The organism is Mesorhizobium sp. CNPSo 4688 (assembly GCF_057784295.1).
Genome location: NZ_JBWLUY010000012.1, coordinates 1 through 113904, shown reverse-complemented (window position 1 = coordinate 113904; position 113904 = coordinate 1). Strand labels below are relative to the sequence as shown.

Annotated in this window: 105 protein-coding genes and 4 pseudogenes (1 of these 109 only partly in view); 36 read left to right on the top strand and 73 right to left on the bottom strand. The window is 60.9% G+C overall.

The window, feature by feature from the left end; translation table 11 throughout:
- From AC04SH_RS23350 to AC04SH_RS23240, 23 genes are all read right to left on the bottom strand, one after another.
- On the bottom strand, window positions 1-659 hold the 5' portion of the coding sequence (locus tag AC04SH_RS23350; RefSeq protein WP_488576828.1) for a hypothetical protein. It extends 658 nt beyond the left edge of the window; only the first 659 of its 1317 coding nucleotides appear in the window; the start codon lies at window positions 657-659; the stop codon falls past the left edge of the window.
- Between the two features lie 247 nt (window positions 660-906).
- A complete protein-coding gene (locus AC04SH_RS23345) occupies window positions 907-1917 on the bottom strand; it encodes an Lnb N-terminal periplasmic domain-containing protein (protein ID WP_488576901.1) in 1011 nt (336 codons plus the stop codon).
- A gap of 121 nt (window positions 1918-2038) precedes the next feature.
- The gene (locus AC04SH_RS23340; protein ID WP_488576900.1) at window positions 2039-3316 is read right to left on the bottom strand and encodes an alpha/beta hydrolase; all 1278 of its coding nucleotides are present in this window, start codon (window positions 3314-3316) and stop codon (window positions 2039-2041) included.
- A 282-nt stretch (window positions 3317-3598) separates the two neighbouring features.
- Window positions 3599-3862, bottom strand: a complete 264-nt coding sequence (locus AC04SH_RS23335; protein ID WP_477231968.1) for a hypothetical protein — start codon at window positions 3860-3862, stop codon at window positions 3599-3601.
- A 147-nt stretch (window positions 3863-4009) separates the two neighbouring features.
- Window positions 4010-4966 (bottom strand): DUF2950 domain-containing protein, encoded by a 957-nt coding sequence (locus AC04SH_RS23330; RefSeq protein WP_488576827.1) that lies wholly within the window; start codon window positions 4964-4966, stop codon window positions 4010-4012.
- 24 nt (window positions 4967-4990) lie between these two features.
- Window positions 4991-6331 carry a DUF3300 domain-containing protein gene (locus tag AC04SH_RS23325; protein ID WP_488576826.1) on the bottom strand — a complete coding sequence of 447 codons (1341 nt, stop codon included), beginning with the start codon at window positions 6329-6331 and terminating at the stop codon, window positions 4991-4993.
- A 408-nt stretch (window positions 6332-6739) separates the two neighbouring features.
- A complete protein-coding gene (locus AC04SH_RS23320; RefSeq protein ID WP_488576825.1) occupies window positions 6740-7774 on the bottom strand; it encodes a DUF2955 domain-containing protein in 1035 nt (344 codons plus the stop codon).
- On the bottom strand, window positions 7764-8888 hold the full coding sequence (locus AC04SH_RS23315; protein ID WP_488576824.1) for an HlyD family secretion protein: 1125 nt from the start codon (window positions 8886-8888) through the stop codon (window positions 7764-7766). Before AC04SH_RS23315 ends, AC04SH_RS23320 begins: the two co-directional genes overlap by 11 nt.
- Before the next feature lie 361 nt (window positions 8889-9249).
- On the bottom strand, window positions 9250-9705 hold the full coding sequence (locus AC04SH_RS23310; protein ID WP_477231744.1) for a potassium channel family protein: 456 nt from the start codon (window positions 9703-9705) through the stop codon (window positions 9250-9252).
- A complete protein-coding gene (locus AC04SH_RS23305) occupies window positions 9702-10808 on the bottom strand; it encodes an AI-2E family transporter (RefSeq protein WP_477231745.1) in 1107 nt (368 codons plus the stop codon). Before AC04SH_RS23305 ends, AC04SH_RS23310 begins: the two co-directional genes overlap by 4 nt.
- Window positions 10809-10890: 82 nt before the next feature.
- Window positions 10891-11217 carry a hypothetical protein gene (locus AC04SH_RS23300; RefSeq protein ID WP_488576823.1) on the bottom strand — a complete coding sequence of 109 codons (327 nt, stop codon included), beginning with the start codon at window positions 11215-11217 and terminating at the stop codon, window positions 10891-10893.
- Window positions 11218-11242: 25 nt separating this feature from the next.
- Window positions 11243-11902: a L,D-transpeptidase gene (locus AC04SH_RS23295; protein ID WP_488576822.1), complete on the bottom strand. Its 660-nt coding sequence runs from the start codon at window positions 11900-11902 to the stop codon at window positions 11243-11245.
- Window positions 11903-11970: 68 nt separating this feature from the next.
- Window positions 11971-12939 carry an ABC transporter substrate-binding protein gene (locus AC04SH_RS23290; protein ID WP_488576821.1) on the bottom strand — a complete coding sequence of 323 codons (969 nt, stop codon included), beginning with the start codon at window positions 12937-12939 and terminating at the stop codon, window positions 11971-11973.
- A 344-nt stretch (window positions 12940-13283) separates the two neighbouring features.
- Window positions 13284-13838, bottom strand: coding sequence for a hypothetical protein (locus AC04SH_RS23285; RefSeq protein WP_488576820.1), 555 nt, complete (start codon window positions 13836-13838; stop codon window positions 13284-13286).
- 78 nt (window positions 13839-13916) lie between these two features.
- Window positions 13917-14393 carry a hypothetical protein gene (locus tag AC04SH_RS23280; protein ID WP_488576819.1) on the bottom strand — a complete coding sequence of 159 codons (477 nt, stop codon included), beginning with the start codon at window positions 14391-14393 and terminating at the stop codon, window positions 13917-13919.
- A 145-nt stretch (window positions 14394-14538) separates the two neighbouring features.
- The gene (locus tag AC04SH_RS23275; RefSeq protein ID WP_488576818.1) at window positions 14539-16473 is read right to left on the bottom strand and encodes a DUF3604 domain-containing protein; all 1935 of its coding nucleotides are present in this window, start codon (window positions 16471-16473) and stop codon (window positions 14539-14541) included.
- A complete protein-coding gene (locus AC04SH_RS23270) occupies window positions 16470-17255 on the bottom strand; it encodes a hypothetical protein (protein ID WP_488576817.1) in 786 nt (261 codons plus the stop codon). The genes AC04SH_RS23275 and AC04SH_RS23270 overlap by 4 nt, the downstream gene beginning before the upstream one ends.
- A gap of 9 nt (window positions 17256-17264) precedes the next feature.
- Window positions 17265-18311, bottom strand: coding sequence for a HupE/UreJ family protein (locus AC04SH_RS23265; protein ID WP_488576816.1), 1047 nt, complete (start codon window positions 18309-18311; stop codon window positions 17265-17267).
- On the bottom strand, window positions 18308-19183 hold the full coding sequence (locus AC04SH_RS23260) for a peptidyl-prolyl cis-trans isomerase (RefSeq protein ID WP_488576815.1): 876 nt from the start codon (window positions 19181-19183) through the stop codon (window positions 18308-18310). Before AC04SH_RS23260 ends, AC04SH_RS23265 begins: the two co-directional genes overlap by 4 nt.
- A 195-nt stretch (window positions 19184-19378) precedes the next feature.
- Window positions 19379-19777, bottom strand: coding sequence for a hypothetical protein (locus AC04SH_RS23255; RefSeq protein WP_488576814.1), 399 nt, complete (start codon window positions 19775-19777; stop codon window positions 19379-19381).
- 143 nt (window positions 19778-19920) lie between these two features.
- Entirely contained in the window at window positions 19921-20247 is a 327-nt protein-coding gene (locus AC04SH_RS23250; protein WP_488576813.1) for a hypothetical protein, read from the bottom strand.
- A 39-nt stretch (window positions 20248-20286) separates the two neighbouring features.
- Entirely contained in the window at window positions 20287-21087 is an 801-nt protein-coding gene (locus AC04SH_RS23245) for a hypothetical protein (protein ID WP_488576812.1), read from the bottom strand.
- Window positions 21088-21216: 129 nt separating this feature from the next.
- Entirely contained in the window at window positions 21217-21522 is a 306-nt protein-coding gene (locus AC04SH_RS23240) for a hypothetical protein (RefSeq protein ID WP_477231759.1), read from the bottom strand.
- Between the two features lie 123 nt (window positions 21523-21645).
- Between AC04SH_RS23240 and AC04SH_RS23235 the strand changes: the two genes are divergently transcribed.
- Both AC04SH_RS23235 and AC04SH_RS23230 read left to right on the top strand, forming a co-directional pair.
- Entirely contained in the window at window positions 21646-23358 is a 1713-nt protein-coding gene (locus AC04SH_RS23235) for a hypothetical protein (RefSeq protein WP_488576811.1), read from the top strand.
- Window positions 23359-23632: 274 nt separating this feature from the next.
- On the top strand, window positions 23633-24094 hold the full coding sequence (locus AC04SH_RS23230; RefSeq protein ID WP_477231761.1) for a hypothetical protein: 462 nt from the start codon (window positions 23633-23635) through the stop codon (window positions 24092-24094).
- A 153-nt stretch (window positions 24095-24247) separates the two neighbouring features.
- On the opposite strand, the gene AC04SH_RS23225 is transcribed toward AC04SH_RS23230, so the two are convergent.
- The 3 genes from AC04SH_RS23225 to AC04SH_RS23215 form a co-directional block, all read right to left on the bottom strand.
- Window positions 24248-26089 carry a mechanosensitive ion channel domain-containing protein gene (locus tag AC04SH_RS23225; RefSeq protein ID WP_488576810.1) on the bottom strand — a complete coding sequence of 614 codons (1842 nt, stop codon included), beginning with the start codon at window positions 26087-26089 and terminating at the stop codon, window positions 24248-24250.
- Between the two features lie 470 nt (window positions 26090-26559).
- Window positions 26560-26727, bottom strand: coding sequence for a hypothetical protein (locus tag AC04SH_RS23220; RefSeq protein ID WP_488576809.1), 168 nt, complete (start codon window positions 26725-26727; stop codon window positions 26560-26562).
- 49 nt (window positions 26728-26776) lie between these two features.
- Window positions 26777-26920 carry a hypothetical protein gene (locus AC04SH_RS23215; RefSeq protein ID WP_488576808.1) on the bottom strand — a complete coding sequence of 48 codons (144 nt, stop codon included), beginning with the start codon at window positions 26918-26920 and terminating at the stop codon, window positions 26777-26779.
- Window positions 26921-27308: 388 nt separating this feature from the next.
- On the opposite strand from AC04SH_RS23215, the gene AC04SH_RS23210 reads away from it, so the two are divergent.
- From AC04SH_RS23210 to AC04SH_RS23195, 4 genes are all read left to right on the top strand, one after another.
- A complete protein-coding gene (locus AC04SH_RS23210) occupies window positions 27309-27644 on the top strand; it encodes a GcrA family cell cycle regulator (RefSeq protein WP_488576807.1) in 336 nt (111 codons plus the stop codon).
- Window positions 27645-27829: 185 nt separating this feature from the next.
- Entirely contained in the window at window positions 27830-28081 is a 252-nt protein-coding gene (locus tag AC04SH_RS23205; RefSeq protein WP_477238539.1) for a hypothetical protein, read from the top strand.
- Between the two features lie 1212 nt (window positions 28082-29293).
- Complete coding sequence (locus AC04SH_RS23200; protein ID WP_488576806.1) at window positions 29294-29617, top strand: helix-turn-helix domain-containing protein; 324 nt, start codon at window positions 29294-29296, stop codon at window positions 29615-29617.
- Between the two features lie 981 nt (window positions 29618-30598).
- Window positions 30599-31144: a hypothetical protein gene (locus tag AC04SH_RS23195; protein WP_488576805.1), complete on the top strand. Its 546-nt coding sequence runs from the start codon at window positions 30599-30601 to the stop codon at window positions 31142-31144.
- A gap of 13 nt (window positions 31145-31157) precedes the next feature.
- Here the strand turns inward: AC04SH_RS23195 and AC04SH_RS23190 are convergent, their stop codons facing one another.
- From AC04SH_RS23190 to AC04SH_RS23180, 3 genes are all read right to left on the bottom strand, one after another.
- On the bottom strand, window positions 31158-31826 hold the full coding sequence (locus tag AC04SH_RS23190) for a DUF2161 domain-containing phosphodiesterase (RefSeq protein ID WP_488576804.1): 669 nt from the start codon (window positions 31824-31826) through the stop codon (window positions 31158-31160).
- 62 nt (window positions 31827-31888) lie between these two features.
- Window positions 31889-33130 carry an ATP-binding protein gene (locus tag AC04SH_RS23185; protein WP_488576803.1) on the bottom strand — a complete coding sequence of 414 codons (1242 nt, stop codon included), beginning with the start codon at window positions 33128-33130 and terminating at the stop codon, window positions 31889-31891.
- Complete coding sequence (locus AC04SH_RS23180; RefSeq protein WP_488576802.1) at window positions 33127-33852, bottom strand: response regulator; 726 nt, start codon at window positions 33850-33852, stop codon at window positions 33127-33129. The genes AC04SH_RS23185 and AC04SH_RS23180 overlap by 4 nt, the downstream gene beginning before the upstream one ends.
- 219 nt (window positions 33853-34071) lie before the next feature.
- Here AC04SH_RS23180 and AC04SH_RS23175 point away from each other — a divergent pair, with 219 nt between their 5' ends.
- From AC04SH_RS23175 to AC04SH_RS23155, 5 genes are all read left to right on the top strand, one after another.
- A complete protein-coding gene (locus AC04SH_RS23175; RefSeq protein ID WP_488576801.1) occupies window positions 34072-34755 on the top strand; it encodes a hypothetical protein in 684 nt (227 codons plus the stop codon).
- A 123-nt stretch (window positions 34756-34878) separates the two neighbouring features.
- Window positions 34879-35076: a hypothetical protein gene (locus AC04SH_RS23170; protein ID WP_488576800.1), complete on the top strand. Its 198-nt coding sequence runs from the start codon at window positions 34879-34881 to the stop codon at window positions 35074-35076.
- Window positions 35077-35314: 238 nt separating this feature from the next.
- Complete coding sequence (locus AC04SH_RS23165; protein ID WP_488576899.1) at window positions 35315-36583, top strand: efflux RND transporter periplasmic adaptor subunit; 1269 nt, start codon at window positions 35315-35317, stop codon at window positions 36581-36583.
- 4 nt (window positions 36584-36587) lie between these two features.
- The gene (locus AC04SH_RS23160) at window positions 36588-39731 is read left to right on the top strand and encodes an efflux RND transporter permease subunit (protein ID WP_488576799.1); all 3144 of its coding nucleotides are present in this window, start codon (window positions 36588-36590) and stop codon (window positions 39729-39731) included.
- An 11-nt stretch (window positions 39732-39742) separates the two neighbouring features.
- Entirely contained in the window at window positions 39743-41242 is a 1500-nt protein-coding gene (locus tag AC04SH_RS23155) for an efflux transporter outer membrane subunit (protein ID WP_488576798.1), read from the top strand.
- 37 nt (window positions 41243-41279) lie between these two features.
- On the opposite strand, the gene AC04SH_RS23150 is transcribed toward AC04SH_RS23155, so the two are convergent.
- Complete coding sequence (locus AC04SH_RS23150; protein ID WP_477238563.1) at window positions 41280-41555, bottom strand: DUF6074 family protein; 276 nt, start codon at window positions 41553-41555, stop codon at window positions 41280-41282.
- A 146-nt stretch (window positions 41556-41701) separates the two neighbouring features.
- The gene (locus AC04SH_RS23145) at window positions 41702-42001 is read right to left on the bottom strand and encodes a DUF982 domain-containing protein (protein WP_488576797.1); all 300 of its coding nucleotides are present in this window, start codon (window positions 41999-42001) and stop codon (window positions 41702-41704) included.
- A gap of 531 nt (window positions 42002-42532) precedes the next feature.
- On the opposite strand from AC04SH_RS23145, the gene map reads away from it, so the two are divergent.
- Window positions 42533-43360: a type I methionyl aminopeptidase gene (map, locus tag AC04SH_RS23140; protein ID WP_112564709.1), complete on the top strand. Its 828-nt coding sequence runs from the start codon at window positions 42533-42535 to the stop codon at window positions 43358-43360.
- Between the two features lie 74 nt (window positions 43361-43434).
- Here map and AC04SH_RS23135 read toward each other — a convergent pair whose 3' ends face one another.
- Together AC04SH_RS23135 and AC04SH_RS23130 are read right to left on the bottom strand one after the other, a co-directional pair.
- Window positions 43435-44337, bottom strand: a complete 903-nt coding sequence (locus AC04SH_RS23135) for an SDR family oxidoreductase (protein ID WP_488576796.1) — start codon at window positions 44335-44337, stop codon at window positions 43435-43437.
- Between the two features lie 50 nt (window positions 44338-44387).
- Complete coding sequence (locus AC04SH_RS23130; RefSeq protein WP_488576795.1) at window positions 44388-45137, bottom strand: SDR family oxidoreductase; 750 nt, start codon at window positions 45135-45137, stop codon at window positions 44388-44390.
- 107 nt (window positions 45138-45244) lie between these two features.
- On the opposite strand from AC04SH_RS23130, the gene AC04SH_RS23125 reads away from it, so the two are divergent.
- Window positions 45245-46147: a LysR family transcriptional regulator gene (locus AC04SH_RS23125; RefSeq protein ID WP_488576794.1), complete on the top strand. Its 903-nt coding sequence runs from the start codon at window positions 45245-45247 to the stop codon at window positions 46145-46147.
- Between the two features lie 37 nt (window positions 46148-46184).
- Here AC04SH_RS23125 and AC04SH_RS23120 read toward each other — a convergent pair whose 3' ends face one another.
- Genes AC04SH_RS23120 through AC04SH_RS23110 form a run of 3 tightly spaced genes read right to left on the bottom strand, consistent with a single transcriptional unit; the run spans window position 46185 to window position 49154 of the window.
- Window positions 46185-47510 carry an ATP-binding protein gene (locus AC04SH_RS23120; protein ID WP_488576793.1) on the bottom strand — a complete coding sequence of 442 codons (1326 nt, stop codon included), beginning with the start codon at window positions 47508-47510 and terminating at the stop codon, window positions 46185-46187.
- Window positions 47507-48277 (bottom strand): response regulator transcription factor, encoded by a 771-nt coding sequence (locus AC04SH_RS23115; protein WP_477238595.1) that lies wholly within the window; start codon window positions 48275-48277, stop codon window positions 47507-47509. The genes AC04SH_RS23120 and AC04SH_RS23115 overlap by 4 nt, the downstream gene beginning before the upstream one ends.
- Before the next feature lie 25 nt (window positions 48278-48302).
- Window positions 48303-49154 carry a MipA/OmpV family protein gene (locus tag AC04SH_RS23110; protein ID WP_488576792.1) on the bottom strand — a complete coding sequence of 284 codons (852 nt, stop codon included), beginning with the start codon at window positions 49152-49154 and terminating at the stop codon, window positions 48303-48305.
- A 198-nt stretch (window positions 49155-49352) separates the two neighbouring features.
- Here AC04SH_RS23110 and AC04SH_RS23105 point away from each other — a divergent pair, with 198 nt between their 5' ends.
- Window positions 49353-50021, top strand: coding sequence for a JAB domain-containing protein (locus AC04SH_RS23105; RefSeq protein ID WP_488576898.1), 669 nt, complete (start codon window positions 49353-49355; stop codon window positions 50019-50021).
- A 148-nt stretch (window positions 50022-50169) separates the two neighbouring features.
- Window positions 50170-51423 carry a tyrosine-type recombinase/integrase gene (locus tag AC04SH_RS23100; RefSeq protein ID WP_488576791.1) on the top strand — a complete coding sequence of 418 codons (1254 nt, stop codon included), beginning with the start codon at window positions 50170-50172 and terminating at the stop codon, window positions 51421-51423.
- Between the two features lie 1069 nt (window positions 51424-52492).
- On the opposite strand, the gene AC04SH_RS23095 is transcribed toward AC04SH_RS23100, so the two are convergent.
- The 5 genes from AC04SH_RS23095 to AC04SH_RS23075 form a co-directional block, all read right to left on the bottom strand.
- Window positions 52493-53569 carry an HNH endonuclease signature motif containing protein gene (locus tag AC04SH_RS23095; protein WP_488576790.1) on the bottom strand — a complete coding sequence of 359 codons (1077 nt, stop codon included), beginning with the start codon at window positions 53567-53569 and terminating at the stop codon, window positions 52493-52495.
- A 151-nt stretch (window positions 53570-53720) separates the two neighbouring features.
- The gene (locus AC04SH_RS23090) at window positions 53721-54578 is read right to left on the bottom strand and encodes a hypothetical protein (protein WP_488576789.1); all 858 of its coding nucleotides are present in this window, start codon (window positions 54576-54578) and stop codon (window positions 53721-53723) included.
- A gap of 100 nt (window positions 54579-54678) precedes the next feature.
- Entirely contained in the window at window positions 54679-55704 is a 1026-nt protein-coding gene (locus AC04SH_RS23085; protein WP_488576788.1) for a CBASS cGAMP-activated phospholipase, read from the bottom strand.
- Window positions 55694-56203 carry a type II CBASS E2 protein gene (locus AC04SH_RS23080; protein ID WP_488576787.1) on the bottom strand — a complete coding sequence of 170 codons (510 nt, stop codon included), beginning with the start codon at window positions 56201-56203 and terminating at the stop codon, window positions 55694-55696. Before AC04SH_RS23080 ends, AC04SH_RS23085 begins: the two co-directional genes overlap by 11 nt.
- Entirely contained in the window at window positions 56184-57470 is a 1287-nt protein-coding gene (locus AC04SH_RS23075) for a nucleotidyltransferase domain-containing protein (protein WP_488576786.1), read from the bottom strand. The genes AC04SH_RS23080 and AC04SH_RS23075 overlap by 20 nt, the downstream gene beginning before the upstream one ends.
- A 150-nt stretch (window positions 57471-57620) precedes the next feature.
- Between AC04SH_RS23075 and AC04SH_RS23070 the strand changes: the two genes are divergently transcribed.
- Together AC04SH_RS23070 and AC04SH_RS23065 are read left to right on the top strand one after the other, a co-directional pair.
- Window positions 57621-57974 (top strand): helix-turn-helix domain-containing protein, encoded by a 354-nt coding sequence (locus AC04SH_RS23070; protein ID WP_488576785.1) that lies wholly within the window; start codon window positions 57621-57623, stop codon window positions 57972-57974.
- Window positions 57971-58855: an ImmA/IrrE family metallo-endopeptidase gene (locus tag AC04SH_RS23065; protein WP_488576784.1), complete on the top strand. Its 885-nt coding sequence runs from the start codon at window positions 57971-57973 to the stop codon at window positions 58853-58855. Before AC04SH_RS23070 ends, AC04SH_RS23065 begins: the two co-directional genes overlap by 4 nt.
- Before the next feature lie 230 nt (window positions 58856-59085).
- Here AC04SH_RS23065 and AC04SH_RS23060 read toward each other — a convergent pair whose 3' ends face one another.
- Window positions 59086-59673 (bottom strand): hypothetical protein, encoded by a 588-nt coding sequence (locus AC04SH_RS23060; protein WP_488576783.1) that lies wholly within the window; start codon window positions 59671-59673, stop codon window positions 59086-59088.
- Between the two features lie 135 nt (window positions 59674-59808).
- Between AC04SH_RS23060 and AC04SH_RS23055 the strand changes: the two genes are divergently transcribed.
- Window positions 59809-60039, top strand: a complete 231-nt coding sequence (locus tag AC04SH_RS23055; protein WP_488576782.1) for a helix-turn-helix domain-containing protein — start codon at window positions 59809-59811, stop codon at window positions 60037-60039.
- On the opposite strand, the gene AC04SH_RS23050 is transcribed toward AC04SH_RS23055, so the two are convergent.
- Together AC04SH_RS23050 and traA are read right to left on the bottom strand one after the other, a co-directional pair.
- Window positions 60030-60233: a helix-turn-helix transcriptional regulator gene (locus AC04SH_RS23050; protein ID WP_488576781.1), complete on the bottom strand. Its 204-nt coding sequence runs from the start codon at window positions 60231-60233 to the stop codon at window positions 60030-60032. The two genes, AC04SH_RS23055 and AC04SH_RS23050, sit on opposite strands and share 10 nt — an antisense overlap.
- A 127-nt stretch (window positions 60234-60360) precedes the next feature.
- Window positions 60361-63408, bottom strand: coding sequence for a Ti-type conjugative transfer relaxase TraA (gene traA, locus AC04SH_RS23045; RefSeq protein WP_488576780.1), 3048 nt, complete (start codon window positions 63406-63408; stop codon window positions 60361-60363).
- Window positions 63409-63580: 172 nt separating this feature from the next.
- Between traA and AC04SH_RS23040 the strand changes: the two genes are divergently transcribed.
- The 3 genes from AC04SH_RS23040 to AC04SH_RS23030 all read left to right on the top strand — a co-directional run bounded on the left by AC04SH_RS23040 (window position 63581) and on the right by AC04SH_RS23030 (window position 65221).
- On the top strand, window positions 63581-63907 hold the full coding sequence (locus tag AC04SH_RS23040) for a conjugal transfer protein TraD (RefSeq protein WP_488576779.1): 327 nt from the start codon (window positions 63581-63583) through the stop codon (window positions 63905-63907).
- Between the two features lies 1 nt (window position 63908).
- Window positions 63909-64157 (top strand): conjugal transfer protein TraD, encoded by a 249-nt coding sequence (locus AC04SH_RS23035; protein WP_488576778.1) that lies wholly within the window; start codon window positions 63909-63911, stop codon window positions 64155-64157.
- A 539-nt stretch (window positions 64158-64696) separates the two neighbouring features.
- Window positions 64697-65221 (top strand): Ros/MucR family transcriptional regulator, encoded by a 525-nt coding sequence (locus AC04SH_RS23030; protein ID WP_488576777.1) that lies wholly within the window; start codon window positions 64697-64699, stop codon window positions 65219-65221.
- A gap of 89 nt (window positions 65222-65310) precedes the next feature.
- Here the strand turns inward: AC04SH_RS23030 and AC04SH_RS23025 are convergent.
- The 6 genes and pseudogenes from AC04SH_RS23025 to AC04SH_RS23000 all read right to left on the bottom strand — a co-directional run bounded on the left by AC04SH_RS23025 (window position 65311) and on the right by AC04SH_RS23000 (window position 71893).
- Window positions 65311-66665, bottom strand: a protein-coding gene (locus AC04SH_RS23025; protein ID WP_488576776.1) for an IS3 family transposase whose coding sequence is annotated in 2 segments (ribosomal slippage) — window positions 65311-66186 and window positions 66189-66665 — 1353 coding nt in all. Because the reading frame shifts where the segments join, the coding sequence is not laid out codon by codon here.
- Window positions 66666-66798: 133 nt separating this feature from the next.
- Window positions 66799-67056: pseudogene (locus AC04SH_RS23020) on the bottom strand (FAD-dependent oxidoreductase); the annotation flags it as partial.
- A pseudogene (locus AC04SH_RS23015) lies at window positions 67050-67628 on the bottom strand (aminotransferase class I/II-fold pyridoxal phosphate-dependent enzyme); the annotation flags it as partial. The pseudogenes AC04SH_RS23020 and AC04SH_RS23015, both read right to left, overlap by 7 nt.
- A 73-nt stretch (window positions 67629-67701) precedes the next feature.
- On the bottom strand, window positions 67702-68490 hold the full coding sequence (locus AC04SH_RS23010) for a protein NO VEIN domain-containing protein (protein WP_488576775.1): 789 nt from the start codon (window positions 68488-68490) through the stop codon (window positions 67702-67704).
- Between the two features lie 104 nt (window positions 68491-68594).
- Window positions 68595-68822: a hypothetical protein gene (locus AC04SH_RS23005; protein WP_488576774.1), complete on the bottom strand. Its 228-nt coding sequence runs from the start codon at window positions 68820-68822 to the stop codon at window positions 68595-68597.
- Between the two features lie 707 nt (window positions 68823-69529).
- A complete protein-coding gene (locus AC04SH_RS23000; RefSeq protein WP_488576773.1) occupies window positions 69530-71893 on the bottom strand; it encodes a hypothetical protein in 2364 nt (787 codons plus the stop codon).
- Window positions 71894-72355: 462 nt separating this feature from the next.
- On the opposite strand from AC04SH_RS23000, the gene AC04SH_RS22995 reads away from it, so the two are divergent.
- Entirely contained in the window at window positions 72356-72814 is a 459-nt protein-coding gene (locus AC04SH_RS22995; protein ID WP_224680432.1) for a Ros/MucR family transcriptional regulator, read from the top strand.
- Window positions 72815-73446: 632 nt separating this feature from the next.
- Window positions 73447-73668, top strand: a complete 222-nt coding sequence (locus AC04SH_RS22990) for a helix-turn-helix domain-containing protein (protein WP_224680431.1) — start codon at window positions 73447-73449, stop codon at window positions 73666-73668.
- 391 nt (window positions 73669-74059) lie between these two features.
- Here AC04SH_RS22990 and AC04SH_RS22985 read toward each other — a convergent pair whose 3' ends face one another.
- The 12 genes from AC04SH_RS22985 to AC04SH_RS22930 all read right to left on the bottom strand — a co-directional run bounded on the left by AC04SH_RS22985 (window position 74060) and on the right by AC04SH_RS22930 (window position 85798).
- Window positions 74060-74203 (bottom strand): hypothetical protein, encoded by a 144-nt coding sequence (locus AC04SH_RS22985; protein WP_488576772.1) that lies wholly within the window; start codon window positions 74201-74203, stop codon window positions 74060-74062.
- A 14-nt stretch (window positions 74204-74217) separates the two neighbouring features.
- On the bottom strand, window positions 74218-74481 hold the full coding sequence (locus tag AC04SH_RS22980; RefSeq protein WP_488576771.1) for an FAD-dependent oxidoreductase: 264 nt from the start codon (window positions 74479-74481) through the stop codon (window positions 74218-74220).
- Window positions 74478-75167: a VOC family protein gene (locus tag AC04SH_RS22975; protein ID WP_488576770.1), complete on the bottom strand. Its 690-nt coding sequence runs from the start codon at window positions 75165-75167 to the stop codon at window positions 74478-74480. Before AC04SH_RS22975 ends, AC04SH_RS22980 begins: the two co-directional genes overlap by 4 nt.
- A gap of 452 nt (window positions 75168-75619) precedes the next feature.
- On the bottom strand, window positions 75620-77824 hold the full coding sequence (locus AC04SH_RS22970) for a xanthine dehydrogenase family protein molybdopterin-binding subunit (RefSeq protein ID WP_488576769.1): 2205 nt from the start codon (window positions 77822-77824) through the stop codon (window positions 75620-75622).
- Complete coding sequence (locus AC04SH_RS22965) at window positions 77821-78294, bottom strand: (2Fe-2S)-binding protein (RefSeq protein ID WP_488576768.1); 474 nt, start codon at window positions 78292-78294, stop codon at window positions 77821-77823. Before AC04SH_RS22965 ends, AC04SH_RS22970 begins: the two co-directional genes overlap by 4 nt.
- Before the next feature lie 14 nt (window positions 78295-78308).
- Window positions 78309-78482, bottom strand: coding sequence for a hypothetical protein (locus AC04SH_RS22960; protein WP_488576767.1), 174 nt, complete (start codon window positions 78480-78482; stop codon window positions 78309-78311).
- Between the two features lie 245 nt (window positions 78483-78727).
- A complete protein-coding gene (locus AC04SH_RS22955) occupies window positions 78728-78862 on the bottom strand; it encodes a hypothetical protein (protein ID WP_488476682.1) in 135 nt (44 codons plus the stop codon).
- A 153-nt stretch (window positions 78863-79015) separates the two neighbouring features.
- Window positions 79016-80305 (bottom strand): epoxide hydrolase family protein, encoded by a 1290-nt coding sequence (locus AC04SH_RS22950; protein ID WP_488576766.1) that lies wholly within the window; start codon window positions 80303-80305, stop codon window positions 79016-79018.
- Window positions 80306-80761: 456 nt separating this feature from the next.
- The gene (locus tag AC04SH_RS22945) at window positions 80762-81391 is read right to left on the bottom strand and encodes a VOC family protein (RefSeq protein ID WP_488476580.1); all 630 of its coding nucleotides are present in this window, start codon (window positions 81389-81391) and stop codon (window positions 80762-80764) included.
- A gap of 87 nt (window positions 81392-81478) precedes the next feature.
- Window positions 81479-82783: an epoxide hydrolase family protein gene (locus AC04SH_RS22940; RefSeq protein ID WP_488576897.1), complete on the bottom strand. Its 1305-nt coding sequence runs from the start codon at window positions 82781-82783 to the stop codon at window positions 81479-81481.
- 130 nt (window positions 82784-82913) lie between these two features.
- Window positions 82914-84524, bottom strand: a complete 1611-nt coding sequence (locus AC04SH_RS22935; protein ID WP_488576896.1) for an MDR family MFS transporter — start codon at window positions 84522-84524, stop codon at window positions 82914-82916.
- A gap of 59 nt (window positions 84525-84583) precedes the next feature.
- Window positions 84584-85798: an HlyD family secretion protein gene (locus AC04SH_RS22930; protein ID WP_488576765.1), complete on the bottom strand. Its 1215-nt coding sequence runs from the start codon at window positions 85796-85798 to the stop codon at window positions 84584-84586.
- A gap of 123 nt (window positions 85799-85921) precedes the next feature.
- On the opposite strand from AC04SH_RS22930, the gene AC04SH_RS22925 reads away from it, so the two are divergent.
- Window positions 85922-86593 (top strand): TetR/AcrR family transcriptional regulator, encoded by a 672-nt coding sequence (locus AC04SH_RS22925; protein WP_488576764.1) that lies wholly within the window; start codon window positions 85922-85924, stop codon window positions 86591-86593.
- Window positions 86594-86595: 2 nt separating this feature from the next.
- Here AC04SH_RS22925 and AC04SH_RS22920 read toward each other — a convergent pair.
- The 7 genes and pseudogenes from AC04SH_RS22920 to AC04SH_RS22890 form a co-directional block, all read right to left on the bottom strand.
- Window positions 86596-86829 (bottom strand): annotated as a pseudogene (locus AC04SH_RS22920) (epoxide hydrolase N-terminal domain-containing protein); the annotation flags it as partial.
- A 3-nt stretch (window positions 86830-86832) separates the two neighbouring features.
- A complete protein-coding gene (locus AC04SH_RS22915; RefSeq protein ID WP_488576763.1) occupies window positions 86833-87294 on the bottom strand; it encodes a DUF6130 family protein in 462 nt (153 codons plus the stop codon).
- Between the two features lie 80 nt (window positions 87295-87374).
- Window positions 87375-88694 carry an epoxide hydrolase family protein gene (locus AC04SH_RS22910; protein ID WP_488576762.1) on the bottom strand — a complete coding sequence of 440 codons (1320 nt, stop codon included), beginning with the start codon at window positions 88692-88694 and terminating at the stop codon, window positions 87375-87377.
- Between the two features lie 356 nt (window positions 88695-89050).
- Window positions 89051-90331: an epoxide hydrolase family protein gene (locus AC04SH_RS22905; protein ID WP_488576761.1), complete on the bottom strand. Its 1281-nt coding sequence runs from the start codon at window positions 90329-90331 to the stop codon at window positions 89051-89053.
- Window positions 90332-90821: 490 nt separating this feature from the next.
- Window positions 90822-92549, bottom strand: a complete 1728-nt coding sequence (locus AC04SH_RS22900) for an MASE4 domain-containing protein (RefSeq protein ID WP_488576760.1) — start codon at window positions 92547-92549, stop codon at window positions 90822-90824.
- A gap of 58 nt (window positions 92550-92607) precedes the next feature.
- Window positions 92608-92976, bottom strand: a complete 369-nt coding sequence (locus AC04SH_RS22895; protein ID WP_488576759.1) for a response regulator transcription factor — start codon at window positions 92974-92976, stop codon at window positions 92608-92610.
- A gap of 88 nt (window positions 92977-93064) precedes the next feature.
- Entirely contained in the window at window positions 93065-93709 is a 645-nt protein-coding gene (locus AC04SH_RS22890; protein ID WP_488576758.1) for a response regulator transcription factor, read from the bottom strand.
- 686 nt (window positions 93710-94395) lie between these two features.
- Here AC04SH_RS22890 and AC04SH_RS22885 point away from each other — a divergent pair.
- The 8 genes from AC04SH_RS22885 to AC04SH_RS22850 all read left to right on the top strand — a co-directional run bounded on the left by AC04SH_RS22885 (window position 94396) and on the right by AC04SH_RS22850 (window position 102674).
- Window positions 94396-95292, top strand: a complete 897-nt coding sequence (locus tag AC04SH_RS22885; RefSeq protein WP_488576757.1) for a response regulator transcription factor — start codon at window positions 94396-94398, stop codon at window positions 95290-95292.
- Between the two features lie 238 nt (window positions 95293-95530).
- Window positions 95531-96241, top strand: a complete 711-nt coding sequence (locus AC04SH_RS22880; RefSeq protein ID WP_488576756.1) for an SDR family NAD(P)-dependent oxidoreductase — start codon at window positions 95531-95533, stop codon at window positions 96239-96241.
- Window positions 96242-96283: 42 nt separating this feature from the next.
- On the top strand, window positions 96284-96520 hold the full coding sequence (locus AC04SH_RS22875) for a tautomerase family protein (RefSeq protein WP_488576755.1): 237 nt from the start codon (window positions 96284-96286) through the stop codon (window positions 96518-96520).
- A 324-nt stretch (window positions 96521-96844) separates the two neighbouring features.
- A complete protein-coding gene (locus AC04SH_RS22870; protein ID WP_488576754.1) occupies window positions 96845-97522 on the top strand; it encodes a type 1 glutamine amidotransferase domain-containing protein in 678 nt (225 codons plus the stop codon).
- Window positions 97523-98042: 520 nt separating this feature from the next.
- On the top strand, window positions 98043-100424 hold the full coding sequence (locus AC04SH_RS22865; RefSeq protein ID WP_488576753.1) for a PAS domain-containing sensor histidine kinase: 2382 nt from the start codon (window positions 98043-98045) through the stop codon (window positions 100422-100424).
- A complete protein-coding gene (locus tag AC04SH_RS22860) occupies window positions 100421-100795 on the top strand; it encodes a response regulator transcription factor (RefSeq protein ID WP_488576752.1) in 375 nt (124 codons plus the stop codon). The genes AC04SH_RS22865 and AC04SH_RS22860 overlap by 4 nt, the downstream gene beginning before the upstream one ends.
- A gap of 210 nt (window positions 100796-101005) precedes the next feature.
- Window positions 101006-101356 (top strand): hypothetical protein, encoded by a 351-nt coding sequence (locus AC04SH_RS22855; protein WP_488576751.1) that lies wholly within the window; start codon window positions 101006-101008, stop codon window positions 101354-101356.
- Window positions 101349-102674 (top strand): epoxide hydrolase family protein, encoded by a 1326-nt coding sequence (locus AC04SH_RS22850; protein WP_488576750.1) that lies wholly within the window; start codon window positions 101349-101351, stop codon window positions 102672-102674. Before AC04SH_RS22855 ends, AC04SH_RS22850 begins: the two co-directional genes overlap by 8 nt.
- Before the next feature lie 307 nt (window positions 102675-102981).
- Here AC04SH_RS22850 and AC04SH_RS22845 read toward each other — a convergent pair.
- Window positions 102982-103371 (bottom strand): annotated as a pseudogene (locus AC04SH_RS22845) (helix-turn-helix domain-containing protein); the annotation flags it as partial.
- Between the two features lie 1219 nt (window positions 103372-104590).
- Here AC04SH_RS22845 and AC04SH_RS22840 point away from each other — a divergent pair.
- Window positions 104591-107938: an AAA family ATPase gene (locus AC04SH_RS22840; RefSeq protein WP_488576749.1), complete on the top strand. Its 3348-nt coding sequence runs from the start codon at window positions 104591-104593 to the stop codon at window positions 107936-107938.
- Window positions 107939-108935: 997 nt separating this feature from the next.
- On the opposite strand, the gene AC04SH_RS22835 is transcribed toward AC04SH_RS22840, so the two are convergent.
- The 3 genes from AC04SH_RS22835 to AC04SH_RS22825 form a co-directional block, all read right to left on the bottom strand.
- A complete protein-coding gene (locus tag AC04SH_RS22835) occupies window positions 108936-109346 on the bottom strand; it encodes a RidA family protein (RefSeq protein WP_488576748.1) in 411 nt (136 codons plus the stop codon).
- 58 nt (window positions 109347-109404) lie between these two features.
- A complete protein-coding gene (locus tag AC04SH_RS22830; RefSeq protein WP_488576747.1) occupies window positions 109405-110388 on the bottom strand; it encodes a heterodisulfide reductase-related iron-sulfur binding cluster in 984 nt (327 codons plus the stop codon).
- Between the two features lie 660 nt (window positions 110389-111048).
- Window positions 111049-111396, bottom strand: a complete 348-nt coding sequence (locus AC04SH_RS22825; protein WP_488576746.1) for a hypothetical protein — start codon at window positions 111394-111396, stop codon at window positions 111049-111051.
- Window positions 111397-111558: 162 nt separating this feature from the next.
- Between AC04SH_RS22825 and AC04SH_RS22820 the strand changes: the two genes are divergently transcribed.
- From AC04SH_RS22820 to AC04SH_RS22810, 3 genes are all read left to right on the top strand, one after another.
- Window positions 111559-112551, top strand: coding sequence for a winged helix-turn-helix domain-containing protein (locus AC04SH_RS22820; protein WP_488576745.1), 993 nt, complete (start codon window positions 111559-111561; stop codon window positions 112549-112551).
- A 106-nt stretch (window positions 112552-112657) separates the two neighbouring features.
- A complete protein-coding gene (locus AC04SH_RS22815) occupies window positions 112658-113254 on the top strand; it encodes a tetratricopeptide repeat protein (protein WP_488576744.1) in 597 nt (198 codons plus the stop codon).
- 74 nt (window positions 113255-113328) lie between these two features.
- Window positions 113329-113625 (top strand): hypothetical protein, encoded by a 297-nt coding sequence (locus AC04SH_RS22810; RefSeq protein WP_488576743.1) that lies wholly within the window; start codon window positions 113329-113331, stop codon window positions 113623-113625.
- Window positions 113626-113904: the final 279 nt, after the last annotated feature.

Sequence of the window (113904 nt, the reverse complement as noted above, 5' to 3'; positions counted from 1 at the left end):
CGCATGTCGCAACCCGCGAACGCGCGGCCTCGCATCACGATCTGATCAATTTCGAGGCGATCATTTGCAAGGCTGTCGAACATCCTCGCGGGCAAATCGCCGGGGGCTGCCCGCTCATTCAGCAGCGCATGCAGCAGGTTCACACCGAGAATGCCCACCGCCTCCTGCTGAAGCAGGTTGGCATTATCGCGAAGGTTTACGTGCAGCAGAATGTCGCTCGCCTCAGCCTGCGGGTGATCCTGAAAGCGGACGCCGATCCAGCCGTGGCAATCGTTGGTGCCGGCAAAGTTGCGGGCGGCGATAGTATCGGCGAAAGCAAACAAGCGCGTATCTTTGCCACGCGTGTCACCGATCTGTTGCACAAGCGATTTCCACTCATGATCGAGCATCGTCTCAAGCCGCGGCCTGGACACGTAGCGTGTTCCGGAGCCGTAGAGGTCGTCGCTCACTTCCTTGTCGTAGGCTGAGACGGTCTTGGCCACCGTGCCGGACGCGGCGCCAACGCGCAGAAACCATCGTGCCACTTCTTGACCTGCGCCGATCTCGGCAAACGAGCCGAAACTCGTCGGGTCGAGATTGACCTCCAGCGCCTTTCGATGCGTGTCACCAGCGCCGTGATCCGATCGACCAGTCGCATCGGTGGTGGCAGTATCATTCATGGCGGGTCTCTGCGTTGGACTGCGGTTGACTCTCGATACTGCCCCCCGGCGCTAGCTGCAAAGTTGATCCGCTGCGCGAGTTGTTGCGCCCAATGCGCATTCACCTGTTGCTATTGAACCGCGCGAAGATCGCCGCTGCTATGAGGCCGACAGAATTTGCAATAATCATAGCGAGTCCGCTTTAGGGCGGCTAGCAGTGTTGCTGCGCCAGCTGGCGCTTCGCCCCACCAGCGACGCCCTTGCGAGATCAATAGCCTACGTGGGGAGACGGCACACCAACCCGGATCAATCTCGAAAAATCCGGCGACAGGCCCGACTTCCGCGCACGGTCGTCTATGTGGGCCAACTCCCTCAAGGTCGACATTGGCAAGCGGGTGTCGAGTGCACCCCGGTCGTACGCATATTCCGGAAGATAGCCGTTGACGATGAGGCGCCAGTCGAAAGGAATTGAGTCACCGACCGCTCGCATCATCTTGACGATCGTCGTCGTGCAATTCGTCGTGATGGAATTGTAGAATGCAGGCGTCGCGGCAAGCGCATTTGCGTCCGAGACGTATTCCAGCAGAAGCGCGCGGGCCGCGTCCGGCGACGCTCTCAGGCGATAGATCTGGACATCCTCTCCCCGAACATTTGACCTGACGCCGACCACGTCTCGCTCGTCGGCCGCGATAATGACCAGGGGATTGCTCTTGAACAGGTCCGCTATGGGCGAAAACTCGCCACCGACACGACGCCGCACCTCGATGGACCAGGCAAGATGCTCACCCCCGGAAAAACCAAAGCTCATGATGACATGGGCGATTTTCGGCCCAGCCCAATAGGACATGAAGAGGTCGGCGCTCTGAACGGTGGAAAGGTCGTAGGTCCGGCTTGTCCAGCGTTCGGTGAAATCGGTGCCGCTGCGCCATTCGAAGTCGCGCACGTCTTTCAGCGTCAACAGATTTCCGTCGCGGGTGCCGGTTACCTGACGGGCCACATCTGGCGCCCAGTCGGCGTCGCCCAAAGGCTTGATGGTGCTCCACCAGACCAGAACCGCAGCAAACGCGGCCACAAACAGGACAAACGTCGGGATACGAAACCGGCTGAAGAGCGCGATGATGGTGCCGAGGCCGAACAAAACGAAAAGGGCGCAGGCCACAGCCCGACTAGGTTCTCCCCCAGGCAGCCGATACCACATGGCAAATCCGGCCCAGGCAGTCAAAATTGCAACAGCCAGTGACAGGATGATGGCGAGCGCTATCCGAGCGGTGCGATGCATCATCCCCCCTTCCAGCCATGCAGGACCCGCAGAGGCGCCGCTTCGGGTGCGGCTGGGCTCGCTCGTTGCCATCTGAAATGCCATTCTCACGGAACGTGAGAAGCAATTTCGAGATTGGGCATCAATAAGCTTCGCTGCCGCCCTGGCCCCGTTGAGTCATTACTTTCTTGCAGCCCTTCGTGGAGTTCGCGCAACCCTTGTTGGCCTGGCTGCTTGGAGAACCAGTTAAACTCTCGACCTCGTTGCCGTAGTTTTCCCTGGTGTTCTGATCGACCACTGCAACGGGTGCCGAAATCACCAACCCTGCAGCACTGCCAGCCGCCGCCGCCGCACCGGTCGTCGCTTGCACGATCGTATCGCCAAGGCCTACCCTGCTGTCGGTCAGGGTCTGGCCGCCGGCCATGCGCGTCCCGATCAGCTGCACGATCTGCGGCGATGAGGCGAATTTGCCGTGATTCAGACTGTCGCCGGATTTAACTTTCGTCAGGTCGATGACGACCACATTGTTGCTCGCGAGCTCTTCCTTGTACGGAGCTTGCTGCGGATCAATCGAACCGAGGCGCGGGATATTGCCCCACACCCGTCGCGAAACCTTGAGCGCGCGATCGTCCTGCGAGACAAAAAGGGTGAACTGTGGGTGGTGTTTGCCCATATCGGCAATCTGGGTGCGAAACACGTCGACATCGACGTCCGGCGCAGCCAACATTACGTTCTTGAATTTCGCCGGCAGTCCGCCGTTGCGGATGGCCATCTGGCGCAAGGATTCCAAGGCAAGCCAGTTGCCCATCGAATGGGCGAGGATCGAGACCTCCTTTATGTCAGGATCGCGGGCGAGATACTGGAACAGCAGCTCGAGTACATCGCGGGTATAATTGGTGCTTTCGCGATCGTAGCCATAGGCCAGCGTACTGCCTCGGGAAGGCCATGTGACCAGGATCGGAGCGCTGTCCGTACCGGTATCCTTAGCGATTTGCGCAAAGCGATACAGGGAGTCCTCGAAGCGGTTGTTGAAGCCATGGATGAAAACCAGAACGCTGTGGTCCGGGCTCTTCCTGACGGAGGCGTGCAGCCATGCCTTCGCGCCATCCCGTGTTAGTTCTTCGGCTTTCACCACTGCGAAATCGGTTGCAGGGTTTGACGGCAGCTTCTTAGGCCAGGCGACCTCGCCGACCTTGCGCACCGACGCTGGCGGGATAGACACCGTAACGTCCGCAAACGAGGGAGCGCTTCCGCGTTCGCCCGTATACATCTCAGCAGGATTGGTCGAACGGGCGCGCGTCGTAGTCACCAGCATATCCACCTTGCTGGATGACGGGGACGTATCGGCCACCGGCAACAAGACATTCTTCGGGCGGGACGCGCAGCCTAAGAGCAGGCCGACCAATGCAAATGCCAGCAATGCGTTGGTGGCCCGCCGGACTTTCAATCTACTTATAACGCCGGTTCTCAAAACGCCCCCCAAGTGTGCAACCTCGACAAGGTGGCTGATACCGTTGTCGCCAACCGATCAGTCGATGCAGATTGCCACGATAGTGACCCCCGAGGACTGATAGCATGCCGCTCCACACTGCTAATTGAAGTATCGAAGTCCTCTGTTTTGCGCAACTGCTGGCATGTCCCGTAAAGTTTCGCATCGAAGCGCGGCGAGGAACTGGAAATCGAATACCTCATGCCGCCGACTTTACTTGATACGAGCGACGCCACCCGAAATCTCGATCGTTTCCGACCCGGTCAGGGGCTCGAGGTCACCATTGGGCCAGGTGACGAAACAGCCTTTCGGGCAGAATTCCACGGTCTCACCGGCATGCAGTACAAGCTTCGTCTTGTCGCCGCCTTCCGTCACTACAAGCGTACGGATCTCGCCATCCTTGTTAACCACGACGGCCGCCAAAGCCGAACCACCCATGGCAAGAACAGCAATGGCGGCGGCGAGCGACTTCAACACGTCGCACTTTATCGGCCGATTTAGCGGCGGGCTGTATTTGAACTGCTTGGTTAGCAGAGTTGTGAACCACCAGTTCTGGTTGATCATGAAGTGGCCTCTGGCAGCAGGGCCGGGATTGGCGGCAGGAGCAACGGTTTCAAATTGAAGCTAATCACCGGTCACCTGCCATTTGTCGTCGGGATTGAACTGCTTTATCGCGCCAGCCACAGCCTCCGTTTTCGGACCCAGGTCGGCCTCATAGACAATGCCTTGCTGATTGACCGCGAAGGTTTTGACACCCGTTTCCGCATATTTCACAGGCCAGGCCAGAAGCGCGAAACCGGCGATCATGTTGCCGTTGATGACATAGTCGTAAGCGCCCCCGGCGATGTTCTTGCCTTGGCCCGTCAGGATGCGGAACCGATAGCCAAAATAGCCATTGCCTTTCTTCGCCTTGTCGAGATCAGCCTGGTTGATGAAGTCGCCTGCCGGACTGACGCCATGGGCTTCATCGGACGGCCAATACAGTCCGTCGGCCTGGCCCTCGCTGCTGATCAGCTTCTGGGCGTATTCGAGCACGCCATCGCCATCGCGGTCTTCTGCCGCGTAATCACGTTGGGCGTCCACGTAGGCGCGAACCGTTTCGATTGCCGCGATCTCATTTTCGCCGACGCGCCGGTTGATGATCTCTTCGATGCCAGCCTGGGTGTCGAAAGCCCATTTGCCGTCCTTACCCTTGGTGATCGGGAATGGCAGCGTCCATAGCTTATCGCCAATATTGAGTTCCTTGCGATCGCCAAGATCGTGCACGATCACCGTCTTCGCAGCGCCTTGCCGGATCTGCGCGTAGGTATCCATCACGCCTTCGCTTGTCCGCAGCTTCGTGGCATCCAGCCCAAGCAGTCCGGCCAGTCCATCGAAATCATCCTTCGCCAAGGCCGACTTGAACGCTTCCACCGCCGCTGAGGGATTATCGAAATGCGGCGGACCTTTCTTGGCCACGTAATCCGAGAGGCTGTGCACCTCCTGCGCGCCGGCAAAATTTGCGGAACCCGCGCCAATGCTCAAGATCATTCCGGCACCGAGCAGCGAGCGTAGAACAAGACTCCGGACAGACGTTTTCATGTCGGTTTTCCTCTCGCCAAAGTTTTAACGCCTGCGCCCGCCACCGCCGCGCCCGCCGCCGCCCTGCCTGCCACCACCCTGCCTGATCATCTTGTGGCCGCCGCCGCTGCTGCGAATTCCGCCTCCCATGCTCCTCGCACCGCGGTTGGAGGCTATCTGCTGACGTTTTCCGGAGCTGACGTTGCCAAGACCCGAAGGATTCCTCGGTCTGTTGTCTGCCCTCATTGCGGGCTTCGGTTTTCCAACCGGTCGAGTGATTTTCCCTGGTTGGTCAATTTTTCCAGCCGAAGCATTCGGGTTGGTTGGCCTCTTGAGATCCGGCCTCGTTGCTGGCCTGGCTGTCAGACCTTGTCTGATTTCGCGTTGGCGGATGTCTTTCACCTTCGCCGAATTCCCAGGCAGCGCGCTGATCTGGCCTCTCCTCAATTCGGATGCCTTGTCGCGCATATTGTTGCGATCGTTCGTTTTAACGCGATTGCCGATGCTCGTGTTATCGATCTTGGCGAATTGGTTTTTGTCGAAATTTATCTTGGAACGGTCGACGTTTTTCCAGTCGACATCGTTGAAATTGACCTTGCCGTTTATGTTGTTGAAGCAATTGTTGCAGTCGATATCGATATCGTTGCCGTTCCAGGGCCCTCCCCATACACCCCCACCATTCCAATCCACCGCCGCTGCCCAGACGGCACCGGTCACGAAGGCCGCGAAATAGGGCGCGGTGGGATAATAGTAACTTGGGTAGGGGTCTGGATAATAGGAAATCGGAGCAACCGGATAGTCGGTGGCATAGAGCATTTCAGGCTCGTACCGTGGAACATAGACCTTGTCCGCACTGGCGGACCGGATGACGACATTGTCGTTCTCCTCGACAACCTTGATCTTGTCATCGGACTTGATCACGCCTTTGGCGACAGCCTTGTCGCGCAACTGTTGGATGGCGACCAGAACGTCTTTTTGCTGATAGGTCAGCGCGTTGCCAAGCGTCTGGGTCCACTCCAGATCGTCACTCATCATCTTGACGATGTCGGGATAGTTGAGCAGCGAGATGACGCTGCCGTCCCAGCCTTCCTTCGGTTTCAGGCCTGGCTTCTTGGCGACCTGATCTAAAAATCGGCTCGCTTCCACGATCTGCAATGGATAAAGCGACGCTTCGGAAATCACCGCGACAAGTTCATCGGGGTAGAGCGCAATTCGCGCTACCAGGATTTCGAGTTCATCCTCGTCGAGGGGTTCGGGGGTGGCCGCTGCGGCAGCCGCGGCAGCGGCTTGATCCTGAGCAATCGCGAAAGAGGCAGGACCGGAGCACATCAAGAACGCCATTATGGCCACAGCGCCAAAAGGCCAGCGCGGAAACTTGATCCCCATTGTCGTCCCTCCAAGGTATGTGAACCTGGTGGTCAGCGATGTTCTATCGCCGAGTCCGGGCGAAGGTTCTTGCCTTGGGGCTACGTTGGCGCATTGCCTGCCGATGCGGAAGGTAAGTAACTGTATGCTACGTGCAGAACTGAGAGACCCTGCCAGCAGATCAGTCGATGTCGGGGCCATCTTTCGGATCGAATGTACCCGTCAAGCAGCAGTGTTCGAGGGCGTGGCGCAGATGGCCGCCGGATCCGAACCATGAGATGTTCTTGGGCGTCGAAGCAAGCATCCGGCCGGCGATTTCGAGGGCGATCGGCTAGGCCTTTGTTCAGCTGCTTCGGCGAAACGGAATACCGCTGAGACGAGGCCTGGATGAAACGGAAAGGACGCAAAGCCCGAGCGGTCACAAGCGCTTCATGACGGCACCCTGTCTGCAGCGCTGCGCCTCGGTCCTGGCCAAAGCAACGCCGTCATGAAGATCGTATAGGCGATCGCTATCAATATGTAGTTGACCCGCGTGGCAAAGGATTCCGCCGCTGATCCCGGCAAGGGCGAGACGCCCGTTCCAAACAGGATGAGGAAGATTGTCAACGCACCCGCGTAGAGCTTGGCGGCAGGATTGCTCAGCGCGGCGCGGCCGCCAAACACCAGGCCGGCAAGCAGCACCAGGACGAACAGCGTGGGGGTAGTGGGACGAACCTGCAGAAATGCGAACGCAACGGATGCGGCCGCGCCTCCGAGGAGATTGACCAGGACAAGGCCGAAGGCTGCCCTTGCGCTTGCGATGACATCGAGTTGCGACAACAGCGATGCGACGGTGACCGGAATGACGATCGCCGTGGCGAGGCCGTCCCGTGTCAGGCAAGCGAGCACGGCGATCAGCAGAATGATGGCATTGGCGGCGGCATAGCGCGCAGCGCGCGGGTTTGCAGCAGGAGCCGGGGCCCGAAAATCGGCGCTGCCTCGGTCGGGTATGACCGCATGGGCAATCCACATCAGGATCGCTCCACTGACCACGCCCTGCACAAGGATCGACAGGATGGAATCGCCGAGATCGCGGTTGAGGACTGTCAGCAGCGGCACCATCACGGCGACCACCAGGACAAGAAAGATCGCCCCGCCGCCCTTGCCGTTCGCCTGCAGGTAGAAACAAACGAAATAGAGAAGCCCGAGCAGCAGCAGCAGGACCGGCGGCCGATCACCTGTCAGTATCGCGACGGCCTGCAGAAGTACGCCGGCGACAACAATGAGGATCGCCATCCCCAGGGCCTGTTTCAGCTGCAGTGGGCGGGAACTGGAGATCAGGAACTGCGCTGCGAACAATGGTCCCAGAAAGGGGAGGATGGCCCCTGACAGAACCGACCACGTGAAGCCGACGGCTACGGCCAGCGCGATGCGCAGACCCTTGCGCCTGGCATTGGCGTCCGCAAGGTCGCCGTCAGCTGACATAGGTCAGGACCGACAACACGCGCATCCAGATGCGGCCGATCGCATTGGTCACCGGATTGTCGCCGGTATAGATCACCACGTTCGCCTGCGACCCGTAGCGCACGCCCTTGGGTCTGCCCTCGTCAAGGATCAGGCGGACCGGAAAGCTCTGTGGCGTTCTCACCCATCCGCTTTCGGTGGAGATCTTCGGCAACCCGGTCTTGGGGTCGACACTTCCCTGAGCCACGCCCATCCCGACGCTCTCGACCGTCGCGCCAAAAACCTGGCCGGGCAAGAGATCGAACAACACGTCCGCGCGGTTGCCGGGTGCGACGTTCTCGAGGCTGTTTTCCTTGAACGCCGCGGTGATCCATACCGTGCCGACATCGATGAAGGTCATCGCGCTCTGGCCGGCGCCGACAACGCCTCCGACGGAGAGCTGGAGGTTGGTGACCACGCCCTGCGCCGGCGCTAGGACCGTGGTGCGCAAGAGATCAAGCTGTGCGCGTTCAAGCGCCGCGAGCGACTCCTTCAGCTGCGGATTGTCGGCGCCGGATGGCCCAAGCTCCTCCTGCGCCCGCTTGAGGTCCGCTTCAGCGGCGACGACCGAGGCATTTGCCTGGTCCACCGCCGCCTTCGCCTCGTCATACTTCGCCTTGGAATAGACGCCGCGCTTGACGAGCTCCATGGCCCGGTTGGCCTGTTCCTGGACGTTGTCGCGAACTGCCTTTGCTTCCACAAGACGTGCCTGGACGGCATCGACGGAGGCTGTCGAAGCGCCGATCGACTGGCCGACTCGGGCAAGCTTTGCTTCTGCCTCATTGACGGCCAACTGGTATTGCTGCGGATCGATACGAAACAGCATCTGTCCAGGCTTCACGCCGCTGTTGTCCGTCACACCCACTTCGATGACCCGGCCGGTGACCTCCGGCGCGATGCCGACGACATAGGCGCTGACCGTCGCCTGCGATGAGGAAGGCGTGCGCCTTTCCATGAAGACCGCAACCACGAACAGCAGGCAAGCCAGTAGCAGGACGACAAGGGCGACCCGGCGCAGCGGATTCTTCTTCGTCGCTTGTGTATCGGCGTCGTGAGCAGAGTTGTCTTGAGAGGTCCCGGTCGCGTCGGACGCCATGGCATCTTCTCCCTGTCACATTAGGCGGGCATCACGCCGCGGACGGATGCCTGCTTTCTTGTCAACTTCGGCCCAGGCAAACCGGCATGGATAACCCGGCGCACAGGCACGAGTAATCACGACCCACACCGCGCATCTGGTTTTCATGGCGTAAGCGACCCCTGACCGTCTCTACACTATACACCGTCTTTTGACGGTTCCAGCCAACCGGGACGTTATTTACGTGGTAACAACCGCGAATGTCGCACATTGATTTACCTGCTCGCGCCATCGGATGTCCACGCGGATACACTATAGGTTGGCGGCTTGTTCGATCTCTCCAAAGCCTCGGCCGCTGAAGCGCGTCCTCGGCAGGTAGACTTCAACCGGCATCCTTCGCGCGGGCCGGATGCGCCGCGGTCCACTTGGCCGTGGCATGCTGGACAGCGGCGATGAAGAGGGCAGTGGTAACCCCAAACATCATCAGCCCATTGGCGGCCTGAAGTGGCGCAAGTAGCCGCATGCGGCCGCTGAGAACCACGTCGCCATAACCAAGCGAGGTAAAGGTGACGCCCGAAAAATATACCGCCGTTTCAAAGTCCTCAAAAGCACCTAGCGACCTGTAGAGCAGCGCCCAGAACGCGACCTGCACGATGTTGCCGATCATGAGCACGATCATCAGTATCGAGAATTGCAGGAAGATCGACCTCCACGGCTTGGGACCCAGCGGTCGTTTGGTGGCCCAGGCGAAATAGCGCGCGGCCAGCATCGATGCCAGAGCCTGCAGTGCGAGGCATACCGACATAGCCAGCAAGCCAACTACAAGAACCGTGATCATGCCGCTGGATCCTCGATCCGTGCCCCGCCTTCGACCGTAGGCTGGCTAAGCCATTCATTGAGCAACACATAGCCGACGGCCAGCAGCACCGGGCCCACAAACAGGCCGAGCAGGCCGTCGACAAGCATGCCGCCGATGACACCAATCAGAATTACCGGCATCGGCGCTTCCAGTCCGCGACCGAGCATCAATGGCTTGAGGATATTGTCGCTGAGGCCGGCGAAAAAGGTCCAGACCGCAAAGATGATCGCCGGCGTGGTTGCTTCCGTCGAAAAGACATAAGCCATGACAGGCAGGGTCAGCAGCACCGCCGGCACCTGCACAATGGCCAGCAAAAGTGTTGCGAGAGTTAGAAGTCCGGCTCCCGGAACGCCAATAGCGAAGAATCCGATACCGACGAGCAGCGCCTGGATCACCGCCACGCCGACCACGCCGAGTGCCACGCCGCGGATCGTGGCGGCGGTCAGCGTAACCAGGTGAGCCCCGCGTGCCGTGCTGCCGGTGATACGTTCCAACAGGTGCTTGGCGAATTCGGCGGCACCCTTGCCGTAGGCGACGAGAACCGCCGCGATTGCGAATGAAAGGACAAACGATAATTCACCGGCGGCCAGGCCGCCGGCGAACGACATCAGCGATGTCGCAGGGCCGCTCAACATCTGGCCATATTTGGCAAGCGCCGCTGGCGTGTTGGTGGCGACGAGCGCCCAGGTTTCCGTCAGTTTCTGGCCGACCAGCGGAAGGTCGGCCAGCCATGGCGGCGGTGGCGGCACGGTCAGAGTGTGGTTCTGCAAGGCCGAGACAAGCGAAAATATGGAAGACCCGAGCGACGTCACCACTGCGACTATCGGCACCAGCATCACCACAACGCTGACCAACCCGATCAGCACCGCCGACCACCGATTACCAAGCCGGACGGCCAGGCGAAGGTGCAGCGGATTGAGCATCACCGCCAGGATGACCGACCAGAGCAGGATGCCGGCAAAAGGCAACACGATCCGGCTGCAGGCGTAGACCAGCAAGGCCAAAAGTCCGATTTTAAGTGCGGCATCGATCATGGTCGAGCGCGGAAGCGCGTGATCGGCGTTAGGCGCGTTCGGGTGCATTTATCTATGCCTCGTTGCCCAGTCATACATTGTCGCCAGTTCCCCGCCGCTGGAGCGACAGCTCGAGAATCCGAACGGCCGATCAGATGGGCTCAACGGATTTGACGGCGCCGTCCGTGTCCACGAGGCAGCTTGTCTTCTTGCCACCGGCATCCAACTCGACCTGATAAGTTTTGGAATCGATCTTGCTCGACGAGATCGGAAGTATCTTGGCGCTGTCGACGCCGCTCGACTTGGCGACCGCGTTGGCGCAAAGAAGCTGCAGATCCGCCGGGGCCGTCTCGACCTGCGTCCTCGACATCTGCTCCGGAGCAGGCGGTGGCGTGCTAACGCAAGCGCTCAAACTCTGCGCCGTGAATCCAAGAGCTACAACCAGGATCCAACTTTTCACTGCATGTTTTGCCGACATTGCTTGTCCCTCTCCGAATGCCGCTTCAAACGCCCTTGTAAAGGGCCGCCCCCTGCATGAGAACGATGACCTTGGCGCCGACGTTGACGCGGGCAGCGAAGTCGGTGATGTCGTCGTTCCGCATCCGGATACACCCTGATGACACGTCGAGTCCGATCGTCCAGGGCTCCGGTGTGCCGTGTATCCGGTAGATCGTGTCTTGATCGCCCTCGTAGAGATAGAGCGCCCTGGCGCCGAGCGGATTGTCGGGACCTCCCGGCATGCCTGCCGCGTATTTGGCCGCGTTCGGATCACGAGCGACCATTTCGGCCGGGGGCGTCCAGGTCGGCCATTCCGCCATGCGGCCGACGCGCACGATACCGGCCCATCCAAAGCCTTCTCGACCGACGCCGATGCCGTAGCGCATGGCCTGCTGACCTGACTGCACAAGGTAGAGAAAATGCTTGTTGCCATCGATGATGATCGTACCGGGCGCCTCCGCGGTTCGGAACTTGACCATCTGCGGGCGAAATGCCTCGGGCACCTCTTTATGGGCGGCGTAGTATTTTCGCGCTTTCTTCTTGTCGTAATCGACCCATTTATGCGTCTGCGGATCGAATACCTGCGTCTGAGCGGCATACGCCAACGTCGCGCCGATCGCGGTCATGACAAGCGCTGCGCCAAGAACAAGGCAGCGGCCAGCCATTCTGCTATTATTGCCTTTCGAAGTGATGGACCGGTTTGCGATCGAAGAGGTCATGGTCGTCCCTGTCTCTACTTCGACCAGGCGCTAAGCCGGTCTTGATGCTTTGCAACCCAAGCCTGCGCGAACTTGGCGGGATCTTGCCGATCGACCTGCAATGCGTAGCTCATCTCGGTGACCTCCTCCGGTGTGAAGTCGACATGGGAGAGGAAGGCCGCCACTTTCGGCAGGCGCTTCGCCGTCGATGACGCAAATCCGATGTAGAAATGCGATGCGTCCCACCCCACCGGCGCCTCCGATTTCGTAAGCCAGTCAGGATCGTCACTCGGCATCACGATGTGCCACTTGGCGGGATCGTGTTTCGGCTCGGTCAATTGGACGACATCATGGAGCTTGAACATGTGGTGCGGACTGTAGCAGTAGAAAGCCATCGGTTGCCCGGTTGCCGCGGCCGCATCGACTGCAGCCATTGCCATGTCTTCCGGCATTTGAAGGAGCGTCATCGTTTTTTCATAACCGTAGCTTTTGGCCCGGATCTTCTCGATGCTCGTCGACGACCAGCCCAGCGCGCCAATCCACATTTCGCCCTTGCCATCGCCGTCGGTATCGAACACGGCCGCTTTTTTGGGATCGGCCAGATCTGAGATGTCCCTGACACCATATTTGTCAGCCGTCTCGCGCGTCACGCAGATGCCCTGCGTCGCCGACACACCCTTGGGACTGAGGTCCACAGTCTTGCGCCCGTCGACGTATTTCTTGACAAGCGACTCGAGATTGGGAAGCCAGACTTCCGGATAGACGTCGACCTCCCCGGTATCCATTCCGGCGAATGCGGTCATGGATCCCATCTCGCGCACGTCGGCGTCGAGATTGAGTTTTTCCTTGATGCCGTACTTGATGATATTGGCGGCCGCCTGGCCAGAGGGCCAGTTCGGCATAGCAATGAGGAGGTCAGCCGCATGGGACCGGCCATGTACCGCCAGCATCGTCAGTGCCGCCAGCGACGCTTTCAGCAGATGCCGCCGAAATCGACTGTCCATTTTCTCCCTCCCTGCGGGACTGAGATGAACCGAGGCGGCAACGAGAGAGGACCCCCGATCTGCCACGGAACCGGCACACCGCCGCCGAGACCGTTTTTGACTCCCAGTCGGGGTTCCATCCCGTTAATTGGGTCGTGTTGTCCCAAGACTACCGGACCGAGCCGGCAGCGGAACGTAAGTTACGTGGAGGGAAGGGTAACTTTCTGACTGCGAGGTCGTTCGAAGTAAGGTCGACTCTCATCGCGGAAAGCCATTAAAGGCCGGACTCGCATCGGCGGCTTAATATTGAGCTGTGTCTATCACCCAGAAAACGGTCAAAGGCGCCCTGCCCGCTACGACGACAGCTAGTAACAGTTGCCGGAATCCGCCTCCCTGGGCGAGCATGGGCGATAGGACCTGTTTGAGTGATACCCATTGCCGTAATAGCGGTCGGCATAATACCGGTTGTGGTAATACGGATCGACATAATACCGATCTCCGTAGTAGGGATCGCCATAATACGGATCTCCGTAGTAGTCACCGCCTCGGTAATACCCGCTATAGTAGCCGTTGTTGTTGGCGATCACACTACCGAGCAACGCTCCGGCAACAAAAGCGCCGCCGGGGGCCCAGAAGTCATTGTGCCGGTGGTGGTGGCGATAGCCCCTGTACCAGCCATCCCGAACTTGGATGACATCGGACTGCGCGCCTTGTGCCCTGGGCACGAAGACCGGGGCGGCATCAACTGGAACAGTGCTCATAAGTGCAAACGTTGCGACGAGGGCGGTCGCTATGCCTGATAGGAACCTCATGATCGCGTCCTCGCTGGTGGCAATATTTACCGTATGCGAAACGTCGTCATTAACCGGATGAAACGTCGTCGGTCCAAGATTGTTCCAGACACCTGGAAATTGTCTCAAGCCGCTCCCAAACTTTGACGGGCAGACAAGCCCGCCATCGATCGGCACCTTGTCGCGGCCGGATTTAGCCAGCCTGAATTATCTGGTGCGGCCAGGCGCGGAGGAATGGTGTTCCCCTGCCCTGCCCAACCGTTCTATTTCGAGCGAATAGCAAAACAGGCTGAACAGAACCAGCAGGACTTCCAGCAGCTTGACTGCTCCTTGAATGAAAGAAGGGAATTGATCGAGTTCCGGCACGTGGCGGAAAAAGAAAACCGAAAACAAAGCGCCTCCGAAAAAGAAGCTGACACGGCTGGCAAACAGGAACAGGTGTCTCACCAAGGCATTGCGGAACGGGGCCGGGATCGCAACCCAGCGAAACCTGACCCAGTAGCAGGCCTGCAGAACGAGCGCACCACAAGCCACCGCGGCCTGCTCGTAGGGGCTGATATCCTGTGGTTCTCCCAATTGGGTGATCACTTGCCGGAAGATCGGGAAAATCGTCAAATATAAGAACGTTGCCGCAGCAGTCTCAACGACCATCAACATAATGTAGCAGACGTTATTGTTCTTCACTGCTTGGCGCCCTTGGAGCAGTTGCAGCAGCCAGACACAATCATAGCCAAGCTCGCCCCGCCTAGTTCGTTGGCGGGGCCGACAAAGGCTCTGAACCAGCGTCGTTGACAGGCGGCGCGCGATCCGCCTGCCAATCAGCGCTTCCTTAGCCGGCTGGGGTATACCAGATCGGCGATGTGTAGGCTCGTTCCTGTGTTGTCATGGTCACATCAGGCGACATCTTGATGCCAAAGTATTTCGCATCATAGGCGGGCCAGCGCGGCGTCGGGATCTCAATGACGCGGCCATAGTAGAAAGCCCGCTGGGACGGATCGAAATCGGGGTCCTTCCACACGGCGCTAAGTTCTGGCGCTCCGATCGTGTTGGTCCATGTGGCATTGGCTACGTCGACCGTGTCGCCAACCGGCGGAAGCTTGCCGTCCGTGCCCGGCTTGCGGTCGCCGGACCAGGCGACGTCATAGACCTGTTCATGCACCTCGCCGGCGGCGTCCAGCCAACCTTTGACGATCTGATAGCGGTCGAGATTGGCGCCGATCGGATCCTTCAATGCCGCAACCAAAAAGGTCGGCACCTTGCCTGCGGGCGCCTGTTTGAGGTCGCCGCCCATCGGCACGCCCTTGGTGTAACCGGCGATAGCCGGGCTGCGGGTATTGGCGTCGGCTTCGACGAAATCGAAGCCGCCGAAGAACCGAACCGCCATCCGCGGCCCGGTCGTGGCATAGGTCTCGCGCCGCTTCATGGCGTCGAAGATCGATGCGCGTGTGTTCTCCTGCGCCCAGACCGCGGCATAGCCCGATGCAGTCGTCTCCCAGCCCAGGATCTTGAGCCCGAGCTTGGGGTTCGCCATGAAGGGGTGCGACCAGCGTTCCGGGCTCGGTTCGCCGGTCGAGATCTTGCCGAAGAAATTGTCGTCGTCGGCGGTGGAGAGGCCCGTGTGCGAATCCGTGCTTCCGACGAGGCCGAACTTGTAGGGATTGACCCCCAGTTTGGCTTCCAGCTTCAGCCCGTTCTTCAGCGCCGAGCGCGTGTACTCGAACTCCAGCATGTCCGGCGTCTTCTTCACGCTGAGGTCAAGATTGCCCTTGTCCCATTTCTCGAAATTGGCGAATTCGTCATTGGGAGAGAGAAAGGGGTGGCTCTCACCGTCGCCCTTCATCTGGGTGGTCTCGTAAAGCACTTCCCAGCGGGCGCGCTGCTCGGCGTATTCGCGATCGATCTCCTTGCCGGTGACCGGCTCGATGATCGGGAACATCTCGCCATTGCTCAGATTGCCATTGTGGGCGATGGCAAGCACGTCGCCGCCGGTCTTGTCCTGATAGTTCTTCAGCCATTTCCACAGGTCACGCGGGTTGTTGCTGCCGACGGGCGGTTGCGTCGTGTATGGCTCGATGAGACCGGCCTTTTCGGCACCATCGCGGAAGATGACATTGCGGTGGAGATTGTTGCCCTTGGACAGCGACGTCCATTCGTAGCCGATGAAAGCGGTGAAGTGCCCCGGATCGTTGGCTTCTTCGGCTGCCGAGATAATGCTCTGCCACACCGACCGATAGGCGGGATTGCCCGGTTGGTAGATGATATCGGGCGGAAATTTGCCTTGCGAAAAGGTCATCACGATGGACCACGCCGCTTCCCCACCGTGCCCCGATTGTATCATGTCATACCATTCACGGGCTTGCGCGTTCTGCAGGATCTCCGGCTTTCCGGCCATAAAGTCGGTGAACCATCCCATATTGTCGGAGTGATCCGCGACGACCAGGAAGTCGAGCGGACGCGACAGCCTGGCCGGCTGTCCTGTCGAGGAAATGACCTCCTCGCCTTTCGCAAATTTGTAGGCCTCGCGCGGCCCCAGCCTGGCTCCGGCCGCCCCGGCGTCGAAGGACAAGGCTGTGTGCAAATGCGTGTCACCAAACAGCGGCCGCGTCGGGAAATTGCGTCCGGCATAAGGTGAGTAGGGCCGGGCTTTGATGGCTTGCCCCGCTTCCTCCTCGGTATAGGTGCCGGCATCCTGCGCCCGCGCCTCCGCGCCTACACAGACTGTAAGCAATACAAGACTTGTGATCGTCAGCGGTTTCCGGATCATTGTCTCTCTCCCTGATGGAATGAAATCTCAGCGTGGTCGGGTGTGCATGCGAGTTCGGCCGGCGCGATACCAACCGGGTGCGATTGCATCGAGGCGAAATGGGGGGAGCCGGCCGCCGCGCTTGCCAGCGAGAAGGCCGGTCTCTGTGGTGTTCCGACAGCACTGTCGCTTGCACCGACGTCCGAATAGCTGAGCAGGAATTGGGCGATCTGCGGCGCCGGCCCATAGAGACGCACCACGCCGCGCCCGACAGCCTGACCGAAGGTCAACCGCCGCGCCGCGATTTCGGCTATCACGGCTTCGCCGGCAACGAGGACGAGATCGCCGGGATGCGCCCCCGAGACATGAACCGTTGTGCGCAAGCCATCAGGGCCCTGATCGAAGCGCGTCCACAGCATCGGCTCAACGACGACCAGGGAAACCGACGGTTGGGAGGGGCCTGGCGATGCTACCCGGAGCATCTCGCCGAATTGCTCCAGCGCCGTCGCCGTCAGCTTAAATCTGTGTCCGAATAGATCTGGTCCGGTTTGATCGAAGTTCGCCTGCGGCAGCCGTCCCGCCGCCACCTCCCTCGATATCGCGCCGATGACGTAGAGTGAATCCGGATAGAGCCAGTTCAGGAAACCCTGCGAAACCGTTTGCGGACTGTCATAGCCGCAAGCGCGTCCTTCGGACGCTGGGGCGGCGGCCGTCAAAGACGCGGCAAGTGCCACCATGGTAGCGCGTGCAAGTTTCCGGCCCCTCAGGAGGCGCTGGCGCGGCAGTTTCGTGCCTGGTCCCATTTGCTCCTCCTACGAGAACATCGCGTCCAGCCGTTGGATGCTCCAGAATGCCGCGATGACCCCAATGGTGTAGGCCGAGGCGACGATCGCCTGCCGCGGGATCGCGACGATCCGGCTGACCATATAGACGGCGCTCAGGATGACCGCGATGAAGGCAAGCTGTCCGAGCTCGACGCCAACATTAAAGGCGAGCAGCGCCAGCGGAATGTCGCTATGCGGCAGCCCAAGCTCGACAAGCGCCCCTGCAAACCCGAAGCCGTGCAGGAGGCCGAAGGCGAAGGCCACAATCCACGGCTTGGCGATGGCCAGGCTGAGCTGCCCGCGCTCCATCCGCACCACCTCGGCAGCGACCATGACGATGCTTATGGCGATCATCGCTTCCACCGGCCGCGACGGCAGCGTCAACCATCCAAGGGTGGCGCAGCTCAAGGTGATCGAATGAGCCGCTGTGAAGGCGGTGATCGCTTTCACCAGCTTGCGCCAATCGCGCACGATCAGCATCAGCCCGGTGACGAACAGCAGGTGGTCGAAGCCGAAGGCGATGTGCTCGATGCCGTGACGGACATAGGTGATGAACACCGCCCAGGCGCTCTGCGACGCCGGAATGACTGCCGACGGTTCGCTGGGGGTGAGCCGCGCTGTCCAACTGTTGCCGTTCGCGAACACCACGTGGACCAGCGCGTCGGTCATGGTGTGCTGCAACCCGTCGATCACGACATTCTGGCCGGCGAGCGGCTCCATGGTGCGCATGCGCCAGGTCTGCACCATCGCATCGCCGGTCGGATGCGAAACGATCGGCGTCACCTTCTCGATCTTGCCGGAGAACAGAGCCGACAGCGCCAAGCGCGCGTCGCCCTGCATCGGCGTCTTGAGCAACACGCTGAATTCATTCGGCGCATCTTCCTGGACGCTCAGGTAGGCCGGACGCACCTCATGCGCGGAGGCAACGAGCGGCACCAGCACGGCGGTACAAGCGGTCAGCACAGCCAGCCGAACGCAATCCATCGCGGCCCGGACGACCGGCACTAGGGCAGGCCATTTGGCGAGCGGGTTCATTGCGCGGCCACCTTCGGTGTGGCCTCTTGCCCGAGCAGCGCTTTTGCACTGTCATCCATCGAGGCGTTATATTTGTTGCGCAGCTCGAGCAGGTAATCTCGGCTGAGTTCGACCTGTTTCGAAGCGCGCCACTCGGAGAGCACGGCAGCCCTTATGGTCTCGAAGGGCTTCGGCGCAGTCGCAGTGCGCTGCGTGACGAGCACCAGGTGAAAGCCATAGCCCGACTTAACCGGACCACGCCATCCACCCGGTTCGAGTGCAAACATCTCGCGGGCAAAATCGGCGCCGAACATTCCGGACAACGCCTGTTCGTCAGTGTCGGCGAAGCTGTCGCCGAACAGCAGCCGGTCGCCCTCGATCGAGTCGTCCTCGACATTCGCTGATAGCGCACCCAGTGCGGCGGTCGCGTCCGCCGCGGCATCCTTGCGATGCTCCGGATTGAAGTACACCTGCCGAAACGTGAGTTTTCCGGGCGTCTCGAAGTGTGCAGGGTTAGCGGCATAGAACCGCCGCAGTTCCGCTTCGGTTGGCCCGGCCAATTGGGCCGTATCCTCGACAAGGAATTTCAGCTTTTGCGCCAGGCGGCGGCGGATGATGGTGTCGTCCTTCTCGAGGCCCATCTCCTGCGCTTCGCGCGCCATCACCTTCTCATTCAGCAGATCGTCGACAAGACCCTTGAGCTCATCGGCGGTTGGCTCGCGCAGCCACTGGCTCGACCAGGTCTGCTTGAGCCAGCGCACGTCGCCTTCGCCGAGGCTGATCTGTTCGTTGGCTGTTGCTTCGACATGCCTGTCGTTCAGCCAGGAATAGCCACCAAACAGGATCGCGCCGACGACGGCAAAGTGCAGCAGAGGCTCCCTGAGCAACGTCATACGCTTTCCTCCGCTCTGGCTGCGGCAGCATCTCGCATCTCGACGAGCACTTCCTGCACTTCTTCATGGATAGTAGACCCCAAAGAGCTGGCGCTGGAATGTAAGTTACGTGGGGTGAGCATGTAATCGCGCTACTGGACCGTCGTCGTTGCGGGCGCGAACGCGTAGATGTACCGGGCGCGGCATCTTGCGGACCTAGCGGAGTTTCGCTCGGAAGCCCCGTAAAAGCAGACCACCCCAGACGGCCAGAAATGCGTGAAATGCAACCGTGGGCCAAAGCATGACGCCCGTCATCTTTAGGACTGCTGCCGCGTAGACGAGGAGAATCGATACGGCTGTGTTGTAAATCAGAATGCCGAAAAGCAATCCGTACAGCGAATGACTTGCCTGGTCTTTCCTTGCCATCCAGCTTGCGACACCTATGGCAAGCAGCGCAGCGCCCGCAATGCGGCCGACGAAAATTGCTTCACCGGTGGCGCCTTCCAACCCAAGCAGGAGAACAAATGGAACGGAAGGCAGCAGAAGAAGACCGAGACCTGTCGCCGCTTCGACCGCCGCAACTACGATCAAGAATAGCTTTTGTGTCGCGTTCATCTGTTGACCTCGTCCATAGCAGGACCCGCCGATTGGTCCTGGCAGCATCCGAGCGCACGACCCGCGATCAGTCGTTGCTTGGGCGATCGTGTCGCCGCCGACCTGCTGTCGGTCAGGTCAGGCCGGCGGCCATTCGCGCCCGATCAGTTGACGTGGACGACCACGTACTTCGAGCCCGAGTGCTGATAATATTTTCCGCCGCAATGCCAGACGACCGTCCCATTGACGGACGTTTTGGCGCAACCGGCAGGAAGCCTGGCTACGTACACGCTTGTTCTGCGGATGGTTCGCCGGGTCGTGCGCCTGGCGACGCCGGCTGCGCTTGTGGCCGTGAGAGGGCGGCCAACGCGGGCCAGCGCTTCGGATGATATCGATCCCTGAGTCATCAGGGAAACCGGATCAATCTGCACGAAGGCAGCTAAAGCCACGGCCACGACGGCGCAGTTGCGGAATGTAAGTTTCGTTGTCATCGCTTCCTCCCTTTGTTGTTCATTGACGCAAATTTAATCCTAGAAACGCATGACCAATCCCAAGATTGGTCCCTGCTGGACGACATCGAAGACGAAGCCGTCGTTTCGGTAGTTGACCCCGAGCGCGCGGTAGCCGGCGACCGCCGAAAAGCGTTCGTTGAACCGGTACCCCAGTGCGGCGGCGACATCCCAGTCGACATTGGCGCCACCTCCACCAACCATGCCCCAGCCCGTCAGATAGATTTCGGGCGTGAGCGAGTAATTCGCGCGAACGCCAACCAGCCCGTCGACCCAGGTTGCCCCGTCGCTGCGCGACACGCCGTCGAGGATACCGCCGTGGAAGTCGAGATCCGTATTGACCGACCAGACCCTCATCGCGCCGACGAGATCGAGACGTCCGGCGTCGCTCTGGACAATCGAATAGCCCGCTCCGACCAATCCTGAAAACGTTTCGGAACTGACATCGACATTGGTGGCGAAGATGCCCCGCGGAGTACCGCTCCCCGTCGACACCTTTACATACATGAGGTCGCCGAAGATGCTGTACCGGTCGTGGCGCGCCTCCCCGATCGCCATCGCCGCAAAGTCGAGATTCTTCAGAATGTCGCCGAAATTCGCGTCGACGTCGACAGGGGGCAGACCGAACTGCGCCACTTCCCCTGACATTCCAGCCGCCCAGAAATACGGCGCAGCGGAGAACGTCCATCCTTGTTCGGTCACCACCGGCTTCAGGTCTGGTGTCACTGGTGAGACCGCATCCGCGGCTCCAGCGGGATGGGTAAGCCAAAGAACGGAAAGAACGGCACAACCCAGGGCTTGTGTCCGATGGAAAGTCATCATGTCAGGGCCCCCCTTCTGAGTTCGACCACCATATGCGGATTTATTGCTCCGGGAAACGGGAGTGTAATGGCGGTGCGAAACGCGTCCATTGGCTGTTTCCCGCGCTGTCGGCCCGGCACCCATGGCTGTTCACTGCGGCCATGGGTTGATACCCGATTTCCGGGCGGCGTCGGTGTTCAGCACTGCCGCCCCTACCTCTCCTACCAAGCGATCCACCAGTTCCTGCCATTCGGCTCGTCTGGCTTCGCGCAATGCCGGCGGGGCCTCGTCGACCTTCGAAAGCGCAAACTCCGCATCGGCGAGTTCCTCGCAGATGTCGCGAAAGCTCTCGCTCCGGTCCATCAGACGATGGATCGTCAGTTCAAACTGGGGGTATCGGCGTACCGCCGCCGAAACCGCTCGGTGCCTGTGAGACGATCCGTCTTTTGTGCTCATGACGCCAGTTCATCGACCTGACGCAATCGTATTGCAAAGAGACGGCAGTAGAAGGTAAGTTACGTGGATAAGCATGTAACCGCACAACAACAAGAACGCGGTTGCGAGGGATCGAGGGAGGACATGGCGATCCAGGCGGAAACGCCCGCACCGGGGGTGCATGAGCTCCCCGTCAAGGCTTGTCGCGCCCAACTTGCCCTTATCCTCGACAGTATCGATTTCGATGCCACAGGCCGCGAGCGGCGTTTCCTCAGCCATGTGGTGGAAGAAGCATTGTCGGGACGAGGCGACCGCATCAAGGCCTATTCCATCGCAGTCGAAGTGTTTGGTCGCGGCGAGGCGTTTGACCCGCAAACGGATCCGATCGTTCGCATCGAGGCTGGCCACCTCAGGCGTGCGCTCGAGCGCTACTATCTGACGGCCGGACACACAGACCCGATCCTGATCACGATTCCAAAGGGGGGTTACGTTCCTGCCTTCTCGCTTCGTTCACCATCTGCACTAGAAGCGCCCCCATTGTCGGTTATTTCGCAAAAGCCAACCCAATCTCCAGCACGGCGGATGCCGCTGCTGCTGACCGCCTTGGGTGCTGCAGCGTTTCTCGTGGTCGCGGCGTTGGTGCTGGTGTGGTCATGGACATCCGTCAGGCCGGGCGCGCCGGTAATACCCCGTGTGCTTGTGGAGAAGTTTGACGATCTGACCGGGACTCAGAGTGGGTCGGCGATCGCCATCGGATTGAAGCAGGAAATTGTCGTCCAGCTTTCCAAGTTCAAGGACATCGCGGTCATGGAAACGCCCGCAAACGGCGGGGAGGCATCGCTACCGCGATTTGTTCTTTCAGGAAGCGTCAACCTTGCCCCAGACGCATTCTGGCTCCGGATGCGGCTGGTCAACCGGGCAGATGGTTCGATTCTCTGGTCTGAAAGTTACAATGGTGGATTGAGGGTGGCTGACCTCGTCAAGGCCCAGGCCGATATTGCGAGCAAGGTGGCGACCAGCCTGGCCCAGGCTTACGGCGTCATCTTCCAGGCAGATGCCAAGCTCCACGTCAGCAATCCCCCCGACGATTGGGCCGCTTATTCCTGCACGCTTTCCTTCTACGAATACAAGACCACCCTCGATCCAATAACGCGAGCATCGGTACGTACCTGCCTGGAGAAGACAGTGGACCACTTCCCAGACTACGCCACAGCCTGGGGGCTTCTTTCGTTGATTTACATAGATGATTACCGGTTCGAGATTCCAGCCGATCCAGCCTCGTCGGCGGCAGCCCTCGAGTTCGGCTTGGCTGCGGCAAGGAAGGCTGTGGAAGCCGACCCTCTCAATGTCCGCGGACGGCAAGCAGAAATGCTTGGGCTTTATTTCAGCAAGGAAATCGATGCTGCATTGAGCGTTGGCAAACAGGCTTTGGCCATCAACCCGAACGACACCAATTTTATGGGCGAATACGGAGAGCGCCTGGCGCTCTCCGGCAATTGGCATGAGGGTTGCGCGTTGCTTAATGAAGCGCGTGAAAGGAATCCCGGCGCCCTGCGCACCTTTGAGGCGGACCTGGCCCTTTGCTCCTATTTCAGCGGCGACTATCAGCGGGCAGCAATGTGGCTGAAAAGATCCGCGGTTCCTTCAAATCCGCTCTACCATTTGATTGCCGCTGCGGTTTTCGGTGAAGCGGGAAACAAAATCGAGGCCGATCGAGAGCGTGACTGGCTTGTCCAGAATGCACCGAATTTGGTGAAGACCGTGCGCCAGCAAGTCTCGATGCGTTTGGCCCGTTCGCAAGATGTCGAATTCGTCATCCGTTCGCTGAAGAAAGCAGGCTTCGACGTGGCGGACTGAGAGCAATTCTGTGAGGTTGGCGACCGCCCCTCCTTGGCGGCGGGTTACTTCGTCCCGCGGCCCTTCTGCTTCGAAACGCGACCCGACTACAGTCACGGTCGCATCAGAGCGTGCGGTCAATCCTTCGCTGCCCCGTAAGCTGGCGACCTTTTCGGCACTGGGAGCCGGTGGCCCCAAGGTATTTACCGTTAGTTACGTGGCGCCTCAAAACGGAAGGTGCGAAGGTAATGCGGAGATTCGCACACTCGGCTAGGGTGTTTTGGAAGGGGGTGTCATGGCTGACAAAATCCACGGTTTTCTGCCGGCCACGGCCGAAATGCCGACTGACCGGCAGCGGCTGATCCTCCGCTATACCTTCGGAGTCTTGATCGACCTAGTGGTCCTAAACCTGTTCGATGAGTTTTCGGACAGCGTCACGGTTGCTTCCTTCAGCGTGTCGTTGCTTGCAGCCATCCTGTTGCAGGCCCTTCTGAAGGGGACGATTGCCATCGAGCATCAGGTCGCCGTGTTCTTCCAGGCAAGGCAAGGTGCCTTCATGAAGTTCATGCGATACTTCGGCGCATGGGTGGTGCTGTTCCTGTCCAAGTTCGTGATTCTGGAGGCGATTACCTTCGTGTTCGGGGATAGGGTCCGCTTCGAAGGCATGCTGCACGGCGTGGTGCCGCTGATTATCGTGGTCGTCGTCATGCTCATCGCCGAGGAAGCGATCGTCCGGTTCGTCAGATGGATCCGTTGAAGGCTTACGCAAGTATCAGCCCACGTGGGCTGGTCCAGCTCTCGTCGCGATCGCGCCAGTTCCAACACGCCTAGCCACGCAACATTGAAGGTCCAGACACGCGCGACGGGATCAGCATTGATCAGCACGTCGTAGCCGTGATTGTCCGAATGCTCAGGCTCCGGGATTGGATGTCAGCGGCTTTGGGACGGCCTTGATGCCGTTTTCCTGAAACGCCTGGTGCACGGCGAGCAAAACGGCGCGGCGGATCATGAAGTTTCTGCCCGCTTTCGCCTTGAATTTGGCCCGGATGACCAGCGTGCCATCCTCAACCTCGGCAATTCCCTGGCTCTTGAACGGCTCGAGCAGATCTCCGGCAAGTTCCGGGTTGGCCGAAATATCCTGGCCGATCTTCTTGAAAATCTTGCGAACTTTCTCGACATCGGTGTTGAATGCAACGCGAAAGGTCAGTTTCTCGATCATCCAGTCGCGGCTGAAATTCTGGATCTTGCCAATCTCGCCATAGGGGATTGTCGCCAAGGCACCGCGCTGATGGCGCAGGGAAACCGACCGGACCGAGATCTTTTCTACGGTCCCCTTGGCGCCTGACGTTTCGATGTATTCGCCGAAGCGGAATGCATCGTCGATCAGGAAAAACAGCCCGGAGACCAGGTCCTTCACCAGCGTCTGCGAGCCGAAGCCGATGGCCAGCCCGAACACGCTCATGCCGGCGATCAGCGGCCAGACATTGATCCCGATCGACACCAGGATCGAGAGCAGCGCCAAGGCAAGAATGCTCGATTTGCCGACCGCGCTGAGCAGCGGCACCAGCGTGCCCAGCCGTGAACGCGGCGCACCTAGCGCCTCCTCGTCACCACCTAGGGCGGGCAACTCCGCGCGCAAGGCGCGAGCCGTCCCTGTGCCGACCACGTTCCAAAGAAACGCCGCCCCCAACGTGATCAGCGCCACACCGGATGCACCCTTGGCGATCTCTCGCAGATCTATGCCGAACCCGGCAGCCAGCGGTGTCGCCCATAGCGTTGCCAGCATGGCAACAATGATAGCCACGACGGTGAAACGGGCGGTCTGTCGCCCTGCCGCTGCCAAGATCGAGATGTCAGGTGACTCCAAACCGCGCTGCGCCCAGTTCCCGATCATTGCGTCGAGATGCGGCGCGGCGAGAAACATCAACGCGGTCAGCATAACGGCCGACCCACGAAGCGATGCTCCCAGGGTCAGCGCGGCCTGAGTGCTGAGAAAGGTGACTATCACGAACACGATCACGATTGCCGGCCACATTTTGGCGAGACGGGTGCGCCAGCGGCCTCTGGGACGCGGACCGGCGACGGCGGCTGCCATTGTGCGTCTGTGCCGCCATACCGCCCACGCAAACAGAAGGTAGATTGGAATTCCCAAGCCTGTTCGCAGCAGGTCCCCCAAGGCCGGTCCGACGCTCCAGAGCCGCAACGTCCCGAGTAGCGTAACGCCAACGAGCGCCAAACCAATAGCAAGCGAGAGGTCGCGCACGAGCGCCGCCAGATGGACGGAGCGCTCCGCGAACTCGCTTCGCCGCGATGCCATCAACAGTGATCTGACGGCGGCGAGGATGATGAAGCCCAGCACGGTCGCCACTGTCCAAAGGCGAAGGGTTTGCAGAGGCATCCCAGAACCGGCCAGCAGCCACGCAGCAATAAAACCGATCACCAGCGCCACCACAGCAGCCGCCAAGCCCGCGACGAATCTGCGCCATGCACTGCTTGTGGCACTCGCCTGCTTGAACCGCCGAGCGAGCAGGATGAACACGCCCGCGACGAGCGCAACAACCAACACAATCTGGAACAGGAGCACAAGGAGAGACGTTCCCTCGGCCGCGAGCGAGGCCCTCAGGGTATCAAGCTCGACCGGGACGCCGCTTAAAGCGGCAAACCGCGCGAACAGTCCGGAGACGAATCGCTCGGCGAGCTGTTCGAAGCCCGAAATCAAGGTAGTAACGTCCGGTTCCGTCGTCGTGTCCATATTCCCCCCCTTCAGCGCCTCGGAAGCCAGTTCCGGCAATCACTCGTCGGCCGCTGTCTTGCCATCCAGCGCCCGACCGTCGAACAATTCAAGCTTTTTTGCCAGGCACTTTGCCCTGCGCGGGATCACAGTAAACGGCGTGATCCACTCCTGAACACCTTAAGAACTATTCCGTGCGCACAACCTCGATCTGAAGTTCGCTGTCTGCGGAGTCCGCTTAGGTGGGAGGCGAAGAATCGTGAATGGCCGATTAAAGGCGCAAAGCCGACGTTAGAGAGCTTGAGGGGCGGGCAGGCACCTCCGCCAATGGCGGTCAAGCATTCGGCTATGCCTGCGGAACAAAAGAGCTCAACAGCACGCATATCAAATAGCCTTTCTAAATTTTCCTGACACTATTTCGATGCTACGCAGCAGCGCTCCCCGCTACGGTGGGGGTATAGGGAAGTACCTTGGAATTTCATAAGCCATGATCATCTGACGTCGCGGCGGACGGTGTCGAAGCTTGGAATTTCCCCGTCGCAAAGCTCAATGATGTTCGCCACGGAAAGCCAAGGGTCGATCCGGGGCCGCCGTATCAGCTTGTCACCGTATTTGCTGCGATGTTTCAGGTAATGATCGGCATCGGCGCGAAATGACAACGCAAAGCTTCGAACTGATTTGCACTTTCGGCGTAATGCGGAGAGGCTTTCAGGTCTTTGCCTCGACCAACTTGCGTGCCGCGCCAACAGCCTGCTGGAAGGAGAGGCAGGACACACCGTCCGCGTCCATCGCATCGTCGGCTGTGGCAACGGTGTCTTGTCGGTACTTGCCGTCGACGTACCAGCGCACCACCCATCGCCCTCCACGCGGCGCCACGCGATAGCCCAAATGCACGGTCGGGTCGATTGATCGCCAGCAATGCCAGACTCCAATTTCGCGCGGGCCGCCTTGGTAGTGACCGCTGATTCCTCAAGTGTTCTCGGCATAGCTTCCCCACAACTCGTCTAATATCCGTCTAATATCAGCCCGTGTAGACCGGTGGAGGTCAATGGAGAGATACCAGATCTTTCAATGACTTGACTATGATCTGATGTCTGCGGACCCGAAATGCATCTCCGCGTCGGTGAGTCTCCGCACCAAGGTAGGCTTCGCGAAGCAGCGCAGGTGTGGCCTTAAGTCGCAAACTGTTGGCTTCAAAAGCAGAGGCGTCGGGCTTCATTGACGGTGCGACCAGCACCATATGGTGATCCAAAGCCCTCCAAAACGAGAGAAGCTCGCCCGACAGGCCGCACTGCGGCTGTCAGCCAGCAATGGTTATGAACTAAGGAACCTGAAAACCATCATGCCTGAAAATACCAGACTAACTTCGAGAGACATTCCCCTCATTCAGCTCGGTCTCCATCAGTGCCGCTTCCCGGTGAGCGAAGATCCGTCAGTACCTGGCGGCTACCGCTTTTGTGCCGGGCCAACTTCGCCGGATCGAGTCTACTGCGATCACCACCATAACATTGTGACCGCCGTGGACCCTCGTCGAGCCCGTTCGGGTCTCCATATCCCCCAACGGCGCGCCGCTTAGGCTACGAGGCCCACAAGCAACACGCCGGCACCGGCGCGCGTCAGATCCCGGTAGCTTGTCCAATGGACAACCGCAGGACATCGCTGGGGGTGGAAACGTGCTGTTAACGTCGTTCGCGGGAGATGGTATATCGGCGTCTGTTTGCAAGTGTAAGTTCCATTCGCTCTCAGCCGTGGAGGTCGGGAATGAACTTGCTGCGAATAGCGCTTTTATGCGCGGCCATGATCGGCCTGGCAGACGTGGTGTCCGTTCGCGCCGAAGATCAGCCTGTTTCGCCGAACGCCGCAGCGGTACCAGAGCAGCCGCCGGTTCATTGCGAGGGGCAAAATTGCTTGCCGCCAGCCGAGGACCACGTCGAGGAGTGCAAGGGGCAAGATTGCACGCCGGTGCCCTCGACCGACCAAGCGCCTGCTCCCGAGGTCGAACAAGTCAACTAAGCAGCATCGGCCGGTATCCTCCCAGCGAAACCGGCGACGATTATGAGGTCCAGTATTTCGCCAAGAAGGTCGGGATCACGCATCAGCTAGATAGTGCCAGTCCGTATGATCCATTCCAGCAAGTTGGAATCTACGTCATCGCTATCCGTATAGTCTCGGATCAACAGGGCAGCCTCATCACGCCATCGGTCCTCTGGGATGTTCTTTTCGATGACGCATTTTACGAAGGCGCCGCGCAAGACATTGCAGTCGGAAGCCGATATTCTTGGCTGGGTCATGATGCCCACCTCTAATCCCGGGGCGAAAGCGCAACGAACTCCAAGCACCGATGTCCATACATCGCCGGTGACCTTGGGGGATTTAATGCGCTCAGAGGTGGCTTCAACCAGGACTCACTGTACATCCTTAACCAATCGTTGCCGATCGTTCGGAGAGCGCTAATTTCCGTGGACGGTTCCCGTGTTCCGCGGTGGCCGGCGCGGATTTCACTGTTCTCACCGGCCAATATCGCGTCGGCCATTTTCTGGCTCGATAAGCATCGCCCAAATGAACGATTCCACCAACCGGCCTGGCCCCCGGGCCGGTCAGGCCCGACGTTCAACCCGCCACCCTAAAGCACTGTCGGGCCGCTTGAACTCTCACCGTGCAGACAGGTTCATGCTTCGCTTTTTTTGTTCAAAAAGTGTGAGCTTGTCCGGATAGCCAAGCCTTATCCTCGCGTCGCATTGGTCGCAGTTGAAGCTCGATATAACCTTGAACCACGAGCCCTTTTTCAGCATTACATGGGAACAGTTGGGGCACTCAAATTCCAGGTACTCGTCCTTCAACTCATTCGAAATTGGCATTAAGCCACCTCCCCAATACAACGACGCGAATGACACTGCCGAACGTAGCGCCTGAGCAAACGTTCCGCGTTCCGACGTCAGGCCCATTGCACATGGGACCTAGGTCCGATCACGTGTCTCGGGCGCGATCGGCGATTTTTTGACCGACTTGATGACCCTTGCATTCGTCACCGAAGTCTTTGGCAATCACCTCGCAGATGCGGCTCGCGAACTCGCTCGGCGAAGGCTCTCAAAAGTCAGGCTGCTGACTAAGACCTGACGGGCGGGCTTAATGTCTCATTGTCTGGTTCGGCTCCGTGGCTGTCTCTTATGTAAGCGAGATGGAACATTCGCTGTCAGCCGCTGTTCTTTGCCAGGAGGAACGGTCATGGCCGACGACATTAGGAACCACGGCGTCAGCCAGCAGGACGGCAGAGGCGAAAGCGCTTCGACCCTGGTGATGACACCAGAGCAGTCGCGGGCGGCACGGGCGCTATTGAACTGGTCTCAGGTGCGGCTCGCTTCCAAGAGCGGTTTGAGCGAAGGGACAATACGCGACTTTGAAAACGGGCGGAGGATTCCGCGTCCCACGAAGCTCGCCGCCCTACTTCATGCGTTTGAGGTGGCTGGTGTAGTATTCACCGCTGCGGGGCCGTCACGAACTAACTTCTCTGGAGGGGAGTCGGGTGTGATCGGCTCCAATGAGATGTAGCGCTACGCTAAGCTGGATCCAAGAAAATCAGGGCGGGTTAACGACTAGCCGCCTTCGCCACCGCGCGTTCACCCTTGCCCAGCACCGTGTGCGACCCATGCGTGATGCCCACGATCTCGGACCCGCTGAACCAAGTCGAGACGTTCAATTTCGGAAAATGCAGCACGCGAGCCGCCCACCAGACCTTTTCAATGTCGTGGTCGCCTAGCCCCTTCGCCCATGGCGCCAATCTCCTCGGGCTTCCGCGATCACACCATAGGCTAACGCGATCCCGGCAGTTCACAATACATCTACAAGCGGTCGATTCCTTACGGATGTAGCCGCTCCCATCAGAGGTCCGTCGCGTGGGGGCACGCGGCGGACTGCTGGTGGTCCATCCGGCCGACGGTGGGTTGTTCAGCCTTCCCTCACGTAAAGGAACGTCTCCTGCACGGTTCGGGAACGGAAGGAGCCCATTCTACAACACGTTATATCGGCGTATGATCCCTTGCCAGCCGGCACCCTCTCGCCGGTTAGGCCCGGTGGTCAAAACCCCCAAGCCCCCCGCCTTGACCCCTGGGCCGCTACTAGCCCCACCAGCGAGTGTTTCCGCGGGCCGCCATCCTACGCCGGCGAAGAGCCTCGCGCGTCCTGGCGCCCGCCTGTGGCCAGCGCCGACGCTGCGCAGCCAGTCCACCAACCAGTCGGGCGCTCGTTGTGGATGAGTGAAGCGTCGAGCAGGTCGGCGGCCGTGCGCAGCATGCTGGCCACGTCTTTCGTCGCGACAGGCGACAGAAAGTCCCTGACGATCGGCAAACTCTCGCAGCCTTCCGGAGGCGCATCGGCGTAGGGGCTGGAGTAAAGCGCGGCATTCCAGTCCGTGATGCATCCATCATCCGAATGGCAACGCCGTCTTTACCGGCGGATGTCAGGATCCAGCCGTCATTGTGCCTTCATCGATGATGGCGGATTGTGGCAGGCGCGACGGGTGGGATCGGCAGGATGCTGGCTTGGGAGACATCGCATACGGACCGGTGGCAGGCCGGCGGCTGGAATGGTCTGCAAGCCTGCTTTGCCTTCCTCGCCTTGACGGCGGCCTTGGTACAGCCGGCAGAGGCAGGCGACCGTATCTCGCATGTGCTTGATCGCACCAGCACAGCCTCGACCTATGCGGCCGAGTCGGACCTTGTAACTGCCTACACGTCGGGCATGGCGCGCAGCCGCCTGAACCTTGCCGGGCGCACCGGTGAGACCAAGCTGGCGGTCCCGATCGAGCCATGGTCGTTGCGTGCGGAATTCCGGGCGCGGACATGGCGCGCGGCGGATGGCAGCCTGCTGCAGGGTTTTGCAGGAAAAGGCAGTTTTCGGCTGACGGTCGGAAACTGCGTTGCCCGCATCTGTACCGCCAGCGAATGCAGCGACGCCGGCGCGCCGGTTTACAGCTGCAGCGACGGGCGCAAGCGCAAGATGTCGGTGAAAGATCTTGTGACGGCAAATTTCGATGGCGTCGCCTACCGGCGGCTGAGCGCCTTGCCATCCGAGGACTGACGCCGGCAGCCACTCACCCCTGGTCGTGCGCCACTTGCGGCCAGCGCTGGAGGGCGGCATGACCGACTTCGGTCAGCGCATAGACCCCACGCTCGGCCCTGGCGAACCATCCATAGACATTGTCCAAAAGGATGCTGGCCGCGCGTGGCGAAATCGTTTTCAGATCACGCGGCCGCTTCGGGCCATCAGTCATGGCTGCGGCGCAGGCCAGCGCATCCTGCCGGTAGGCGGTCATGATCGGCGCGCGCGAACCGCCGCCGACCACCGGATCGCCGCGCCGGCGCCGGTGTTCCTCCATCAGCCGCGAGCGCCGCTTCGGGTCGCGGCGCGGCGGCAAGGCGGCCGGGCTGAGCAGCAATTCGACCTCGCCCTTGCTGCTGACAGCCAGAAGCCCGAAGCCGAGCCGCCGACAGAGCGTGCGAAAACGACGGTCATGCTCGCGGCCCTTGCCGCGCGCCGACATGCGTGCCGCCAACCATACCTCGTCGCAAGCGGCGGCGCGATCGACGCCTTGCAGGACAAGTTCCAGGTTGAACTGCAGTTTCAGTTCGCAAATGACCAGCACCGGCGGCTCGCCATCGCGCACCCCCACGATATCGCAATTGCCGATTTCGCCCTTGACCGTGAATTCCAGGCTCTCGAGAAACCGCTTCACCGGGACGTAGAGAGACGTTTCCTGCATGGCGCAGGCATAGCCGATTCGGACCGTGCCGGCACCGGGATCGCCGAGGGCCTGGCCGCGCGCTAAACCGCCTCAAACCCAACCGTCTGCAAAAGCCCGCCGCCGGGCAGGTTTTCCAGCGTGATGGTTCCGCCATAGCGTTCGATGATTTCCTTTGCGATGGCCAAGCCCAGACCGGCGCCGGGGATGGATTGCCAGCGGGCAGGGTTGACGCGGAAGAATGGTTCGAACGCCTTGTTCAGCAATTCCGGCGGGATGCCGGGGCCATGGTCGGCGATTGCCAAGGCGGCGCGGCCGTCGGAAGCGGTGAGCGAGACGCTGCAGCCCTTGCCGTGCGTGGCGGCGTTGACGATCAGATTGCGCAAGGCCCGGCGCAGGCCGAGCGCCCCTGCCCGCACCGAAACCTTGTCCAGACGGTCGGTCGACACCTGATGTCCAAGCGACCGCATCTCGGCGGCGATGTCGCGCACCAGCCTTTCCAGGTCGACCGGTTCGACCGCGTCCTGGTTGACCTCCTCGCGCACCAGCCGGATCGCGCTATCGGCGATGCGGTCGAGCTCGTCGAGGTCGTGCAGCCATTTATCGCGGTCGTCGTCGAGGAATTCGGCGCGCAGCCGCATGCGCGTCATCGGCGTTCTTAGATCATGGCCGGCGGCGGCGACCAGCCGCATGCGGCTTTCCATCGCCGTCTTCAGCCGGGCGGAGAGCTGGTTCAGCGCATGCGCGGTCGCCTTGACCTCGGCCGAGCCCACTTCCGGCACCGACGCCAGCACGCCGTCCGAGCCGATCTTGGAGACAGCGGCCTCCAGCATTTCCAGCGGTCGGATCAACACGGAAGTGAAATAGACGGACACCGCCGTGGCGCCGGCCACGATCAGCGAGATCCAGCCGGCCAGAACCAGCCATTCGCGCCTTGGCGCCTTGACATGAGGCACCTCCATGATCGCCCAGCGGCCGTCGGGCATTTGCACCGATGCAATTTGTCCAGGTTCGTCCGCCTTGTCGCTGACGATGGCCCGGAGGTCGAAGCCTCGGCGGCGCAGTATGTCGTTGAGCATCGCCGTTTCAGCACGGGCGACCTTGCCGCCGGCGGGATGATCGGTGAGCTGCACGTTCAGCACATCAGGGACAGGGCCGGGCTGCAGCCGCACCACGAGTTCCATCTGCTGCGCAATCCAGGGCACGGTCAGTTCCGGCGGCGGCCCGCCGCCGCGTACGCTGATCACGGCGGCGGTGGCCAGGCCAACCACGCCGACGATCGAAGCGACCAGCAACAAAATGAGCCGCCGGCGCAGCGAGTTCATATCTCGGCCTCCACGGCCTCGACGCGCGCGGTCAACTGGTAGCCGCCATTGCGCACTGTCTTGAACAAGGGCCCCTCGCCAGTCTCCCCGAACTTGCGGCGCAGCCGGCTCATCAAAACGTCGACCGAGCGATCAAGCGGTTCGCGCTCGCGCCCTTGTGTGAGATCGAGCAACTGGTCGCGCGACAACAGCCGGCCTGGCCGGTCGAGAAACACCTGCAACAGATCGAATTCAGCGCCGGTCAGATCGACGGGAGCGCCTTCGGCGTCGGTCACTTTGCGGATGTCGGGCTCCAGCGTGTAGCTGGCAAAGCGATAGATGCGCGCGCGTGGTGCGGCAAACTCCTCCGGCGCCGCCCGCCGCAGCACGGCGCGGATGCGGGCGGAGAGTTCGCGCGGGTTGAACGGCTTGCCGATATAGTCGTCTGCGCCGAGTTCCAGGCCGATGATGCGGTCGACATCCTCTTTCAGCGCCGTCAGCAGGATGATCGGGATATGCGGTTTGCGGTCGCGCAAGCCCCGGCAGATATCGAGCCCCGAGCCATCGGGCAGCATGACGTCGAGCACGATCAGGTCGAACTGGCCGGCGCCGAGCTTCTGCTCGCATTCGCGCCGGTCCGCCGCCATCGACACGCGGAAGCCCTGGCCGTCGAGATAGCGCCCGAGAAGCGTCCTGATCTCGCGGTCGTCGTCGACGACGAGGATGTGGGGTTGCGATTGCATTGCCTGCGATGTGCCCTTTGCCGATTTACCGCGCCGATTATAGGCAAGGCGCCGGCGCACAGCAGATAAAATTGCAACTGAATGTTGCCAGCAATCCGCCAGAAACATTCCGAAACAAATCTCCCTTTGCTGGAAACCTTCGGCAACACACCGAAGCAAAGCGGAAAAAAAGGCCCCCTATCCTGCTGCCATCCGATGCATGTGGGAAAGGATTACGTCATGCAAAGCAGACTTTTGGCGCTCGGCTTGTTCTCCGCGGTCGCCATTCATCCAGCCCTTGCGCAGCAGGCCGATTTTATCGCGCCGCCCGGCGAGCAACCGCAAATCTTGACGTTGCAGGACGACCCGGACCAGGGTCCCCCGGATCAAGGTCCCTGGCCGCACCGGCCGGCATGGCACGGACCGGAGGGCTTCGGTCCGCATCGCATGGGTCCGCCGCCGCAATTCAGGCTCGCAGCTCGGCTTGCCGCGCTTGAAACCCGCATCGGTGTGCGCAGCGAACAGCTCGATGCCTGGCGCGACTACACCAGCGCGCTGCAGGCGGTGCTGGCGCCGCCCGGTCCCGACCATGGCCCCGGTGGTTCCGGCAATCGTGGTCCTGGAGCCGCGGATGGGTCCGGCGGCAAAGCCGACCAAGGTCCGCGCGATCCCTTCACCTTCCAGGAAAGGCTGGCCGACGATGTTACTGAGCGCGCGGTCGCAGCCACCAAATTGAAGGACGCCATTTCAGCCCTTCGCACCAAACTGACGCCCGAACAGCTTGAAATCCTTGCCTCGGCGGAGCCTCACGGCCCACCCCCCGGTCCCTGGGGCCATCCGCCGGAAGCAGCCGGTCCAGGAGGTCTGCCTGGCCATGACAGACACGCTCCCAATGCCCTACCCCGGACTGACGAGCAACTCTGACCGGCTGCGCCGGCCGGCCCGCTGACACCCGGTCTCGGGCCGGCCGGTTCTCTCTCCGAAAATGGTCGCCAGTTCCGGCCGCCATCAAGCAACGAAAGCACGACAATGTGGGAAGCCCTGATGATGCTGCGGCTGATCGCAGCCTTTGGCCCAGTTGGCGGCTCGCTCGGCTCGACCGGCCATGGCGCGCGAGCCGTGCAGCCGGGCCTGCCGGCGGATACGCTCAAGGGCGCGATCCGGCTAAGCTTCGCCGCCTGGCGCCTGTCGCTGCCGTTTTCGACGCCGTCGAGCGCCACCCTTGATGACAAGAAAATTGCGTAAGGGCCGCCCATTGCCGATCAAGGGCCAAGCGCTTGGGGAAACGCTGTCTAGTGGCCTATTGATGGCACTGGGCATCGCGGCCAAGACTTTCATTCTGCTTGTCGAATACGTCCTGGCCGCCGAGAAGGAGCGCAAGACGAGCCGCTTCGAGGCATTGCTCGACGCCGCGCGCAAGCCTTGGCGCAATAACCCGCTGCCGACAACGCGACCGCAACCCCAGCGAAAGATGACCGACGCCATGCCACTCCCGTCCAGCCAGTTCTTTTTGCCGTCGCGTAGGTCCGCATCCTGGACTGCTGTGCTAGGCGCCACGCTCTTTCTCGCAGCCTGCTCGCAGGAAGGAGCCCAGGCACCGGCAGACATGGGCGCTGCCGGCCGGCCCGAGGTCGGTGTCGTCACGCTGCATCCGCAGTCGGTGGCCATCACCGCCGAACTGTCGGGACGCACCAGCGCTTCGCTGACAGCCGATGTGCGCCCGCAGGTGAACGGCATCATTCAAGCCCGGCTTTTCCAGGAGGGCAGCGAGGTCGTGGTCGGCCAGCCGCTCTACCTCATCAACCCCGCGAGCTACCAGGCAGCCCTGGATAGCGCGAAAGCTTCGCAGCAGAAGGCTGAATCAGCAGTGCCGACCGCACAGGCCAAGTTCGACCGCTATGCCGGGCTGCTGCAGCAGAAGGTGGTCTCGCAGCAGGATTATGACGATGCCGCCGCGACGCTGGCGCAGGCGCAGGCGGATGTGGCGTCGGCCAAAGCAAGTGTCGAAACCGCGCGCATCAATCTCGACTACACCAAAATCACCGCGCCGATCGCCGGCCGCATCGACAAATCGTCGCTGACGCCGGGAGCCTTGGTCACCGCCAACCAGGATACCGTGCTCACCACCATCCGCGCGCTCGATCCGATCAATGTCGATGTCACGCAGTCGAGCACCAATCTGCTTAATTTGCGCCAGGCGATCAATGAAGGCCGGCTGAAGTTCAGCGGACCCAATGTCAGCGTCAAGCTGAAGCTCGACAACGGCACCGTCTATACGCAGACCGGCAAGATGGAATTCGCCAGCGCCAATGTCGACCAGTCCACCGGCACTTTTGCGCTGCGGGCTCAGTTCCCCAACCCGGATCGCCTGCTTTTGCCCGGCATGTATGTGCGCGCGCTGGTCGAGGAAGGTGTCGCCCAGAACAGCTTCCTGGTGCCGCAGCGCGCCGTCAGCCGCAACACCAAGGGTGAAGCGACAGCCATGGTCATCAACGCCGCTGGCAAGGTCGAGCAGCGCGTGCTCGCCGTGCGCAACAGCGTCGGCAACAGCTGGCTGGTGGATTCGGGCGTCGGCGACGGCGACCGCGTCATCGTCGAGGGCTTGCAACTGGTGCGCCCTGGCGGCGATGCGACCGGTGTCGAGGTGACGATCGACGAGGCGACCGGCGAGGTCAAGGACCGCGCGCAGACCTCATCGGCCGTGCCTGCCACCTCTGAGGTGGCCGCCAACGCCCCGAAGACCGGGAACTGAGCCGATGTCCGCATACTTCATCAACCGGCCGATCTTCGCCTGGGTGATCGCCATCGTGATCATGCTGGGCGGCCTGCTCGCCCTCACCACGCTGCCGATCTCGCAATACCCGCAGATCGCGCCGACCACGGTCAACATCAGCGCCACCTATCCCGGCGCTGACGCCCAGACGGTGGAAAACTCGGTGACCAAGGTCATCGAGCAAGGCATGACCGGCATCGACAATCTCGACTACATGACGGCGACGGCGACCTCGACCGGTGCGGCCTCGATCACGCTGACCTTCACCACCGCGGCTGATCCCGACACCGCGCAGGTGCAGACGCAGAACAAGCTGCAGCTGGTGCAGTCGCAGCTGCCGCAGGTGGTGCAGAGCAACGGCATCACCGTCTCCAAATCCTCGACCGGCTTCCTGATGGTCATCGGCTTCGTCTCCAGCGACGGCAAGATGAACTCGACCGATCTCGCCGACTATGTTGACTCCACCATCAACGACACGCTGAAGCGTGTCGCGGGTGTCGGCTCGACGCAGCTTTTCGGGTCCGGCTATGCCATGCGCATCTGGCTCGACCCCGACCAGCTCGCCAAATACGCCCTGATGCCAAGCGACGTGGCGGCCGCGATCGAGGCACAGAACACGCAGGTGTCGGCCGGGCAGCTCGGCGGCCTGCCGCAACGCAAGGGCCAGCAGCTCAATGCAACGGTAACCGCCAAGAGCCGGCTGCAGACCGCCGAACAGTTCCGCAACATCATCCTGAAGAGCCAGACTGACGGCTCGCTGGTCCGCCTCAACGATGTCGCCACCGTCGCGCTCGGCGCCGAAAGCTATACGACGCAAGCCAATTACAACGGAAAGCCGGCAGCCGGCGTCGCCATCAATCTGGCGACCGGGGCCAACGCCATCAGCACGGCGGAAGCGGTGCGTTCGACGATCAACCGGCTGAGCTCGACCTTCCCGCAAGGCGTCGAGGTCGTCTACCCCTACGACACCTCGCCCTTCGTGCGGCTGTCGATCGAGGAGGTGGTCAAGACGCTGCTCGAAGCCATCGTGCTCGTCTTCCTGGTGATGTTCGTTTTCCTGCAGAATTTGCGTGCCACCATCATCCCGACCATCGCCGTGCCGGTGGTGCTGCTCGGCACGTTCGGCGTGCTGTCCTTCTTCGGCTATTCGATCAACACGCTGACCATGTTCGCCATGGTGCTGGCCATCGGCCTGCTCGTCGACGACGCCATCGTCGTGGTCGAGAATGTCGAGCGCGTCATGCAGGAGGAAGACCTGTCGCCGAAAGAGGCGACGCGCAAATCGATGAACGAGATCACCGGCGCGCTGGTCGGCATCGCCACGGTGCTGTCGGCCGTGTTCGTGCCGATGGCCTTCTTCGGCGGCTCGACCGGCATCATCTACCGGCAGTTCTCGGTGACCATCGTCTCGGCAATGGTGCTGTCGGTGCTGGTAGCACTTGTGCTGACGCCGGCGCTCTGTGCCACCATCCTGCGGCGGCCCAAGGACCATGCGACACAGACCGGTCCGTTCGGCTGGTTCAACCGCGTCTTCGACCGCAGCACGACGGCCTATCGTGACGGCTCGCACGGCATCATCAACCGGTCCTGGCGTTTCCTCGCCGTGTTCCTGGCCATCGTCATCGCCATGGGCTGGATGTTTGCCCGACTGCCGAGTTCCTTCCTGCCGGAAGAGGACCAGGGCATCCTGATCACCAGCGTGTCGCTGCCGGTCGGCGCGACGCAGGACCGCACCGAGCGCGTGCTGAAGCAAGTCACCGACCACTATCTCAACGACGAAAAGGACGCGGTCGCAGGGGTGTTCACAGCTTCCGGCTTCGGCTTTGGCGGCGCCGGGCAGAATGTCGGCATTGCTTTCGTACCGTTGAAGGAGTTCAGCCAGCGCAAATCACCGGCCTTGGCGGCGCAAGCGGTCGCAGGCCGCGCCATGGGCGCCTTCCGCAAGATCAGGGACGCGCAGGTCTTTGCGCTGGCTCCACCCGCCATCCAGGGTTTTGGCAACACCAACGGCTTCGATTTCTACCTGCAGGACGTCAACGGCGCCGGCCATGACGCGCTGATCCAGACCCGCAACCAGCTTCTCGGACTTGCCGCGCAGAGCAAGCTGCTCACCGCCACAAGGCCCAACGGCCAGGAGGACCAGCCGCAATTCTCGGTCGACATCGACCAAGAAAAGGCCAGCGCGCTGGGCGTCAACCTCGCCGACATCAACAACACGCTGTCGGCCGCCTGGGGCAGCGACTACGTCAACGATTTCATCGATCGCGGGCGGGTGAAGCCGGTCTACATACAATCCGACCCGAACTTCCGCATGCAGCCGGAAGATCTGGACAAATGGCAGGTCCGCAACTCCGCCGGCACCATGGTGCCGTTCTCTTCCTTTGCCTCCAGCCACTGGACATTCGGCTCGCCGCGGCTCGAACGCTACAATGGCTCGGCCGCGGTCGAGATCCAGGGTTCTGCGGCCGCTGGTATCAGCTCCGGCGCCGCCATGGACGAGATCGATAAACTCGTCGCGCAACTGCCGCCCGGCTACTCCCATGAATGGACGGGGCTGTCGCACCAGGAACGGCTTTCCGGCAACCAGGCGCTGTCGCTCTACGCGATCTCGGCACTGGTCGTGTTCCTGTGCCTAGCAGCACTCTATGAGAGCTGGTCGATACCATTCGCGGTCATGCTGTCGGTGCCGATCGGCATCTTCGGCGCGCTGCTTGCGGCCAGCCTGTTCGGCCAGACCAACGACGTCTATTTCAAGGTCGGCCTGCTGACCACGATCGGCCTGGCCGCCAAGAACGCGATCCTCATTGTCGAGTTCGCCATCGAGCGGCAGACGGCCGGCATGGGTCTGGTCGAGGCGACGCTGGAGGCGGCGCGACAACGATTGCGGCCGATCCTGATGACGTCGCTGGCCTTCATCCTCGGCGTCACGCCGCTGGCGATCGCCAACGGCGCCGGCTCAGGCGCGCAGAACGCCGTCGGCATCGGCGTCATGGGCGGCATGATCGCGGCGACGGTGATCGGCGTGTTCCTGGTGCCGCTGCTGTTCGTCACGGTGCGGCGCATCTTCAAGGGCAAGGCGGCGAAACAAGACACAGGCGAGACGCCGGCAGCAGCCAACCAGCAATAAGGGTATTTCGTATGACAGGTTTTGAACGTGGCCGTCCGGCCGCGAAGCGGACGCTTTTGCCTATGCTTGCCGTTGTCCTGCTTTCGGGCTGCGTCGTCGGCCCGGACTATGAGAAGCCGCTTCTGGCGATGCCGGCAGCATGGAGCGACCAGAAGTCGTCCAAATCGGCGAAGCCGCCGCAACTGTCGCAATGGTGGCAGCGCCTACGCGATCCCCAGTTGAACACGCTGGTCGACGAGGCGGTTGCCGGCAATCTGGACGTCGCCACCGCCAAGGCAAAAATCCGCCAGGCGCGCGCCAGCTACCGGCAGAGCGCCGGAGCCTTGTTCCCCACGGCCGACGGTTCCGGCTCGGCCACCCGCAGCAAGACTGCCGCAACCACGGAAGGCGGGAGCGCCGACGATGCCTACAGCTATTACCAGGCCGGCTTCGACGCCAGCTGGGAGCTCGACCTGTTCGGCGCCAACCGCAGAGGCGTCGAGGCTGCCCGCTATGGGGTGGATGCTTCCGAGCAGGAGCTGCGCTCGACGCTGCTGACCCTGGTCGGCGACGTAGCCTCTTATTACGCGCAAGCGCGCGGCTACCAGGCACGCATCCAGCTGGCACGGCGCACCGCTGCCTCGCAGCAGCAGACCGCCGCACTCACCCGCACCATGCTGCTGGCCGGAACGGCGACAGCGGCCGATGTCGCCAAAGCCCAGGGACAGGCAAGCGCCACCGCGGCCGATGTTCCCTCGCTCGAGGCCAGTTACGCCCAAGCCGTGCACCGGCTTTCCGTGCTCACCGGCCGGCCGCCGGCGGCGCTGAACGAGCGGCTGAAGCGCGGCGCGCCGATCCCGACGCCGCGCCTGCCGCTGCCGACCGGCATTCCCGCCGACATCTTGCTCACCCGGCCCGATGTGCGCATGGCCGAGCGGCAATATGCCCAGTATACCGCCAAGGTCGGCCAGGCCGAGGCGGCGCGTTATCCCGCGGTCAGCCTGACCGGCAATATCAACACCTCGGCTTTCAAGGTCGGCGACCTCGGCAAGAATTCCACCATCGGCTGGTCGTTCGGGCCGACGCTCAGGGTGCCGATCTTCAATGCCGGGCAGCTGAAGGCGGCGGCCGACGTCGCCAGGGCCGAGCGCGATCAGTATTTCATTGCCTACAAGACGTCCGTGCTGTCGGCGCTCGAAGATGTCGAAAACGCCATCGTCGCGCTGCGCCAGGAGCGCATCAGGAACAGCAAGCTTGCCGCTTCGGTGAAATCCTATGGCGAGGCGGCAAATCTCGAGCGCACGCTGTTCAAATCAGGGGAAGCCGGCCTTCTCGACGTGCTGGACGCCGAGCGTTCGCTCTATTCGGCCGAGGACGATCTGCTGCAAAGCCGCATCGCCATCGCCACCGACTATGTCGCACTCAACAAGGCGCTCGGCGGCGGCTGGGACGGCGCGATCGACAGTGCAAAGCCTGAAGTTGTCGACGCCAAGACCGTCCCGCGTCTGGTGTCGGCGCCCGCCACGCAGTGATGCCGGGACCTATAGAAGGATGTTGTGTGCTGATGGTTTAGAAGCGGGTGCGCGTTTGGCGCTGTCCCGGAGCGGCATCGTCCGCTTTGAAATGCATCTCGTCCTGGACGGCGGCAAAAAACCGGCGGACGTCGTTGGCCGCCGAAGCAGCATCGCTGCCGGCTGCGATCGCCTTGTCGAGGAGTTCGCGCGCGGTGGCCTTCCAGAAGGAGTTGGCCGTGTCGCCATGCAGCCTGCCCAGCCTGGCCGCCACATCGCGCACCAGCATGGTTTGCCGGTCTAGCGGAAAGGCGCGCACATTTGCTGAGGACATATTCTGCACCATGACACTGACGCAACGAATCAGACGCTGCTCTATGGCGTCATGCCTAGCTGTGAAGTCGGAAACGGAACCTTAACGCCGCGGAGTCCGCGACGATCCGAGCGAGTCGGGTGGTCAGCCTCCGGATCAATAAGGCTCTAAATCCGCACGCCCCTCGCCTCGCCACCGCCGCGCTTTGCTGTGACCATCATGTCCCTGGCCAGCAGGCCGCTGACCCGGCAGAACGCCATGAACGCACGGCAGGCGTCCTCGGTCTTGACGACATCCACCGTGGCGCCGAAGCAAGCGTTGAACGCCGCCTCATAGACCTTGCCCTGTCGCTTCTTTGGCCACTCATGCAGGACATCCAGCGCCTGTTCGACGCTGTAAATCTCCTCTACCGGCAGCCCGGGCGCGGGCGCGATGCGCACCGGCACCTCGAATTGCAATCTGTCCATTTCCAAGTCTCCCGAACTGGTGTCGCCACAACGCCGTTCGTCGTCAAAAGTTGCTTTGACCTGATGTCGCGCAAGAATGTGTCGTCACTGGGGTCGCAGCTTTCGGGCGTTTAAAGCGCGCCCAGGCGCGCACTTTAACGCTTTGTTTTTAAGCAACTCCCGATGGAAACCGCTGCACTCGTTCCTGGAATTTGTTGCTATTGGTTGGCCGGATCGGTCTCGGCCTCATAGGCCATGCGCACGGCTATGAAGAGCACGCAAGCCGATGGCAAAGCGAATATCACGGCAAGCACCAGAGCGGCGGTTCCCGCCATGCTGAGCGTCTCGGCGATCGCCCAGTAGACGGAGCCCCAAAAAGGAAAGGTTCGCGCAGGCGGACAAGGTCGGAAGACACTGCCTCGGGGCATGAATATCACCGACGCGAGCCCTCGCCGCAGTTCTTCCTTGAACCTAGCGGCTTCCAATGCCAAATCTGGAGAGATTTTCGAACGGGCTGACCGGCATGGCCCGCTTACAGACAAAACGGACACCATGGTCACCTATCTCGACGCCGCCACGGCACCCCTCAGGAACACAGGCCAGATCCGCCTCTATGGCGAAGAAGGCTTTGCCGGCATGCGCAAGGCGTGCGATCTCACCGCGCGCTGCCTCGACGAGCTGGTGCCTATGGTCCAGCCGGGCGTCACCACCGAAACCATCGACCGTTTCGTTTTCGAATACGGCATGGACCATGGCGCGCTGCCGGCGACACTCAATTATCGCGGCTACACCAAATCGTCCTGCACCTCGATCAACCATGTCGTCTGCCACGGCATTCCCGACAACAAGCCGTTGAAGGACGGTGACATCGTCAACATCGATGTCACCTACATACTCGACGGCTGGCACGGCGATTCCTCGCGCATGTATCCGGTCGGCACCATCAAGCGCGCCGCCGAGCGCCTGCTCGAAGTCACCCATGAGTGCCTGATGCGCGGCATCGCGGCGGTGCGGCCCGGCGCCCGTACCGGCGCCATCGGCGCTGCCATCCAGACCTATGCCGAAGCCGAACGCTGCTCGGTGGTGCGCGATTTCTGCGGCCATGGCGTCGGCCAGCTGTTCCACGACGCACCCAACATCCTGCACTACGGCACATCGAGCGAAGGCGTCGAGATGCGGCCGGGTATGATCTTCACCATTGAGCCGATGATCAATCTCGGCCGGCCACATGTAAAAGTGCTGTCGGACGGCTGGACGGCGGTGACGCGCGACCGCTCGCTATCGGCGCAGTACGAACACACGATCGGTGTCACCGACACAGGCTGCGAGATCTTTACGCTGTCACCGAACAAGCTCGACCGGCCCGGCCTGCCGGCCTAGCGATCCAAATACGCAAACGGGCCGGCGACACAGCGCCGGCCCGTTTGTGTTTCTTGTTCTTGTGGTTAGCGACCTCAGCCGACAACAGCCGGGTGAAGCAGCTCTTCGAGGCCGATGTTGCGGTAGATCTCGCGGCGCATGCGGTCGGCAACGCCGTTGACGATCTCCGCACCATCCTGCGACGGGTCGACATGGACGCGGAACGGCCGCTTGCCGAACGGCATGTCCACGACGCGAACGATCGCGCGCGCCACTTCCGACGGATCTGCATCGGCGGGCTCGAGCCCGGCCAGCCCCTTCAGCGCCCGATCGGCAATACCGGCATAGGGTCCGGCTTCATATTCGGCAATGCGCGCCGCATCGGACGGCTTGCCCGAATGCGCAAAATGATTGGTGCCCTTGGTGAAGGCCCCGGGAACCATGATGGTTGTTTCTATCCCCCACAAAGCGAGCTCGGTGGAGTAGGACACGGCCAGCGCATCCATCGCCCCCTTGGCCGCGAAATAGGGCGCCAGGAATGGCGGGGTGCCGCCGCGCGTCGAGGACGAGCCGACCCAGACCAGCAGGCCCTTGCCTTGCCCGCGCAGATGCGGAAGTGCCGCGCGGTTGACCCGCTGTGCCCCCAGCACATTGACGTCGTACTGCTGGATGAACTGGTCGGGGGTGAAGGCCTCGGCGGGGCCGAACACCATGTGACCGGCATTGTGAACGATGACATCCAGCCTGCCCGCATCGGCAATAATGTGTGCGATGCCGGCCTCGGCTGAAGTGTCCGATTGCACGTCGAGTTCCGCGGTGCGCAGATCGGCCTTGTGCTCAGTGGCCCACGCGGCGACGGAGGCGACCTGGGGCGCATTGCGCCCGGTGGTCTCGCGCATGGTGGCGTAGACTGTGTGGCCGGCTTCGGCCAGCGACTTGGCGGTCATCAGGCCGAAGCCCGAGGAAGCGCCGGTGACGAGGATGACGAATTTGGACATGACGATGTTTCCTTGGTTGAGGTTGGGTGTGCGGTTCAGGGGCGGCTGGATCAGATGATGCCGCCATTGGCCCGCAAGGTCTGGCCGTTGACCCAGGCGCCGTCCGGGCCGGCGAGGAAGGCGACGGCGTCGGCGATATCCTTGGGCTGGCCGAGACGTTCGAGTGGGGCCAGTTTGGCCAGGCGATCGACGAGGTCCTGCGGCTTGCCGTCGAGGAACAGCTTGGTGGCCGTTGGCCCCGGTGCGATGGCGTTGACGGTGATGTTGCGGCCGCGCAGTTCCTTGGCGAGCACGCTGGTCATCGCTTCCACGGCAGCCTTGGTGGCGGCATAGACGCCATAGGTCGGCTGCAGCAGGCCCACCACGCTTGATGAGAAATTCACGATCCGGCCGCCGTCACGCAGCCGCTTCGCCGCTTCGCGCAATGTGTTGAAGGTGCCCTTGAGATTGACGGCGATATGGCGGTCGAACAGCGCGTCGTCGCTTTCGGCGATGGTGGCGAGGTTCATGATGCCGGCATTGTTGATCAGCACGTCGACGCCGCCGAAAGCGGTTTCGACCGTGTCGAACATGCGGGTCACCGCGGCAGCGTCCGAAATGTCTGCCCTGGCCGTCACTGCCTTGCCTCCGGCCGCTTCGATCCTGGCGACGACCGCTTCTGCCGAGGCGGCGTTGCCGGCATAGTTCACCACGACGGTGAAGCCGTCCTTGGCGAGGCGCTCGGCGACGGCGGCGCCGATGCCGCCGGAAGCGCCAGTAACGAGAGCGATCTTGCTGGCCTGGTTGGTCTGATTGGTCATTGTCTGTCTCCTTGCTGGATGCCGTTGATCGGCTGACAGCAAGATGCGTCTTCCCGCGTTGCGGATAATCGGGCATAATCCGACATCATCATTCGAGATGTCGAACAATGGATCGCTTCGAAGCCATGCGCGTCTTCATCCGCATCGTCGAGCGGCGCAGCTTCACCAAGGCCGCCGACGATCTTGGACTGCCCCGCTCATCTGTCACCGACGCGGTAAAGGGTCTGGAGGCGCGGCTGGGCGTGCGGCTTTTGCAGCGCACGACCCGTCAGGTCAGCCCGACACTGGATGGCGAAGCCTATTATCAGCGCTGCGTCAGCCTGGTTGCCGATCTGGAAGACGCCGAGGGCGCCTTTGTCGGCGCCAAACCGTCAGGCCTGGTCCGCGTCGACATGCACGGCACCCAGGCGCGGTATTTCCTGCTGCCGGGCCTGCCCCGCTTCCGCGAGCTGTATCCGGACATCCGGCTGCACATCAGCGAGATGCACCAGCCGTTGGATATGATCCGTGAGGGGTTCGATTGTCTCCTGCGCGCCGGCGAACTGGCCGACAGTCCGCTGATCAAGCGACGCCTGGCGACGCTGGAAAGGGGCACCTTCGCCAGCCCCGATTACCTCAGCCGCTTCGGCACACCGCAGACGCCCGACGATCTTGCGGGCCACGAAATGGTCGGGCTGATGTCGCCCGAGGCAGCCGAGATCATTCCGCTCGTCTTCAGCGTCGACGGCAAGCCCCGCCGGATCACCTTGCCTGCCAATGTGACTGTGACCGGCCCCGAAACCAATGTCGCTTCCGCTTGCCTCGGGCTCGGGCTGATCCAGGTGCCGCGCTACCGGGTCGTCTCGGAACTGGCTAGCGGCGCGTTGGTCGAGGTGCTCGCAGGCTTTCCGCCGACGCCCTTGCCGGTTCACGTTCTTTATTCACCCACGCGTCAACTATCGCCGCGCCTGCGCGTATTCATCGACTGGATGGCGCAGCAGTTTCGCAATCGAACCGCGCCGGCCGAATGAAGCGCCGGCGGCCCGACCGTTTCGGGCGGATGCCATGTCATGATAGCTGGATCGCTGGTTCATTCGGCAGGTCGACGGTAACGATCAGTCCGTTGGGCTGGTTGTCCTGCAGTTCGATCCTGCCGCCATGCCCCTGGATAATGTCCGCGACGATCGAGAGGCCCAGGCCAAAGCCATGTTTCGAAGCAACGCCGCGCGAGGCATCTTCCTTGAAGAAGGGTTCGAAGACCTGGGTGCGCGCCGTCATCGGAATGCCCGGCCCATCGTCACCAACCGCGATGCGTGCCGCTGAGCCGGTCTGCGTCAATGCGACCGTGACGTTGCCGGCGAATTTGACCCCATTGTCGCAGAGATTGGTGATTGCACGCGCCAGTGCATTGGGTTTGCACCAGCCCAGAAGCCGGTCCGGTCCCGAATATGATACCGAGAACCCCACATCGGAGAATTCCGCGCAGACAGTTTGCAGCACGCTGGCAATATCGGCACGCTGTAGCTTCTCTGTCGAGACGTCGTTGCGCAGATAGGTCAAGGTCTCGCTGATCAGGTCTTCGATATGCTGAATGTCGGTCAGCATTGCCGTGCGAATGGAATTCTCATCCATACGCTCGGCGCGAAGCCGCAGCCGCGTCAAAGGCGTGCGCAAATCGTGGCTGACGCTGCGCAACATGCGCGTGCGGTTCTCGATCATCGTCCGGATACGTGTTCTCATCCGGTTGAGAGCGCGCGTCAGGCCGACCATCTCGGTGGACCCGCGTTCGATAAAAAGCTCGTCGCCATTCTCGATCTCGGCCGAACCGACAGCCGTGGAGATGCGCTTCAGCGGGCCTGTGACGGTCCATACGGCAAAGAGCCAGATCAGCGTGGGCAAGGCAACGAAGGCCATGAACCTGTAGAACGAAGAACGGACGGTGCCTGATGTCAGAAAGGAATCGGGCATGCCGAAATGAGCCAAGACGCTCTGCCGGTCCAGGTCGATGACAAACGCGTATTGGCCGCCGATCCTCATCCAGCGCCCATCAATCGAACCCTTTTCGATCCGCAGAAGCCAAGCGATGCTTTGCCATTCCAGGTAGGACGTTGGGATAGCGCGGATCTGTTCCCTGGGTAACATCCTGAAGTCAAAGCCAGCTCGCCTTGCCGCTGCCAGAATCACGCCGCGATCCTCCATCCGCGCCCCGCGTAACAGAGTGGCGACAACATCAGTCTGTCTGGCGCTGTCTTCCACGGCCGGGAGATCGAAATAGTCTGTAAAACTCTCGACGGCCGAGCCGCTGGACAGGATCACGATCACCGCGACGACAATAATTGCCGCGAACTGCCCACGCACCGACTGCGGCAGGAAACGGCCGAGGAAATTCCTCATGCTTCCTCCACCGTCGCGGTGAAGATGTAACCTCCCAGCCGAACGGTCTTGAGCAGCACCGGATCGCGCGCATCCTTTTCGATCTTCTGGCGGATGCGGCTGACGTGGACGTCAACGCTCCGCTCGATCGGGCCGGCAAGCCCGGCATGCGTTACGCCGAGAAGCTCTTCGCGTGACAGAACACGGCCCGCATTGCGGCAAAATGCAAGCAGCAGGTCGAACTCATGCGTGGTGGTGGCAACCCTTGCATTGCTCGGGTCATGCAGTTGTCGGCGTATGGGATCGATGCGCCAGCCGTTGAAGCGAAGCACCCTCGATCGATCCCGCTCTTCGGGAGCATAGGCTGCGCGGCGCAGCAGAGCTCGTATCCGCGCGGTCAGTTCGCGCCCGCTGAACGGTTTTGTCACGTAATCGTCCGCACCGATCTCCAGCCCGAAGATACGGTCGATTTCTTCGCCAAGTGCGGTCAGTATCAGGATCGGAATGTTGGTTTCGGCGCGAAGGCGGCGGCAGATATTGAGGCCGCTTTCACCGGGCAGCATGACATCGAGCACGATGAGATCGAATTTCTGGCTGCGAAGCGCGGCGTTCATCCGCACACCGTTGCCGACGATTTCCACGATCATGCCGTTTTCGGCAAGCGTGTCGCCCAGCATGCGCGCAATCTCGAAATCGTCTTCGACGATAAGGATGCGTGGGCCTTGCCTTGCCGCTTCGGTGTTCAAGTCGTCTTGCTGCCTTTGCCAGGCAAGCTCGGATTTTGTCATAGCCTGCATGTGAGCCTGCCTGGTGTCAGAACCGGTATCCGACCAGAAGCATCCCTGAGGGCTGAACCTTGTCGACGACGATCGGGCTGTCGGCGGCGTCACCCAGGAGAATGCCGACTCCCGCTTTGCCACGCACCATCCAGTTCGCATCGAGCATATATGTGGCGGAAATCGAAAAATCGGCGCGCTTCAACCCGGCCCTGGCATCATAACGCGCCAGCCCTGAGCGAGCCGATTGTTCCGGCGTGACGCCGAAATAGGCCTGCATATAATTTTCATCGGCAAAGACGGCGGATGCGCTGGCGCCGACGATCAACGATTCGGTCAGAGGCCGGCTAAGCTCGATCCCCACCTCGCCCTCGAAACCGTCACTGCCGCCGATGGTCTTGTCAACTTGGGCGAAGACCTCGGCCGGACCGAACTTCGCGGCCGCCTTCATGCCGACTTTCGCGCCCATATCGATATCGCCCAGGCCGCGAAGGCGATCGGCATCGTCCTCCTTGCGGCCCATTTCAAAACCAAGCCGCGCGCTCAGTTCGAATGGCCCTTGTTCATAGACGGCGATGTTGGCGCCTGACGGATTGATCGTCACGATGTCGAGGAATGTCGCGGTGACGAAAGGCACCGGCATGACCTTGAACTCGTCGCTGCCCTCATATTTGGGGACGATGATGGCGCCGCCACCAAGGACGACGTGCCAATCGGCCAGTTTCTGCTCGAAGCGCCCAAATCGGGAAACGTCGGGCGGCGGGATGAAATCGTCGGAATTCACGGCAATGGCATCGGCTGCCATGGCCGAATGCGTTGAAAACAGGATTGCCATCGCCGCGACAGACGTCCTGCCGGCAAATAGTCCAGTCTCGATTTTAGCGAACATGCGTGCTCCAAGCATAAAAGGCGAAAGCCCCCGATGCTGTCAGCATTTCAGGTGAAGGTGGCTGCATGCATTAAGTGGTGTTAAGTTTTGTTGCGCAATCGTGGCTGCATCTTGCCGCCTCCACGATCTGCGTGACGAACTGTTTCAATCCACGCCAGAAAAGCTCTAATGTCTGCCTCGAAGGGATGTGGGCTGCATATGGCGAACAACGGCAATGACGACGAACGGGGGTTCTTCTCCGAGCGGTGGATTGAGCCGCCGGCGAAGGACAAGGCGCTAAAAGACAAATCAACCGAGAAGCCGCATTATCATGGCCATCGCGACCGCTTGCGCGAGCGATTTGTTGCCGGCGGTGGCGACGCCCTGCCCGACTACGAACTTCTCGAACTGCTGCTGTTTCGCCTGATCCCGCGCGTCGACACCAAGCCTATCGCCAAAGCCCTTTTGGCGCGTTTCGGCACTTTCGGCGAAGTGCTTGGCGCGCCGGTGGCGCTGCTGCAGGAGGTCAAGGGCATCGGTCCTGCCGTGGCGGTCGACCTGAAGGTGATTGCCGCAGCCGCGCAACGCATGGCGCGCACCGAAGTCCGCGACCGCGAGGTACTGTCCAACTGGACGCAGCTTCTTGCCTATTGCCGCTCGGCCATGGCGTTCGAGAACCGCGAACAGTTCCGCATCCTGTTCCTCGACAAGAAGAACGTGCTGATCGCCGACGAGGTGCAGCAGGTCGGCACCGTCGACCACACGCCGGTCTATCCGCGCGAAGTGATCAAGCGCGCGCTGGAACTCTCGGCCAGCGCCGTCATCCTGGTCCACAATCATCCCACTCGGCCCTTTTCAATCACGCACGATCACGCTTTAGCACATTGATACATATCGCTTTTTCGACTTGTCGTAGAGTCGGACATTGTGGCATATTGGGGTCGGTTTTAGGGGTATCGAAAGCCATTTTGAACCCAATCACATACCCCTACTAACCCGTCAGCCGATCCCACTCGAAAGCCTACGGGGGACCCCAGTGCCAAGCCTTACCGATGGAGAGATTCGCCGCGCGTTGAAGCAGGTCGAGCAGGCCGGAAAGCAACAAAACTTGGTGGATGGTGAGGGCCACGGAACGGGCCGCCTCGTTCTCGTGATAAAGCCAATGCCAACCCGCGTAACGGCGGACTGGATGGCCCAGCAGTGGCGGGACCAAAAGCGTCTCAAGAAGAAGCTCGGCTCATATCCGTCCATGGGCCTCAGCCAGGCCCGCGAGATTTTCAAACGCGACTTCGCCGACATGATCCAGAAGGGGCGCAGCATCAAGATTGCGGGCGACACGCGGCCGGGCACGGTAGCCGATCTGTTCGAGGCCTACGTCGCGTCGCTCAAGGCGGATGGAAAACCGTCCTGGAAGGAGACCGAAAAGGGCTTGAACAAGATCGCAGATTCACTCGGCCGCGACCGCCCTGCCCGCGACATCGAGCCTGATGAGATCAGGGACATCATTCGCCCCATTTATCAGCGAGGGAAACGGTCAATGGCCGATCATGTACGTAGTTATATTCGATCAGCCTACAGCTGGGGGCTTAAGTCCGAGCATGACTACCGTTCAACCTCGGTACGTCGCTTTCGTCTGGTCTACAACCCCGCCGCAGGTATTCCGACCGAACCGAAAAACGTCGGAACGCGTTGGTTGGACGAGGAGGAATTTATCCGCCTCTATCGTTGGCTCGAATCTCCCGATGCGCCGGTCCACCCCCCTTACACGCGTGCCGTGAGAATTCTTATGCTGACCGGCCAACGCGTCGAGGAGATCGCCCGTTTACACGTCGATCAATGGGATGCGGCAGAGCGCATCATCGACTGGTCCAAAACTAAGAATGGAAAGCCTCATGCCATCCCGGTGCCCAAGATCGCGGCGGAACTGATCGAGTCGATCAAGCCGAATGAATTTGGCTGGTTTTTTCCATCCGCAACCGACCCGTCCAAGCCGGTCAGCCACGGCACGCTCTATTCGTTCATGTGGCGCCAACGCGATCGCGAGGTCATACCCGTCGTAACAAACCGCGATCTCCGGCGAACCTGGAAGACGCTTGCCGGCAAGGCAGGACTCTCAAAAGAGATCCGAGACCGATTGCAGAATCACACTTTGCAAGACGTCAGTTCCAAGAGCTACGATCGCTGGAATTACATGCCGGAAAAGCGTGCTGCCATGGCCCGATGGGACAAGTTTGTCCGTGAGATCCTGGTGAAGAAGAAGCGTAAAGCTGCGTTCAAGGAAGCTGCCTGACGATTGCCTTCCTCGGAGGCATCACATCTGTGATTGCTGGGCAGAGGTTGAGAGCTTTGCTTGGGGAACCGGCCTCCGAAGGCAGAGGTCACAGGTTCGAATCCTGTCGGGTGCGCCATTTTTATATTGTGAAAACAGCTGGTTAGCAAGGCCTCTTTTCCGCGAGAAGAGGGCGGGAAACACGTCGCGGAAGCACTACGGAAGCAGTAGGGCGTTTCGGTTGGCCTTCAGGCCGATCACCGCTGCGGGGATGATTTTGAAACGTGCGCCATCCGACGCCATCGCGCGCTGCTCAGTGAAGCTTTGTTACTCGTGGCATCAATCACTCATGGCAGCCAGGCCGGTGTTCTGCTGTCGTTCGAGCACACTAAGAACAGCGTCGCATCGCATAGTCGGGCAATGGCGATGCTCAGGGCCGCCGCATCGGATGCAACCAGGCTGCCGAAAACTGGCACGATCGAAGTAGCAGAGAGCTGGCATGCAAACATGGCAGGACACCAGAGCTATGGCTTGGATCTGACTGCCGCGAGTTCCGCCACCAGATAGTTGATGTAGCTCTTTGTGAGGTTGCAATAGAGGTGTGCTTGCGCGAGCGAGGGAGTCATGTCGGCTCAAGTTGAGTGCCGTGGCGCACGCCACCACCTGACGGCGAGGAAAGGAACCCACGTAGTTTCTCGACCCAGCCCAAGATTTGGCTGAGCGCTGTTCCCCGGTTGTGTCTGCGCAGATCGCGGACGATCTCGTTGAAGTATTTCCCTTCGACCGTTCCCGCACCCGATTCCAAGCCTTGAAATGCCGTCGAAACGGTTTCGAGCAGCCATAGTAGCTCCTGGACGGCCGCACGTGGGTGCGGGCGACGGCGATCCGGACAAAAGCCCGCTTGCTTTGGTGGTTGAGTTCCCGAGCCTCTCTTGCGCAAGGGATCGCTACCCGCAGGGGCCGGGACGGAGAGCGGCTCGGGGCAGCGCCTAGAGCCCGGCCCGCAAGGGTGCGTCATAAAACTAACAATACTCATCGAACGATCCGTCATAGGCGTCCGTCGGCGCGCCGATCGCAAGGCAGTGCGCTTTCATCGCGCCCTCTTGCGTAAAGAACGTGCCGCCCGACTCGTGAACGAACATTTCCCCTTCAACATAGACGAGCCCGTGGCCCCATCCCTTGACGGTTGACGGTATCGCGCACACGACGGACAGTGCGTCGTCCGGCCCGATGGCCGCTTCGAACACTGTGCTCTCGCCGTAAGTGTTGCGTTGAAAACCGCGTCTGGCGTCAGGCGCCCGAGATAATCCTGCAGCGCATCCACCGAAACCTTTTCCGGACACTGCGGAAACTCACTGGGCGTCTTCCACTTTCGCTGAATCGCGTTAGGCGTCAGCGACGGCCGGTCGAGCGGCTCTGGTTCAGGACCACGCACGATGACAGCGCCATGGCGGCGCGGCGCGGTCTCTTCTACCCCTGACGAGAAGGCCGGAGCCGCATAAGCTTCACGCTGTGCGGCGTTCACCGCCGCGCTGTGAAACTCTGCAGGCGCTGCCCTTCTCCCCGGCTCAAAAACCCAGTCACCAAGCGTCCCGCCGCTCCCAACCTGCCCGGCCTGCGCCCACGCAAGCAGGCGCTTGCGGCTTTCCTGCGCTTCTTCCCTGGTCACGACCTTCATCCACTCAAAATTGGGAATGAGGTTCGCGCCCGGGTTCTCGAAGAAAGCTTCGATCGAGCCGAAACTCATGATAATGCGATTGCGGGTGATCGGATTGAGCAGGATGTTATCAAGCCGTGTGACCCAGCGCAGGTTTTCGGGACGGTTATTCTTCCTGTTCGTGTCGATATGATCGACCACATATTCAGCCGACAATTCGGCCCCGTGAAAGGCTATGGCAACGATCCGGTGCACGACATGACCCGCGATCTCGAAGTAGCCGGAATGCCGGTTGTAGGTCCCGAAGGTCCAGACATCGTCAAGGCGCCTGCGCCGCGTCTGCGGGCGCGGGCATCGGCACACCGCGCCGTTGTCCCGGACAAGATAGGTCTCGCCACGGTAGGTGACCTCGAGCACCTTCTCGAAAATGGAAAGAATGTCATCACGCGACGGCTGCGCGGCGTCAAAATCCAGTGCCGGCATCCGCGCAACAATATCCGTGTCGTGCATGGCACGCCTCCGTATGTTGATTTGCGGGATTCATCAGCCTTGCCGGACCATACCGGTGCTGGATTACTTATTGGCCGCAATAGTCGAAGGTGCCAGGCGCAGCCTTATGCTCACATGCACCGCGAGACTCTGCCGGTACCCTCGGCAGCTGTCAAGCGGTGAACCGCGCCGCTCTCAGCACCGGGATGGCGAGCGGCTGCAGCACGTCGACCGCCTTGCAATGACACCAGCGATGGCATGTTGGACATAAGACGGCAAAGCTCTCGGGTTTGCTCCAGCGCGGCCCTTTGCCCAGCGGATCGCGGTGATGGGCGTCGAACAAGGCGCCGCTTTCATCAGAAAAATCACAACCCTCGCAGACGATTTTGCCGCCGTTACGCGCCCGGTTCAGCTCCTTCACCGCTTTCGCGAGGTCACGGTCGCGCTCGGCCTGGCGCATTAGCTTCAGCACCTTCTGCCCTTCCGCCGAGCCCGCCGGAACGTTGGGATAGAGCGAGCCGTACATCTCAACTTTGCCTGGGTCCCGAAAGCCCGGCAGTGGAAGAACTTCCCAGCGGCGTGTCACCTCATGGTCACGAAGCGCCTCCCACAGCTGCGCCATGTAGGTTTCGTCACGGCGTACGCCGTCATAGGCATTGTTCAGGATGTTCTTGTCGGCAAACCCGAGGTCCTCGATCAGCAGCGGCTCGCCTTCGATGCGGTAGACTTCGGACAGCACCACCGCGACCGGCCACTGCGCCAGGCGCGCCATGAGATCAGGATCGCGGACGAAGGCTTTGGTCTCGCCAAAGACGCCCGTCACCCGCACGAGCTCCAGTACCCGACCCCGCAACTCCGCGCCGACTTCAGCGCCGCCGCCGATCGTGATCAGATAAGGCCGTTCAATCGCACGTTCTGCCGTCGCACGCGCCTGTTGAAAATGAGCAGCGTTCTTCTTCGCCTCATCACCACGCGAGCCAAAGCACATCACGGGTTCGGACGAGCGACCCCAGACCGCCTTCACCCCCATGATCTGATCGAGTGATCCTGTCACTTCTTCTAATGATGGCATTTTCTATTGTTCCGGTATGAATATTGGCAACTGGCACGTTCATGCCGCCAGCGCTGCCTTAAGTGTAGTGCCTTTCGCGGGGCAGAACCTCATCGATAAAAAATCGCTCAATGTCGCCCCTCAATTCTGAAAAATCGCGTCCCGCCAGCGCAGGAAGCCGCCGGAACGCGTCGTCATAGTCATCCATTTCGACAGTCGCATTATCACCCTGCGGCTCAATCCGCAGGCAACGCTCTGGCCCGAGAAGCAGCTTTACTTGGGCCGTGGCATTATCCGTTGTCAAAAACATTGCAGCCTTGATGATCTCTTTCCACGCCCATAGCCCGGCAAGAACGCCGGACCTGCTCAGCGAGAACGGTGCATTCCCGGTGCCAATGCTCAGCATTTCAATCTGATCGGGCGTCAGGTCATAGGCGGTCAACGCGTCGACAAGCGCCACCATCGCCGGATTATTCGCCCATACGCCGCCGTCGATAAAGATGCGGCCGCTTTCCTCGTGTTCGTGGCCCTTTAGGTAAGTCGGCGCCGCCGAAGTCGATCGGGCGACGCGCCACATCGGCGTGCGGTGATCGTTCCGAAAGTCTTCATGATGATCCGTCTTGAACACGGCAATCTCGGTCTTTGGCATCATGAAGGCAGGAACGACCATGCGCGGCCCGGCCTCGCCAAGCGTGTGATCTACGAACCGGTCCTTCAGAGCCTTCTCCAGCTCCTCGTGGCCAAGTTTTGGTTGCTGAGTCCACCCGACTGTCTGCCAGAACTTGCCCCACCGCCCTGTAGGCAATGCCGGAAAGATCTTCCGTCCGTCGTCATGATAGAACGACGTGATGTCGCTGGTGGAAATGCCAAGGCCAAGGCCGAGCGCAATGATGCCGCCCGTCGAGGTCCCGGCGATCATGTCGAAGTACCGTGCGAGAGGCTGACCGCGGGCAAGCTGCTCTTCGCAGTGACGCAGCAGCTCGGCGGTATAGATGCCCTTTATGCCGCCACCGTCGAGCGAGAGAATCTTGAAAGTTCGCCCTGAAGGCCATGGTTGGCGCCCCCGCCGTTTCGGCAGGCTGTTGGCACGGCGGTCAGTGAACATCGGCAAGCACCTCCTTCACCGCCTGCGCATCTCCTAAATGCATACGGGCGACGCTATCAGAGCCAACGCCCGGCGCCAGCCATTCGCCCGTCATATGCCAAAGTTCGTAGTAGGCCAGCCACTCGGCAGCCCAGTAGATCGTTGTTTCGGCGATAAGGTCCGCCGGTGTCCATTCCCTGCCTTCGGGATCGAAAAGGCACAAGCCTGATTGAATAGGCTCTTCAGCGTTGTAGATGAGATGCGGAATCTCGGCGAAGCTGCCCCCTTCGCGCGGCTTGATCGGCGGGTCGCTGACCATGACGTAAGGCAGAGACATCGCACCCGGTTTCCAAAACAGCAAAACGACATAGAGCTGCGCCTTCGGACGCAGCAGTCCCTGCCACCATAGCGTCCCGTCCGCCAGCTTTTCGCCGGAGAAGTCCGGCCACAGGCGCCGCATCCCCGCAAGCTGCGCCTCCGGCGATCTGCGTATGTTGCCCTTACTCGTCATGCGGGTCATCCAGCCGCATCGGGTGGAAGTTATGGCGCGGAACTTCCCGGAAGCGCTCGGGCGCGACGACAACGGCCGGAGCCTGGATCGAGCCGGAGCGCGGCGCCGCGAGGATCGGTGTCACCGTCGCGCGGCGGTCATGACGGGCGGCAAGGATCGCGCGCTGCTCGCGTCCGATACGCTCGCCGAAAAGCTCGTCAATAGCCTTGGCGATGTCGGCCAGCGGGGCTTGCGCCATCGCTTCCAGCTTCTCGGCCAGGTACTCTAGCTTCTCGGCAAAGACGCGCATGTCCGTCACACCTTCCGCGCCCTGACGCGGCCAGCGGTCATTGATCTTGTCGGCAGGATATGACGGGTTTTCTTCCGCCGGACGCGTGCCCGCCGCGATATGCCCGCGCATGATCTTTGCTGTCGAATCCGCGAGGGCGAACAGCTGCGCGCTGAGCCCCTGCGGGATGTATCCCAGATCACCTGCGCGTTTCGTCAGGTAGATGGTCGGCGGGCGGCTGAGCGTCGGCTTTTCGTAGCCGATGTTGAGGTTGCGCTTCAGGAGCTTCAGGGCGACGGCTTCCTGCGCGTCGATGGCGCTCGGGATCATCGGCGGCAGCGCGACCTGATCGGCCTTCATGACCACGAGGCGCTCCTGCTCATCGATGAATTGAAGGCGGCTGCGGGCCGCGGCTTCCCGGTGGCGGCCGAGCAGCTCGGCGAACGCGGCCTGACCGATGCCGACACGCCCGCGGAACCACCCGGTGAACCCCCAGGGGTTCGAGTCGACCCGGTATGAGGCGCCTTCGTCGGGCGAATGAAAAATCTGTCCAGCCCGGGGAACGGCCAATCGTCCGCTTCTGTCCATCATCGTCACGTCCATGTGCATGAAGGGGAAGCGCAACTGGACGCAGCGCGTGCAGCGGACAATTTCGGTTACACCGGGAAAGCCCTGGAGCGACTTCTCCAGTTCATCGAGAGCCTTATCGTTATCCCAGTCGGCGGGCACGTCGATTTCGACTATCGCGTCGACATCGAACCGGTCGTCGTCGGTGCCGCTGACGATGGTCGTGCTCGTGGCAATGGAGCCTTGCGCGTAGATAAGGCTGACCCCGTCAACGAGATAAGGCGCCAGCGTGCTGGCGCCGCGCTCGAGATGGCGCTTCAGTACACGATAGCGGTTTTCCGCGACCCGGCGGTCGCGAAGGCTGAGTTCGATAACGGCCGCAACATCAAGCAGCACTTCATCCAGGCCGGCGGTCTGGCGGAACGGGTCATGACAGGTCATCGGCAGCTCCTTTGGCTGGTGGCATGCCCCGTTTGGGAGCCGGAACGATGCCTAAATCATTTCTTGCGTATGTCGTCCTCGACATGGAAAATATGTCTGGATTTTACGACGCCGGGAAATTGGCGTCAACATTAACATGACGGAGCAGACATGGCCGATGAAGAAAGCCCCAGCGATATTTTCCGCGAAAGGCTGAAAAGTGCCCGCGAATTAAGGGGCTACAGTCAAGAGCAGCTGGGTAGCCGGGCAGGAATGCCCGCCAGTTCGATTGCTCATTTTGAGACGGGCCGAAAGCCTTCCTTCGACTCACTGCGCCGAATCGCCAACGCGCTTGAGATTACCACCGACTATTTATTGGGGCGCGTGGACAGTCCGGAACTCGCCCAGGCGGGCGATCCGCTCTTCAGGGACATAGGCAAGCTGACGGGCAATGACCGGGAGATAGCCAAAGATTTTCTCGAAATGCTGGCTAAACGAAACGCCAAAAAAGATCAGGCCCCGTGAGCAAGATATTCAGTCTGAAACTCGCCCGGCAGACGGCAGAAGCCTTTCTCAAGGAGGAAGGGCTTCTGAGCCTGCCTGTAGATCCCTTCGCGATCGCGGCGAGCCGCGACATTGTTGTCCAAGGGAAGCCGGAGAATACCGAAGGCGTCTCCGGGACGCTGCTCCGTCACGGCAACAATTTCGGCATCGTTTACGCCACGCACATCCAGAGCCCGGGGTTTCAGAGGTTCAGCATCAGCCACGAGCTGGGCCATTATTTCCTTCCCGGTCATGTCGATCAGGTGATCAAAAACGGCGTGCATGTTTCTCGTGCCGGATTTGCGACAAACGACCCCTATGAGCTGGAAGCAGACCATTTCGCCGCCGGACTGCTCATGCCGGAAAAGCCGTTCCGCGAAGCGCTCGACGGCTTCGGTCGCGGTCTCGAAGCGATCGACCAGATGGCCGACCTTTGCATTACATCCCGCACCGCCACAGCCATCCGGTATGCCGAGCTTTCGGACAGCGCGGTAGCTGTGATCGTCAGTACCCGCGGTGTCATCGACTACTGCTTCATGTCCGATGCCATGAAGTCGCTGCCCAAACTGGACTGGATTCGCAAAGGTACGCCCCTGCCATCAGGCACGGCGACCGCCGCGCTTGCCGCCGACCCGGACCGCGTCGTCGGGGGCGATCGTGCAGTTGACGAAGTCGACGTGCGGGATTGGCTCGGCGGCCCGACCCGCGCCAATGTTTCTGAAGAAGCGCTGGGTCTGGGAAGCTATGGCCGCGTGCTCACCGTCCTCACTTCCGGAACCATTGGCCAGGAGGGCGAGGCTGACGAGGATACCGACGACGAGGAAGCTCTAGTCGAAAGCTGGACGCCGCGCTTTCGCCGGTAAAGGCGACTTTGACGAATTCTTCCCAACCTACGGCCGCAATGGCCAGGTCGACGGCGGCGGTCACCTCAAGCAGGATCGGCTATGGTTTTGCCGTACTCTGGTGATGAGCGGAGCGGCTGCGGCGTCAGTGCCCAGTTTTGAACGGAAGTGGCGCACCGCGCGCGATTGGAACGCGTCATCCCTTCCCTTAGGAGGGCTCTAAGGGTCTTGCGATCAGGCTAAATGGTGCTTCATCCTAGAATGCATGATGCAGAGCCGCGCCCCAGATGAAGGCTGGCGGACTGCTTTTCCAGACCGACCAGATCGGTCGCTATCTCCTGATAAAGCCTACAGTCCGCCTGGACGACGGTTCGCTCAGGCCGTCCAAGCGGCAAGCTCCCGACGATTTTCTTCAAGTCTTTAAGGACCGATGCAATATGCGGCCAGGGAAAGTCTGTGGGATCGTCGATCTCGCGATCCGCGCCAGCGATAATTTCGAGCTTGGCGACGATGCCAAGAAGCGACTGCGCCTGTATGTGGGGGAGTTTGTCCTGAAGTTTTAAAGCCGCAGTCGTGGCCTCGACCTCCGCTTGGCAAGCGATCGAATAGCCGACCTTCTCATCTATCGCTTCGGAGTCTGAGGCGGCGAGAACGCGCCTCTCAAGGCGCTGCTGAAGTCGGCAAAGGACGTGCGAAACATGCTGTGCCCGCAGCCAGGCTCGTAGCAGCAGAATGGCGGCGTCTTCATCGTCGAAAGTTCCAGACACGCCTGCGGTCTGCCGCTGCCCTCGCCCGTGCGTGACGGAAGGCAAAGACGTGCTATTGTCGGAATCAGCCATGATCCGAGCTCCTGAACAGCTTTGGCGTGGCCAGGCCGGATTGGTGTTGCATCACCCATCCGGCCGCCAAGTGAAAGCGAGACTACACACAGTGCATAATCTAAGCAACCAAAATCACCATAATATGGTGATTTTATGAATCCGGTGCAGTGCCGCATGGCTCGGGCTGCATTAGGATGGGGTGTTTTAGACCTCTCAAAAGAAGCCAAAATATCGACCCAGACGATTGTTCGCTTCGAAAGAGGCGAAGCGTTGAAGCAATCGACTGTGGATCTGATAAGAAGCACGTTCGAAAGCGCCGGCATTGAATTCATTTCAGAGAATGGTGGCGGCCCTGGCGTTCGTCTGTCTCGCAATCAGAACTGACGCTCTTTTCGCCATGCAACAGGATCGGCGATCCATCGATTGACATCGGATTCCCGCCAACCCGCCCCGTTGATGCTTATCTTGATCTGAGCGGGGAACGTGCCTTCGGCGATCTTGCGATACAGGGTTGAGCGGGACAGGCCGGTACGGTTGAGAACGGTGATGAGGCGTATGATGCGATCCGGCTCGGACATGGCTCGCCTGCTTCTCATTGGTTGTTGCCGGTATCTGCTGGGACTACGGGGCGAACCAATGCTGGACGCAACTAGACTTCTCGCCTGACCCGCCTGTGGCGTGGAAATGGCGGCAAATGGGACGTGTTCAGATCCCAATGCCCCGCCCCCTACCGATGCCGTGGCTGAATGCGAGTTCAGCGCCGAGGCGCCGGCCAGAATCGCTATGGATGCCGAGTTCGCGCTTGCGGTTGGCAAGGAGGGATTCGAGCTGCGGATCGCGCTCGAGACTCTTAGCCATGTCGGACATTGCTGTGCGCGTTGATTTGTATCCGGGCATGTCGCCGGCCTGATAATGCTCCTGGCTTGTCCGGTGGAGCTTCTGCCAGCGTTCGACAAACCGGTCGGCGCGGCGGCCTGGATCGGCGTCCAGTCCGGTGCGGATTTCCGTCTCAAGCTGGAGAGCCAGCACTACGCGGTTGACCCGGCCGGCCGCCGCTTCCCGAACCAGCTCGGGATTCTTGACGTAGGCCGCTTCGGCATCGCGCCAGCCATGCGGCCGAACCTTCTCGAACGCACTGCGGGCATCCCTCAATTCGCGCACCTGCTCGGGACCACCCTGCCCGTCCGCATTTCCAGCACTGAGGATTGCGTCGATCGCGCGCGCGTGGCGCACAAGCGCCTTGGTGCGAGCGCTGCGCAACGCTGCTTCCTGGTCCACCGGCACATCGATGTCGCGCTGCGCTCCCCCGGCAGAAGCTTCTCGTTTAGGCGTGGCGCCGCCATCCCCGATCTGCCCTCCAACATTTTCCCTTCCCGGCCTGCGAGCACGTTCCTGGCCGGGCTCGGCGTCCACATGCGATCGCAACCCGTCCAGCAGCCCGCCGATCCTGTCGCGGAGCTTTTCCGGAACGATGCGGCGCACGATCTCGACCACACGCTCACGGAAGGTGATCCCGCGCCGCTCGGCATAGCTTTGGGCTGGGTCAATCTGCTCATAGTCGGAAGCCATGTCCTTGGCGCGGTCGCGCGACAGCGTGCGGACGAGCCGCTCGCGGGTCGCGAAGTCGTCGCTGCCGTAGTGCAGGTCCATCCCTTCTCGATGCCGCGACAAGGCAACGTAGCTGCCATGCGCATCCATGCCCGACGTCGCCAGCACGTGAGTCCGGTCGACAGTCATGCCCTGCGCCTTGTGGATGGTCGCAGCATAGCCATGGTCGATGTGGGCGTAGTCTTTCGGATCGAAGCGGACAGAACGACCGTCATCGGTGCGCACTCCCATGCTCTGTGTGTTGACTTCTTCCACGATGCCGAGAGTTCCGTTCTTGACGCCGAGTCCGCGCTCATTGCGCAGGAACATGATGCGGTCGCCGCAGGCGAAGGCCCTTGCACCTCGTTCGACATTCACCTGAACCTCGTCGCCGAGATCGCCAGCAGCGCGCATGCGCTCGCGTGCTGCCTGGTTGAGGGCGCGCACTTCGTCGTTCGTGTGGGTGAGAATGATCCGGCTTGCATCTGGCTCTGCCTGCCTGTCGCGATCCCAGCGCTCGACCAGATTGCTGCGCGCTTCGTCGCGCGTTGCAGCCTGATGCACCATGCCTTGCGCGTCGTAGGCGCTGATTGCGGCATCGATCCTGCCGGTTGCCAGATCGCGCGTGGCGTCACGCTGCCAGTCCTCGCGCTGCCGGCGCACCTGGCCGATTTCGACGCCGCCGTGTCGCTCGTGAATCGAGCGGAATGCAGCGCCGGCTTCGATTGCCTGTAGCTGCTGCGGATCGCCGACGAGGACGACTTTAGCGCCAACGTTGGCGGCATGGGAGAGCACGCGCTCCAACTGGCGCGTGCCGACCATGCCTGCCTCATCGATCACCAGGACATCACGCGCAGTGAGCAGATCGCGGCCCTGTCCCCAGCTATGCTCCATACTGGCGATGGTGCGTGACGAGATGCCTGATCCGCCTTCCAGGTTCTCGGCGGCAATGCCGGAAAGTGCGGCGCCTCGAACCTCGTAGCCCGCCGCAGCCCATGCCTGGCGCGCAACGCCCAGCATGGCGCTCTTGCCCGTTCCGGCAAAGCCGACAACGGTACCAAGACCGTGACCATCGGTGATGTGTGCAAGCGCATCGCGCTGTTCGCCCGAAAGGACAAGCCCGCCTTGCGCAGCCTGCGCCAGTGCTGCCTCGCGATGTGCGTTACTCACCGCGTGTCGCTCGTCCAACTCAATACGCTCTGCCGCGCGGTGAAGGCGCTGTTCGGTCTCGATCATCTGCCGGGTGGTGAACCGGTCTTCGCCCCGTCCGTCCTTGCCGAGTTCGACCAGATCGGGTGCGTTGCCGATCGCGCCCATCACCTGGTTGAACTGCTCGAGCCCATCGCTGTGCCGATGCGCGAACTTCGCAATGTCTTTTCGGGTGAAGGTCGATTGCTGATGCGTCATGGCATCGAGCGCCACGGATGGATCGGCAATGATGCGCGCACCATTGTTGCGCGCGATCTCGCGATGCAGTTCGGCGCGATCTGCTTCAATGCCGGCAGTGTCAAGCCCGCTGCCCTCAATGCGTTGAGCCGGCGCGCCAATCTGGGTCTGCGGCTCCAGGGCAATGCCCTGCGCTTCCAGACTGCGGTGATCGATGCGGGCGTCGATGTCGAGTTCGGCAAGGCGCTCATTGGCAAGCTCCGCCCATCGCTCGCGCCAGCGCTCGACCATCTGGGTAGCATTCCAGTCTCGAACCTTCGCGCCAAAACCGTTCTCATCGACCGACCGCATGGTGAGCATGACATGAGCATGCGGCTTGGGACTGCCATCCTCTGCCCTGTCCCAATGCACATTGAGGTCGGCGACCATGCCCTTGCTGACAAACTCGGCTTGAACGAAGTCGCGCGCCAGTTCGATGCCTTGCGCCTGGCTGAGTTCACGCGGGAGCGCAAACTCCACCTCGCGGGCAAGCTGCGCATCCTTGCGCGCCTCGAAAGCCTCGACATCGTTCCACAGCCGTTCGCGGTCGCTCCAGGGGTCTGGCGCATCCTCCGGCAACATCACCTCGGAATGGACGACGCCGCGCTTGGCCGAGAAGTCATGGCTGCGCTCGATGCGCTCGTCGCGCAACCGCGAAGCCGAGCGGTAGGCGGCCGACGCGACAGCGCTTGAGCCAGCCTTGCGGCCAATGACCTTGACGTGAAGATGATAGATCGCCATCGCGACCAGATCATTTGCACGTCAAAGCCCACGTCGGCACGACGTATAAGCGCGCCCTCCCTCGAAAAAATCTCGGGATGGACCAGCCCGTCCCGGGCTGTCTCGGCAACCCTGAAGCCTTCCGGCGGACGCTCGCCTATCATCGCCGCATCGACAATCGATGGAGACAGCCATGCGCAAACCACGGGACTTCGACGCCGAACTGAAGGCGCTGGAGGACAAAGCCCGAGAGCTCAAAACGCGAAAGGTTCAGCAACTTGGCGAGCTGGTGATCGCCACCGGCGCCGATCAGCTCAGCAGCGACGAACTTGCCGGCGCACTGGTCGCAATCGCTGAGACGAAAGACACCGCAAAGCGTGAGGCATGGGCCAAGCGTGGAGCGATGTTTTTCGAGAGCCGGTCCCGGCGAGTTGCTCCGGCATCTCAGCGCAACCCTCGCGGCGCTCCAGCGCAACCGGGCAGCTCGCAATCGCCGGCAAGCGGCTCTGGCTCGCAATGACATGCGCACGTGGCAGGTCGAGCGTCGCAAGCGCACGCGGCATCTGATCGAGCTCGGCGGACTCGTCGCGAAGGCAGGCATCGTTGATCTGACCAATGACGATCGCGCCATCATCTACGGCGCGATGCTCTGGATCGCCGCCAAGCTGCAGAGCGATGAAGGCGAGCACGTGCGAGACCTGTGGGCCGGGAGGGGAAAGCAGGCGTTCGATGGTGAACGGCGTGAAGAGCGGATGGGGCGCCGAACTTAGTCACAGTTGGCGCGAGCAGCGGCCGGCGCGAAGCCCGAACAGCAGACTTCGCCGGTGCGCCAACGCCGACGCCGCAGTCAAGCGCGTGCGCAAAAAGCTTTCGCGATCTTCTCCGCTACCGGCGACAATCTTCTGTCGCGAGGTCTTGATCCTGGTGATGAAGGGCGCAGGCTTGAGTAGGCGCAGCTTGTCAAAGCAGGCGCTGCCCTTTGAGCAAGATTCAAATGGCAGATCGTGTTCCCCTCGAAACCTCCCACGCCTCCGATGCGATCATGTGCACACTGCGCCTTGATAGAAACTCTATAGCCACGGCGCGAGCCAGCGGCGCTGCTCTGCACAGCTGGAACGGGCGGAAAAACTCCTCGCTTTAGATGAGATCGGCAAGGGCATCTCCGCCGATGGGACGACCGAAGCGAAACTTACTCTTGTCATGTTGCACAAGAGACGTGGATTTTACGAAGAAACGTACTATTTGCGTCGTGGGCAGGTCAGAAGATCAAACGTCTCTCAATTCATCCGATACAAAAAAGGGAAATTATATGACCACTGCTCTCGAACATGCCAACGCACTGGACACCGTGTCGATAACGGCTGACATTGTCGCGGCCTATGTATCGAACAATCCAGTACCGGTTGGCGAGTTGCCGAAACTAATCGGCGACATCCATGCCGCCCTGACTGGCATCGGCACGCCGGCAGTAGACCCTGTGGTCAAACAGGAACCGGCAGTTTCGATCAGGAAGTCGGTGAGGCCAGATTTCATCATCTGCCTGGAAGACGGAAAGAAATTCAAATCGCTGAAGCGGCATCTTCAGCACTTTGACCTGACCCCCGACCAATATCGTCAGAAGTGGAACCTGCCGGCCGACTATCCGATGGTGGCGCCTAACTATGCGGCGACCCGGTCGGCCCTGGCGAAATCGATTGGACTTGGGCGCAAAACGCCGGCGGCCACGTCCGCAGAAAAGCGGAAACCGGCCATACGGGCGGCGGCGGCAAGAACAACTGCTACGGCAATCAAGTCTCCGATGAAGAAGCCGCGCAAGACGACGGCCAAGGCTTGACGTGGGACGCCTGACGAGAGGTCGGCGCCGGCGGATCTGAACATAACGAAGCCCCGCCTTTGTGAACTGACCCCGTAAAATTGGACGGTTCATTGAAGTGGTAGGCTTAAGGGCTGGGTCCTGTATTGCACAGGGCTCAGCCCTTTCAGTTTCAGTTTGATGCGATGGTTATTGTAGTAGTCGATGTAGTCCTCGATGGCCTGGCTGAGGCTTTGGACAGTGTCGAAGCTGCCTGGATGGAAGAGTTCGGACTTGAGGATGGCAAAGAAGCTCTCCATGGGCGCGTTGTCGAGGCAGTTGCCTTTGCGTGACATGCTCTGTGCGAGGCCTCTGGCTTCCAGCCTGCGCTGGAACGCCGGCATCTGGTACTGCCATCCCTGATCGGAATGCAGGATCGGCGGTTCATCCTCATTGAGTCGGGCGAGGGCTTTGGTCAACATATTGTCCACCAGCTTGAACAGCGGCCGCCGCGCCGTCTCGAACGCGACGATCTCGCCATTGTAGAGGTCCATGACCGGGGACAGGTAGAGCTTGTCCCCGGCCAGGCTGAACTCCGTCACGTCGGTCACCCATTTGCGGTTGGCGCTGTCGGCGCTGAACTTGCGCTGCAACAGATCGGGAGCGGTCCGCCCAGCCTCGCCTCTGTAGGAACGATACTTCTTCGGCCTGACCAGCGACTTCAATCCCATCCCGGCCATCAGGCTCTGGACGGTCTTGTGGTTGACGCACCGGCCCAACCGGCGCAGTTGCGCAGTCACCCGGCGATAGCCATAACGACCCTTGTGGCTGTCGAAGATAGCCTTGATCGCCTCCTTCAACGCCGCATGGCGGTCCGGGCGCAAAGCCGCCTTTTGCCTGTAATAGAACGTGCTGCGCGGCAGCTTCGCCAGCTCGAGCAGCCCCGCAAGCGGATGCAACGGCCTTAACGCCTGGACGGCTTGCGCTTTTTGGGCGCGTGTTCCTGCGTTAAGGCCTCCAGTTTTTTTAGGTAGGCGTTCTCCATCCGCAGATGCTTCAGCTCGGCCAGCAGTTCTTCGCGGCTTTTGGCCTCGTCACTGGCTGCAACAGGCACTGCGGGGGCTGGCGGCTTCGACATGGGTCGTCCTCTGGGGCGCGGGCCGAGCGCCTCTATCCCGCCCGCATGATAGCGCTTCTCCCAGCCCGTCAGGCAACCGGCATTGCGGATATTGAACAACGCCGCCGTCTGGCGATACGACAGACCCTCATCCCACATCCGCTCAAGCACTGACAGCTTGAACGCCGCGTCGTAACGGCTGTACTTGCACGATAGCCCGGCATCGCCATGCGCCTGGTACAAAGCAACCCACTTGCGAACAGTCGCCGCGTCAACCCCATGGTTCGACGCCGCACCCGCATAGCTTTCATCCCCGCACAAATAGCTATCGACAACCGAGCGCTTGAAACCCGCACTGTGTCTGGACATGCAAAACCCCCGAAGGTTGTGTCCAACTTTCGGGGGTCAGTTCATTTGCAGTGGGGCTTCGTGCTTGTCGGATCACTCTACGGTGCGTCATGACCAGATCAGCGAGATTTCAGGTGAAAGCAAGCGCGGTGATCAGATCGTCCGGCATCAGCCACAAGCCGGCATTGATCAGCCCGACATTGCGGCCGGCACCGCCAAAGCCGATCTCACGGCTTTCCAACAAGACCACCCGGCGACCCGCCTCGGCGAGATGAAGGGCGCACGACACCCCCGTATAGCCGCCACCGACGACAACCACGTCGGCCGATACCTCCCCGTCAAGTGCTGTCGTTGCCGGCGCCTGGGGTGCGGTCGCTTCCCAGAGGCCGTGGGAACGGGAATTTTTCAGCATTGGTCTGCTCTTCCCACAAGGCAGGCGAAAGCTGCGGAAATGCGCTGGATCGCTTCCCCCAGTTCGGCTTCGGATGTCGCGTAGGAAAGGCGGAAGAATGGCGACAGGCCGAAAGCCGCACCCGGAACAACCGCGACATGAGCGTCTTCGAGCAGATAGTCGCAGAAATCACTGTCGGTTTCGATCCGTTTCCCGGCAGGCGTCATCCTGCCGATCAAGCCAGTGCAATCAGCAAAGGTATAGAAGGCGCCCTCCGGCACGCGCCAGTGGATGCCGTCGATGGCTTTCAGCCCAGAGACGACGAGGTCGCGGCGCTTGCGGAAGCTTTCGGTTCGAGGCTTGAGAAAATCCTGCCGCCCAGACAGCGCTTCGACAGTCGCCGCCTGGCTGACCGACGACGGGCAGGACGTGGACTGGCTCTGCACCACCGCCATCGCCTTAATCAGCTCACGCGATCCACCGGCGTAGCCGATCCGCCATCCGGTCATGGCATAGGCTTTAGAGACACCATTGACGGTCAGCGTCCGTGCCTTCAGGCGCGGCTCCAGAGAGACCGGCGTGACGAAACGAAAGCTATGGATCGAGGCCAAGGGACACTTGCACGCCGCCTACAGGAGTTTCGGCGCCAGTAGCTCCTTCGATTTTTCAGGCGCTCAGCTGGAAGCTGAAATCCGGCGGCACCGGTAGGGGGCTCGGTAACCACATGTCGGGGTGCGGTCGGAACTCTGCACTGTCGCTCCATCGGAACTCCGTAGTGTCCGCAGGAGCCAGTTTTGCAAGTGTCGCGCCAGGGAGTTCCCGGATGCCCGTAATGTTAGAGGCGCCGATCACGCCCTGCACAAAGGCAGATGATGAGATGGTTACCTGAACAACTTTCCACCGACCACCCATGCGCGCGGCAACGTCGAACTCGTGTCTCGACAGGAGAATTCGGTCAGCCGTAGTGGGCACGACCGTCTTGATCTCCAAGCCATAGCGGACCTGTTGCAAGTCATACTCGATGTCATACCCAAAGCGGTCAGAAACGCGTGATACGTGACGCCGCCGATAGTTGACTGCTCGTAGAGCGGCCATGACCATAAGCTCACCAGCATCCCCGATAAGCTTCAGGAACGCATCGTCCCCCACTGCGTATAGTTGTCGATGAGCAGCGACAATAATTGGCTCCAGATCAGGCCCGAGCCAAGAGAGCGTTTCCATGTCGTGGGCAGGGACGAACTCGACAACTAGCTTTTCATCGACCACGGCACCGCGCAGCCAATCTGGAGGCCGTCGAACAAGTAGAAGGCGAGCGATCGCCTTGAGCGTAGAAATGTCTGCAATTTGATCGAGACGCGCCAGTTCGGCACCGATCCGAACCGCTTCATCGATACGTGCAAGTCCGACGTCGATCAAGAGCTCGGCGGTGCGACCAAGGTCAAGAGAAGCTGCCATGTGCGTCGGTTTCTCAAGCGCCGCGCACCCAGCCCTCTACGCCGGCGCAGCGCCTCACGCGCGCACTGTAAGCCAGCAGGAAAGTAGCGTGGCACCTCCCTCTGCTAGGAAGATCGCGCATCGTAGCTTGCTGCAAAGTGAGCCGTGACGGCCGAAAAATCGTCTTGGAACGCCGGCGTACCGCCGCCGCCCTCGTCAGCCGCCGGAAGCGCAATCCGAACCAGTCCAGGATCATCCATCAGGCGTGCCAAAGCCTCGACCTTGTCAACTAGGCGCCCGTCCACGGTGTCGTCAATCGAACCCGAGCTCATGAGCAGGGTAAAACGCGTCAAGACGCCAGCCTTCAACCCCAGACGATGGATTCGATCCTGACTTTGGAGGAAGTGCCCTGCGTTAAATGTTCGGTCGAGGTAGACAGCGTGATGACACCAATGGTGCAAGCTCACGCCCTCCACAGGCGGCAGGATTCGCAAAGAGGACCGTACAGTTAGGGTCATGCCGGAAGCGATCGAACTCTTTTTCTCTCGTCAGTACATCGTCCGCGACCATTTCGTCTGACGGCACACCGCCATGTACCATCGCCGGTTGGTAATCTTTAAGACGTCGCGAAAGGGACTTCAGATTGCGAACAAAGCTGGACCAGACCAGAACTTTTTCGCCCCGCGTCGCTGCGTCTTTTACGATCTCTTCGACCCGTTGATAGATCACCCTCGTGTCACCGACCGTGTAGTCGCTGGCGCAGTGATATGCCCGTGCACCCGCGGTCCGTCCAATGTACGCACGCCAAGCTATACCGCGCCATCTAAACGCCTCTGGACAACCGGCAAGTCGTCTGGTGCGGCGCTTTGCGACGGAAGAAGAGTGTCCAGAAGTGCTGTCGGCGGCATCGTCGTGGGAACGAAAGAGAAGGGAGCAGAACTTTCGTGCGCGGTTTTTGCACACAACATCTCGCAACTAGCTGATTTCATCGACATATCAGCCCCCCACCACCACGATGGCCAAATCGACGGAGGCGCATAGTCGCCCTGCTTGATGCCTTTTAGGCCGCCTGCCAGACCTGATTCAAAATCCGCGCAGCAAGGGCAGCTTTGTCTTGCGGCAAAAAACGCCCGTAATGGTGCGCCACCATGTCGGGTGTATCCTGGATTGCGTAGCTGGCCTGCTCATATGACCCGGTCTGCTTCAGGATATGCGTTGCCAGCACGTCGCGAACATTGTGGGGGCCGTGAGGGAGAAGGCCGGCGATCGCGCCGCGTTGAGTATAGGGATTGTAGATGCCATATCGCTGGATGGTCAGGCGCCACGCCTCATAGAACGTGTTTCGATCGTATGCCGCATCCTTGCTCGTCACTTTCACCGTTTTGATAAAGAAGGTGCCGGGGTCTTCCGCTCCTCCAAGCAGGACACGGCGATGACGGTCGATGTACGCCTCGATGTGCTCGTACAGACCGCCCAAATTCGGAAGGACGAGCCTAAATGGCTTACTCCCGAAAAAGGAAGAATTCGCGTTCTTGAATGCGACTGAAGGAATAAGCACCTCCCAGCCCTTTTCACGTTCGCTCCAGCGAAGTTCACCGCGCTTCATTTCGGCTAGCTGACGCTCAGACCTGGGCAGTCTGCCGCGTTCACTGACCATCAGTTGACGCAGGTTCTTCTGTCGCAACCCAAGATGCAGCCCGAACCGAAGCATCAGGAACGAGCGGGCTGCTTCGGCGGCAGGACGCCGATGGAAGCGCTCATCCGGCATGAGCCGAAGAATCTCTTCAGTGATCTTTCGATACTCGCCGACTGGGCTATCGGCCTCCAGCACAGGCATGATTGGTTCAAAGGGATCACGATGCACACGCGCCACACGCTGAATTTCCTTCACGCGAGAGGTGGCGTGCCTGAAGTAGACATCGCAGGCGTCGTCCCAGTCCCCGCTCGCGCGATCAATGTCGGTCTGTGAAACCAGTCCATTGATGGGACGGATCCGCGACGCCAGATGAGGTTGCTGCCTGAGCCAGCCCGTGTCCTTGCGAGTGAGCGCGAGCGAAATTCGCAACATGTCCACCTCCCAGGCGGTGTAGAACCCGCGACGTCTCTCGCGCCATTGCACATACCAGTCCCACACAGACGGGAAGACGAGCAGACCAAAAGTCAAATGCTGCGTGGGAACGCCATAGCCGCGTACTGGTCCGCGCGGATGCGCGGCCAACGCACCGAACATCAAACCGAGATGCTCGACTTTCTGCGATGCGGTCTCCTCGCCCCAAACACCGTTGCGCTGTAGACCGAACGCAGTAAGTGTCGCAGTTTTGAAACGGATCAGATCCGCCATTTCCATCGCAAGCGCAGGTGGAGCGTCGATGACGCCGGACATCAGGTCGGGGTCAGTGAACTGTGCACCATCATCGTCCTGTTGCTCGCGCTGAACTCGATAGCCGTCATTTGCAACATCCGACTGACCATAGGTGATACCCGGGAAACGGATGGCGTAACGCTGTTTCAACGCGGCCGCCTGGAATCTCCGGTAGTCAGTTGATCCGCTGATAATTACGCGCCGAACCCATTCCAGAATCTCTTCCTGCTCCTCGGAACGTCGCGTGTTGAAGTCGTCAGGCAGGTGCCACGCAAGCCGACGGCGTTCAGCGGGGCCGATATCATCGAGAATGTGGCCTGAGGCGGAGCGTGTCTGAAGCGGGAGTCTCGCTTTAAAATACCCTGCTGAAAGACGATAACGACGCTCGATCCGCGCTAGCACTTCCATGCTCGCCACGCTGCGCGGCGATTTTGATCCCTGGAGCCAGTGACGAATTGTCGAGCGGTCTAGACTCTCGTCGTCTCGCACAACAGCACGATGAAGATGCCAACAGCTATCGCCATGGCGGCGCATCTGGAAATCCAACGCCGCCTGAAAGCTGGGGTGATCAGACGCTTCCTCGAAAAGTGGTGGTGGGAGCTCCTCGATAGCGCGCGGTGTCATGCCGGACTTTTGCCGGTCGAACGCTGCAGGCTCCCGCTCTGACCGCGCGAGCTTTTTTTGACGACTTGGAGCTGGCGCCTTCTCTGCCGGCGGTTGCGGACGTTCCCCCTCATGACGCTGCGGTTTAGTGTTGCGACGGCCGGCGATGGTCGCCCGCTTCGCCGCAGCTTTTGTATTTCGAGCGATCGCGTCCAATGCTGGTTCGATTGCGGTCCGGGCAGATCGAAGCGTTTCACCGTCGAGGTCGCAACAAATGCCGATTTCTTGCCAATCATAGCCGCGCAGTTTTCGCGGCGGTGTTTTAGCACAGGAGATCAGGTTGAGCAGAAACGCTCTGATGCGGGCACTTTCTTGAGGGGGAAGCAGTGGGTCGAGACGGATACGGCAGAAATCAGAGATTTTGCGGGAGAGCAGTCTGGTATGCGAAGTTTCAGTCATGCGGGCAAGCGATGGGGTTCGTCAGCATCGGTGGGAGGATTGCACGCACATACGCGATTCTTGTCGCTTGGAAGGACCAAAGCGCATGTGTCTTGCTGAAATTTCGAGCACGACTCGCCACCTCAAAGCACCACGCCAGACCTCCTCCGACTTAGCCCCGCAGTGAGGTTTTCATGTTCTGGCCTCACTCGCGAGCACGCGCAATTCGGCTGGTGCCGCATGGCAGAAAGTTCGAAAAGCTTCCAAGAACCCCAGCCAAACCGGAGGCTGGACAAGCAATTTCACTCCGCAAGCCTCATTCGCTCTACGGTAGGAACTACTTCGGAAATCAAAGGGTTGTCCGAAGACCTTACGAATTCTGCGTTGGTTCCACTTCAGTTCGATAGATCAGGCTTAGGACGACGGTTGCGCCGTTGATCATCAGCCCATAGAGAAGGGATAAATCAGGCAAAAGGACCACCAATGACCAACGAAACCTATACCCACTCTGCCGAACTAGCTGAGTTAACCGCCGACATTGTCTCAGCATATGTCAGCAACAATCCATTGCCGGTGTCTGGCTTGCCGGACGTGATAGCATCGGTTCATGCTTCGCTGTCCGGACTTGGCACGCCGATCCCGCCTGTCGCTGAGCCGCAAACTCCCGCGGTCAACCCAAAGAAGTCGGTGACGCCGGACTTCATTATCTGCCTCGAAGACGGCAAAAAGTTTAAATCACTGAAGCGGCATCTTAGCACGGACTTTGGCCTGACACCGGACACCTATCGCGCCAAATGGAACTTGCCGCACGACTATCCTATGACAGCTCCGAATTATGCCGCTCAACGCTCGCAACTGGCGAAGTCCATAGGACTTGGCCGCAAGGCGGGACCCGTCGCACCAGCCAAGAAGGCACCTGGGAGGCGGAAAGCCAAAGCGTAGTCCGCCACCACCTGACGCAACGGAAAGACTCAGCTATGTTTGGAGAGCGGCGGACCTGAAAAGGACCGTCTGGCCGGTGCCATTCGGGCAACCTCCCAGCGAGGGCGCCGGCCTTTTTCCTACCGGGCGGCAACTGATACTGTGATCGGGTCGCTTGGCGATGATCGACGACGGCCTCGGCTCCCAACTCGTGCCGTGGTCACCGAGCGTTCATCCTCTGACTATCCCGTCACTTCTAGATTGCGACATGGCGATGAGATTTCGAGAGTAGTCGCCTCGAGTTTCTTGCGCTCGACCCGCTCAGCCTTCTTGGCCGGCTCAAATTCGCCGAACGGCGTCTCCTCATCCAATTCGTCTCCGACATCAACCCAAGCACTAACGGGTCGAGGCGATGGGAACGGAGATCGCACCCCTCATTTTCCGGTTGGCCCGGGTCGAGCGACCTTGCCCACTCTGTGGGCAGTTGATCCGATTTCTATCCAGACATATCCCCTGCCTCTACTCCATCACTCAGCGGCTTTTCATCTCCGATGCACATACCTACCCATGGCCGCGCAACTGCATGACCAAGAGTTTGGGAGCGTGCTTGAGCCCGCTCCCATGTTCCCGACGTCGGACATTTGGGGAGCTTGATGGACAACAGGAAGTTTTTGACAGCTGAGGAAGTGTCGGAACGCTATCGCGGCACCATCTCTCTTGGAACGCTGCGAAATTGGCGAGCCAAGAGGATTGGACCGGCGTACGTCAAGCTTGGCAAAGCCGTGTTGTACCCAATTGAGGAACTGGAGACGTGGGATCAAAAGAATACAGTGGCGTGCCGTGCGTCAAATGCGAGTCAGCATGAACGGCGGTGAGTGAGCGTGGTTAGTGACGGAGGAGAATCCAATACCGCCCCCAGAAGCCGCTCCTCGCATTATCGAGTACAGAGATTTTTGCAATATCTTTCAACCAGTTAGCTAACGGCGAGAGGAAGCTGCACAACGATCCCGCTCCATACCCGTCGGGCATGCTGAATCACGCTGTGTCACCCTTTAATCAGAATTCGCTTTGAAATGCGTGACTTTAGCATCTCGTATGGCCAGCCGTGGAGCAGAGGACGACAGGCGCGCCGTCGACCGGCCCCAAATCGGCATACCGACGTTCAGCGATCCGGCGTTGACCTGTCTGGGCGAGCCGAACGATTTTGGGTAAGCCATTGTTATCGCTGTTGATTGTGCACCCTGGCGGCAGACGGCCGCCACTACGTCAAGCCGCAGCGGCTTCACCCCGCGGGAATTCGGCGGCGTGCAGTTTCACGAAGTCGTACATGCTTGTCGACGTTTTGCCGGTGAGTTTGACCAGGTCATCCGTCATGCGGTCATAGCGCCCCTGCACGTGAAGTTCGGCCATCACTGCGAGGTGGTTCAGGAGGTGCGTCGGCACTCCAAACCCGCGAAGCGCATCCGTCGATACCGGAGAGCGGCACGTCGCGATAGCGGATCGCGCCGCGCACGGCCTCCCCCCGGGCGCAGCAGTGTGTTGGACGGGATGCAGGCCCAGTAGGAGCATTCGCCGCCGGCCAGTTCGGCCTCGACGAGCGCGACGCGTAGCCCGCCTTCTGCAAGCGCACCGGCGCAGTGCTCGCCCGGCGATCCGCCGATGATGATGACGTCGTAGCCACTGCTCATAAAGGCAGCTCCTTGCCGGCGTGCTCCGCCACCACGTACGCGGCATACCAGTCCGGCCAGTTCTCATCACGCTGGCCGCCCGTCCGCGCCTCGTGCTCGCCGTGCGCGGCCGACGCGCGTCGGAGTGCGGCCGCCAGCTCGGTCGACGAGGTGAATGTCGTGAGGTCCGCCGCACGCCCGGGCAATCGCGCGGTGACTTCCTGGAGCAGCCAGCCGTTGCCGTCCGGATCACTGAACGAGGCGTACGAGTGGTAGCTGCGGTGCTCAGGATCCGGGCCTCTGATCCGGGCTCGCCCAAACAGGTAAGGCTCGTCTGTACCCGTGTACACGCCGCCCGCGTCGTGAAAAACCTCGCTGATGTTGACGTCGCGATCAAGCAGCTCGTTGCGGGCGGCCTCTATGTCAGAGACGATCAGGTACTGTCCCTGAGCGGAGCCGGGTGCTGCCGCGGTGACGTTCTTGCCGAAAATGACCGAGCAGCCGGAGCCAGGCGGCGTGAACTGGATCACGCGCCAGTCGTCACCGGCAGCGAAGTCGGCGTCGAGCCTCCACCCCAAGCCGCCGTAAAAGCTCTTGGCGCGATCGACGTCCGAAACAGGGATGACCACGATCTCGAACTTCATGTCGAGCGTCCGCGCCTTCGGGGTCTCGATTGCAGTTTCGCTGCGCCCATGAGTACTGCTCATGTTGATCTCCTTGGGATTGAGTGTCTTTAGAGTGGCAACACATGATAAAGCTAGCGAATTACAGCAGGTGAACTCAGTTGAATCAATTATGCTATGGTATTGCTCGTCTTGCTGTATATTTATTCGTCCACCGGTCGTTCATCACGAGACGAGTTGCTGGCTGCCGTCGATGTAGTACGTGGCGCCAGTCGGGGCAGTGTGGCTCAAGATGTGACAACAATGAGAAGAACACAGACTCAGCAGGCGGCTGACGCATGCTCCGCGCGCGCAGACTACACGCAGTGCACACGGGTGAATCGGATCCCGCTTGCACTACACCGTCCCTTGAGCGTACGGGCGGCATGCCTCGGAGAGCTTTCGCCGCTTGGCGGTGTGGTCGGAGAGCTCATAGTCGGGAAGATTGATCCAAGAACGATTTCGGCTCGCATGTCGGCAACTCGCTGGTTCACGAGTCAAGCGGGCTGTTTGAGCACACCGCTATCGATCGGCATCTTGCGCAGGCGCTTGCCCGTGGCAGCGAAGATCGCATTGGCCAGGGCGGGTACGATTGCCGAGGTTCCGGCTTCTCCCATCCCGCCGGGCGCCTCGGCGCTCGCGACAATGTGGACCTCGACTGAGGGAGCTTCGTCGATGCGGAGCACCTTGTACGTGTCGAAATTGGTCTGCTCGACACGGCCGTCCTTGAGGGTGATCTCGCCATGAAACGCGGCGGTGATGCCGAACATCACGGCGCTCTGGATCTGCGCCTCCACGGTATTGGGATTGATGACCGTCCCGCAATCGACCGCGCATACGACGCGTCTGACGCGAACCTGACCGTCCCGGGACACTTCGACCTCGGCGACCTCAGCCAGATAGCTGCCGAAGGCGTTCTGGATCGAGACGCCGCGGCCGACCCGTGGCGGCAGTTTCTCTCCCCAGCCGGCCTTCCCGGCGGCCAGTTCCAGTACGGCCCTGGCACGCGGTGTCTTGCCAAGCAGCGCCAGCCGGTACGCTACCGGGTCCTGCTTCGCCGCGGCGGCAAGCTCATCCATGAAGCTCTCGGTGACGAAGACATTGTGCGACGGCCCGACACTGCGCCAGAACGCGGTCGGAATGCCCGGCGGCTCCATCCGCACGTATTCGACATGCAGGTTGGGCAAGTCGTAGACGAGATTGATCGCGCCCTCGGTGGTGTCAGGGTCGAGCCCGTCCTTGAAGTATTGCGGCAGGTATCTCGCGATGATCGATGATCCGGCAAAGCGATTGTTCCAGGCGATCGGCATGCCCTTGGCGTCGAGCCCGGCGGAGAGCCTGTCGTGGAACATAGGCCTGTACATGTCGTGCTGGATGTCTTCCTCGCGCGTCCACACGACCTTGACCGGACCGTCGACGTGCTTGGCGATCTCGACGGCGCGAGCGACCCCGTCGGCCTCGAGCCTGCGCCCGAACCCGCCGCCGATCAGATGATTGTGCACGACGACCTGGTCGGGAGACAGACCCGCGGCTTTCGCGGCGAATGCCTGAGCCCGCGCGATGGCCTGGTTGCCCACCCAGATTTCGCAGCCGTCCTTGCGGACATGGACGGTACAGTTCATCGGCTCCATGGTCGCATGGGCGAGGAACGGCACCAGATATGCCGCCTCGACCCTGGTTTCCGCGCCCGACAAGGCGGGGCCGACATCGCCGATGCTTTGTGCAACGGCTCCCGGTTTGAGCGTCGTCTGCTCGAGTTCGGTGGCGATCGCCTCGGTGGATAGCGTGGCGTTCGGCCCGTCATCCCATTCGATGACCAGAGCCGCAAGCCCTTTTTTCGCGGCGCCCATATGGTCCGCTACCACTGCGACGGCGTCGTCGATCCGCACGACCTGGCTGACGCCTTTGACGGCCAACGCTGCCGTGTCGTCGACATGCTTCACCCGACCGCCGAACACAGGTGACTGCGCCAGCGTCGCGATCCTGACGCCCGGCGGACGCGCGTCGATCCCGTAGATCGCGGTCCCGTTCACCTTTCCGGCCAAGTCGAGGCGCCTGGCCGATGTGCCGATGAGCTTGAAATCTCGCGGTTGCTTGAGCACCACATTTTCGGGTACCGGCATGCGTGCGGCGTCGGCGGCAAGCTCGCCATAGGCGAGGCGTCGCCCGGTCGCCGCGTGAATCACTTCGCCGCGTTCAGCATTGCAGCCCCCCGGATCGACGTTCCAGCGGATGGCGGCAGCCGAAACGAGCATGGTCCGCGCGGTCGCGCCGGCCCGGCGCAACGGCTCCCATGCCCCGCGGATCGCGTTGGAATTGCCCGTTGCCTGGACGCCCAGCAGGGGATTGGCGTAGTGCTTCTCGTCGGGAGGGGCATGTTCCAGCCGAACCTGCTTCAGGTCCACCTCCAGCTCTTCGGCGATCAGCATCGGAATGGACGTGTAGGTACCCTGCCCCATCTCGACATAGGGCATGATCAGCACGACCTCGCCATTCCGCTCGATCCGGATGAAGGCGTTGGGCGTGAATGCGTCGCTGCCGGCTGCAACAGCTTCAACCGATGGCGGCGACAGGGTGAGACCGAGCAAGAAGCCTCCGCCCGTGGCGGCCGCTGCCTGCAGGAAGCTGCGGCGCGAAAGACCGTTTGCCTCGGGCTGCCCCCCACGATCGGTGGCTCGGAATCTGCTCTGGTGCGGGATCATGATCGCCTCCCTGTTGAGCTCGCAGCCGCCTGCTTGATCGCCTCCCGTATGCGCACGTAGGTCCCGCAGCGGCAGATGTTGCCCGACATCGCGTCGTTTATGTCGGAGTCTGTCGGATGCGGGTTGCTTGCGAGCAGCGCCGCAGCAGACATGATCTGGCCCGACTGGCAGTACCCGCACTGGGGCACCTCATGATCCAGCCAGGCTTGCTGTATCTTCGCGCCCGCTGCGGTGGCGCCGATCGCCTCGATCGTCGTGACTTCCGATTCACCGATGCTGTCCACGGTAGTAATGCAGGAGCGGACGGGTTCACCGTCGAGATGCACCGTGCAAGCGCCGCAGAGAGCCATGCCGCACCCAAACTTTGTGCCGGTCATGCCAAGCACATCACGCAGCACCCAAAGAAGCGGGCTATCACCGTCGACATCAACCGTGTGCGACTCGCCGTTGACTTTGATGGCGAAGGCCATGGCTACCTCCCTCGTCAACCACATTCGCCGCGCAATCTCGGCAATACGCGTCTCGCCTCGACCACGGTCGCGCGGTGCGCGTAGGCTGGTCCTGGGCCGCGCATATAGTGGAGTTCGGGTCGGTAGCGAGGCATGACGAATTCGCGCAACATCGAAGCGAACTGTATAGTGAGGATCCAGAGTTTCATGATGCGATCTCCTGCGCTTAGCATGTCTACTCAATGAGATACAACGTGAATATATGATCGAGCGCGAAGGACAATCTATTGGACGAAGGTGTCGCCAATACTTTGGCATTATTCGAGCGAATCGATGAAAACTCCCGACCTCACGACCGCGCGTCGTCGAAGCAGCAAAGCACACTGAAGTACTGAGCAGCTCGAACCCTTGAGTCCGACAGGCCTATGATTCCAAGAAGCCCTTGGCCGCCTCATCATTCGGCGATTTCCAAGGGGGCGCCGGCCAAGTGTTCGCTCAACAACGATTTTCCCGCCTGCAAGATCGGTGAAGATGAAGCGGTTGTCAGCACCTTGGCGCCGACCTCGACGCGGGCGATGATGCGCTCCACGCGGGCTCCAACTGGCGGCCCCGTCAACAAACTCCTTGAACCTGCGGACCTTGTTCGTCTTCGACGCTTCAAAGCGCGCATCGATTATATCTTCTGGACGACAACCGAGCCGGCGTATGGTGGTCGGCGCGCAAGTGCGCGCGCCGACGTTTTTCAGATGGATCCACGGAGGGTTCTGAACGCTGCCCGAAGCTCACTGCAGAAAAGCTCTGGCTGTTCCCAGGAGGCGAAGTGCCCGCCTTTATCGAGCTTGTTGTAATAGATGAGCTTGGGATACGCACGCGCCGCCCAACTCCGCGGGATTGTACAGACCTCGTCAGGAAAGGCGCTTACGGCGACGGGTATGGCGACCCCTTTCGGGGCGAAAAAGGCGAACTTGTTTTCCCAATAGATACGCGCCGACGACGTCGCCGTATTCGTCAACCAGTAGAGCGTGATGTTGTCGAGGACATCGTCTCGCGTAAGGCCACTGGGTTGTCCGTCAAAGGTGCGTGCGATGAGCCCATAACTGCGCGGATCGTGGTCGAGTACGAAGGCTGCCAGGCCGATCGGTGAATCCCCGAGTCCGTACAGCGTCTGTGGGCGGTTCGCCATCTCGAGGGCATAGCCCACACCTGTCTTGTAGAAGAAAGCCAGCTGCTCGCACGCCCGTCGTTCGTCGGCTGAGAGATCCGAGGGCAGCGGGCTGCCGGTCTGGATCGCCTTATCGATGTCTGGTGGAACCGCGAAAACCCAGTTGAGGTGAATGCCGAGCAATTCCGGAGGCGCCTGCGTACCCATCACATCCGAGACCATCGCACCCCAATCGCCGCCTTGCGCCACAAACCGCGTGTATCCGAGGCGCTTCATCAGCACGCCCCAGGCACGTGCCATGCGGGCGGGGTCCCAGCCGGTCGTGGTTGGCTTGCCTGAAAACCCGAAGCCCGGCAGCGACGGAACCACCAGATGGAAAGCGTCCGACGCGCTCGCTCCATGCGCTGTGGGATTGGTCAGCGGATCGACGATCTTCAGCTGCTCGATGATCGAGCCGGGCCACCCGTGCGTGACGATCAGCGGCAGAGCATTCTCATGTTTTGAACGAACGTGGATGAAATGAATGTCGAGCCCGTCGATCTCGGTGATGAACTGCGGCAAGGCGTTGAGCCGCGTCTCGACCTTGCGCCAGTCGTAGTCGGTTTCCCAGTAGCGCGCGAGTTTCTGGATCGTCGCGAGTTGCACGCCCTGCGAATCATCCGCGACCGTTTCGCGGTCGGGCCAGCGGGTGGCCGCGATGCGCCGGCGAAGCTCGGCCAACTCTTCGTCCGAGGCGTTGAATGTGAAGGGGCGGATCGAGTCGCCGCCCGCTGCCGCGTTCAGCGTGTCGGGAAGCAGGCTGACAGCCCCGACCGCAGCTGCGGTGGCAAGAAGTTCACGCCGCGTGGGCGAGATCGGTAATGTTGACATAACATCCTCCTCTGTCTGCCCGATCTGTTCGGGTGTGACACAGATCGACTATCAGGGTGCCCAAATCTATTGCACGATGGTATCGGCAATACTTTCGGATTGGCCGGGGCAGTAAGCAATCGGACCAAGGGTAGAGACTAACGCCAAGGCATGATGGACTATCGTGTACGCCTGGGACGCGCGCTGGGCTCGAGGATGCAGCACAAATGCAGACGCGCGCAGGAGGTCGGTTATTCTGATGTGCCAGATGTTGATCGCACAACGTGAACTAGCCTGCTCATGATAGCTTTGCGACGTGCCGATCGGGTGTTGGGAGCGGCGAGCCGACACTCCAGATGGATCGTATTGCGCCTCGCGATCCATCAGCCGGGTGCAGCGCACCTACAATTGCGACGGTGGGCGGGCAGTTATGCCCCACCCCGTCTCATTCCGCCGATGATCATGTGCGGCCGCCGCTCATCGCGGCAGCGGCTTGCCGGCGTGCTCCGCCACAACGTAGGCGGCGTACCAATCCGGCCAGTTCTCATCACGCTGGCCGCCCGTCCGCGCCTCATGCTCGCCGTGCGCGGCCGACGCGCGTCGGAGTGCGGCCGCCAGTTCGGTCGACGAAGTGAATGTCGTGAGGTCCGTGTCCACACGCCCGGGCAATCGCGTGGTAACCTCCTGCAGCAGCCAGCTGTTTCCGTCCGGATCGCTAAACGAGGCCAGCGAGCCGTAACTGCGCCACTCCGGGTCCCGGCCGTTGACAGGGCCTTCCTTGCCGCGGTGGAAAACTTCACTGATATCGACGCCGCGCTCGGCGAGCTCGGCGCGTGCCGCCTCGATATCGGAGACGACGAGAAAGAACACCGGCTTGTCGCCCAGGTGTATCGAGGCCGGCGAGCCCGTAGGCGTGAGCTGAACGGCCCGGGACCCGTCGCTTCTGAGGAAGTCGGCGTCGAGCCTCCAACCCAAATCCTGATAGAAGCGCTTGGCGCGGCCGACGTCAGAAACGGGGAGGACGACAACCTCGAGCTTCATGTCGACCCCTCGCGCCGTTTGGGTTTCGGTCACGGATTCGTTGCGCACCAGAGTAGTACTGCTCATTTCAATCTCTTCAGTTTGGGTACGAGTTTCATGCTGCGCGATGGATCGGCCGCCGCCCTGGAGGGATCGGCCGCACCGCCGTTGGTCTCAGATCGACTGGCGGAGCGGCCTGAACGCCGCCCGGAGTTCGGCCGAGAAGAGCTCGGGTTCCTCCCACGCGGCGAAATGGCCGCCCTTGTCCACTTCGTGGAAGTAGGTCAGCTTGCGGTACGCCCGCCGGGCCCACGTTTCCGGCGCTTGGTAGCTCTCGCCGGGAAAGACTGTGATCGGCACTGGCAATGCGATGCTAGGGGTCATCTCGGGGGCCGAGAAAGCTGGGCTGCGTCCGCCGCCATACTCCCAATAGATGCGCGCAGAGCTGGTCGCGGTGTTGGTCAGCCAATAAAGCGTGATGTCGTCCAGTACCTCGCCGGGCGATTTTTCGGGATCGCTGTTGTCGTAGGTCCAGTGCGAGAAGCCGGGATGGCCGAGCATCCACGCTGCGAGGCCGGCCGGTGAATCCGTTATCGAATAACCGATCGTCTGCGGCCGATTGCCCATCATCACGGCATAGGACCTGTTGCCCATCCTTGCGGCGGCGCTCAGCGCATCGAACGCCGTGCGCTCCTTGTCAGTCAGGCCGGCTGGCACCGGCCCGCTCGCGGCGAGCACCGCAGCGATCTCGGGCGGCACGACCGCAGGCAGATTGATATGGATGCCGAGCAAGCCGGTCGGCGCCTGGCGCGCCATGGCGCTGGAGACGGGCGAACCCCAGTCGCCGCCCTGCGCGACGTAGCTGTTGTAGCGGAGGCGCTTCATCAGTTCTGCCCAGGCCCGCGCGATGCGGTCTGGGCCCCATCCGGTCTCGGTCGGTTTACCCGAGAAGCCGAAGCCCGGCATCGAAGGCAGCACGAGGTCGAACGCATCCTCGGCGGCTCCGCCGTGGGCGGTCGGGTCACTGAGCGGGCCGACCGTCTTGAGCAACTCGAACACCGATCCCGGCCAGCCATGCGTCATAATCAGCGGCATGGCGTTCGGATGCTTCGAGCGAACGTGAATGAAGTGGATGTCGAGGCCGTCGATCGTGGTCATGAACTGCGGCAGAGAATTCAGGTTCGCCTCTGCCTTTCGCCAGTCGTAACCGCTGCCCCAATATTCGACGAGCGGCCTCAGCTTCTCGAGCCGTATGCCTTGCGACTGGTCATTCACTGTCTCCCGGTCGGACCAGCGCGTCGCCGCGATTCGCCGGCGAAGCTCATCGATCTCGGCTTGCGGGATGTTGACGGTGAACGGGCGTATCGCGTCGTCACCGGCGGCCGCACGCAGCGTTCCGGGAAGCAGGCCGAAGGCGCCCGCGACAGAGGCCGCCGCAAGCAGTTCGCGCTGGGTTGGGGTTGGCGAAATGGCTGACATGAAGTCCTCCCTAGAGCCCTCTACTCTGCGCTGTTCCAGCACAGAGATCGACTTTCAGGCAGGTCAAATCCATTGCACGTTGGTATCGGCAATACCTCTGGATAGGTCCGCCGGCGAGCGGTTCGGGTCGCTAGTGGCCTCCACCGCTGGCGCCGCCGCCGATCTGGATCTTGCGGGCAAAGAGCAGGGCAACCGCGGCGAGCGAAAGTACGACACCGATCACCGCGAACGTGTCACTGAACCCCAGGATGAGAGCCTGGCGGTGGACCGTGGCGCCGATCGCAGCGATTGCCTTGTGCTGCGCGACAGCCGGATCAGTGACCCCGTGCGCCATGAAGTATTGCGTCAGCTGGGCGATTCTGTCGTGCACTTCCTCGCGTGCGAAGGTGACGGACTGGCCGATGATGTTCGAATGGAACTGCTCGCGCTTGGTCAGCACCGTCGCAAGCATCGCCGTGCCGACCGCGCCGCCGAGATTGCGCAGCATGTTCGACAGGCCCGATGCGGCGCCCGCCTCGCTCGGTGCGATGCCCGCCGTGGTGATCACGGTAACCGGGGTCAGCACCAGGGCCTGGCCTATGGCGCGCACAAGGTTGGGCACGAAGAACTGGTCGCCGGCGCTGTCCAGTGACAGAGTGATGTTCATGAAACAGCTTGCGGCGAAAATGCTGATGCCGACAAAGCCGACATACCGCACGTCAAAGCGCTTTATCAGCAGCGGGACGAGCGGAATGATGAGCAGCTGCGGCAGGCCGGTCCAGGCCAGCACAAGCCCGATCTGCTCGGCGTTGTAGCGCTGCACCTGGCCTAGATACTGCGGCAGGATGTAGACGGTGCCGAACAGCGCGACGCCGACCAGCACGTTAACGACGATGCCGATGCCGAAATTGCGCCGCTTGAGAAGACGAAGCTGGACCAGCGGCTTCGCCACGGTGAGCTCGATCGCCACGAAGACGGTCAGGAACACCGCCGCCGTCAGCGCGAGCTTGACGATGAACGGCGACTGGAACCAGTCCTCCTTGTTGCCTTCCTCGAGCACCGTCTGCAGCGCCGCAAGCCCGATCGCCATGGTAGCGATGCCGGCCCAGTCGCCCTCCTTGAGCAGCGACAGCTGCATCGGCTTCTTTTCCAGCGTGAAGAACAGGGCAACGATCATCACGATGCTGGGCGGCGTGTTGACGAAGAAGATGGACTGCCAACCGTAATTCTCGGTCAGGTAGCCGCCGATGGTCGGGCCGATCGCCGGCGCGAAGGTGACGGAGAGCGCGAACAGCGCCAGCCCAAGCGGCTGCTGCGACTTGGGCAGCTTGGTAAGCACCATGGTGAAGGCCATCGGGATGAGGACGCCGCCGGCGAAGCCTTGCAGGCCGCGCAGGGCGATCATCGAACCGAGATCGTGGGAGAAGGCGCAGGCCGCCGAGAAGAGCGGGAACAGCACGGCGTTCGCCAGCATGTAGCGGCGGAACGAGAAGACGCGGCTCAGATAGTCCGTGAGCGGGATCACCACGATCTCGCCGATGAGATAGGAGGTCGAGATCCAGGCGCCGTTGTCGACGCCGGTGCCGATGCCGCCTTCGATGTCGAGCAGCGAGGCGTTGGTGATCTGGATGTTCAGGATGGCCATAAATGCGCCGATCATCGCGGCGAGGACGGCGATCCACGCCATCGTGCTCGCCCTCTCGGGCAGAGGTGCCGCGACTGTGGCTGGACCGGGAGAACCGAGCTGGACGTTTTGCGTCATGGTGGCCATCGCACTCTCCTGCCATGTCTGGCTAGCGAGAAACTGGCGTCCGATCGCCGTCAGTTAATGCGTTCCGATGCCGAGGCGACCTGGGTCGCCGCAGCCTTGGTGTCGATCGTCGGGTAGACCGACATACCGGGGCGCAGCACGACGGAAAGCGGGCTTGCCTGGTCGAGCACGATCTTCACCGGGATGCGCTGCACCACCTTGGTGAAATTGCCGGTCGCGTTGTCGGGCGGCAGCAGTGCGAATTCCTGGCCGCTAGCCGGCGACAGGCTGTCGACATGGCCCTTGAAGACCTGTCCTGGGAACGTGTCCACCTCGATATCGACCGACTGCCCACGCTGCACGTTGGCGAGCTGGGTCTCCTTGTAGTTGGCGATGATATACGCGGCCTGGTTTGGCACCACCGACATCAGCTGCGAACCGGTCTGGACATATTGGCCGATCCGCAACGTGCGGTTGCCTATTACGCCGTCGACCGGCGAGACGAGAGCGGTGTAAGAGAGGTTCAGCTCGGCCTGGTCCTCGGCTGCCTCGGCGCGGCTCAGCGTCGCCTGCGCCTGCGCAAGCTCGGCCTTGATCACATCGAGCTGCTTGGCTGCGGTGCCGACCACGGCGGTATCGCGCGTCACGGCCGCCCGCGCCGCGGCGATCTTCGAGGACGCCTCCTGGGCGTTCTGGACGCTGCCGTAGCCCTTCTTCGCCAGTTCGGCATAGCGCTGGTCGTCCTGCTCGGCGAAGATCGCGTTGGCCTGGTCGAGCGCGACCGTGGCCTGCGCCGCCTCGATCGCGGACTGCTGGGCGACGATCGCCGCCTGCTTGTTAGCGATGTTGGCCTTGGCCGACTCGACCTCGGCCCGGGCCTGCTCGAGATTCACCTTGAAGTCGCGATCGTCGATGCGTGCGAGGACCTGCCCCGCCGTCACGGGCTGGTTGTCATCCACCAGCACTCCTGCGATGTACCCGGAGATTCGCGGCGCGATCGTCGTGTTGTCGGCCTTGACATAGGCGTCGTCGGTCGAGACCTCGAAGCGGCCGACGGTCCAATACTGCCAGCCGAAATCGGCGGCGCCCGCGAGGACGGCGACGGCCGCGCCGGCTAGCAGCAGGTTCCGCAGCAAGCGCTTGGGCGACGTGTTGGGCACGTCAGCGACTACCGTCGGGACCTGCGGAACAGGGACAAGAAGCTCTCGCGGCAGCTCTATGCCGGGTGCCGCCTCGGCGGTGGGAAGAGCCTCCTCCGCGGTGAAGACTGCCTGGTGCTCGCTCATGGTAGGTTCCTTTCGCCCGTCCCTGGGGCGCCGGGTCACCGGCTTGCCCCTATTTAGGAAAACTGCTAGTTTCCGAAACATAAGCAGGCCGAAACGAATGTCAAGGGGTTTTGGAAAACGATCATGGTCCATAATACCAAAGTCGCAAAGCGGTCGCGCGGACGACCGCAGGTTCGCCCGGACGAGGAGACGCGGCAGCTCATCATCGCGGCGGCGCGCCAGGAGTTTCACGCCAGTGGCTATGCAGGGGCCAGCATGGGTCGCGTCGCGCACCGCGCTGGGGTCTCCACGAAGACCATGTACCGTTTGATCCCGACCAAGGCCGAGTTGTTCCAAAGCGTTGTCTCGGATCGGATCTCGCGTTTCTTTCTGGAGATTGACGAAGAGCATCTCGACGCGTTGCCCATTGAGGAGGCGCTCGAACACATTCTCTTTTCCTACGGCACCTTGACCCTCGATGAGGAGACGCCTGCAACGCTTCGCCTGGTCTATGCCGAGTGCGAACGCTTTCCGGAGATCGCTTCTGCCTTCTTCGATCTCGCGATCCGCCGCACCACCCAGACGATGGAGCGCTGGGTGAACCGGCAGTGCGACCGCGGCAGGATCGAGATCGATGAGCCGTCGGTGGCGGTCGGCATGCTCAGGGGCATGATGATCATGGAACCGCAGCGCGCCCTTATGTTCGGCCAGCGCACGCCGCCGAGCCGCGCCGAGATCGCGAAACGCGCGCACTATTGCGCCCGACTGTTTCTGGACGGATGCAGGCCAGGACGGACTCACAGTCGAACCTCCTAAAGCATTAGGGGCAGAACCAGGTCGAAACCATCCTCCGGGCTTCCGCCATGCGCCGTTGGATCCGTGAGCGGGCCGACGGTCTTGAGCAACTCGAACACGGACCCGGGCCAGCCATGCGTCGTGATCAGCGGCAGAGCATTGGGATGCTTCGACCGAACGTGAATGAATCGAATGTCGAGCCCGTCGATCTCGGTCATGAACTGCGGGAGGGCATTCAGCTTCGCCTCTCCCTTGCGCCCCTAGTGAGTCGTCTCGTCGTGCTCGGGCACGGTGAAGTTCAACGTCACCACCTGTCCGGGGAAGACGTTGTGGTTAGCGTCAACCAACTGGAGCTTCACCTTGTGCGGGCCGGGCGGCAGCCCGGCGATGTCAATCGTATTGGTGTCACTCGCATCCGCCCACCACCATGGCAGGTCGTCGACGATGATGTGCAGATGCCCGACACGTGGAGAGGCGTCGACGGCACCCGCCCCGAACACCGGTACGATGCGCAAATTCTCCACTCGGTACTGGGCCCAGAAGATGCCCTGGCCCAGCCCTTCGGCAAGCGGCGGATCCACGATCAGCTTGGGTGCGGGCTCGTTCTCAACGGCCACGTACGGTGAAGCGCCGCGGGTCTCCCTCGCGCTCTGGGCGAAGGCGCTCGCGGCGAGCAACGTGCCAGCCGCGACGGCGGCAAGCGTCTTGATGAGCATCGTCATTTGAATTCTCCTTTGGGTTGCGTGTCTCGGTCTGCCTTTTGGGAGAGAGCGGGGCGGCAAGCGGCCGCCCCGCGCTCGTCTCAAATCAGGTCGCGCAGCGGCTTGAACGCCGCCCTGAGCTCGCGGGTGAAAATCATCGGCTCCTCCCAGGCGGGGAAGTGGCCGCCCCTTTCGGCGTCGTGGAAGTAGATCAGGCTGGGGAAGGCGCGGCGTGCCCACGTCTCCGGCGCTCGAAAGAGATCGTCGTCCGGGAACGTCGTGATCGCCACCGGGATCGTGATCTCATCGGTCTTCTGCGCGGCCGCACTGATGAGGTTCTGATCGCGGTTCTCCCAGTAGAGCCTCGCCCCAGAGGATAGGGTGTTGGTCAGCCAGTGCAGCGAGAAGTTATCCAGTACCTCGTCCGGCGTCGGCCGCTGTTCGGGATCCTTGCCGTACGTCCACTTGCCGAACCCGCCGTGCACAAGCATCCACCCCGCCAGGCCGGCGGGGGAGTCCGTCAAGCCGTAACCGACGGCCTGCGGTCGCGCGCTCATCATCGTCAGGTAACCCCAGCCCCCGTTCTTGATGAACGTTTGCATGGCATCGAATTCCGCGCGCTCCTTCGCGGTCAGTCCCGCAGGCGCGGGCCCGCCGGTGGCGATCGCCTCGGCAGCGTCGGGCGGGAACACCGCCGGCAAGTTGGTGTGGATGCCGAGCAGTCCCGTCGGCGCCTGCCGCGCCATCGCCTCGACGACGCCCGCTCCCCAATCGCCGCCCTGGGTGACGTAGCGCGTGTACCCCAGCCTCTTCATCAGCACGTCCCAAGCACGGCCGATGCGCTCTACGCCCCATCCGGTCTCGGTGGGTCGAGACGTGAACCCGTAGCCTGGCAGGGACGGAATCACCACGTCAAAGGCGTCCTCGGCCCGGCCGCCGAACGCGGTTGGGTCAGTGAGCGGACCGATGATCTTGATTTGCTCGAAGACCGATCCGGGCCAACCGTGCGTGACGATCAGCGGCATCGCGTTCGGGTGGCGCGAACGGACGTGGATGAAGTGGATGTCCACGCCGTCGACGTTCGTCATGAACTGCGGGTGCGCGTTCAGCTTAGCCTCGCCCTTCCGCCAATCGTAATCCGTGGCCCAGTAGCGCACGAGTTCCTGCAGGTTCGCGAGCTGCGCGCCCTGCGAATGATCCGGAACGGTCTCCTTGTCGGACCAACGGGTCGCCGCGAGGCGCCTGCGGAGATCGGCGAGTTGCTCGTCCGGAACGGAGACGCGGAACGACCGAATTGTGCTGCCGTCAGCCGCCGCGGCAAGCTGCCCGGGTATGAAACCGACGGCACTCACGACTGCCGCGGTGGCAAGTGGGTCACGTCGTGTGACCGATGAGAGTACTTCCGACATGACTTCCGACATGACTGCGTCCTTCCGATCAAACTACATTGGCAATTTACAATATCTCTTATGGAGAATGTATTGCACGATAGTATTGTCGATACCTTCGTATTAGTGGATTCACTGGCAGTACTTCTTGCGGCGAGATGAGGTAGGGAAGCGCTAGAACCGATGTCGGCAGACCGGTCACGCACAAGAAAGCCGTCACCCGGGTAAGGAAATATCAGGCCATCGGGAACTCCATCATAAAAGAGCCGGCGGTCGGCAGACCGCCGGCCCTGGGCGCCGGAGAGGACTATGGCGGCCCAATCTGACTGGTTCGATCTGCCTCTGGGGAGAAAGCGGGGCGGCTGGTAGCCCCGCTCGCTTCAGATTTCCTAGCGTAACGGCCGGAACCCGGCCCTGAGTTCGGCGGAGAGAAAGAGCCGCGGCTGCTCCCAGGCCGCGAAGTGACCGCCCTGGTCGACCTTGTTGTAGTAGATCAGGTGTGGATACGCCTTTTCGGCCCAACTCCTGGGGGCTTGGTATAGCTCGCCAGGAAAGACGGTCACGGCCACCGGCACGGAAACGCCCTTGGTATTGAAGAAGCCGCCCTTGTACTCCCAGTAGAGACGCGACGCAGAGATGCCCGCGTTCGTCACCCAAAAGAGCGTGATGTTGTCGAGAATCTCGTCCGCGTCAGTTCGCCGGTGGCGCTCGTGGTCCGGGTCAGAACCGTCGCGACTGCTGCGGCGGGCTGGCCATCGGCGTCGTTGTGGTCGAGAAGCCAGGCCGACGGGCGAGTCCGCAATGCCGTACAAGGTCTGCGGGCCCGACGCCATCATCCTTGCGTAGGCGACCTGCTTGAATGTCGCGACCAGCTGCTCGTACGCGCGCTTTTCGTCGGCCGAGAGACCGGCCGGCGGCGGGTCGCCGGCCTGGGCCGCCTTGTCGATGTCGGCTGGAATGTTGGCAGGCATGCTGGTGTGGATGCCGAGCAATCCCGCAGGCGCCTGTAAGCCCATCTGGTCGACGACGAACGCTCCCCAGTCGCCGCCCTGGGCGACGTAGCGGGTATAGCCGAGGCGCTTCATCAGCTCTGCCCAGGCTCGGCCCATGCGCTCGGGGCCCCAGCCGGTCGTGGTCGGCTTGCCTGAAAACCCGTAGCCCGGCATCGACGGGATCACCGCATGGAATGCGCTCTCGCCGTGAGCGGTGGGATTGGTCAGTGGATCGATGATCTTGAGCTGCTCGAAGACCGAGCCGGGCCATCCGTGCCTAACGATCAGCGGCAGCGCATTTTCATGCTTGGAACGGACGTGGATGAAATGGATGTCCAGCCCATCAATCTCGGTTATGAATTGCGGATAGCCGTTGAGCTTGGCCTCACCTTTGCGCCAGTCGTAATCTGTCACCCAATAGCGTGCGAGCTTCTGAATCGTCGCGAGCTGTACGCCTTGCGATGAATCGGCAACCGTTTCGCGATCGGGCCACCGGGTCGCGGCGATGCGCTGGCGAAGCTCTGTGATCTCCTTCTGCGGGATGTCGACAGTGAATGGGCGGATTGAATCGCTGGCGCCCGCCGCGCGCAGCACCCCGGGGAGCAGGCTGAGGGCGCCGGCAGCGGCCGTGGCGGCAAGTAGCTCGCGCCGCGTGGGCGATAGTGACATTGCTGACATGACATCCTGCTCCGTCAACCCGATCTGTTCGGATGCGAGTACACAAATCGACTGTCAGCCGAGGCAAATCTATTGCACGATGGAGTCGGCGATACCTTTGGATGGTGGCGGGCCCGAGAACAGTGCACGTCTGAAAGACGACACCAAGGCACAATAGCACGGCAATGGAGATCGGCTTTCGGTCGGCGTTTTGGATGCGTTGCCGGCCATGGTGTGGACTGCGGTGCCTGACGAGCAGATCGAATTTGTCATTCGAGTCTGGCGGCCCGATACACCCGTGTGCGGCTCGAGGAAGCTTGACGGCTGGGTGGAGGCCGTACTCAATCCTTAAGACGCTGGCGATTAATCCTGCGTCCGGCGAGCCCGGCGAAATGGAAGCAGCGGACGACGCTTAGACGGGCAGTACAGTTGGTTCCACCTCCAATGCGGTCCGATGCGCGACGACTCCGGAGTGATCATCAAATGGTGCCTGGCCTCGGCTTCCTAGGTCTCACACCATGCCGGCGGATGCGGTATTGGCGCCTAAAACAAATTGAAATATTGAGCCCCGTGGTGCGTTGGGCAATACCCAGAGCATGCCGTCGTGCGCTTGGATGATCGAACGGCAGATCGATAGGCCCATTCCCATCCCGCGAGATTTGGTGGTGAAGAGCGGATCGAACACTCTCTGCAGGTCCTGCGCGTCGATGCCCATGCCTGTGTCAGCTACCGAAATCATGACGCCGCCATCGTCGCGAAGACTGGAACTGACGGCGAGATCCCGTGGACCATCCACGGTAATCATGGCCTCAATCGCATTCGTGACCAGATTGAGGAGCACCTGCTGCACCTGAATTCGATCTCCCGTCACCCACAGCGGCCGCGCGCTTCGCTCAACCTTGACCAATATCCGGTGACTTTTCAGATCGTCCTGGAGCAATGCGATCGCTTCTTCAATGAGGTTGTCGACGTCGAACGAAGTTCTGACGCGTTCATCCTTCCGGAAATTCGCGCGAATGCTCTCGATAACTGCAGCCGCGCGATGCCCATCAGCGGCGATCTTCATGAACTCCGTTCTCGCCTTGTCTAGTTCGGGAACCGCTCGATCGAGCCAGCGTAAGCCGGTTTCGGATCTCGTTATCATAGCAGCAAGGGGCTGCTTGACCTCGTGTGCAATCGTGGCGGCAACAGCATCGCCGGTTATCAGTCGGGCATCGCGCTCGCGGCGCTGCGCATCAATAGCGCGCTGCAGCCTCTTGCGCTCTTGTTGCAGCATCGCGTTCGAACGAGCAAGGCCCGCATATAGCCGTGTCATCTCTGCAAGCAATACCACCATCACAACGGTGGCAGTCACGAGCTGATAAAAACGGCCGGCATACCACGCAAGATTGTAGCGGCCGGCACTCAAGACAGAGGCCAGGGCCACTTCAAGCAGGAGCGCGCACAAAGCGACAACCAGCCACTGATCGAGCAGGGAATGCTGGCGCCGCCACAGCAACCAAAGAGCAATGCCGCCCAGCGACAGGACCACCACCCCACCGATTTCGCGACGAAATAGACTGAGAGGATGCACGTCTACAAAGGTTATAGGCAGCAGATCTTCATGCTGCGTAACAAACCAGAACAGTCCAAGGACGAGGGCAAGAACGCCCGCGACGCTCAGGCTGATGGCATATCCGGTGAAGCGAACGTCTGCTATGCGATCCCTGTCTTTGAGCAGCGCATAGCCGATGATGGCGAGGGGCAGCCCTGAATGCCAAGACCAGTAGAGCCAGACGGCGGATTGCAATCCCGAGCCCAGGACGCCGGTCGGCGTGAACGCTCCCGGAAACGTCAGCGCATGTGCAACCACGACCAGGGCGTTGAACAGGTAGCCACTCGCAATCGCCAGGAGTGCCCATAGACGTAAAATGGAGAACTGAGCAAACAGAAGAGCGGCAGTTACGCAGTCGCTGACAAACAGGGCGGCGGCGAGAGTCGGTACAAACGCGTTGATTTCCGGGAGCTTGATGGCCGCAAACGGCCAAGTGCCGAGAAGGATCAAGAGCAGGGCCAGCAGGAAAGCGCGCGCCATGCGGCGCTGAACGTGAGTTGGGGGAACATTCGCCAGGGCCTCGGGCTCGGCGCGCGAGGCCAGCGCAAACACTGGTTCCCCGCTTTCTGTCATTGGAGTCAGGGTCCGTACCAGATGGCCAATAGTCGGCTTATCGAGAATGCGCGAGGGATCGATGGTTGACAACCCAATCTGTATGCGATCGGGCTAATATTTTGCGAGCTTGCCGGCCGGTCATGACTCCTCAGATTTTGAGAGCTTTTTCGACACAGTCGATCAACGCCTCCGTTTTAAATGGCTTTCGAAGCAGACAGATTACGCCGATTGCTGCCGCCTGATCGTCGATGCCTGGGTTTGAACGTGCGGTGACCATAACGACAGGCACACCGCGCGGGCGCCCCGTAAGCAGCCGGGCAAGATCAAGCCCGCTCATGCCGGGCATGTGAATGTCAGTTATGACGCATTTCCAAGACGCGTGCGCTTCCCAGGCGATGAAGTCCTCCGCAGACACAAATCCGCGTGCACTATATCCCAGCGAACCAAGGCTATCGACGAGAGCCATGCGGAATGATTCGTCATCATCGACTACCGCGATTAGGAACTCTCTCGACACATCGTCCTTTCCTCGGATTTCACCAAGGCGAATAGTAGGATCGCTATTTTGGCATGTGATGCGGCTATTAGGAACCTATACGGGAGTGTTACTCCGGCACTTGCGGCCGCGGCCTGGGGCTGATCAAGTCCGCCATCCTGACCAGGTCCGCCAAGGTCCTCGCGCCCATCTTGCGCATGGCTGCGCCGCGATGAATTTTGGCGGTGATCTCGCTGATTCCGAGGTCGCCGGCCACCTGCTTATTCATCTTTCCCTCGGTGACCAGCAGCATTACCTGCTGCTCCCGTGCCGTCAGTGTTCCAAACCGCTCCCGCATTTTCGAAACATCGCCTTCGACGGCGCGCCGCTGCCGGTCGCGTTCAATGGCTGCCAACACGGCATCGAGCATGTCCTGATCTTTGAAAGGCTTAGGAAGAAAGTCCACTGCGCCGTGCTTCATGGCGCGAACTGACATGGGAATGTCGCCATATCCGGTCATCATCACGACCGGCAACTGAACTCCCTGCTTTGACAGTTTCGCCTGAAAATCCAGCCCGTTCATGTCAGGCAAGCGGATATCGACGATAAGGCAGCCCGGACAATCCGGAATGGCCGTGGCGAGGAAATCCTGTGCGGCTGAATATGTCCGCGTTTCGAGCCCTATCGAAAGGAACAGGTCTGGCAACGCTTCTCGCAACGACGCGTCGTCGTCGACCACGTGAACAATCGATTTCTGATCCGAGGGCAGCGGCATCTCTATGGGGAGTATGCCAGAACTCTGGGCGTGCATCAAACGAAAGTGTGACGGAGTCAGGGTCTCGAACTCGGGTTAACGAGAGTTTGGCAAGATACCCAGACGCATGCCCCGGAAGCCTGAACACGGTTCGGAGGAAATGAACTATCCAAAATGCGTGCGACGCGAGCCCTCAAACCAGCCGGCCTCCACCCAGGATGTCGTCGCAAGGCGCGGTGGAGCTTTTGTTAACCTGGATTCGGAGCCCTGGGGAAGGACTGGATTCATTCGCGAAGGCTGCACACCCGCTTCCCGCGTCGGGCTTCCGACCGCAGTGATGGCGCCAACAACGATCTGCGCTACCTTACGGGGGATCTGAGTTTCCCCAGGCCAAAGGTTGCGTAAACCTCAATAGCACTCACGTTCCGTCGATGCGATCGCAGCGACAGTTCCGCCGTGGCGGGACAGAAAACGGCAATCTGCGTTATCCAACTCACCCCTTGATATGAGCACGCCTTCCGATCGTTGGATAGCGAACCCAGCACAGAATCTTAGGGTACCAGCAAACAAACTTGAAGAGGTTTAGAGGAGTCACTTGGGCCGACTGCAACTGAGCGTTGCTCGCAGTTCCGCCGCCTGCATCGCTGCACCGTCGTCACCTCCCCTCCCTCACTAGGTTACCGTATGCCGAACTCAGGAGCTTCGCCATGGATAACGAACCCAACCGGCCCAACGTCCTCGCGATTAGGGCAGCCGCCAGCGCTATTGGCCTTTCTGCGAAGGCAGCCAAACCCGCCGCCGCACACGCCCGGTCAGGCGAGACTCAGGGGGATAACGCGACTCCTCCCTCACGCATCAACGTTCCAGAAGAGGCGCTTGACAATTTGCGACGGTGCGTGTCGGCGACACGTTGGGCAGAGCGGGAGGTTGTCAACGACTTTTCGCAAGGCGCGCAGTTGGCGAAAACTGCTGACGCGAGGTCATCTATGTCGCAAGATAAACCTGTCGTGTTCGTGGTCGACGACGACCCATCCGTCCGAGAATCGCTGGATTCGCTCATCAGCTCTGCGGGCTGGTACCCGGAAATTTTCGAGTCCGCTCAGGCGTTCTTCTCTCATCCGCGACCTAATGTTCCGAACTGCTTGATCCTGGACGTCAATCTTCCGGATATCAGCGGGCTTGATCTGCAAAAACTCGTCACTGTCGAGCGGACCGATACGCCGATCATCTTCGTCACGGGATTCGGCGATGTGGATATGGCTGTTAGGGCGATGAAAGCAGGTGCTGTTGAGTTCCTGATGAAACCCGTCCACGCCGACGCGCTGCTGACTGCCATCAAGGGGGCGCTGGAGCGCAGCAGAACCGTGCTCGAGCTTGAATTGGAGGTGAGTGCGCTGCATGATCGCCACGCATCGCTCAGCTGCCGCGAGCAGGAGGTCATGGCGCTGGTCGTCTCCGGCCTGCTGAACAAGCAAGTGGGTTTCGAGCTCGGCATCAGCGAAATCACAGTGAAGGCACACCGGGGCCAAGTCATGCGAAAGATGAAGGCCTGCTCACTCCCACATCTTGTGAATATGGCCGCAAAGCTCGGCCTTACGTACTAGAGCGGCAGACGCCGCAGGCGCTTGGCTCATTCACTAGCCCTACCTTTCTACTGTCAACTGCTGACGCGATAACGCAACTCGTTGGCGGTCGTATGTAACGCCCGCCTGAACAATTTTCGGCTCACCAATCCAAAGGTATCGACGACACCAACGTACAATCGATTTCGCGCCGCCTTTCCTTCAGCTTTCGTATTACATCTCGCCTATTGAACAAAGAGCGGTCGGAAGGAGAATTACTTTGGGCAGCGATCAAAAGGTAGCCGTCATCACCGGAGCGTCGCGCGGCATCGGCGCGGCTCTGGTCAACGCGTATCGGGGTCGGAGCTACCGTGTGGTCGCAACAGCGCGGTCAATCGAGCGGTCGGGCGACGGCGACATCCTGGTCGTGTCCGGCGACATCGCTGATCCCAAGACGGCCGAGCGCGTCATCGCCGCAGGAGTGGATCGATTCGGGCGGATCGACACACTCATCAACAACGCGGGCATCTTCATCTCTAAGCCGTTCACCCGCTACACCGAGGAGGACTTCATGGCGGTCCTGGGTGTCAACATCGCTGGGTTCTTTCACGTCACGCAACGCGCCGCCGCCGAAATGGAGAAGAAGGGCAGCGGCCATATCGTACAGGTTACGACGAGCCTGGTCGCTCACCCAAACACGGCCGTGCCAGCGGCGCTCGCCGCGCTGACAAAGGGCGGATTGAACGCCGCGACCAGATCGCTTGCCATCGAGTATGCAAGCCGCGGCATCCGGGTGAATGCGGTCTCGCCCGGTGTCATCAAGACGCCGATGAATCCGGTCGAGACGCACGAAGCGCTTGGAGCCCTTCACCCCGTCGGACGCATGGGCGAAATCGCCGATGTCGTCGAGGCAATTCTCTACCTGGAATCGGCAGCCTTCGTGACCGGAGATATCCTGCACGTAGATGGCGGGCAAAGTGCTGGCCACTAAAGAAATTCGTTTCGCGCATCCAACTCGGCAAGGAGACACCACATGCCTATTGTTACTATTCAAGTAACCCGCGAGGGCACCAAGTCAGGAACAACGTCCGTCACAACGGAGGAGAAGGCGGCGCTAATCAGGGGCGCGAGCCAGCTCCTGCGCGATGTCCTGAACAAGTCTTTCGACTCGACTTTTGTCATCATCGAGGAGGTCGACACAGACAGCTGGGGCTGGGGCGGCTTGCCTACGCTCGACTACCAGCGCGCGCGCGCGGCGACAGGAACCTGACCCATGCCTATCCAACCGACGACAACAAAGAATGCTGGAATGGGACACCAAGATCGCCGGTGGGTCGATCTTTGCTGGTGATCCTACGTTGCAAGGGTCCAGATCCGCGCGCTCAACCATCAATAAGCTAGAAATTCTATTCGCCGCCACGGCGGTAGCTCACTTCTCGACCCAGACATTCGCACAAACCGCGAAGCCACAATACGAGTAGAAAGCTATGCTAGCTTAACAGCGTGTCCGAAAAACCGGCAGTAGGCTAGTGAGCCGAGGCCAAGTTAAGAGCAATGCCGGTCTTGAGCATGCCGCAACTAATGGAGGCTAACCATGAAAATCTTGATGGTATTGACGTCGCATGATCAACTCGGGAACACCGGCAAGCCGACCGGTTTCTGGCTAGAGGAGTTTGCGGCACCCTACTACGTGTTCAAGGACGCCGGAGCCGAGGTCACCTTGGCCTCGCCTAAGGGAGGGCAGCCGCCCATCGACCCCAAAAGCGACGATCCGAACACCCAGACAGAAGCGATGACGCGCTTCAAGAAAGACCCCGGGACTCAGCAGGTATTGGCGAATACCGTAAAGCTCGGCGACATCAAAGCGGAAGGCTTCGACGCCGTCTTCTATCCTGGCGGCCACGGTCCTATGTGGGACCTCGTCAATGACGAGAATTCGATCCGGTTGATCGAGGATTTTTACAACTCCGGCAGGCCGGTCGCCGCCGTCTGTCATGCCCCCGCTGCCCTCCAAAAGGTGACCTACAAGGGGCAGCCCATCGTCAAGGGTAAGCGCGTCACCGGCTTCACCAATTCCGAGGAAGACGCCGTCCACCTGACTAAGGTGGTGCCCTTCCTCGTCGAGGATGAGCTGAAGCGTCTGGGCGGCCACTTTGAAAAAGCTGGCGATTGGGCCGATTTCACCGTCGTGGACGGTCGGCTGATCACCGGCCAGAATCCTTCCTCGTCTAGCTCGGCTGCCAGGGAGTTACTCAAGCTGCTGGAGGCTTAGTTTTGGTTCTGGCGTGCGCCATAGGGTTTATGAGAGCAAAATCCCTTCTTAAAGTCGTTTTCAGATCGTCGAGGTTCTCGCCCCTCGGAGGATGCGCCTTTCTGCGCGCGGCCGAGGATAGTGACGACGAGGTGCGCGGCGCGGATGAGGCGGGGTGCGGCGTATCTCACGGGTGGAGCGAACGGCGGCGCGGACGAACAGGATAAATGACTTTGAGAGGGAAAGGTAGGCCGCATCCCGGCGCCGCTATTATGCGTTACGCGACCACGATTCACGTGTACGCTGCGCGGCTGACTGTTGGTGAAAGCCATGACGGCTGCTCCTTTGACCAAGGGCGATCCCCCAACGCTGCCGCCAAATGGCATCCAGACTATTGGACGATTGGTGTCGTCAATAACTTGAGATGGGGCTGCCGCACGGTCAATAAGGCTCCTGCACTGCCGACCGACACATGGCGCAATAGACGCCGTGATGAAGTCGACGTATATTTCCGCGCACGCGAGATCGGGAAAGGGACGGGATGGAGATCGATCGGCGCCGTGTTTTGGATGCACTACCGGCCATGATTTGGATCGCTTTGCCGGATGGGCGGGTTCATTTTATCAATCAACGCTGGTCGGCCTATACCGGGCTCGACCTGGAGCGATCTCGTGACTCGGGATGGCAGGCAGTGATCAATCCGGAGGATCTGCCATCTTTGCTGGAACGCTGGCGTTCGATACTTGCGTCATGTGAACCGGGTGAAATGGAAGCGCGTCTGCGGAGCGCTGCCGGGGAATATCGATATTTCGCAATCAACTGTAGCCCGGTATTCGACGATCTCGGCCGTGTCGTCGAGTGGTACGTGGTCAATGCTGAAATCGGGCACAGAAAACGTGCTGAAGAATCGCTGCGACGGCGAGAGGCGATCTTGGCTGCAGCCGAGCAGGATTGTCAGAAGAAGGCGCTCGAAGAAACCGAACGAAATCTTCACCGCATTCTCGGTTCAATCCCCGCCTTGGCATGGGCTGCCAAACCCGACGGCGAAGTCGAGTTCTTGAATCAGAATTTTCTCGACTATCTCGGCATTACCGCCGAGGAAGCCCAGGGCTGGGGTTGGACCGCATCAGCCCATCCGGACGACGTAGCTGGCTTGACTTCGACCTTGCAGGCTATCCTTGCTTCGGGAAGGCCCGGAGAGGCTGAAGCGAGATTGCGCCGCCGCGACGGACAATATCGATGGTTCCTAATCCAAGCCCATCCGCACCACGGCGACACCGACAATGTCGTGAGGTGGTACGGCACCATTATCGATATCGACGATCGCAAGCAAGCAAACGAGAGCCTCAGGGAAAATGAGCGCAATCTTGGCCTCATCGTCAACACGATACCCGTAATGGTGTGGTCGGCGCGTCCGGACGGTACTGCTGAATTCTTCAACCAGCACTATCTCTATTATGTCGGCCTCTCCATGGGTTCCAATGACTGGGAACCGACCACCGAGTTGTCCGAGTATTGGGATCTGACTGCCTCGGTCCATCCGGACGATGCAGCCGGTCTAGATGGGGCTTTTCAGGGCATATTTGCGTCCGGGCGCCCCGGCGAAGCTGAAGCACGTCTCCGCCGCTATGACGGCGAGTACCGATGGTGTCTATTCCGTGCAAATCCGCTCCGCGATGAAGCAGGAAACATCGTGAAGTGGTACGGCACAAACACCGACATCCATGATCGCAAGCGAGCCGAAGAAGCTCTGAAGCGCAGCGAGGCGTTCTTGGCGGAAGGTCAGTACCTTGCCGGCATGGGCAATATTTCCTGGAAGGTAAAAACGGGCGAGATTTTATGGTCGGAGCCTCTTTATCGAATCTTCGACTTTAAGCCTGGGACGGTCATAACGCTTGAACGGATCGTCAGTCGTGTGCATCCAGAAGATATGCACCTGATGGGTGTCATGCTCGACAAGGCACAACGGGGCGAGAGCGACTTTGAGTTTCAGCATCGGATCGTCTTGCCAGATCAGACGGTCAAGCACCTTCACCTGATTGCCCATCTGGCTAAGAACGATTCCGGTCAGATCGAATACATCGGTGCGGTCCTCGACATCACGCAACGTCACCGGTCTGAAGAAGCGCTGGAGAAAATCCGATCCGAACTTGCACGCACCACTCGCATCATGAGTTTGGGCGCCCTGACGGCATCGATCGCGCATGAAGTAAGCCAGCCGCTTTCAGGTATTGTCACCAATGCTGGCACCTGCCTGCGGATGCTGGCGGCCGATCCGCCGAACGTCGATGGAGCGCGGGAAACCGCGCGGCGCACCATCCGGGACGGCAATCGCGCGGCCGAGGTGGTCGCGCGGCTTCGCTCTCTGTTCCAGAAAAAGTCTGCAACTATCGAGCCAGTCGATCTAAACGAGGCCGCAGTTGAGGTGATCGCACTGTTTTCCGGTGAACTTCAACGAAACAGGGTGCTGCTTCATACCCAACTCGCAGGCGGGCTACCCTTCGTAGGCGGCGACCGTGTTCAATTGCAGCAGGTCATCATGAACCTGCTGCGCAATGCCGCCGACGCAACGATCCCAGTCGACGATCGGCCAAGACTTGTCGTGCTGGGAACCGAACTTGGCGAGGACGGGAATATCCGCCTCTTCGTTCGAGACGCTGGCGTCGGACTTGATCCACACGGGTCAGAGCGGCTTTTCGAAGCTTTCTACACGACCAAGGCTGAAGGTATGGGCATAGGGCTTTCCGTCAGTCGTTCGATCATCGAAAGCCATGGCGGCCGTCTTTGGGCAGAGGCAAATGAGGGTCACGGTGCAACTTTCTCTTTTTCTATTCACGAGTATGTACGGCCGGAGGTACCTGTCCACTTCTCATCGGTCATGCCGACGCCGGTCAGCGCCTCAATAAACCGAGATTTTGCATGAGAGACCTCCGCCCCCTTGTGTCGATTGTGGATGACAACGAGTCGGTGCGCGAGTCGCTACCCGATTTGCTTAGAGAGTTCGGTTTCCGTGCCGAAGCGTTTTCTTCGGCCGAGGAGTTTCTGGTGTCCAGCGCTATCGATCAGACAGACTGTCTGCTTCTTGACGTCTACATGCCCGGCATGACAGGGCCAGATCTTGAACGAGAGTTGGCGCGCCGAGGTCAGTCTATCCCAATCGTGTTCATTACAGCGCCAAGGGACGAAAGGGTTCCACCGATTCTTCTCAAAAAGGGTTCGGCCGGATGCCTGATCAAGCCGTTTAGCGACACAGCGCTGCAGAAGGCGCTCGACCTAGCCCTCGAGTCCGACTGAGCGCAGCGGGGTTTCGCGGCCTCCGGCAGAGGTATTTCGAATTAGTAGAATTCTACGCACCCGGCTCACCGTAATGCGTGCCCGGGATCACGGAATCATTGCGTCCGCGCCTAAGCAATCCAAAGGTATCGCCAAGACCTTCGTGCAATTGTTTTCGGCCCGGTGCCGGACAAATCTGGCACGAGCATCTGACGCGCAAAGGAGATCAAGGTGAACGCCATTCTGGCGAGCGGCGAAGCCGCGACCAAAATCCCGAAGGCGCGCCCAGTCGACATGAAGCTTGAGGTTGCTGCCATCCCGGTTGCGGATATCGATCGCGCCCGGGAGGGAACGGCCATAGTAGAAATGGTTCCGGGCACGGCCCGCCGTCAACTCGGCCTCCAAGAGTCCGCTGGCCATCGCACAAGGCCAGCTTCACCGATGCCGGCCGGCGGCCTTGCCGGTCCCCTCCCCCGCCGCGCGCGATGGTCTCGACCGGCATCGGTCCTCTTTCGCTCACACCACTTTCTCGACAGCTTGCCAGGAAACAAAACAACACCAGAGGAATCGGAAAATGGATAAGATCGAAGCTTCAGAAGGTATCAATCGAGATCGACGCCGACTTCTGGCCGCAGTCACGACCGGCATCGTGGTTGCTGGTGCGACAATGCTGCTTCCGTCATTGCCGAGTGCGGCAGCCTCTAGCGACGCCATCCATCCTTTCCACATTCATGTTCCGAAAAAGGAACTCGTCGATCTTCGCAAGCGACTTGCTGCTACGCGGTGGCCCGACAAGGAGACCGTCGCCGATCAGTCGCAGGGTGCTCAGTTGGCCAAGCTGCGGGGCCTAGTTCAGTACTGGGGCACCGATTACGACTGGCGAAAGATAGAAGCGAAGCTGAATGCACTGCCGCAGTTCATCACCAATATCGATGGGACCGACATTCACTTCATTCATGTTCGTTCCCGTCAAAAGAATGCGCTTCCCTTGATCATCTCGCACGGCTGGCCCGGATCCATAATTGAGCAACTCAAGATCATCGGCCCCCTCACGGATCCAACAGCGCACGGAGGTACCGCCGAGGAAGCATTCGACGTCGTTATCCCCTCATTGCCCGGCTTCGGCTTCTCGGGCAAACCGACCGGCACCGGGTGGGACCCCGACCATATCGCGCGAGCTTGGGCCGATCTGATGAAACGCCTTGGCTACACGAACTACGTCGCCCAAGGCGGCGATTGGGGCAGTGCGATCTGCAACTCCATGGCGCGTCAGTCTGCTCCCGGATTGCGCGGTATTCATATCAATCTGCCGGCAACGGTGCCGCCGGAAGCGGCCGTGGCACTCGGCGGCGGGGCGCTACCGGCAGGCATCTCCGATCAGGAGCGCGCAGTCATCGAAGCGCTCATGATGTCCGGAAAGAATGGGAACCTGGCGTATTTCACGATGATGTCGGCGCGGCCCCAGACGGTGGGCTATGGCACGACGGATTCTCCAGCCGGCCTTGCGGCGTGGGTTCTCGTGCACCCCGGCTTCTCGCACTGGTCGTACGGTGCCGATCCTGAAAACTCGCCAACGAAAGACGACGTGCTGGACAACATCACGCTCTACTGGCTCACGAAAACCGGGGCCTCGTCGGCGCGACTCTACTGGGAGAATGGCACCCACGGCAGCATCATCTTCGCGGCCGCGCAAAGGACCTCCGAGATATCGCTCCCGGTCGCCATCACCGTGTTTCCTGAGGACGTGTACAAGCCGCCAGAGACATGGGCGCGCCGTGCTTACCCCAACCTGACCTACTTCCACGAGGTCGACAGGGGCGGACACTTCGCTGCGTGGGAGCAGCCAGAATTGTTCAGCGCGGAGCTTCGCGCGGCGTTCCGGGGCCTCCGGCAGGCCTGACTATCTTTCACCACATCTCACCCGACCGAACATGACCGGGAGGATGGGCGCCACGATTTGTAAGAGGCTGACATGAAGGTAAGGCAGGATGGTGCGTTCTTGTTGATCGCTGGAAGCGATATCACGCTCCACGCAGGTCGGGCGCAGTACAATAGATGGAACAAATGCCCGGGATAACACGGACGGACCTGCAGAGGCATGATCTCAGGGTCCCGGGACAGGAAGCCGTTCAGACGCGGGTAGACTTCGCGCTCGGAGCGACGTTTCCCATGCATCGGCATCACGGTGAAGAGGTCGTCTACGTCCTCGCCAGGCGACACTGCTTCGGGCGCAGCGCTCGCTCCCAAGCATGCTTGTCAGCCCGGGTTGCACGATACGTTTGTGCACCGCCATTGCGCGAGATCTCGCGACATATGGTCGATGGGGATCGCCCGAGACTTCGTGCAATAGCGCGGATTGCGAGACCCGCCGCGATCCCGCGAGAGATCTCTTCGCGCTCCGCCAGCCCGAGCGCCGAGGCCGCTCTACGCCTTGCTGACGGAGCAATGCCGCCGTGTAAGGATACGATCCGCTGAACGCCGGTCTTGTCCCGGCGGTCCAGTGCCCGCGAGATCGACGAAATGCTCTGACCTTGCTTCCATCGCTCCCAAAGCTCGGCCTTCTGCGCTGACGTAAACCAGATCCGTGACCTCACCATGCAACACCTCCTCATCTCTCAGATTAAGAGTGTTGCGGCGACCTATTGAACCCACCGGCGCAAAGCGGTCATCATCGCCTGAGCCCTTCATTGGCAGCTTCGGGTCACGACGAGAAGTCCGCGGTGACGGCGCCGGCATTCTCCAGTCTCGATCCGACGGGGTCGCGGGTGCAACAAGCTGTTGCACAACTCTGCTATCTATAACGCCCATGCCTGACCCGAACTACCTCACCCCTGAAGAAGTCATCGCTCGCTATCGCGGACAGCTAAGCGAAGGGACTCTTCGCAACTGGCGTTGCATGCGGATCGGGCCATCGTTCCCAAAGATCGACAAAGCAATCCTCTGTCCGAGCGGCGAGTTGGATCGCTGGGACAAATCGATCCTCGTCGTCTGCAGACCCACACGCGAACTGCCACGGGAAAAGGCGACACCGCCAGAGTAGCAGAGAGGCCGTTCAGTCGTGCCGAGAGGCCGCTGGCTAGATAGATAAGCGTTCGGAATCCGTGCTTGATCGGGACGTCAGGGTACTGCACAAATGCAACCATTCCCATGCGTGAAAGATCATAAGTGGTCACTCAGCACACACCCCAGTTAACGACCCCTGCCCTCCACGGTTGGCTAGCAAGTATCTGATAAATCTTCTGTTTCTGTGCTTGGTGTGTTGATGCACAACGATCCCGCTCGACACCCCACGGTCATTGTGGATCACGACCGGTCACGATTGGATCTAAATTCCACCTGAAATCAGAGATTTGCGAGTTTCACTTTGCTCCGCCCAACCTCCGGGCAACGGATGATAGCAAGCAAATGTGGGGCAGTTGTCCGGTGAGGACGATGTTGGAGGCAAGACACGCGCCCTTCCCTGCGCCGCAATGCAGCGCGATTTCGCGCCTCAACCTCCCGAACGCCGGACATCGGCAACCGCCGCTCGCTGAAAGCAGCTTGTAATGGCCAAACTGGCCTGCGATCGGGATGACTGAAACTGGGCCGGTAGCGGTCTCGGATCTTCAAGAGCGGACCTTCAGGTTGAGCATCGTCGTGATCTGACCCGTTTTCGCCGTTCGGTCATAAGATTCCAATGTCCTGATCCAGGGCGACGAACGACCCTTCCGCCGAGACTAAGGGAATCTGTTGGGTGCCGGCCACGACGCTCAAATAGGGGTGCTGCTGTCCGACGCGCGACAGTCGTGTTAGGCTTTTCCGCTGAGGGCTACCGCCATGTTGGACATCGCCTCTTGGCTCGCCCACCTAGGGCTGGACAAGTACATAGAAACTTTCACCGCGAACGAAGTCGACTTCACCGCGCTTCGTCATCTCACCGAAGATGATCTGAAGGAGCTGGGCTTGCCGCTCGGCCCGCGCCGCAAGGTGCTTGCCGCGATTGCCACGCTAGATACCGACGCCGGGTCGATGCCACCCCCAGCGCCAGCTCCAGTGCCGGCGCCGCGCGTACGCGGGGCTGAGCGGCGGCAGTTGACTGTGGTGTTCATCGACCTCGTGGGGTCGACGGAGTTGTCCCAGCGGCTGGATCCCGAGGAAATGCGCGAGGTCTTTCGCGCGTACCAAAGTGCGGTATTTGCGGAGATCGTCCGGTACGAAGGCATTGTCGCCAAGCTCATGGGCGATGGCGTCCTCGCCTATTTCGGTTGGCCCGCAGCGCACGAGGACGATGCCGAGCGGGCGGTACGCGCCAGCCTCGCCGCAGCGGCGGCTACCGCTGACCTGACGACCGCGGCGTGTGAGCCCCTCGCCACCCGAATTGGGATTGCCACCGGTCTCGTCGTGGTCGGCGACTTGGTTGGGGAAGGGTCCGCACAGGAGGAGGCGGTGGTCGGCGAAACGCCGAACCTGGCGGCACGCCTACAGGCCTTGGCCGAGCCGAACACCGTCGTGATCGCCGATGGCACCCAGCGACTGGTTGCCGGATTGTTCGATATAGTTGATCTCGGCCATCGGCAGATCAAGGGCTTCGCTGCACCTGTTCGCGCGTGGCATGTCACGGGCGAGGCCGATACAGAGGGACGCTTCGACGCGGTGCATGGCGTCTCGACGCCCCTGGTCGGACGGGCTGAGGAACTCGACCTGCTGCTTCAACGCTGGCAGCAGGTTCGAGGACGCAAGGGCCAGGCCGTGCTGCTGTCTGGTGAACCTGGCATAGGCAAGTCGCGGCTCATCGCCGCGCTGGGAGAGCGATTGACTGGCGAGCCGCACGCTCGCTTGCGGTACTTCTGCTCCCCCTACCACGCTCACAGCGCGCTCCACCCGGTGATTAGGCAGCTCGAGCGTGCTGCGGGACTGCTGCGCGACGACAGTCCGGACACGAAGCTCGACAAGCTCGAAATCCTCTTGCGGCAGTCTGCCTTCGACGTCGCACAAACGGTGCCACTTGTAGCGGAGCTGTTGTCGATCGACACCTCTGGCCGGTATGCGCCACTGAAACTGCCACCCCAGGTGCGGAAGTCCCGAACACTGGCGGCTCTGGGCGGGTTGGTCGGAGCCTTGGCGGCGCGACAGCCTGTCATCATGATCGTCGAAGATGCCCATTGGATAGACCCCACGACCAGCGAATGGCTGGACCTGCTGTTCGACGGTCTTCAAAACCTGCCGGTACTGCTGATCATCACCTTTCGCCCCGAGTTCCAGCCGCGATGGACGCTGTTCTCGAACGTCACAGCGTTGTCGCTGAGCCGGCTCGATCGCGACGAGGGATCAGCAATCGTCGACAGGGTGAGCGGTGGCAAGAAGCTGCCGACCGACGTCAAGAACCAGATCCTGGCAAAGACGGAAGGTGTGCCCCTGTTCGTGGAGGAGTTGACCAAGACAGTGATCGAATCTGGCCACCTAGCCGACGCCGGCGATCACTTCGTCCTGTTGGGGCCATTGCCTCCGTTAGCGATTCCGTCAACGTTGCACGATTCGCTGATGGCCCGTTTGGACCGGCTCGCCCCGGTCAAAGAGGTAGCACAGACCGGCGCTTGCGTCGGTCGCGCTTTCCAGTATCGTCTCCTTGCCGCCGTCACTGGCTACGACGCCGCCCGGCTGGACGACATCTTACGCCAGCTTGAAAGCTCAGAACTTGTTTTTCGGAGTGGTGTCCCGCCCGAGGCCACCTACACATTCAAACACGCACTGGTCCAGGACACCGCCTACCAAAGCCTGCTGAAAAGCAGGCGCCAACGTATCCACGCGAGAATCGCCTCGACGCTGGAATCGCAGTTCCCCGAAAGTGTCGAAGCCGAACCTGAAACACTGGCGCACCATTACGCTGCCGCAGGCCTTCTTCAGCAAGCCGTCGCCTATTGGCTGAAGGCTGGCCAACAAGCGCTTAAGCGATCGGCCCATCCCGAAGCGATTGGCAACTTGGGCAAGGGACTCGAACTCGTAGCCCGTCTGCCGGACACCGAGGGTCGACTGCGACAGGAGATTGAACTCCAGACAGCGTTGGGCGTGACTATGATTGCAACCAGAGGCTTTGCATCGCCGGAAGTCCTGCAGGCCTTCTCCAAAGCCCGTATGCTTTCCGAGAAACTGGATGATAGGGACCAACTGTTCGTCGCTCTCTGCGGTGAAGCCTCATATCAAGTGATTTCCGGCAATTTGCGCGCGGCTGACGAACTTGGCCTTCAATGCCTGGAGCTCGCACGGGCATCCGGCGATCACACCCTGCTCCTTGAGGCACACCATCGACAATGGGCCACCAAGTCTTACATGGGAGACTATGCTGCGGCCGAACACCATCTAAATTACGGTCTCGCCAACTACGACCGAGATCGGGATCATCGCTTGACTCACTTCTATACAGGGCATGATCCAGGCGTCTGCTGCAGGAACTACTCTGCACTGATTCTTTGGCTTCGCGGTTATCCTGATCAAGCTCTCGAGCGATGCCGAGACGCCGTGGCCTTGGCCGAAGGAATGTCTCATCCGTTCACAATGGCGTTGGCGCTGTCAAACTTCACCGACCTTTATCTGTTGCGGCACGAACCCGACAAAGCGCGCCGCACTCTGGATAGGACAATCGCGCTGTCAAAGGAATTCGGCCTGCAGCGCGAGAACGTCGAGGGCAGGTTCCAACTCGGATGGGCGCTCGTTGAAGAGGGACATTTGATGGAGGGTATCCAAGAGATGCGCGAGGGACTTGCAGCTATCACAGCGATGGGTGCGGCAGCTGGCTTGCAACATAACCTTTGTGTCCTGGCGCAGGCCTGTATCGAATGTGGTGAAGCGAGCGAGGGACTTGATCTGCTGGAGAGGGCCTTGAGCATGACCGATTCTGGCGCAAGATTTCTCTTGCCGGAGTTACTGCGCACGAAGGGTGAACTCCTGCTGCGGCAAAACTCGCAGGATGATGGCGCAGAAGGCTGGTTCCGACGGGCGGTTACAATGACCCGTGACGATGGTACGAAATCACTCGAACTCCGGGCCGCGCTTAGCCTCGCGCGTCTGCGCCGCGACCGTGGGAACGACGGAGAGGCGCGCGACTTACTCGCCCCGATCTACGCCTGGTTCACGGAAGGTCTCGATACCCGCGATCTTGTCGACGCCAAGGAATTCCTGAACCTTTAGATGGAAGTGCAATTTGCTCGAGCTCGCTTCGAGCAAGCTCCTCCCCGTAATTGCCTGAAGCTGATCTCGTGAAATCTTCGAGTAGACCATTCACCTAGGTCGCGCCTAGCGGCGAGTGACCCGCTTTGTACCGAAGACGCGCCCTTCCGGCAGGGTCTGTATATGTCCGGGGTACGGCACAACCGCGACCTCCGGATGATCGTCGGCAAGGTCAGCTTTCAGGAGCCAACAAGCGATCTCTATGGCCGACATTGGGCGCATACCAGACATTCGGCATCTGCCCCCTCACGCCGCTCATCTCATGCCTTCCACATCGTCGACCGAAGAACCGCCTGCATATGTTCTGCCAGGTCGAGTTCACCGCGCGCCTCGATCTCTAAAAGATACCGAGCCTTGGCTAGGCGGTCGCTTCCCCCACCGCAGGGTAGCCGCAGATGGCGAGCAATGCCCTCTCCTCCTCCCGGCTGGCTCTGTCGGACTGGCTGTTGCCACCGCCCTTGTCATGCAGCGCTTCACCGAACACAGCATAGGCTATCTTGTGAGCCTCAATCAGCGCTCGCAGACTATCGGACGGTCCTCGGTCTCGACCTGGCGACGCTTTGCGCATTCGTGTCAGCATGGAGCGACCCTTGCCGGCGGCAGCCAGCGCGGCTGGGCGGTGCGCAGCGTCTGCGGAGGTCGGGCCCGACGAACACTCCGGTGGAAGCTTGGATCGGACGGCAGACGTGTCGCTAGCGGCGCGCTTTTATCCCGACTGCATCCGCAGTGCGGAGGATGGCGCCAGCCGACGAGCCGGCGCCGACGCTGGCGACGTCGGCACTCGGAGCAGCGGCGAAAGTTCGCTGCGGCAGCCGTGCCGGTCGCCCGCGCGCCGCGTGGTACCGTGAGAGCCACGTCTCCGAGGCCCATCAAGCAGATAACGCCGGGGCATCACATCAGTCTTACGCTCGGACACCGGCGGTTTCCCGATTTCGGTGAAGAATTTTGCAGACCTCCATCAACACGCGCCAGCGCCAATATGGGCGATCGCGTCTATCTCAACTTTTATTGCAGCCTCGGCGAGCGAGGCGACCTGGACCAGCGTGCTAGCCGGAAAATCGCCGGTGAAAACCTCTCTGCGGGCCTCCCACACCTTCTCGCGCTGTGTGATGTCGGTCACAAAAATCGTGACCTTCACCACGTCTGCCATCGCACCACCGGCCGCTTCCAAAAGGCTGCGGATCTTGGCGAATATGATCTTGGCCTGCTGGTATTCATCTCCCTCCGGGACGCGACCGTCCTTGCTACGCGCGGTCATTCCGGAGACATACGCGACACCATCGACTACCAAGCAGTTGGACCAGGTCTGAGGCGGCGGTTCGCCAACGTCTGGACTATGCACGCTGGCTATCTGAGCATCTGCTGCCATGCTGGCCTCCGTCGCCTTGCCCGGCCGCGGTTGGTCCGAGCAGCTATGTGAAACCCGGTCAGGAAGGATTCGCCGGGTCCGCCTCGCACGCTGGCCCGAAGGTTTTGCGCAAGACCTCGCGCACGCGGTTGGCATCGAGGCCGTTGGCGCGGACATGGGCCTCGACCTCGGTGAACGCGGCGTCAGGATCGGCTTGCAGTTTGAAACGCTTGTAGACGTCAGGATGCTCGATGCCCATCGCCTCTCCGAGCAGGCTTATGTAGTTGACGATGGCGAACGGGCAATTCGCTTCCGCCACACAAATCTCCCTCTGACAGGAATGATAGAGAGTTGCGAGAACGTCGACACGCGCGTCTTTCGCCGCATCCAGGATTCGGGCGATCTCCCTCTGCCACTGCGGTCGTCCGATCCGGCCGATCCATTTTGGGGCGCAATGCCGGCCGAGTGAAGTTGGATTTTCGATTTCTACCAGTTCAAGACCCGGAATAGCCCTCAGGATTGTTCGGGTGTTCTGCCAATCAAGGTCCGACTGATTGAAGCCGGTATGGTAGTGGATCGCCACCCGCTTCTCGACGCTACGGACGAACGGAACCCGGTCCAAGTGCCGCGCGATAAATGCGGTTACGTGCTCGTACGGGAAGGGTACGTCCTGCTCCTTCGTGACCACCTCGTCGTAGTGCTCGTGGCAAGACGGGCACCACATCAGCACGGTCTTGGCACCATACTTCGCGAAGTGCTTCATGCTGTTGGCGGCAAATGTTCGAGATCCCTTGGGATCGTTGTGTTGATGGTGGATAATACCGCAGCAATGCGCCGGTCCGCCGGCGGCGTTAAAGTCGAACCCCATTTTCCTCAATACCTCGATCACGGTTACTGCGAGATGCGCGGTCCGGAGCACATTGCATCCGAGATATAGGAGCAAGTCCTTTGGTTCGGGTGCCGCCGAAGGCCGATCGATGAAGGGTTTTTCGCCCGGCATGAACTGCAGGTCAGCCAGCGTATTGATTTCACCAAAATATTTCGCGAAAGAGAAACTTTCCATGGGCGATCCCCTTCTCTCGGTGACGCCAATTTGGACGGTCTCGACGGATGGATCGCTATCCTGCGGCGCGACCGCCTCCGCTCCGTTTCCCTTGTGAGGATGCGCTAATTAAATCGCATCAGCAAGCGTCACGATCTCCGGCGCCTTGATGCCGCCGGACCGACGTGAAGTCTACACTATGGGGGTGATGGACAATGTCCGGTTCTGGCGGCAGTCCGGTCTCGATAGCCTCTCGCAAAGTTCGTGCTCTCTTAGGGTACCTAGCACTTCGGCAGGGTATTGAACTTGCTCGTATGACCCTCACTGGCCTGTTGTGGGGCGAGCGCAACGGCGCCCCTGAGCCGAGGGCGGCGGTAGTCCCTGCGATCGTCACGCGTCCCGCAACACTGCGCGGCGTCTTGGCCGTGCAACTTCGTCGCTCGTGGGCCTTGTCCGATCAGGGAGCTGACATTGACGGGCGCTCCGGCCGGGCCGGGCTTGGTTGCGTGGACACGAAGAAGACGCATGCACGTCCTCCAAGTAGGCCGGATCAGTGGCCTTCCCGCCTGCCGGTCACCCCTAAATGTGAATGGGCGACGATCTTCGCCGACTCGCCAGCGTCGGCTCCTATACGATCGATGCCCTTACTTGCAAGAACTACCCTCATTACAGAACTCGCCGTTACATTGAATCGGGCGGCGCGAAGAAGCAGTTCATATACTCCTCACTTGGATGCAGGCAGATGTGAAAATCGTGATCACCGGACGGCAGCGCGTCTCCATACGGAATCTGAAACAAATGCTGTCGGGTCACCAGGTGGTGGTCGCCTGGAAGAAGTGTAACGGAAAAGCCGCTCGGTCCAGTCTTCACCGATGCGCCCGGGATGCGCTCGCAATCGCCTCCCATGTCATTTCCCTTGCAGCAAGCTGGCGGATAAGGCCAGCCGCGCGCCGCATCATGCGCGCCCGCGCTTCCGCCCGATATCAACACGCAAGCTGCTGCCAGCACAGCCGTGGGTTTCGAAGCCATCAAAGTTAGACCTGCTGTCCCTCGTCGCCAGCTGGCATGATCGGCCAAGACAACCTTGGTGTAACGAAAGGAAACCGATCAAACTCCGATTTTCTCCCGATTTGGAGTTTGATATGCTCCTGATCAGGTGTTCGACGTTCTGCGCAAGCAGAGAGATGCGGGATGAATCCGCGCTCATCCAAAACAATCGTGGTGAACGGCATCACTCTCGATTTTGCCGCCGGGTTTTTGCGCGACAGCCAAGGCAAGGATGTGGTCTTGCGCTCGCAAGCCTTCGCGGTGCTTGAATACCTCAGCAGGCATGCTGATCGCGTCGTCACAAAAGACGAGCTCATGCACGCGATATGGCCTGGTATTGCAGTAACCGACGACAGCTTGGTGCAATGCATCGGTGATATCCGCCGGGCACTGCGCGATAAGAACCAGACGGTTCTCAAGGTAGTGCCAAAACGCGGGTACAGACTCGCAATTGACGCCGAAGAATGGCCGATCGAACCGACAGGCCGGAGCTGGTCGGCAGCCATTATAGCTCTGGCCATTGCCTTGTTTGCGGCAGGACTCCTCTGGGGCTTTGATCATCGCGCCGCCGATGGGAGTGGCGCCGTGGCAGTTCTGCCCTCCGTTGCCGTGCTGCCATTTGGGATGATCGGTGGTGATGCGGACCAGCAGCGGCTGGCTGACGGCCTGACCGAGGACATCATCACTGACCTTGCCCGATTTCCAGAATTTCGGGTGATAGCTAGTAACACCACCGCAGCCTACAAGGAAAAGTCGTCTAACATGAAAGAAGTGGGGGCAGCTCTCAATGCTGCCTTCATCGTAGAGGGCTCGATCCAGCGCCAGGCCGATCGCGTCCGCATCACGGCGCAACTTGTTGAATCTGCGACCGGCAAGCACATCTGGTCGGACCGGTGGGATCGGCCCGAAAACGACTTTTTCGCGATTCAGACCGAGATCGCCGAGCAGGTCTCGAACCGGCTCGGCGGTGGCGCAGGCCTGATTCAGGAGGCGGGCCGCCGGGAGGCGCATCGCAAGCCGCCAGCGAACCTCAACGCCCTACGAGCTCTACCTTCTCGGCACCGAGCGGCTCGAGCGGGTCAATCGCGACGATCTGGAAGAGGCGATCCGGCTTCTCACACGGTCGCTGGAGCTTGATCCCTCCCTCGCCCGGGCTTGGATCGAGCTTTCGCACGCCCGCAAGGTCCTTGCCGGCTTCGGGGCGGAGCCTCTGCGGAACCAAAAGCTGGCTGCCGATGCTGCGATGCGCGCGGTCACGCTCGACCCGGGTGACGCCGAGGCGCATGTGGTCCGCGCGATTACCTTGGCCGAGAGCGGCGATCTGGCGAAGGCGAAGGCGGAGTTCGACACGGCCCTCAGCATGGCGCCGAACGAGTTCGAGATCCTGACCTTCTACGTTACCTGGGCGGCCATGTTCGGCGAGCCCGAACGCGGAGCCGAATTGGCCGACAGGGCGATCAGCCTCAACCCGAACTTCCCGATGTGGAGCACCCGTCCTCTCAACGTCGCCTACTTCTGGGCCGGCCGTTACGAGGACGCCCTGCGCATGACGGACCGGCTCGGCCCTGACAATTACGATCGCTGGGTGGGGACGTTTCGAGCTGCCGCGTTTGCCGCTCTGGGCCGGACGGATGAGGCGCGGACGCTTGTCGCGTTCACCCTCCAGAAGTATCCGGACTTGAGCATAGAGGGAATAGTCGCCAACCTCCCCTTCACCGAGGTACAGCGGAACCGGCTGATCGAAACGATGAGCCTCGCCGGCTTTCCACGCTGTGCCAAGTCTGAGGACCTCGCCAAACTTGATAAGCCGGTCCGGTTGCTCGGATGCAAGTCGCCGTAGACGGCAAGCAACAGTCTGCATGATCGACGGGGGCGCATTCTGTTCGCCCGAAGGCACCGTAAGGAGGTACCGCCATGATTATCCGCATTTATCGCGGCACGGTCTTTGCTGGAAAGCAGCGTCTCTGGCAGGATCGTGTTGAGTCGCTTTCTATTCCCTGGCTGAGGAAGCAGGCAGGCCTCATCGCCTTTTACCCCGGTAAGCCACCTGCGGATAGTGCGGGCCGGACGTTCTGCATGGTGATGGTCTGGGACAGCCTGGAGTCGGTGAAGGCTGCTATCGGGCCAGACTGGAATAACGCGATTTATCATGGCGATGAAGCCGAGTTGATCGAGTCTGCTCAAGTCGAGCACTTCGAGCTCTTTCCGTAGGCTGTCGAGTGCAGGGCAACAATGGGGCCGCTTGCGGACTGGCAGCTTCAGGCTGCGAATCTTCGTGAGTGGACATTATGGACGGCGCGAGCATCGTCGTGAGCTGCCCGAAGGCGACCTTCGGTTCGTCACACTGCAAGGTCCGCAGAGAGTGGATTGCTGCCCTCTGTCTCAGCATCGGAACGGCGAAGGGGCGCGCCAGAAGCCGACCTCTCAGTTGACCGGCTGCGCCTCGGGGAATCTCAATCCCTCGGTCAGCACGAACAGAGAGTGGCCCGG

What these genes read in the sequence shown, in the direction of transcription:
- AC04SH_RS22825 (WP_488576746.1), bottom strand. Translation starts at nt 111,396, where the DNA reads ATGGCTTCGAAACCCACGGCTGTGCTGGCAGCAGCTTGCGTGTTGATA.
- AC04SH_RS22840 (WP_488576749.1), top strand. Translation starts at nt 104,591, where the DNA reads ATGTTGGACATCGCCTCTTGGCTCGCCCACCTAGGGCTGGACAAGTAC.
- AC04SH_RS22935 (WP_488576896.1), bottom strand. Translation starts at nt 84,524, where the DNA reads ATGACGCAAAACGTCCAGCTCGGTTCTCCCGGTCCAGCCACAGTCGCG.
- AC04SH_RS22890 (WP_488576758.1), bottom strand. Translation starts at nt 93,709, where the DNA reads ATGCCGCTGCCCTCGGATCAGAAATCGATTGTTCACGTGGTCGACGAC.
- AC04SH_RS23105 (WP_488576898.1), top strand. Translation starts at nt 49,353, where the DNA reads ATGGCGAACAACGGCAATGACGACGAACGGGGGTTCTTCTCCGAGCGG.
- AC04SH_RS23275 (WP_488576818.1), bottom strand. Translation starts at nt 16,473, where the DNA reads ATGATCCGGAAACCGCTGACGATCACAAGTCTTGTATTGCTTACAGTC.
- map (WP_112564709.1), top strand. Translation starts at nt 42,533, where the DNA reads ATGGTCACCTATCTCGACGCCGCCACGGCACCCCTCAGGAACACAGGC.
- AC04SH_RS22985 (WP_488576772.1), bottom strand. Translation starts at nt 74,203, where the DNA reads ATGGCCGAACTTCACGTGCAGGGGCGCTATGACCGCATGACGGATGAC.
- AC04SH_RS22820 (WP_488576745.1), top strand. Translation starts at nt 111,559, where the DNA reads ATGAATCCGCGCTCATCCAAAACAATCGTGGTGAACGGCATCACTCTC.
- AC04SH_RS23010 (WP_488576775.1), bottom strand. Translation starts at nt 68,490, where the DNA reads ATGGCAGCTTCTCTTGACCTTGGTCGCACCGCCGAGCTCTTGATCGAC.
- AC04SH_RS23260 (WP_488576815.1), bottom strand. Translation starts at nt 19,183, where the DNA reads ATGACGTTGCTCAGGGAGCCTCTGCTGCACTTTGCCGTCGTCGGCGCG.
- AC04SH_RS22905 (WP_488576761.1), bottom strand. Translation starts at nt 90,331, where the DNA reads ATGTCAGCAATGTCACTATCGCCCACGCGGCGCGAGCTACTTGCCGCC.
- AC04SH_RS22835 (WP_488576748.1), bottom strand. Translation starts at nt 109,346, where the DNA reads ATGGCAGCAGATGCTCAGATAGCCAGCGTGCATAGTCCAGACGTTGGC.
- AC04SH_RS23230 (WP_477231761.1), top strand. Translation starts at nt 23,633, where the DNA reads ATGGCTGACAAAATCCACGGTTTTCTGCCGGCCACGGCCGAAATGCCG.
- AC04SH_RS23120 (WP_488576793.1), bottom strand. Translation starts at nt 47,510, where the DNA reads ATGAGGAATTTCCTCGGCCGTTTCCTGCCGCAGTCGGTGCGTGGGCAG.
- AC04SH_RS23210 (WP_488576807.1), top strand. Translation starts at nt 27,309, where the DNA reads ATGGTGATCCAAAGCCCTCCAAAACGAGAGAAGCTCGCCCGACAGGCC.
- AC04SH_RS22910 (WP_488576762.1), bottom strand. Translation starts at nt 88,694, where the DNA reads ATGTCGGAAGTCATGTCGGAAGTACTCTCATCGGTCACACGACGTGAC.
- AC04SH_RS23145 (WP_488576797.1), bottom strand. Translation starts at nt 42,001, where the DNA reads ATGGACAGATTGCAATTCGAGGTGCCGGTGCGCATCGCGCCCGCGCCC.
- AC04SH_RS23175 (WP_488576801.1), top strand. Translation starts at nt 34,072, where the DNA reads ATGCAAAGCAGACTTTTGGCGCTCGGCTTGTTCTCCGCGGTCGCCATT.
- AC04SH_RS23000 (WP_488576773.1), bottom strand. Translation starts at nt 71,893, where the DNA reads ATGACTGAAACTTCGCATACCAGACTGCTCTCCCGCAAAATCTCTGAT.
- AC04SH_RS23195 (WP_488576805.1), top strand. Translation starts at nt 30,599, where the DNA reads ATGCTGGCTTGGGAGACATCGCATACGGACCGGTGGCAGGCCGGCGGC.
- AC04SH_RS23035 (WP_488576778.1), top strand. Translation starts at nt 63,909, where the DNA reads ATGCGCACGTGGCAGGTCGAGCGTCGCAAGCGCACGCGGCATCTGATC.
- AC04SH_RS23205 (WP_477238539.1), top strand. Translation starts at nt 27,830, where the DNA reads ATGAACTTGCTGCGAATAGCGCTTTTATGCGCGGCCATGATCGGCCTG.
- AC04SH_RS22925 (WP_488576764.1), top strand. Translation starts at nt 85,922, where the DNA reads ATGGTCCATAATACCAAAGTCGCAAAGCGGTCGCGCGGACGACCGCAG.
- traA (WP_488576780.1), bottom strand. Translation starts at nt 63,408, where the DNA reads ATGGCGATCTATCATCTTCACGTCAAGGTCATTGGCCGCAAGGCTGGC.
- AC04SH_RS23040 (WP_488576779.1), top strand. Translation starts at nt 63,581, where the DNA reads ATGCGCAAACCACGGGACTTCGACGCCGAACTGAAGGCGCTGGAGGAC.
- AC04SH_RS23050 (WP_488576781.1), bottom strand. Translation starts at nt 60,233, where the DNA reads ATGTCCGAGCCGGATCGCATCATACGCCTCATCACCGTTCTCAACCGT.
- AC04SH_RS22945 (WP_488476580.1), bottom strand. Translation starts at nt 81,391, where the DNA reads ATGAGCAGTACTACTCTGGTGCGCAACGAATCCGTGACCGAAACCCAA.
- AC04SH_RS23110 (WP_488576792.1), bottom strand. Translation starts at nt 49,154, where the DNA reads ATGTTCGCTAAAATCGAGACTGGACTATTTGCCGGCAGGACGTCTGTC.
- AC04SH_RS22995 (WP_224680432.1), top strand. Translation starts at nt 72,356, where the DNA reads ATGACCAACGAAACCTATACCCACTCTGCCGAACTAGCTGAGTTAACC.
- AC04SH_RS23320 (WP_488576825.1), bottom strand. Translation starts at nt 7,774, where the DNA reads ATGTCAGCTGACGGCGACCTTGCGGACGCCAATGCCAGGCGCAAGGGT.
- AC04SH_RS23130 (WP_488576795.1), bottom strand. Translation starts at nt 45,137, where the DNA reads ATGACCAATCAGACCAACCAGGCCAGCAAGATCGCTCTCGTTACTGGC.
- AC04SH_RS22810 (WP_488576743.1), top strand. Translation starts at nt 113,329, where the DNA reads ATGATTATCCGCATTTATCGCGGCACGGTCTTTGCTGGAAAGCAGCGT.
- AC04SH_RS23265 (WP_488576816.1), bottom strand. Translation starts at nt 18,311, where the DNA reads ATGAACCCGCTCGCCAAATGGCCTGCCCTAGTGCCGGTCGTCCGGGCC.
- AC04SH_RS23290 (WP_488576821.1), bottom strand. Translation starts at nt 12,939, where the DNA reads ATGGACAGTCGATTTCGGCGGCATCTGCTGAAAGCGTCGCTGGCGGCA.
- AC04SH_RS23325 (WP_488576826.1), bottom strand. Translation starts at nt 6,331, where the DNA reads ATGGGGATCAAGTTTCCGCGCTGGCCTTTTGGCGCTGTGGCCATAATG.
- AC04SH_RS22865 (WP_488576753.1), top strand. Translation starts at nt 98,043, where the DNA reads ATGGAGATCGATCGGCGCCGTGTTTTGGATGCACTACCGGCCATGATT.
- AC04SH_RS23155 (WP_488576798.1), top strand. Translation starts at nt 39,743, where the DNA reads ATGACAGGTTTTGAACGTGGCCGTCCGGCCGCGAAGCGGACGCTTTTG.
- AC04SH_RS22830 (WP_488576747.1), bottom strand. Translation starts at nt 110,388, where the DNA reads ATGGAAAGTTTCTCTTTCGCGAAATATTTTGGTGAAATCAATACGCTG.
- AC04SH_RS23330 (WP_488576827.1), bottom strand. Translation starts at nt 4,966, where the DNA reads ATGAAAACGTCTGTCCGGAGTCTTGTTCTACGCTCGCTGCTCGGTGCC.
- AC04SH_RS22980 (WP_488576771.1), bottom strand. Translation starts at nt 74,481, where the DNA reads ATGAGCAGTGGCTACGACGTCATCATCATCGGCGGATCGCCGGGCGAG.
- AC04SH_RS23090 (WP_488576789.1), bottom strand. Translation starts at nt 54,578, where the DNA reads ATGGGGGTGAAGGCGGTCTGGGGTCGCTCGTCCGAACCCGTGATGTGC.
- AC04SH_RS23030 (WP_488576777.1), top strand. Translation starts at nt 64,697, where the DNA reads ATGACCACTGCTCTCGAACATGCCAACGCACTGGACACCGTGTCGATA.
- AC04SH_RS23200 (WP_488576806.1), top strand. Translation starts at nt 29,294, where the DNA reads ATGGCCGACGACATTAGGAACCACGGCGTCAGCCAGCAGGACGGCAGA.
- AC04SH_RS23060 (WP_488576783.1), bottom strand. Translation starts at nt 59,673, where the DNA reads ATGGCTGATTCCGACAATAGCACGTCTTTGCCTTCCGTCACGCACGGG.
- AC04SH_RS22970 (WP_488576769.1), bottom strand. Translation starts at nt 77,824, where the DNA reads ATGATCCCGCACCAGAGCAGATTCCGAGCCACCGATCGTGGGGGGCAG.
- AC04SH_RS23075 (WP_488576786.1), bottom strand. Translation starts at nt 57,470, where the DNA reads ATGACCTGTCATGACCCGTTCCGCCAGACCGCCGGCCTGGATGAAGTG.
- AC04SH_RS22950 (WP_488576766.1), bottom strand. Translation starts at nt 80,305, where the DNA reads ATGTCAACATTACCGATCTCGCCCACGCGGCGTGAACTTCTTGCCACC.
- AC04SH_RS22965 (WP_488576768.1), bottom strand. Translation starts at nt 78,294, where the DNA reads ATGGCCTTCGCCATCAAAGTCAACGGCGAGTCGCACACGGTTGATGTC.
- AC04SH_RS22960 (WP_488576767.1), bottom strand. Translation starts at nt 78,482, where the DNA reads ATGAAACTCTGGATCCTCACTATACAGTTCGCTTCGATGTTGCGCGAA.
- AC04SH_RS22860 (WP_488576752.1), top strand. Translation starts at nt 100,421, where the DNA reads ATGAGAGACCTCCGCCCCCTTGTGTCGATTGTGGATGACAACGAGTCG.
- AC04SH_RS23235 (WP_488576811.1), top strand. Translation starts at nt 21,646, where the DNA reads ATGGCGATCCAGGCGGAAACGCCCGCACCGGGGGTGCATGAGCTCCCC.
- AC04SH_RS23135 (WP_488576796.1), bottom strand. Translation starts at nt 44,337, where the DNA reads ATGTCCAAATTCGTCATCCTCGTCACCGGCGCTTCCTCGGGCTTCGGC.
- AC04SH_RS23170 (WP_488576800.1), top strand. Translation starts at nt 34,879, where the DNA reads ATGCTGCGGCTGATCGCAGCCTTTGGCCCAGTTGGCGGCTCGCTCGGC.
- AC04SH_RS22850 (WP_488576750.1), top strand. Translation starts at nt 101,349, where the DNA reads ATGGATAAGATCGAAGCTTCAGAAGGTATCAATCGAGATCGACGCCGA.
- AC04SH_RS23305 (WP_477231745.1), bottom strand. Translation starts at nt 10,808, where the DNA reads ATGCACCCGAACGCGCCTAACGCCGATCACGCGCTTCCGCGCTCGACC.
- AC04SH_RS23255 (WP_488576814.1), bottom strand. Translation starts at nt 19,777, where the DNA reads ATGAACGCGACACAAAAGCTATTCTTGATCGTAGTTGCGGCGGTCGAA.
- AC04SH_RS22990 (WP_224680431.1), top strand. Translation starts at nt 73,447, where the DNA reads ATGGACAACAGGAAGTTTTTGACAGCTGAGGAAGTGTCGGAACGCTAT.
- AC04SH_RS23300 (WP_488576823.1), bottom strand. Translation starts at nt 11,217, where the DNA reads ATGTCGGCAAAACATGCAGTGAAAAGTTGGATCCTGGTTGTAGCTCTT.
- AC04SH_RS23080 (WP_488576787.1), bottom strand. Translation starts at nt 56,203, where the DNA reads ATGACCCGCATGACGAGTAAGGGCAACATACGCAGATCGCCGGAGGCG.
- AC04SH_RS23225 (WP_488576810.1), bottom strand. Translation starts at nt 26,089, where the DNA reads ATGGACACGACGACGGAACCGGACGTTACTACCTTGATTTCGGGCTTC.
- AC04SH_RS23055 (WP_488576782.1), top strand. Translation starts at nt 59,809, where the DNA reads ATGAATCCGGTGCAGTGCCGCATGGCTCGGGCTGCATTAGGATGGGGT.
- AC04SH_RS23160 (WP_488576799.1), top strand. Translation starts at nt 36,588, where the DNA reads ATGTCCGCATACTTCATCAACCGGCCGATCTTCGCCTGGGTGATCGCC.
- AC04SH_RS22940 (WP_488576897.1), bottom strand. Translation starts at nt 82,783, where the DNA reads ATGTCAGCCATTTCGCCAACCCCAACCCAGCGCGAACTGCTTGCGGCG.
- AC04SH_RS23185 (WP_488576803.1), bottom strand. Translation starts at nt 33,130, where the DNA reads ATGAACTCGCTGCGCCGGCGGCTCATTTTGTTGCTGGTCGCTTCGATC.
- AC04SH_RS22975 (WP_488576770.1), bottom strand. Translation starts at nt 75,167, where the DNA reads ATGAGCAGTACTCATGGGCGCAGCGAAACTGCAATCGAGACCCCGAAG.
- AC04SH_RS23180 (WP_488576802.1), bottom strand. Translation starts at nt 33,852, where the DNA reads ATGCAATCGCAACCCCACATCCTCGTCGTCGACGACGACCGCGAGATC.
- AC04SH_RS23095 (WP_488576790.1), bottom strand. Translation starts at nt 53,569, where the DNA reads ATGCACGACACGGATATTGTTGCGCGGATGCCGGCACTGGATTTTGAC.
- AC04SH_RS23250 (WP_488576813.1), bottom strand. Translation starts at nt 20,247, where the DNA reads ATGACAACGAAACTTACATTCCGCAACTGCGCCGTCGTGGCCGTGGCT.
- AC04SH_RS23270 (WP_488576817.1), bottom strand. Translation starts at nt 17,255, where the DNA reads ATGGGACCAGGCACGAAACTGCCGCGCCAGCGCCTCCTGAGGGGCCGG.
- AC04SH_RS22870 (WP_488576754.1), top strand. Translation starts at nt 96,845, where the DNA reads ATGAAAATCTTGATGGTATTGACGTCGCATGATCAACTCGGGAACACC.
- AC04SH_RS23245 (WP_488576812.1), bottom strand. Translation starts at nt 21,087, where the DNA reads ATGATGACTTTCCATCGGACACAAGCCCTGGGTTGTGCCGTTCTTTCC.
- AC04SH_RS23315 (WP_488576824.1), bottom strand. Translation starts at nt 8,888, where the DNA reads ATGGCGTCCGACGCGACCGGGACCTCTCAAGACAACTCTGCTCACGAC.
- AC04SH_RS23165 (WP_488576899.1), top strand. Translation starts at nt 35,315, where the DNA reads ATGCCACTCCCGTCCAGCCAGTTCTTTTTGCCGTCGCGTAGGTCCGCA.
- AC04SH_RS23345 (WP_488576901.1), bottom strand. Translation starts at nt 1,917, where the DNA reads ATGCATCGCACCGCTCGGATAGCGCTCGCCATCATCCTGTCACTGGCT.
- AC04SH_RS23295 (WP_488576822.1), bottom strand. Translation starts at nt 11,902, where the DNA reads ATGGCTGGCCGCTGCCTTGTTCTTGGCGCAGCGCTTGTCATGACCGCG.
- AC04SH_RS23070 (WP_488576785.1), top strand. Translation starts at nt 57,621, where the DNA reads ATGGCCGATGAAGAAAGCCCCAGCGATATTTTCCGCGAAAGGCTGAAA.
- AC04SH_RS23125 (WP_488576794.1), top strand. Translation starts at nt 45,245, where the DNA reads ATGGATCGCTTCGAAGCCATGCGCGTCTTCATCCGCATCGTCGAGCGG.
- AC04SH_RS22930 (WP_488576765.1), bottom strand. Translation starts at nt 85,798, where the DNA reads ATGAGCGAGCACCAGGCAGTCTTCACCGCGGAGGAGGCTCTTCCCACC.
- AC04SH_RS22885 (WP_488576757.1), top strand. Translation starts at nt 94,396, where the DNA reads ATGGATAACGAACCCAACCGGCCCAACGTCCTCGCGATTAGGGCAGCC.
- AC04SH_RS23085 (WP_488576788.1), bottom strand. Translation starts at nt 55,704, where the DNA reads ATGTTCACTGACCGCCGTGCCAACAGCCTGCCGAAACGGCGGGGGCGC.
- AC04SH_RS22915 (WP_488576763.1), bottom strand. Translation starts at nt 87,294, where the DNA reads ATGACGATGCTCATCAAGACGCTTGCCGCCGTCGCGGCTGGCACGTTG.
- AC04SH_RS23240 (WP_477231759.1), bottom strand. Translation starts at nt 21,522, where the DNA reads ATGAGCACAAAAGACGGATCGTCTCACAGGCACCGAGCGGTTTCGGCG.
- AC04SH_RS23310 (WP_477231744.1), bottom strand. Translation starts at nt 9,705, where the DNA reads ATGATCACGGTTCTTGTAGTTGGCTTGCTGGCTATGTCGGTATGCCTC.
- AC04SH_RS22815 (WP_488576744.1), top strand. Translation starts at nt 112,658, where the DNA reads ATGCGCGCGGTCACGCTCGACCCGGGTGACGCCGAGGCGCATGTGGTC.
- AC04SH_RS23190 (WP_488576804.1), bottom strand. Translation starts at nt 31,826, where the DNA reads ATGCAGGAAACGTCTCTCTACGTCCCGGTGAAGCGGTTTCTCGAGAGC.
- AC04SH_RS23150 (WP_477238563.1), bottom strand. Translation starts at nt 41,555, where the DNA reads ATGTCCTCAGCAAATGTGCGCGCCTTTCCGCTAGACCGGCAAACCATG.
- AC04SH_RS22875 (WP_488576755.1), top strand. Translation starts at nt 96,284, where the DNA reads ATGCCTATTGTTACTATTCAAGTAACCCGCGAGGGCACCAAGTCAGGA.
- AC04SH_RS23115 (WP_477238595.1), bottom strand. Translation starts at nt 48,277, where the DNA reads ATGACAAAATCCGAGCTTGCCTGGCAAAGGCAGCAAGACGACTTGAAC.